Origin of the sequence: Klebsiella sp. CN_Kp066 (genome assembly GCF_040065135.1) — a bacterium.
Lineage (GTDB): Bacteria > Pseudomonadota > Gammaproteobacteria > Enterobacterales > Enterobacteriaceae > Klebsiella > Klebsiella oxytoca.
Genome location: NZ_JBEAIU010000035.1, coordinates 57,672 through 171,405, shown reverse-complemented (window position 1 = coordinate 171,405; position 113,734 = coordinate 57,672). Strand labels below are relative to the sequence as shown.

Genomic DNA, 113,734 nt, shown 5'->3' with positions numbered 1-113,734 from the left:
TGACGGTAAAACGATTGCGCAGCAGGTACGCTCTGAGGTTGCGGAAAAAGTGAAGGCTCGCGTGGCGGCCGGATTTCGAGCACCAGGCCTGGCCGTCGTGCTGGTCGGCAGCAACCCGGCATCGCAGATTTATGTCGGCAGCAAGCGCAAAGCGTGTGAAGAGGTAGGCTTCGTCTCCCGCTCGTACGATCTCCCGGAAACCACCAGCGAAGCAGAGCTGCTGGAACTTATCGACACCCTGAATGCGGATAGCGCTATCGACGGCATCCTGGTTCAGCTGCCGCTGCCCGCCGGCATTGATAATGTCAAAGTGCTGGAGCGCATTTCGCCGGACAAAGACGTTGACGGTTTCCACCCGTATAACGTTGGCCGCCTGTGCCAGCGCGCCCCGCGCCTGCGTCCATGCACGCCGCGCGGGATCGTCACGCTGCTCGAGCGTTACAACATTGATACCTACGGCCTGAACGCGGTGGTCATTGGCGCCTCCAACATCGTCGGACGCCCGATGAGCATGGAGCTGCTGCTGGCAGGCTGTACTACCACCGTAACCCACCGTTTTACCAAAAACCTGCGTCATCACGTTGAAAACGCCGATCTGCTGATTGTGGCTGTAGGTAAACCGGGCTTTATTCCGGGCGAGTGGATTAAAGAAGGCGCGATCGTGATCGATGTCGGGATTAACCGCCTGGAAAGCGGCAAAGTGGTTGGCGATGTCGTTTATGAAGATGCCGCCGCGCGCGCGTCGTACATTACGCCGGTTCCCGGCGGCGTCGGCCCGATGACCGTAGCCACCCTCATTCAGAACACGCTGCAGGCGTGTGAAGAGTATCACGATATTCAGGAGGCCTGAGATGGCGAATTTTTCTTTAGGCAAACACCCGCACGTTGAACTGTGCGATCTGCTGAAGCTGGAAGGCTGGAGCGAAAGCGGTGCGCAGGCTAAAATCGCTATCGCCGACGGTCTGGTCAAAGTCGACGGTGCGGTGGAAACCCGTAAACGCTGTAAAATCGTCGCCGGTCAGACGGTCAGCTTTGAAGGTCAGAGCGTTACCGTTACCGAGTAACAGGTTCAGGCGCCGCAACCGGCGCCTGTCCCCCCATCCCGACAGATGGTCTCTCGTTTTCCTGCACTTCAGTCAGCGCCGCCATCTTCCGATATCACGTCCTTTGTAGCACAGCCGGTCCCCTGGCTGCCTCCGGCAACCTGCACTTCCGCCTGACACCACTTCTCCCCGACGAACGCTTCAGCCGCTGGTTGGGAGCGTGCGAAGGCGAAATCAGGACCGCGCTTCGTTTCTTAGCCTGAGTCAGGGCAAAAAAATGCCGGGGATGGCCCCGGCTAAAAAGAGAGAATGAGACTACTTACGGCGCCAGGTGGTACCCTGCGGGCCATCTTCCAGCACGATGCCCATCTCGTTGAGACGGTCACGCGCGGCATCCGCCGCCGCCCAATCTTTCGCTTTACGCGCATCCAGACGTTGCTGAATCAAAGACTCGATTTCCGCCACTTCCCCGTCGTCCGCCTGCGCGCCGCTCTGCAGGAAGGCATCCGGCTCCTGTTCGAGCAGACCGAGCACCGCCGAGAGCTTACGCATATGCGCCGCCATCGCGTTGGCCGCGGCGGCATCTTCGGTTTTCAGGCGGTTAACCTCACGCGCCATATCAAACAGCACGGAATAAGCCTCCGGAGTATTAAAATCGTCGTCCATCGCTTCAATGAAGCGCGCTTCAAACGCTTCACCGCCGGCCGGCGCTGCGGTTTTATCGGTTCCGCGCAGCGCGGTATACAGACGCTCCAGCGCGGAACGCGCCTGTTTTAAGTTCTCTTCGCTGTAGTTCAGCTGGCTGCGATAGTGGCCGGACATCAGGAAGTAGCGAATGGTTTCCGCGTCATAGAACTTCAGGACGTCGCGCACGGTAAAGAAGTTGCCCAGCGATTTTGACATCTTCTCGCGGTCAACCATCACCATCCCGGAGTGCATCCAGTAGTTCACGTACTCGCCGTCGTGGGCGCAGGTGGACTGGGCGATTTCGTTTTCATGGTGCGGGAACATCAGATCCGAACCACCGCCGTGAATATCAAAATGGTTGCCCAGCTGTTTGCAGTTCATCGCTGAACACTCAATGTGCCAGCCTGGACGGCCCGCGCCCCACGGCGACGGCCAGCTTGGCTCGCCCTCTTTCGACATTTTCCACAGCACAAAGTCCATTGGATTATGCTTGACGTCAACGACATCAACGCGCGCGCCGGCCTGCAGCTGGTCGAGATCCTGACGCGACAGCTGGCCATAGTTCGGATCGGTCGGGACATCGAACATAACGTCGCCGTTGTCGGCAACATACGCGTGGCCTTTAGCGATCAGCTGCTCGGTAATCTCAATAATTTCCGCAATGTGATGAGTCGCTCGCGGCTCCATATCCGGGCGCAGGATATTCAGCGCGTCAAAGTCTTTGTGCATCTCGGCAATCATGCGGTCCACCAGCGCAACAAAGCTCTCGCCGTTTTCATTGGCACGCTTGATGATTTTGTCGTCAATGTCGGTGATGTTGCGCACATACTTTAGCTTGTAGCCTAAAAAACGCAGATAGCGCGCAACCACGTCGAAGGAGACGAAGGTACGGCCATGGCCGATGTGACAGAGGTCGTAAACGGTAATACCACACACGTACATGCCAACTTCCCCGGCATGGATAGGTTTAAATTCTTCTTTTTGGCGCGTCAGTGTATTAAAAATTTTTAACATCGAAGATTCCGTGTAGACGTGTGTGGATATAAGTCGCGTATTCTAACCTTAATTCAACCCCGAAGCAGCACACATTGCAAGGTGATCCAACCTCGCGGTTATGCTATAACAGCCCCCTATATCTCACCCGACACCGGGTGCAGGCACCACAATCATCGGAACAGGATGCAAAAATGGTTACTTTCCACACCAATCATGGCGATATCGTAATCAAGACGTTTGACGACAAAGCGCCGGAAACAGTTAAAAACTTCCTGGACTACTGTCGTGAAGGTTTCTACGACAACACCATTTTCCACCGTGTCATCAACGGTTTTATGATTCAGGGCGGCGGTTTTGAGCCGGGCATGAATCAGAAAACCACCAAATCTCCTATTCAGAACGAAGCTAACAACGGTCTGAAAAACACCCGCGGCACCCTGGCAATGGCCCGTACTCAGGCGCCTCACTCCGCCACCGCGCAGTTCTTCATCAACGTCGCCGATAACGACTTCCTGAACTTCTCCGGCGAAAGCCTGCAGGGTTGGGGCTACTGCGTATTCGCAGAAGTCGTTGAGGGTATGGACGTGGTCGACAAAATCAAAGCGGTCGCCACCGGCCGAAGCGGCATGCATCAGGATGTGCCGAAAGAAGATGTTGTGATCAAAAGCGTCACCGTCAGCGAATAATTCGTGGCGACACTTTTTATTGCGGATTTACATCTGCAAACGGAAGAACCGGCGATTACCGCCGGTTTTCTGCGCTTTTTACAGGGGGAAGCCCGCAAGGCGGACGCCCTGTATATCCTCGGCGACCTGTTTGAAGCCTGGATCGGCGATGACGATCCCAACCCGCTGCATCGGCAAATTGCTTCAGCGCTGAAAGCGCTGGCCGATTCCGGCGTCCCCTGCTACTTCCTTCACGGCAACCGCGATTTTCTCGTCGGTCAGCGCTTTGCCCGCGAAAGCGCCATGACCCTGCTGCCGGAAGAGAAGCTTCTCGACCTCTACGGGCGCAAGGTGCTGATTATGCACGGCGACACCCTCTGCACCGACGATGCCGGCTATCTGGCGTTTCGTGCGAAAGTGCACAATCCCTGGATCCAACGCCTGTTTCTGGCCCTACCGCTGTTTATCCGCCGCCGTATCGCTGCCAGAATGCGCGCCGACAGCAAAGCGGCCAACAGCAGCAAGTCGATGGAAATTATGGATGTGAATCCACAGGCGGTCGTTGACGTTATGGAAAAACATCACGTTCAATGGCTGATTCACGGGCATACGCACCGTCCTGCCGTCCATCCGCTAGAAGCCAACGGTCAATCCGCATATCGCGTGGTTCTGGGCGCATGGCATCACGAAGGCTCCATGGTCAAAGTGACGGCCGAAAAGGTCGAACTGATTCAGTTCCCCTTCTGAGTTCCAGCAAGCACTATTCCGAAAAAGCACTTCAGGCAGCAGAATGGCTGTCCTGACGTTTAACCCCAGGTTAATTTTCCAGCAAACCACACTCAAGGAACGAGCATGCAAAAATGGAGTCAGCCCCTAATTTGGGGCATGGTTATCGCCGTCATCGGCCCGATTACCGCCAGCTATTTTGGTCTGGTGTTTATCTACTTCGGTTCGCTGACCGTGCTGGGAATCGCAGCGCTACTTTGGATCCTCTATTTTTACGCAATTTATCTGCTTTGTACGCGGCCGCACGATGAGCGCTTTGTGCAAATCTACATGCTGGTCATGAGCATTCTTATGCTGCCCTGGGGAGTAGTGCTGGTTTTTACCTTTTTTGCCAGCGCGACCACCGCCCATAACCGGCGCGTTGCCCCCAGTCACGACGAGACAAAAGAGGGCTAGCCATGCGCACGCAACCGTTTTCCTTGCCGGGAGTTCATGCTATTCTCTGTGGCCTCTAAAGCAGTGTGCAACACACCCACAGGAGTTTTAAGACGCATGTCTTCCCGCAATAATTCGGCGCGTATCGCCATCGTGATGGGGTCCAAAAGCGACTGGGCTACCATGCAGTTTACCGCAGAAATCCTTGATGCCCTGAACGTTCCGTACCATGTCGAAGTGGTTTCCGCCCACCGCACCCCCGATAAACTGTTCAGCTTCGCCGAAGGCGCGCAAGTCAATGGTTTTCAGGTGATTATTGCCGGTGCGGGCGGCGCGGCGCATCTGCCGGGCATGATTGCGGCGAAAACGCTGGTACCGGTGTTGGGCGTGCCGGTGCAGAGCGCAGCGCTGAGCGGCGTAGACAGCCTCTACTCCATCGTTCAGATGCCGCGCGGTATCCCGGTTGGTACGCTGGCTATCGGTAAAGCCGGCGCCGCCAACGCCGCCCTGCTGGCTGCGCAGATCCTCGCCCAGAACGATGCGGAACTGCACCAGCGCCTCAGCGCCTGGCGCCAGGCGCAAACTGATGAAGTGCTGGATAACCCGGATCCGCGGGGTGCGGCATGAAACAAGTTTGCGTTCTCGGTAACGGCCAGCTAGGCCGAATGCTGCGCCAGGCTGGCGAACCGCTGGGTATTGCGGTCTGGCCGGTCGGTCTCGAAGCCGACCCGGAAGCGGTGCCGGTACAGCAAAGCGTGATTACCGCAGAGATTGAACGCTGGCCGGAAACGGCGCTGACCCGCGAGCTGGCGCGTCATTCCGCCTTCGTCAACCGCGACGTTTTTCCGGTTATCGCCGACCGTCTGACGCAAAAGCAGCTCTTCGATAAGCTGGAGCTCGCTACCGCGCCGTGGCAGCTTCTGGCGGAGAAAAGCGAATGGCCGACGGTATTCGCCCGTCTCGGCGAGCTGGCTATCGTTAAGCGCCGCGTCGGCGGCTATGATGGCCGCGGTCAGTGGCGTTTGCGGGAAAATGAAACCGCGCAGCTGCCGGATGATAACTACGGCGAGTGTATCGTTGAGCAGGGGATTAACTTCTCCGCCGAAGTGTCGCTGGTCGGCGCACGCGCCCGGGACGGCAGCACGGTCTTCTATCCGCTGACCCGCAACCTGCATCAGGACGGTATTTTACGCGCCAGCGTCGCCTTTCCGCAGGCCAACGCCCTCCAGCAGGCGCAGGCCGAACAGATGCTGACGGCGATCATGAATGAGCTGGGCTACGTTGGCGTGATGGCGATGGAGTGTTTTGTCACCGCTGATGGTCTGCTGATTAACGAACTGGCGCCACGCGTGCACAATAGCGGCCACTGGACGCAGAACGGCGCGTCCATCAGCCAGTTTGAGCTTCATCTGCGGGCGATTACCGATCTGCCGCTGCCGCCGCCGGTGGTCAACAGCCCGTCGGTGATGATCAACCTGATCGGTACCGATCTCAACTATGACTGGCTGAAGCTACCGCTGGTGCATCTGCACTGGTACGACAAAGAGGTGCGTCCGGGACGTAAAGTCGGTCACCTGAACCTGACCGACAGCGATACCGATCGCCTGAGCGCGACGCTGGAAGCGCTGAAGCCGCTGCTGCCGCCGGAATACGCCAGCGGTGTATTCTGGGCGCAGGCGCAGCTGGCGTAATCCAGCTCTCCATAGTCCCGGAGGCGGTGCTGCGCACCTGCCCGGGCTACCTCTCTGCCATAATCCTTCGTCAGAATCCCGGCTTGCGGCGCGCTGCGCCTTAGCCGGGCTACCAGACCAACCATCATTTGCCCCGTAGCCATTCAACCAAATCCGCAAACCGCACGAACATGTAGCCCGGGCAAGGCGCGTCGAGCGCCGCCCCCGGGGAAAGAGCGCAGGATATTTCAGCGTCTGCTTCGCCGCGTGATTTTATCTGTGCATCAGGGCTTAATGCAGGTTCCCGCCAGCCCGGCAAGGGTGTCATCGATACGCGACAGCGCCCCAATCCACGCCCGCTTGCCCCGACGGCGCACGTAGCCGCTTACCGCCGCGATTTTCGGCCCCATCGCGCCGTCGTCGCGGACAAAAGGCGCCAGCTCTTCCGGCGTCGCTTCGCGGATCGGTCGCTGCATGGGGGTGCCCCAATGTTCATATACCGCATCCGCGTCGGTCAGGATCGCCAGGCCATCGGCATCAATCTGCTCCGCCAGCAGCGCGGCAGCGAGGTCTTTATCAATCACCGCCTCTGCGCCATGCCCGCTCTCAAGCACCGGAATTCCGCCGCCGCCGCAGCATATCACCACGTGCCCCTCACCCAGCAGACGCTCAATCGACTCGCTCTCCTCAATCCTCACCGGCGTCGGCGAAGGAACCACCCGACGCACATATTTACCGTCGCGCTTCATCCTCCAGCCGTACTCATCTTCCAGCCGTTTTTGCAGCTCCGGATCGTAAACCGGACCAATAAACTTCTCCGGCGCCGAAAAGGCCGGATCGTTTGACGAGACTGTAATGCGGGTCATCACCGTCGATACCGGCGGCATGAGTGATTCCTGCGCCAGGCGCTGGGCCAGCATATAGCCAATCATGCCCTGGCTCTCCGCGACCAGCACGTCCAGCGGATAGGGCTCAACGTCGCCGTAGGCCAGATTTTGCAGCGCCAGCAGACCCACCTGCGGCCCGTTGCCGTGCACAATGGCCAGCCGATACGTCTGCGCCAGACGCGCCAGCGCGGGAACCGCGCTATCGATATTGCGGTACTGATTTTCTACGGTCAGCGCTTCCCCGCGCTGTAATAAAGCGTTGCCGCCAAGGGCAACAACCAGCGTTTTCATAAAAAGTCCTTAGATAAGATGTTGCGCCAGCCAGAATCCCAGAAGCGTGTCGGCGCCGGAGGTATGCCCCATCGCCAGCAGCGCTTCGACGGCGGGCTCGAGACGTCGTCCACGTTGCAGGGCGCAGGCAAAATGCATCAGCGGCGAAGCGAAGCGCCCCTCGCTGGCATAGCGTAAATAGTTGACGCTCACCTGAGTGGTGGCCGCGCGCAGATCGCCGGAGGCGCGAAAAAATGCCCTTCCGCCGCAGGGTGACATACGCCCCGAGCGCCACGCCGCCAGCATCATGCCGATCAGCATGTCGTCCAGGCTGGGCGTCAGGCCCGGCCCCTTGCCCAGCCACAGCCGCCAGTCGACGGCGTTGCCGGCCAGCGCGGAGGCAAAACAGTGGCGAAGCTGGCGCAGCTCGGGATGCTGCCGCAGCTCAATAGCCTGCGACAGCGGCCCGAACAGCCCGGTCTCCTCCGGTCGACTCATCAGCGCTGGCGGGAGATAAGCGTTTACGGATTGACAGCGGAGCCGCAGGGAGCAGCGCCTGCGCGGCGGCATCAGCAAAAGATCGCCGACCTGAATACCGTCATTCCGCGCTATCGGCGACGCCCCCGTCCGCAGCGCCGCGTGCAGCCGGATAAAATCGCGATGACGAACAACCCATCCGCCGGGGCTCACGCCCTGCCCCCGATGATGCAGCGTCAGCAGCGCGCCGCCTGCAACGTAGAGGTTAATGGTGCGCCGCCAGAGGCCGCCGGTTCGCCACGGTTGGCGATGATCCGGCGCATCGACGCTGCCTATCAGCGGACGAATCCTCTCCATCGCGCTACCTCAGCTCACGCCCAGTTCGTCCGCCAGCGCTTCCAGCGCCTGCTCGAAACAGGCCAGCGGCGCTCTGACGGTTCCGGCGCCAATCTGGCCGATCCCCGCTTCTTTATGGGCGATCCCGGTGTTAATGAGCGGCGTAATGCCGGTTTCAACCACCCGGCGAATATCCAGTCCGAGACAGGCGCCCTGGAAATCCCAGCCAGGAATCTGCAGCTGCATATTGCGCTCAAGGAAGATTTCCGCCATCTCCTCCGAAACGGATTTTGCCGCCTCCATTCCGCCAGCGCCGACAAAGCGGGTCACCCCCGGCGCCGCAATCATCGCCGCGCCGCCGATGCCGAAGGTTTCGGTAATGGCGCTGTCGCCCATATCCGGGTTGGCCTGTTCCTGAGAGAAACCGGTAAAGAACAGCCCCTGCGGCGTATTCACCGGTGCGGTAAACCAGCGGTCGCCCAGTCCGCTAACGCGAATACCGAACATATCGCCATTGCGGGTCATCGCGGTGACAATACTGCCGGCGCGGATCTGCGCCCCGGCATCCATCGCTGATTTGCAGTAGGCCATCGCCAGGTTGAGGAAGAACTGATCGGTGATGGCGAGAAAATCCATCACTTCGGCGATCTGTTGTTTGTCGTGGTCGAGTCGCGCCAGATGCGGTGCCAGCGTGCGCATCAGCAGCGCGGAGGTGGCGATATTGCGCTGGTGGAACTCATCGCCCATGGTGATGCCCTGCGCCATCATCGCGGTGAGATCAATGCCGCGCGTCATCTGTTTCAGCGCCGCACTGAGAACGGGCATCAGCACATCGCGCATCCAGCGCAGGCGCTGCTGCACATCTTCGCCGTAGGCGCCGAAACGCATCACCTTGCCAATGCCTTCGTTCAGGTTGCAATACGCGCGGTTACCTTCGGCGATGTTCTCCACGACCAGCATCGGCATATTCGGCGAAGTAATACCGCCCATCGGCCCTACGGCATTAACGTGGTGGCAGGGAATAAAGGTAATCTCGCCGTTTTCCAGCATCGCGTGGGCCGTTTTCTCATCCTGCGCCCAGCCTTCGAACAGGCAGGCGCCAATGCAGGCCCCTTTCATCGGACCGGTCATCTCCTGCCAGCGCATCGGCGGCCCGGCGTGGAGCAGCGTTTTGTTTTGATTCAGCGCCCCGATTAAAGAACCCGCCGGCTTCACATCCAGCCAGTGCGGACGTGCATTACGAATTCGTTCTATTACTGCGTCATTGGCCTGCGCCACTGATGTAAACATAGAGACCTCTTATTGCAAACGTTCTAATAAACGAGCCAGTTTCTTATTCCCACCGGCAATCGGCGCCCACTGATAGTGAACAACCGGCGTTCCGGCGGTCTGTAAATCGAGCGCAAAGCTGCGCAGGCCAGCATTAATCACCGACACGCCGTCCAGCAGGCCGGCGCGCGGGGCAGGAGCGGCTTTCCGCGGCGGGCTAATCAGCGCGGCGGCAAGCAAGGTGGCTTCAGGCAGGCTATCGACCACGGCGATCCCCGCATCTTCAAGGACTGAAATCTGACGGGAGCGGCACTGCGGATCGCTTTCGGTTCCGGTCACCGTCGCGATAACGTGCAGCGGACTATCGTCGGCTCTGGTCGCCCACGCCCGCTGGCATGCTTCGACCAGCGAGCCGGCCGGATCGGCGGTGGCGCCGTAGCCAATCACCACGTCCAGCAGTAGTACGCCAACCTGAGTTTCCGCGCCAAGTTCGGCAATCAGCTGGTTGCGCAGGGAGGGGTCGATCATCGGATGCGGACGGCCGACAGTGTAAAAATCGTCACCAAGATCGACGACCCGGTGCCCCTGCGCGTCGAGCATCATGCCCTGCGGGTGATGCGCATCAGGGGTAATGTTCAGCCGTTCTGCCAGCAATCCTGCGGATTCAGCAGCCAGCGTACCGCCGGTGTATAAGCCGCGAATCTGCTTGCCCGCCACCGCGGGAAGGCTTGCCTGACGCCGCCCCACTCGCGCCAGCAGGCAGGCCAGACGCCCGGCCTCGTCAAGCGTGCGGGCGAACCAGACGTTTTCATCGCGGGCGATCGGCGGCGTATAGCCGAGAAATAGCGCCACCACCGGTTTCGCGCTGCGCTTCATGGCGGCGATGATCTTCAGACGCACCGCTTCGGCGGGAGGTTTAGAAACAAAGGCCAGCACCTGGCTCTGCGCATCCTGGGTCAGCATTTCCAGCGCCGTTTGCGCGCTGATGCCGCCCACTTCGGCGCTCAGATCGCGGCCGCCGAGACCGATCGCATGGCTGATCCCTTCGCCGCCGAGGACAATCTGCGAGACCAGCTCCTGAATACCGGTGCCGGACGCGCCAATAACGCCGATGTTGCCTTCCGGCGTAACGTTGGCGAAAGCCAGCGGCGTGCCGGCAATCATGGCGGTGCCGCAGTCCGGCCCCATGACCAGCAGCCCTTTGTCGCGGGCGCGGGTTTTGAGCGCGATTTCATCTTCCAGCGTGACGTTGTCGGAGAAGATCATGACGTTTTTCTCGCTGCTGAGCGCCTGATGGGCAAGCTCCGCGGCGTACTCCCCGGCAACGGAAATTAAGGTCATATTGGCCTGCGGTAGCTTCTGCGTTGCGCTTTGCCAGCGGCGAACCACGCTCAGGCTCTGACTTTGCCCGCTCCCCTGCGCCAGGGCGGTAAGGGCCTCATCAAGACGGGCGGCGATCATTTGCGTAACCGACGCATCCGCGCAATCGGTGCGGATCGCCACGCAAATGTCATTTGGCGTCGCGCTGGCAAAATCGTCGTGCCAGAACCCGGTCGTTTCCAACAGCGATTTATTTGCCGGTGTGCCCATCATGACTGAAACATCATCGACATTTTCCGACTCGCTCAGCTTGCGTGAAATAATCATTAAGCTGACCGAATCCTGGAAACAGCCCTTTTTAATAAAGGCATGGATCATAATAACTCCCCAATAATTGCACCCATTGCAATTGAATGAGCATGGTTAATCTGCCATCAGGCTAACGGGATAAAATTATCGACGGCGTGACCGGAATCACATGAGAATTATTACAAGACGCTTTCAAATAAAGCCGAAGGCATTAGCCCGAGTTTTTTAATGAATAGATTAACCGGGTCCCTTCTGACAAACCCACGGTGATTATTAAATAAAATCTAACTAACTATTTTTACCAATACAGATCACAATTTAAGTTTATTTTCCCCGTATTTTATTTGGCAGTCAGGCTCTACACCGTCGTTAAAAGGAAGACAGATGAAAGTCAGTCGGGAAACACTTCATCAGCTTATTGCCAATAAGCTGAATACAGCAGGGCTTACTCGCAATCATGCGGATATCATTGCCGATGTACTGGTTTATGCCGATGCCAGGGGTATTCATTCGCACGGCGCGGTTCGCGTTGAATATTATGCGGAACGTATTTCAAAAGGCGGAACCAATCGTCATCCCACCTTCACCTTTGAAAAGAACGGCCCCTGCAGCGGTATTTTGCATGCCGATAATGCCGCCGGTCAGGTGGCCGCCAAAATGGGCATGGAGCACGCGATAGAATTGGCCAGGGAAAACGGCGTGGCCGTGGTCGGCATCCGGCGTATGGGCCACAGCGGAGCGATCTCTTACTTCACCCGGCAGGCCGCCCGCGCCGGGCTAATCGGGATTTCGCTGTGCCAGTCAGACCCGATGGTCGTGCCTTTTGGCGGGGCGGAAATCTATTACGGAACCAACCCGCTGGCCTTTGCCGCGCCCGGCGAGGGCGATGATATCATCACCTTCGACATGGCCACCACGGTGCAGGCATGGGGGAAAATTCTCGACGCCCGCTCGCGCCATGAAACCATTCCCGATAGCTGGGCGGTGGATAAAAACGGCGCGCCGACCCGCGATCCTTTTGCCGTTCACGCCCTGCTTCCGGCAGCCGGCCCGAAAGGCTACGGCCTGATGATGATGATCGACGTCCTCTCCGGCATTTTGCTCAATCTCCCCTTCGGCCGCCAGGTCAGCTCTATGTACGACAACCTGAGCCAGGGACGCGAGCTGGGCCAGCTGCATATCGTCATCAACCCGGCATTTTTCTCCTCCAGCGCGCTATTCCGCCAGCATATCAGCGACACCATGCGTGAATTAAACGCCATTACGCCAGCGCCCGGATTTAACCAAGTGTATTACCCCGGGCAGAACCTGGATATCAATGAGAAAAACAGCGCCGTCAACGGTATCGAGATCGTTGATGAGATTTATGACTATCTGGTTTCGGACGCTTTATATAACCGCTCTTATGAAACCAATTCCCCGTTTGCTCAATAAATTAAAATACAGGAGTTGCGTATGGCTCATTATTTTCGACAGGCAATAGAAGAGACATTGCCCTGGCTTTCCTCTTTCGGCGCCGACCCGACCGGGGGCATAACCCGCCTGCTCTATTCGCCAGAATGGCTGCAGGCGCAGCAGGCATTCAAACAAAGAATGAGCGAAAGCGGACTGGAAACGCGCTTTGATGAAGTGGGCAATCTCTATGGTCGCCTGCCCGGCACGCGCTTTCCCGATGAGGTTATCCTCAGCGGTTCGCATATTGATAGCGTCGTTAACGGCGGCAATCTTGACGGCCAGTTCGGCGCGCTGGCGGCCTGGCTGGCGGTTCGCTGGCTAAAAGAGACCTACGGGGCGCCGCTGCGCACCGTGGAAGTGCTGGCGTTAGCGGAAGAAGAAGGTAGCCGCTTCCCTTACGTCTTCTGGGGCAGCAAAAATATCGTCGGCATCGCTAATCCAGCGGACGTACGCGAAATTAAAGACGCTAAAGGCGTGGCGTTTATCGATGCCATGAAGCAGTGCGGTTTCAGCCTACCTGCCGCTCCGCTGGCGCCGCGCCGGGATATTAAAGCCTTCGTAGAGCTGCATATTGAGCAGGGTCGCGTGCTGGAAACCAACAAGCAGTCTATCGGCGTGGTCAACGCCATAGTCGGACAGCGTCGCTACACCATCACCCTCACCGGCGAGTCTAACCATGCCGGCACGACGCCAATGGGCTACCGTCGCGATACCGTCCACGCCTTTAGCCGTATCTGCTGCGAATCTATCGCCAAAGCAAAAGCCCACGGTGACCCGCTGGTGCTCACCTTCGGTAAAGTCGACCCGCAGCCGAATACCGTCAACGTGGTGCCGGGCAAAACCGTCTTCACTATGGACTGCCGCCATACCGATGCTCTGGAGTTAACGGCATTTACTGAGGTCATTGAGGCCGATATGCGGCGGATCTGTCAGGAGATGGATATCGGCATTGAGATCGACCTGTGGATGGATGAGGCTCCGGTTCCCATGGATAAGAAGCTGGTGGCCCAGCTCACCGCGCTTTGTGAAAAAGAGAAGGTGAATTTCCGCGTGATGCACAGCGGCGCGGGACACGACGCGCAGATATTCGCTCCCTGCTTCCCGACCTGCATGATCTTTATGCCGAGCATCAAAGGCATCAGCCATAACCCGGCGGAAAGCACGCATATCGAGGATCTGGCGGAAGGCGTAAAAACGCTCGCCTTAATGTTGCATCAACTGGCCTGGACTGAATAAGGAAACGATCATGGGTTATTTAAATAATGTGCTTGGCTATCGCGATGATTTACTGGCCAGCCGTTCCATCGTGCGCCACGGCAATTACGCGCTGCTGACGCCGGACGGTCTGGTCAAGAACGTTATTCCGGGTTTTGAACATTGCGATGTGACTATTTTGTCAACGCCGAAATTAGGCGCCACCTTTGTTGATTATCTGGTCACGCTGCATGAAAACGGCGGTCATCAAAGCGGTTTTGGCGGCGAAGGCATCGAAACCTTCCTGTATGTGATTAAGGGAGAAATCATCGCCGGGGCTCAGGGTAAATCCTTCGCGCTGGCCGAAGGCGGTTATCTTTACTGCCCGCCGGGTGAGCGGATGACTTTCAGTAATAACCATTCAGCCGATAGCCAGCTCTTCCTCTATAAGCGCCGCTATGTTCCGACAGAGGGCCATGCGCCTTATCTGGTCACCGGCAACGTCAGCCAGCTGGAGCGTATTCATTATGAAGGAATGGAAGACGTTATTCTGATCGATTTCCTGCCAAAAGAGCTGGGCTTCGATATGAATATGCATATTCTCTCTTTCGCACCGGGGGCCAGCCACGGCTACATTGAAACCCACGTCCAGGAGCATGGCGCCTATATTCTCTCCGGCCAGGGAGTGTATAACCTCGACAACAGCTGGGTTCCGGTCAAGCAAGGCGATTATATCTTTATGGGCGCTTACTCCCTGCAGGCGGGATACGGCGTCGGACGGGAAACGTTCAGCTACATCTATTCAAAAGACTGCAACCGCGACGTTGAGATCTGATGGCTGACAAGCTGCAAACGTTACTATTGCCCGCTGGCGCGGGCCTACGGATTCAGTACAACTTTTTGCTATCGTCAATTTCGTAGGCCGGGTAAGGCGCCAGCCGCTAAAAAGCGGGCGCAGTGTTCAAAACAGGTTGGTTATCAAACGCCCAGAATTCACTTTTTTGTTTAGCTATGTTGGATTTTGCCACGGTGTGAACCGTGGCATTTTTTATTCAAGCAGGCAGCGTCTGGCCAAGCTTGATGGCGCAGGCGATATTGCGCGCGCAGGCGTAAAGATTCTGCTCGCCGCGATCCAGCACCTCGGCCAGCGGCGCCAGCGCGGGAAGAATGCTAAAGACCGCATCAATACCATGCTGATGCACCGCTTCGACGCCGTCACCCAGCACGCCGGCGATGCCGATAACCGGAATGCCGTGCTTTTTGGCGATCCGCGCCACGCCAACCGGCGCTTTGCCGCCGACGGTTTGCGAATCCATACGCCCTTCGCCGGTGATCACCAGGTCCGCATCGCGCAGCGCCTCCTCCAGATGAACCGCCTCCAGCACAATATCAATGCCCGATTTCAGCGTGGCGTTAAGGAATACGCGAGCCGCCGCGCCCATCCCGCCGGCCGCGCCGCCGCCGACCATCGCCGTCACATCCTGACCGGTTGCCGCCAGCAGCACCTGAGCGTAATTTTCTAAACCGCGCTCCAGAACGGCGACCATGCCTGCGCAGGCCCCTTTTTGCGGGCCAAAGACCGCCGCCGCGCCGCGTTCGCCGAGCAGCGGATTATCCACATCGCAGGCTACGTCAATCCGGCACTCGCGAAGCCGCGGGTCGAGATCGCGTAAATCAACGTTGACCAGCCGCTCTAACGCTCCGCCGCCGAGGCCGACGCTCTCGCCGCGTTCATCAACAAAGCGTGCTCCCAGCGCCTGAGCCATCCCCATTCCGCCGTCCACCGTGGCGCTGCCGCCAATACCGAGAATTATGTGACGGACGCCGGCGTCCAGCGCATGGCGAATCAGCTCACCGGTGCCGTAGCTGGTGGCCTGCAGGGGGTTGCGTTCGTCGGGGGGAACCAGCATGAGTCCGCTGGCCGCCGCCATCTCAATAAACGCGGTGTGTCCGTCGCCGCTCAGGCCATAGAAAGCGCCGACAAAATCGCCCATCGGCCCCATGACCGGCAGCATCACCATTTTACCCTCGGTGGCCTCAACCATTGCCTCCACCGTCCCCTCGCCGCCGTCGGCGATCGGCAGACAGATGCACTCTGCCTGCGGGAAAATAGAGGTAAAGCCCGCCTTAATCGCCTGGGCGCAGCGGCTGGCGCTTACGCTTTCTTTGAAAGAGTCCGGTGCAATAATTATTTTCATGGTTCATCCTTTTTAATGTCATTACTTAATACGATCCCAGGGAATGAGATTTTCCATCACCACCGCCAGCAGCACGCCGATTAATAAGCCGTTGCCTAATAGCGGTCGAATTGTCAGGGGCAGCGTCTGGAGATAGACCGGCGGCAGGCCCATTAAAAAGATGCCGATAAATAACGGCAGCGCCAGCCGGTAGATATTTCGTGCGGTGAAGGTGATTTGTTTACTGAAAGATAAGCTGGAATATAACAACGGAAGATAGGAGACCAGCATGACCGCGCTGCTAATCGGCAAAGGCAGCGTGGTAAAAAAGTGGGTCAGCGGCGTAAATAGTCCCACCAGCAGGCAGCACAGGCAGCCGATAATAAACGGCTGGCGAGAAGTCTCTCCAGTTTGGGTTAATAAACCTATCGATGAAACAAAAGGCGAAAACGGCACCACGCTGAGCGGAACCGTTATTAAGGTCATCAGGCCGGAGATAATAAAGCTTCGTCGGTAGCGGGTATTGCTGGCGCCCTGCTGGGGATAAAAAACGTCGCTACCGCGAATTGCGCCGTAGGTATTCGTAATATTCACCAGCCCCGCCAGCAGCGCCGTCAAAATAATGCCGGGGCGTAGCTCCCCGCCGTAGCCAAGTGGAAACCACTGCCAGTGAATCGGCCCGGATGCCATCGTGGCGGGCGGAGTGCGAAACAGCAGGTACCAGCCAGCCCAGCCTACGAGGGTGCCAAACAGCAGGGCATAGCGAGCAATGCCATCCGGAAGAAAAATGATCATCCCCAGCACCAACAGCATCACCGCCAGCGCCAGGCTAAACGGCGCCAGCTGAACGCCCACGTTAGCCTGGGTCGAACTGAAAGGCAGCCCGAGCATGCCTTTAAAAAAGATCGTGGTGAGCTGCGCGCCGAGCAGCAGCATAAAAAAGACCATGACCGTCGGGCTGAAGAGCTTCGCCAGGCGGTGACCGATGCCGCTCACGCCGATGATGATGGTGAATATCGCCGACAGAGAGATGCCAACCGCCAGGCTTGACGCAATGCTGGCAAATGGAGTGCCGCGCGCGGCTTCACCGACGGTGACGGTCAGGATAGTGCTCCACCATAGTCCCGTAGGCCCTTCCATAATCGCCCGACGATGGCCCAGCAGCGCCTGCGCCAGGCAGGCCAGCCCGGTGGTGATAAAACCGTACTGAGTCAGCGTAATCAGCGCGCTGGCGGGCAGCTGAAAAGCAGACTGTAATGTCGGCGGTACCACGACGGTGTTGCAGAAAATAAAGAAGAACCATTGAAATCCCGCCAGGGTGTTTCGTTTATTGAGCGGAAATACCACCATGATTGAATCCTGAAAAAGCGCCTGCCGTTAAACAGGCGCTGAGCATGGAATGGGGCAAGTGATTCCCCGGGTCGCGGCTTGCGCCTTATCCGGGCGACAAATCGGCTCGTAGCCCGGAGAAGGCGTTTACGCCGCAAGCCGGGAATTCACCGGATCCCCGTTACTGCTGATGCTTAAGGATAAATTTCCCCTTCGGCGCGTGCGGGAAGCCCTGCTCGCTGTCATAGATCACATCGCCGCGCAGGAGGGTTCTGGCGATCCGCGCGCCAATCGTACGGCCTACGTAAGGGCTGACTTTATGGCGATATTCAAGGTCTTCCGCCTGCAGAACGTAGCTGCTGTTCGGCTGAATAAACACCAGGTCGGCGTCTTTGCCCGGCGCGATGCGGCCCTTATGCTTCAGGCCGAAAATATCCGCGGCGTTGGTCGCCATCAGGCGAGCAAACTGCGGCAAAGGCATACCGCGCTTCTGGACCGCTTCATCGAACATGACGTCCATACAGTTTTGCAAACCGGCAATCCCGCCCCAGGCCTGCATGATATTGCCCGCCTTCATTTCCGGCGGGCACGGAGAGTGGTCGGACACCAGGCAGTCGATCTCACCGTTGAATAGCTTTTCCCACAGCCCTTTCTGATTTTCCGCGTCGCGGATCGGCGGAGAGCATTTCGCCAGGGTGCCAATCTTTTCAAACTGTTCGGTATCCAGTACAAAGTAGTGCGGGCAGGATTCGCAGGTGACATCCTGACCTTCCTGACGGGCGCGCGTCACTTCGGCGACCCCTTCCGGGCTGCTGACGTGGCACACGTGCAGGCGGCAACCGGCGACCTTCGCCAGATACAGAACGCGGCGGATCGCCTCAACTTCGGTGAATACCGGACGGGAGGCGACGTAATCATGGGCGGTCACGCGCCCTTCTCTTTTCGCCTCTTCGCCCAGCTCATCGCAGATCAGCGCGTTTTCGCAGTGCACCAGTACCGTCTGCTTCATCTCGGCCAGCTTTTGTACGCCTTTGAAGAACTGCCAGTCGTTAACGTCGCGGAAGTCATTGTCAATCCCGCGATCGCCGCAGGTCGCGACGAAGCATTTGAACCCCACCACGCCCACTTCATCCAGCTCGTGCAGCCGGTCAAGGTTATAGGAGACCAGGCCGCCAAGCTGCGCGGCATCGATGGTCAACTTGCCTTTCGCGGCGTCGAATTTCAGCTCAATGGTCTCTCGATCGACGGTGGCCGGCAGCTGGTTCAGCGGCATTTCGATCATCGTAGTGATGCCCCCTTTTGCCGCCGCGCGGGTACCCGTTTCGTATCCTTCCCAGTGGGTACGACCCGGCTCAGAGATGTGCGTATGCGCATCGACCATCCCCGGCGAAACGATCAGCCCCGTGGCATCCATGATCTGCTTCGCGTCCCCCAGGTTTTCACCGATAGCGGCAATTTTGCCGTCAGCAACCGCGATATCGACCACCCGGGATTCGTTTTCCAGAATGACGGTGCCGTTTTTAATGATTAAATCAAAAGACATATAAAACTCCTTGTATGTGTACAGACGATTAAGCCGCCATACTTCTGTTTGCAGCCACGTACACCGCAATACCAATGGCTTTGGCTCTTGAAGCTTCATCCATGAAATAAACTTTCCTGGTTGTAATAAAATCAATTCACAGCATTGGGGCGCGCCAGGTTATTCGGCTGGGCCCGTTTTTTCAGCAAGGCGTAGGCGGCAAAAGCGACAATAACACCAACAAACCACGACACGCGGGAGAACGGTTCGAGCAGCGGGATAAATTTTCCGCCGAGCGATAAAATAACCGCCACAATCGTTACCAGGAATGCGGTAACGTTAAATCCATTATCGAAATATTTATAATCTCCAGGCGCGGTGTAAAGTTCATCAAGATTAATTTGCCCACGCATGACGATAAAATAGTGCGCCATCATTACGCCAATAACCGGACCCAGCATGCCGCCGATAATATCGAGAAAAAGATAAATACTGTCCTGATTTTCCATTAATTTCCAGGGGCAGATCAGCAGGCTAATAATACTGGCAATCAGCACGCCGTTTTTATAGGTCAGTTTCGTGGGAGCAATCGCCGCAATTTGGTAGCCCGCAGGAATAATATTACCGGTGGCGTTGGTGGAGATCGTGGTCATTAATATCACCAGCACCGCAAAGAACGAGGCAAACAGGCTGTCCCATTTCTGCACAATATCCAGTACGTTCCAGGTATCCATACCGTAATGGATACTGGCGCCGGCGATAATGCACACTCCGGCCACCGCGAACAGAATATAGGCCACCACTAAGCCAAGGGTTTGCCCAACGGCCTGCTCGCGAAACGAACGCGCGTTCTGGGTAAAGTCCGAGGCGCTCACCGCCGGCGCGGCCCAGACGGCAACGACCGCATTGATAACGACCAGGAACAGGAAGCCGGTATGCTCCGCTTTCGCCACCCCGGTCGGCAGATAGTCAAGGATCGGACCGATCCCGACCAGCGAGATAGCCCAGATAGCCATGCCGCCGAAGACAATATAGATGCAGGGATTGAGGATTGCGGTAAATTTATTGAGAACTTTTCCGCCGCCGAAACCAATCGCCACATTAATCAGCCAGAAAACCAGAAAGGCGATCATCCCCGGCAACGACAGTCCCAGCAGCTTAAAATCACCGCCGAGCGTCAGAAACTCGGGCCACAGTTTGCCTAATAAGATCAGGAATGCCAGCGAGCCGGCATAGCATTGCAAACCAAACCACATAATTGCCGCAATGCCGCCTCTGAGCAGGCCGGGTAATAATGCACCACGCACACCATAAGAGGCTCTTAATATCATTGCGAAGGGGACACCGTATTTACTTCCGGCAGCACCATTAAACACCATAACCAGGGCAATAATAAAAGCACTCAATATTATCGCCATCATTATACTAAACGTTGATAGCCCGAGAATAAAAAAACCACCAACCATTACATAATTAGGTACGTTGTGTACGGAGCCCATCCATAAGGTAAAATAGTTAAATGTTTTCCAGTTACGCTGCGAGGCTACTTTGGGCAGTAGATCGTCGCTGTAACCCCTGGCTTTGTACAGATCTTGAGTTTGTTCCATAATTCCCTCTTAATACGCATCGGATTACGTTTGTAGGTTTAGCTATGTGGAACAACAAATTTTAATTATTTATTTTTTATTATACTGGGATTGTCTTTGACTGTATTTTGTTCTTACGCAAGGTAATTAGCGCAAACAGTATCGTTCCGGTAATAACCAACCCGGCAGACATCACAAAACTAATTTCTTTTGAACCGGTCAGGTCGGAAATAAAACCGGTGAGCGTCGGTGCGACCACCGCCGAACTCATGCCAAAGAAATTAAACAAGCTAAAGGCGCGGCCTAATGTTTTCGCTGACGCCTGCTCGGAAACGAACGAGATAAGAATCGGGTCAACGGCCATTTTGCCCAGTAGTCCGTACAGCACCAGGCTAATCATCAGCATGGTGGTATTCGGCGAGAGAACGGTAAACATCAGCATGGCCGCAGCGACAATCTCCAGCCCGAGAATCACTTTGACTTTACTGTCGCGGAACTTATCCGAGAGATGGCTGAAGAACAGCGCGCCCGGCACCCCGACCACCGCCACCAGCGCGGAAGCAAAACCAATGGCGCCGCCGTCAAAGCCGCGTTCGGTCTGAAGATAAGAAGGCAGCCAGGTGACGATCAGGTAGTAGCCGTAGCAGGTGCAGAAATAGAGAAAGTAGACGCTGCACAGCAGCGGCGAAAACAGCGGCGCCGATTTCTCTTCAGCGACCGGAGCGGCAGTCGCTGCGCCAGGCTTATTCTCCGCTACGGCGGGCTCTTTTAGCTTGCGGCGAATCACCAGGGTAAACACGCAGAGCATCACCACCAGGATCGCGGCGACGATAAACAAGACATTTTGCCACGCCATATGCATGCTTTTGACCAGAATGCTTGAGCCAATCAGGCCAATCCCCATGCCGATGGCGGAGCCGCTGTTGATGATGGCGTTCGCCAGCGCCCGGCGTTCCTGCGGCACATTGGCCGAGGAGAGCGAATAGGCGGAGCTAAAAAACGACGCGCAACCAGCGCCGGCCAGCAGCGAGCCGATATAAATCAGCGTCAGGTTTCCCGCATTAGCAATACTCAACGTACCAATAATAAACAGCGAGAAACCGCACATCAGCATAATTTTTTGTCCCAGCTTATCGACCAGAATGCCGCAGGGGATCTGCATTCCGCAATAGGCCAGAAAATAGAAGCTGGCAATCGCGCCGATTTCAGCATTACTGACGTTACCTAAGGACGCCTGAATTTCCGGATAAATAGGTGTTAATACGGTACGATAAATCCATATTGCCACCCAGCCCAGACTCATGACCACGACTATTTTCTTCCAATAGTCGATACCCGTTTTATTGATAGTATCCATAAATTCACCCGTGAGGTTTAAAAAACGCTGCCGGAACCGGCAGCATTTTCTTATTACGATATTTTATGATTGGCCATTAATTCCAGCGCCTGAACTAAAGACGAGTGGTCTAATTCACTACCACCGTTGGCGGCGCAAGTGTTAAATAACTCCTGACAGGTTGCCGTATTCGGTAAATTAAGCGCCAGTGCTTTCGCGCTCTGCAATGCCAGATTAAGATCCTTCTGGTGCAGGGAAATTTTAAAGCCGGGATTAAACGTCCGGTTCAACATTCTTTCGCCATGCACTTCCAGAATACGCGAGGAGGCAAAGCCGCCCATCAGCGCCTGACGCACGCGAGCGGGATCGGCTCCGGCTTTAGACGCGAAAACCAGCGCCTCGGACACTGCTTCAATATTCAGCGCGACGATAATCTGATTGGCGACTTTACAGGTCTGACCGTCGCCATTACCGCCTACGAGGGTGATGTTTTTACCCAGAATATCAAACAGCGGTTTCACGCGGGCAAAGACGTTTTCATCGCCGCCGACCATAATTGAGAGCGTGCCTTCACGCGCGCCGATTTCGCCGCCGGATACCGGAGCATCCAGATAATCCGCGCCCAGGTCGCGCACCTGCTGCGCAAACCGCTTAGTTTCAATCGGCGAGATAGAGCTCATATCCACGATGGTTTTCCCCTTCAGCGCCGCTTTGGCGCAGCCGCGCTCGCCAAACAGAACGTCGGCAACCTGTGGGGTATCCGGAACCATGATGAAAATAATCTCCGACTGCGCCGCAACCTGCTCGGCGGTAGCCAGATGCTGCGCGCCTTGCTTGAGCAGGTCGTCAGCAACCGGGCCGATGGTAGTAACGTGCAGAACGTGGCCTGCCCTGGCAAGTCGGAGCGCCATCGGGGTGCCCATAATACCCAGACCAATAAATCCCAGTTTCATAAGTTTCCTCTCAGAATTTCTGTTTCGATTTACCCGGGCAATAGTTATCCCTTCCTGTTGTCAGGAAATAAAACCCCTGCGTCTGGAATAATAAATACTGCCCAAAGATAAATTAAAAATTAGCGGTAGTGATTAAACCATGTCAAACCCGCTTCGGTGGTGGTCAGCGGTTTATATTCGCAGCCCACCCAGCCGTCATAGCTTGATCTATCAATAAATTTAAAAAGATAATCGTAATTAATTTCACCGGTCCCCGGCTCACCGCGATTCGGATTATCAGCAATCTGTAAATGACCAATACGGTTAGCATAAGTTTGCATCGTATGGGTTAACTCCCCCTCCATCCGCTGCATATGATAAATATCGTACTGAATTTTCAGATTATCGCTGCCGACCTCATCAATAAGCGCCAGCGCCTGATGAGTAGTATTCAGATAAAAGCCCGGCATATCGAAGTAATTAATCGGTTCGATCAGCAGCAGAATACCTTCCTGCGCCAGCGCGGCAGCGGCAAAACGTAAATTCGCCACCAGCGTGGAACGAATATGATCCTCGCGGTAGCCAGGCGGGGTTTTACCCACCAGGCAGTTGATTTTTCGATTGCCCAGCGCTTTGGCATAGCGGATTGCGGCATCCACGCCTTCGCGGAACTCCGCTTCGCGACCGGGAATACAGGCTATGCCGCGCTCTCCCGCCGCCCAGTCGCCGGCGGGTAAGTTATGTAAGGTATGCTCCAGCCGGTTGTCGCTCAGCTTTTGCTTTAATACCTCGGGCGCATAATCATACGGGAACATAAACTCAACGGCGCGAAAACCGCAGGCCGCCGCTTTCTCAAAACGATCCAGAAAATCATATTCCAGAAATAACATCGAAAGGTTGGCTGAAAAGCGCAACATAGGTTCACCTCATTTATTCATATTTCATAAAGCAGGTTTCGGTTGGCGCATCGATGGCGCTATCGGCAACATCTTCAAACTCCATCACGTTATCCAGCTCGCTACCCATGGAGATATTGGTGACCCGCTCAAGGATCACTTCCACAACAACCGGTACGCGATACTCTTTCATCCAGGCTTTCGCCTGCGCCAGGGCGGGCGCGATATCCTCCGGCTTGAAGACGCGAATCGCTTTACAGCCGAGACCCTCGGCAACCTTGACGTGATCGACGCCGTAACCGTTCACTTCGCTGGAGTTGATGTTTTCGAACGCCAGCTGGACGCAGTAATCCATATCGAACGCGCGCTGCGACTGACGAATCAGGCCCAGATAGGCGTTGTTTACCAGCACGTGGATGTAAGGAATATTGAACTGCGCGCCCACCGCCAGCTCTTCAATCAGGAACTGGAAGTCAAAGTCGCCGGAGATGGCCACCACGTTACGCTCCGGATCGGCGGTGCAAACGCCCAGCGCGGCAGGAAGCGTCCAGCCCAGCGGCCCGGCCTGGCCGCAGTTGATCCAGTGGCGATCTTTAAATACGTGCAGCATCTGCGCGGCGGCGATTTGCGACAGCCCGATGGTGGTGACGTAGCACACGTCGCGACCAAAGGCTTTATTCATCTCTTCATAAACGCGCTGCGGTTTGACCGGCACGTTATCGAAGTGGGTTTTACGCAGCAGCGTACGCTTGCGCTCCTGACACTCGGCAACCCAGCGCTCGCGACGCGGCAGGCGGCCCTCTTTTTGCATCTGCTGCGCGATATCTACCAGTTGAGCCAGCGCCGCTTTCGCATCGGACACAATGCCTAAATCCGGGCACAGCACGCGGCCAATCTGCGTCGGTTCGATATCGATGTGGATGATTTTGCGACCTGCGGTGTACTTCTCAACGGAACCGGTATGACGGTTAGCAAAGCGGTTACCGATGCCGAATACCAGGTCGGAGGCCAGCAGCGTGGCGTTACCGTAGCGATGCGCGGTTTGTAGGCCGACCATCCCGGCCATCAATTCGTGGTCATCCGGGATACAGCCCCAGCCCATCAGCGTTGGGATGACCGGAACTTGCGTAATCTCAGCAAATTGCTGCAGCAGCGCTGCGGCATCGGCATTAATCACCCCGCCGCCGGCGACAATCACCGGACGCTCCGCCATCAGCAGCATCGCCAGCGCGCGTTCGATCTGCGGACGAGTCGCCACGGGTTTATAAGCCGGGAGCGGCGCGTACAGCTCGGGGTCAAATTCGATTTCCGCCACCTGAACATCATAAGGCAGGTCGATCAATACCGGTCCCGGTCTGCCGGAACGCATCAGATGGAAAGCCTGCTGCAGCACGCCCGGTACCAGCGCCGCTTCGCGCACGGTAACCGCCATCTTGGTCACGGGCTTAGCAATGGATTCAATATCGACCGCCTGGAAATCTTCTTTATGCAGACGCGCGCGCGGCGCCTGGCCGGTGATGCACAAAATCGGTATCGAGTCCGCGGAGGCAGAATAGAGCGCGGTGATCATATCCGTTCCCGCCGGGCCCGATGTCCCCAGGCATACGCCGATATTACCGGCTGCGGCACGCGTATAGCCTTCGGCCATATGGGACGCGCCTTCCACGTGGCGAGCCAGAATATGGCGGATCCCGCCGTGCTTACGCATGGCGGAATAAAAGGGGTTAATCGCTGCGCCAGGCACGCCGAATGCGGTGGTAATCCCTTCTTTTTCGAGTACATACATTGCCGCGTCGACGGCTCTCATTTTTGCCATTTTTTACTACCTCACTATATTGGAAAATTTTTCCAAACTTGAACAAAGCCTAAAAATTCCCGCTCCTCAGAGCGGGTCGGTTCGGCGATCACTCTGCCTGGGGCTTCAGTCCCAGCGCGGTGCTGATATTCCTTGCCGTCTCCCTCACCAGCTCTCCCTGGCTGACAAAACGGTCCGGGGTTAAGCGGGACGCTGGCCCGGAAATCGAAATTGCCGCCACTACGGATCCGACATCATCGTAAACCGCTGAAGCAATACAGTTTAATCCTGTCACGTGCTCCTCCTGGTCAATGCTGTAGCCGCGGTCGCGCGCCTCATCCAGGTTTCGCTGCAGGACCGGTAAATCGACGATCGTCGACGGCGTAAAGCGCTGCAGCCCGGTCTTCACAATCACATCCACCAACTCATCCGGGGACAGCGGGTACAGCAGCGCCTTTCCGGCCCCAGAAGCATGCAGCGGCAGCCGGCTGCCGAGCGGCGCGCACATCCTTACCATCGATTTGCACTCCTGCTGGCCAATCAACACCGCTTCGTTGCCGTTACGAATCGCCACGTTTACCGTTTCCCCTGACATCAGCATCAGCCGCCGCATAAAAGGTCCGCCGACGGATAAAACATCCCGGTTATGGATGTACGCCGAGCCGACATTGAATGCGCCAAGCCCGATGTGCCACCAGCCTAGCTGCGCGTCCTGATAGACAAAATCCGCGCCCTCCAGCACTTTAAGCAGGCGAAAAGTGGTCGATAACGGTAAGTCCAGATTCAGGGAAATATCGCTGACCGACGAGCTGCCGCCGCTCTTTTCAAGGTATTGCAGTATCGCGATCCCTCTCTCCAGCGCCTGTGCGCCTTTTTGCGCGGAAGGCTCCTGCTGGCCCGGCCTTCCCCGCCTTCTCACTTCTGTCATACCTCGATTATCTCCGGCTCAAAACCTGAGCATAAATAGTGTGTAAGCGCCCACATGTTATGCAAGATAATCGACAGCGTCACGTGCAACCTCACGCAAAGCTCAGCTCCACGGTCGGGATCTCCACGACATCGCAGTTATCTTTTCCACCGCGATCGACGGTTAAAAAATCGGTTTCGCTCTGCCAGGCAAACAGCGGGTGATGCCAGACATTGCGATGATAATTTACCCCCTGGCGGCCATTGGAGATAAACGCGCGCAGCGTGGTCATGTCCGGCTCATCGCCTCCTGCCGCAACCACCACCACAAAGGCTTCGCCGTTCATCGGCACAAACGCCTGGGTGCCCAGCGGATGACGTTCCAGCTCGGTGACGACAATCGGCAATACCGCCGGCTGGGCCCGATTAATGCTGATTAGCGTGCGATCCTGCTGCAGGGTCTCCACCATGGCCAGATCGTGAAAACGCTGCACTTTGCCATCATTAATATGAAAAAAATCCTGCCCTTCCGTTTCGATAACGTCCCCATAGGGGCGGAATGCTTCGCGCGTCAGCGGCAATACCTCTAGCTTCATTGCAATATTCCTTAGTCATTAAAAACCGTCGCCCTCCTCATACCTTGAGGGTGATCGATGTACCGGTCAATTCATGGCCATCTCAAAGTGGTATCAACTATAAGTTGGAATAATTTTCCAAAACCTGATTTAAGCCACATAATTGAGAAGGTTATTATGAAAAAATACTTAAAAATCATGGGTGAATTATTAAATTACGAGGAATAAGGCGATGCTAGACCCCGAAACACTACGTACCTTTGTCAGCGTCGCGGAGACCGGCAGCTTCTCCAGAGCAGCGGAAAAACTCTATAAAACGACCGCCACGATTAGCTATCGCATCAAACTGCTGGAAGACAACACCGGCGTCGCGCTCTTTTCGCGCACTACGCGCAGCGTCCTGCTGACTCCTGCCGGAATGCATCTCCTGGCGCAGGCCAGAGAGTGGCTGGGCTGGATTGACAGTATGCCCGGCGAGCTGCAGCAGATTAACGACGGCGTGGAGCGCCAGGTGAATATTGTGGTGAATAACCTGATGTATGACCCTCAGGCCATTGCGCGGCTGCTGGCCTGGCTCACCCAGCGTTACCCTTTTACGCAATTTCATTTTTCACGACAAATTTACATGGGCGTCTGGGATACGCTCCTGCACGATGACTTTTCGCTGGCCATCGGCGTCACCGGCACCGAACCGTTAGCGGAGAATATTGCCGTCGCCCCGCTGGGTGAAGTCACCTGGCTGTTCGTGATGTCGCCGAATCATCCGCTAAGCCAGCAAAACGACCCCCTGTCGGAGGCCCAGCTACGCCGCTATCCTGCGGTCAACATTGAAGACAGCGCGCGGAGATTAACCAAACGTGTTGCCTGGCGCCTGCCGGGTCAAAAAGAGATCGTGGTTCCCGATATCGAAACCAAAGTCGCCGCCCATATCGCCGGCGTCGGCATCGGCTTTTTACCCGAGCCGCTGTGCCAGCCGCTTATCGCGCGCGGCGAGCTGGTTTCCCGGCAGATACCGACCATGCGTCCCCCCTCTCCTCTGAGCCTCGCCTGGCGTAAAGATCATCATGGTAAAGCGGTGCAGGATATCACCTCGCTATTCGGTCACTCCGCCCCGGAAATCCAGGGATTCCTGACGCTATTCAGCGATACACCGTGAAAAATCAATCCAGCCTGCCGCTCACCGCGTACAATAGGAGGATTATCGCGTCGAGCGACGCGTCTGAATGGCTTAACGGTTTAAATAATGGAATTAGTCCCACAAAATATTCGGCAGATTCTTGCCAGCGATACGCCGCTGATTGACGTACGTGCCCCGGTTGAATTCAGGCAAAGCGCCATGCCCGCAGCGATCAACCTGCCGCTGATGAACGATGACGAGCGCGCTGCCGTCGGTACCTGCTATAAGCGTCAAGGGCCGGAAGCCGCTCTCGCACTGGGCCATCAGCTGGTGAATGGTAAGATTCGCGCCGGCCGCCTCGCCGCCTGGAAAGAGGCCTGCGCGCGTTATCCAGAAGGCTACCTGTGCTGCGCTCGCGGCGGCCAGCGTTCGCATATCGTCCAGCAGTGGCTGAAAGAAGCTGGCGTGGATTACCCTCTGATCGTCGGGGGCTATAAAGCGCTGCGCCAGGCCGCCATACAGCTTACCGAAGAGCTGGTACAGCGCCCTATCGTGCTGATCGGCGGCTGTACCGGCAATGGCAAAACTCAGCTGGTCTGCGCTCAACCTGACGGTATCGATCTCGAAGGGCTTGCCCATCACCGCGGCTCTTCATTCGGTCGCACCCTCCAGGAGCAGTATCAGCAGGCTACCTTTGAAAATCATCTGGCCGTGGCGATGCTTAAAAAGTCCGGGCAGCAGACGCGCTGGGTGCTGGAGGATGAGGGGCATATGATCGGCGCCAATCACCTGCCGGAGTGTATGCGTCTTCGCATGGCGCAGTCGCCGCTGGCGGTGGTGGAAGATCCGTTTGCTATCCGTCTTGAACGACTGCGGGAAGAGTATTTTGCGCGCATGCATCGCGATTTCCTGGCGGCCTACGGCGAAGAACAAGGCTGGCAGGCGTATAGCGAATATCTGCATCATGGCCTGTTCGCAATCCGCCGCCGCCTCGGGCTACAGCGTTTTGCCCAGCTCACCGCCAGGCTTGATGAAGCGCTGCTTGAACAGCAGCAAACCACCGACACCGAAGCGCATTTCAGCTGGCTGGTTCCCCTGCTGAATGAGTATTACGATCCGATGTACCGCTACCAGCTCGGCAAAAAAGCGGAGAAAATTATTTTCCGCGGCAGCTGGCAGGAAGTTGCCGCCTGGCTGGCGGAGTAATCACATCCTCTCTTGTCCCGGCTTGCGGCGTAAACGCCTTAGCCGGGCTACGGGTCCGCAGACGGCGGTGAACCTGTAGCCCCGGTAAGCGCAGCGTCACCGGGGAATGGTTACCGCTTAGAAGTCGTAGCGCAGACGCACCAGGTTCATATCGCCCAGGTTGTCGGTGCTCGACGTGAAGACGTGTTCATAGTCAACGCGGAAACCATAATCCAGCTGGAAACTCACGCCGACGCCGTTATCGATACGCTGATAGTTGCGGCCGTTCACGTACTGCAGGCGGTCGCCCATAAAGTATGGCTGAATAGATTTCACCGCATACTGACCAATCGGGAATTTATAACCGGCAAAGTACTCAATCCCCCAGGCATCGCCCGCGAAGTAGTTATGGACATCGGTTTTTTTGGTGGTCAGGAAGTTCTGATACCAACCGCCGCCCAAGGAGAAGGTCCAGTTATCCGGCGTCCAGCTTAGCGCGGTACCGACGATATTCTGATCGTATGATTTGCTGTCAGAACTGGACGGGTTACGCATATCGGCGCGGGTATAGTTCCACGCGGCGCCCCAGGTCAGATCTTTCATAATGTGGTAATCCGCGCCGATGGAACCGCCGCCTTTACGTTTATAGCGCAGACCGTTACCCGGCAGATATTCGCTGTCCTCAAACAGATAAGAGGCATAGAGATCGACATCGCCAACGGTTTTCTTATATTTCAGCATATTACGTGAGCGATAGGAGCCATCGTAGTCGCCGTTAATGCCGTTACCCGGCGCCTGGCCAATCATGTCATAATCCCAGATATCGGTTTTTACCCCGACCACGTCGTAATAAACGCTGTTCTGCTGACCGTAGGTTAACGTCCCCCAGATATCGCTTTTCAGGCCGGTATAGAGCATACGGCGGCTGGTGTTATTCGCGACTTCGGCATAGTGGTTATCCCAGTCGAAAAGTGCCGGAATATTGACGCCCAGCTCGTAATAGCTGATCCAGCTAATATCATCAAACAGATAGTAGTCGGCCGCGAAGCGGAAACGGGTTCCGCCATCGAAACCGTTACGTTTATATGAGCCTTTGTCGCCATCGCCGGACATCATGTTGAACTGGGGACGGATACTCCCGCCGACGGTAAAATTAAGCCGGCTTAACGGATCGCCCGCCTGCGGATCTTGTTTTAAAAGCGTAATTTCCGCCTGGGATGCAAAAGAGGTTAACGCCAGGGCTGCGCCGATCGTTATCGCCAGCGCTTTTATTTTATGTGCCATACTTTTTCCTTGATTAATAAGCAACCTTATATTTTCCAGCTGAATATTAACTGCGATTGAGTATGGCGTGTTGCTGAGTTTTTAATGTTTTGTGCGGTTAAAAATCAGCAACTTATCATTTTGTGCCCTTAAAGAATCTGTGGTTATCTTTTCATCGCCATGTCATTAAAATGGTCTATTACCGCGCAAACATCATCCATGGAGGAAATATGTCGAAAAAACTACTGCAGCTGCACTTTGCTTTTAACGGTCCCTTCGGCAGCGAGATGTCCCGTCAGCTCGTGGAGCTGGCCGAGTCCATCAATCAGGAACCAGGGTTTATCTGGAAGGTCTGGACAGAAAACGAAAAAAATCAGGAAGCGGGCGGGATCTACCTTTTTGAGAATGAAGAAACTGCGCTCGCTTACCTCAACAAGCACACCGCGCGCCTCAAATCGCTTGGCGTAAACGAGGTTATCTGTAAAGTTTTCGACGTTAATGAGCCGCTCACCGCGCTGAACCACGGCCATTTGTAATAGCAACTCGCATCCGTGGCCCGAAGCCCTCCCGGGTTGCGGCTATCGCCTTACCCGGGCGACTTTCCCGCAGACGGCTGAGAAACGGTAGCCCGGCTAAGCGCAGCGCGAGCCGGGTGAAAACCCCGGGTTGCGGCTGACGCCTTACCCGGGCTATATAACTCACTCTATCCCTGGCTAAACTGGCGGAACAGCGCTTTACCTTTCAGCAGACGCAGCCCCAGCCAGCCGCCGCACAGCGACAGCAGTATCGCCCCGCACAGCGGCAGCATCACCCACAGGCGCCAGTCCGGAGACCACGGGAAGTCAAAGATTTTGCTTTGCAGCAGCGCCAGCGCAACCTCTGCACCAATCGCCGCCACGACGCCGGATACCACGCCCAGCAGCGCGAACTCCGCCCACAGCGTGGTGCGCAGCAGAGACTTACCGGCACCCAGCGTGCGCCAGACCACCAGCTCCTGGTAACGCTGACGCATCCCGACCTGCACCTGCGCCAGCAGCAGTAAAACGCCGCAGGCGGTGACCAGAATCACCATCACCTCAAGCGCGCGGCTCACCTGGGTCAGCACCTGGCCAATCTGCTGCAAAATCGCGCCGATATCCAGCAGGCTGACGGTGGGGAATTCGCGGTTGAGCTGCGTGAGCATCCCGTTGCCATTATCCCAGCGGAAGCTGGTCAGCCAGCTTTGCGGCTGGCCGTCGAGCGCCCCCTGCGGGAAGATAAAGAAGAAGTTCGGCCGCAGACTTTCCCAGTCGACTTTACGCACGCTGGACACCTTCGCGCTAAAGTCCTGAGTATCCCCGGTAAAGGTCACGCTATCGCCGAGCTTGACGCCCAGACGCTGCGCCAGCCCCTCTTCAATCGACACCTCACCCGCTTTTGGCGGCCAGCTACCGGCAACCAGCGGATTATGATCCGGACGCTCGCGGCTCCAGGTGAGGTTAAGCTCCCGGTTCAGGGCTTCATCTTTATTGCCCTCCGTTGCCTGGCCGTTAATTTGCGTCAGGCGGGCGCGCACGATGGGATAGAACTCGGTGGCGCGGGTCTGATGCTCGGCGAGGAAGGTTTTTACCGGCACCACCTGCTCCGGTGCGATGTTAATCAGGAAATAGTTAGGACTTTCTGGAGGCAGCTGCTGCTGCCAGCGGTCAAGCAGATCGCCGCGCAGCACCAGCAGCAGAGCCAGCAGCATAAACGACAGCGAAAAGGCCGCCAGCTGGCTCAGGGTCGACCACGGCTGGCGCAGCAGACGGTTCACCGCCAGGCGCAGCGGCAGCGCTTTTAACGTCAAACGCTTCAGTAACCACAGGACGCCCCATCCCGCCAGGCCGCACAGCAGCGCCAGCACTACGGCACCCGCCAGAACCGCCCACAGCAGGGGGCTGCCGCCCATCAGCAGCGCCAGCAGCGTCACCACCACCGCGCACACGATCGGGATGTAGAGCTTCAGCGGCCAGACGTTGGCGACGACGTCCTGGCGCAGCACCCGCAGCGGCAGCGTCGCCAGCAGCAGTCTATAAGGACGCAGCCCGACCAGCAGGGAAATCACCACCATCGCGCCGATCGCCCACAGCCACGGCCAGCCGCTCGCCGCCGGCAGCGCCGCCGGGAGCACCGGCTTAAGCATCGCCAGCAGAATATGCTCCAGCCCGACGCCCATCGCCCCGCCGGCGACCACCGCCAGCGCCAGCAGCATCAACCACTGGCCGACAATCAGTTTGCGCAGCTGCTCCCGTCCGGCGCCGAGGGTTTTGAGGATCGCCACCAGATCGTAACGACTGCGGCAGTAATGGCTCATCGCCACCGCCACCGCGGCGACCGCTAACAGCAGCGTTAACAGCGCCGACAGCAGCAAAAACTGCTGCGAACGTTGCAGCGATTTACCCAGCGCGCTGTCGTCCTGCTCTATGCCAATCCAGCGGTGCTCAGGCCCCAGCTTCGGCAGCAGCCACTTTTCGTAGTCCGCCAGCTGCTGCGGGGTTCCGGCATACTTATAGCGCCAGGAGACGCGGCTCCCGGGCTGCACCGCGCCGGTTTTCGCCACATCGGCGGTGTTCATCATCAGCCGCGGCGCCATCTGGAAAGGATTAAAACCGGCATCCGGCTCCTGTATTACCTCGCCGGCAATGCGCAGCGTGGCGTCGCCCACGTCGATGGTGTCGCCGGTTTTCAGATTCAGCAGCGCCATTAATCGCGGCGCCAGCAGCACGGTGCCGGCGTGCGGCTTCAGTCCGGGCGGCTGAGTTTGCAGCTGGCCATATAGCGGATAGGTGTCGTCAACCGCTTTGACATCCGCCAGCTGCGGCGTATCGCCGGAAAACGTCATGGTGGCAAAGCTCAGCTGCTCGCCGACGGTTAAACCAAGGCGGCGCGCTTCATCAATCCATGCGCCAGGGACGTCGCGCGAACTGCGCAGCGTGCGGTCGCCGGCCATAAATTCCCGGCTTTGCTGGCTAAGTCCTTTCTCCATGCGGTCGCTTATCGAGCCCAGCGCCAGCACGCAGGCCACCGCCAGGCTCAGCGCCAGCCAGACGATCAGCAGCGACGGCGAGCGCCATTCGCGCCAGAACCAGCGGGCAATCATGCTTCCTCCCGCAGCTGGCCATCAACCAGCCGCAGCCGTCGGTCGCAGCGCGCCGCCAGCAGCGGATCGTGGGTGACGAGGATCAGCGTGGTGCCGTGCTCGCGGTTCAGCGAAAACAGCAGGTCAGCGATTTTATCCCCGGTGTGACGGTCGAGATTGCCGGTGGGTTCATCGGCAAACAGCAGCTCCGGGCGGCCGTTGAACGCGCGCGCCAGCGCGACCCGCTGCTGCTCGCCGCCGGAAAGCTGTACCGGCAGATGATGCAGGCGCTTACCCAGCCCCAGTTGCTCCAGCAGTGCCCGGGCGCTGCCGCGGCTCTGGCTATCGCTTTCGCCGCGCAGCAGCGCCGGAAGCTCGACATTTTCCAGCGCATTGAGGGTGGGTATCAGCATAAAAGATTGAAACACAAAGCCGACGTGCTTAGCGCGCAGCTTCGCCCGCGCCTCTTCGTCCATCTGGTGCAGCGGTTGTCCGAGCAGCGAAACCTCCCCGCTGCTGCCATCGTCCAGCCCGGCGAGGATCGCCAGCAGCGTCGATTTACCGGACCCCGACTCGCCAATCAGGGCGATGGTCTGCCCCTGTTTGACAACCAGCTCAACTCCGGTAAGGATGGAAAGCTGATGCTCACCCTGACCGACGGATTTCTTAAGATGATGAACTTCAAGTATGTTTTCCGCTGGCATTTGCCTTTCCTGTTTCTGGTCCTGTTTACCTGCCGCGCCATGGCGGCCGACACGCTGTTGGTTCTCGGCGACAGTCTGAGCGCCGGTTATCGTATGGCAGGCAATACCGCCTGGCCTGCGCTGCTAAACGATAAGTGGCAGACAAAAACGCCGGTAGTTAACGCCAGTATCAGCGGCGATACCTCGCAGCAGGGGCTGGCAAGGCTGCCGGCCCTGCTTAAGCAGCATCAGCCGCGCTGGGTGCTGGTTGAGCTCGGCGGTAATGACGGGCTGCGCGGTTTCCCGCCTCAGCAGACGGAACAGACGCTGCGTACCATTATTGAGCATATCAAAGCGGCGGACGCCCAGCCGCTACTGATGCAAATTCGCCTGCCCGCCAACTATGGCCGCCGTTATAATGAAGCCTTTAGCGCTATTTATCCGGCACTGGCCAAAGAGTTTGATATTCCTCTGCTGCCCTTTTTTATGGAAGAGGTTTATCTGAAACCGCAGTGGATGCAGGATGATGGAATTCACCCGAATCGCGACGCTCAGCCGTTTATTGCCGACTGGATGGCGACGCGCCTGGCTCCCTTAGTTAATCATGACTCCTGATAACAGCGAGTCATTTGCAGGTAAAGTTATGCAAAAATCGGTTTTAGTTACAGGATGTTCCAGCGGAATTGGTCTTGAAAGCGCCCTGGATTTAAAGCGCCAGGGCTTTAACGTGCTGGCCGCCTGCCGCAAAGCGGAAGATGTCGCACGGATGCAGGCGCTGGGGCTGACCGGTGTGTTGCTGGATCTTGACGATCCGCAGAGCGTTGAACGTGCCGCCGCCGAGGTGATTGCCCTGACCGACAACCGTCTGTACGGCCTGTTTAACAACGCGGGCTACGGCGTCTACGGCCCGCTGCCGACCGTCAGCCGCCGGCAGATGGAGCAGCAGTTTTCCGCCAACTTTTTTGGCGCTCATCAGCTAACGATGCTACTGCTTCCGGCCATGGAGCCGCACGGAGAAGGGCGTATCGTGATGACCTCATCGGTTATGGGGATTATCTCCAGCCCGGGCCGCGGCGCCTATGCCGCCAGCAAATATGCGCTGGAAGCCTGGTCCGATGCGCTGCGTATGGAGCTGCGCCACAGCGGCATTAAGGTCAGCCTGATTGAGCCGGGCCCCATCCGCACCCGCTTCACCAACAATGTCAACCAGACTCAGGCCGATAAGCCGGTGGAAAATCCCGGTATCGCCGCCCGCTTCACGCTCGGACCGGAAGCGGTGGTGGAAAAAGTGCGTCACGCTTTTGTCAGCGATAAACCGAAACTACGCTATCCGGTAACCCTGGTGACGCACGCGGTCGCCTTGCTTAAGCGGCTGCTGCCGACCCGCGCGATGGACAAAATTATCCAGGGCTGAGTTGAAGCACCTGCCGCCGTCCCCATATATCTATACAAATATCGATTAAAGAGACTTGCTCATGTCCGCACAGAATATCGTCAATATTACCGAAGCTAATCTACACCAGACGCTGCAGCAATCCGCGACAACGCCGGTGCTGTTTTATTTCTGGTCCGCGCGCAGCCAGCATTGCGAGCAGCTGACGCCGGTACTGGAGAGCCTCGCCACCCAGTACAACGGCCTGTTTACCCTCGCTAAAGTTGACTGCGATGCCGAACAAATGCTGGCTTCGCAGTTTGGCCTGCGCGCTATCCCTACGGTTTACCTGTTCCAGAACGGTCAGCCGGTCGACGGCTTCGAAGGCCCGCAGCCGGAAGAAGCGGTTCGCGCGCTGCTGGATAAGTTCCTGCCACGTGAAGAGGAGCTCAAAGCGCAGCAGGCGCTGGCGCTGATGGAGGAAGAGAACTACGCCGAAGCGCTGCCGCTGCTGAAAGACGCCTGGCAGATGTCGAATCAGGAGAGCCAGATCGGCCTGCTGCTGGCGGAAACGCTGATTGCCCTCCATCGTTCCGATGAAGCGGAAACGGTACTGAAAACCGTGCCGCTGCAGGATCAGGATACCCGCTATCAGGGGCTGGTGGCGCAGATCGAGCTGCTGAAAAAAGCCGCCGACACGCCGGAAATTCAGCAGCTGCAGCAGCAGGTTGAGCAGAACCCGGAAGATGCGGCGCTGGCCTCCCAGCTGGCATTACAGCTGCATCAGGTGGGGCGTAACGAAGAAGCCCTGGCGCTGCTGTTCAGCCATCTGCAAAAAGATTTAGGCGCCGGAAACGGCGAGGTTCGCAAACTGCTGCAAGAGATCCTTTCCGCACTCGGCACCGGCGACGCGCTGGCCGCGAAGTACCGACGCCAGCTCTATTCTCTGCTTTATTAATGATAATCACCCGGCTCGCGCTGCGCGTAGCCGGGCTACAGGATGGCTGTTCTCGTGGCCCGGACAGGCGCGTTCAGCGCCGCATCCGGGAAAAAATCTCACGCGCGTTTTTTCAGCTGCGTCACCACCAGTTGATGGCGCGCATTGAAGAACTTCCGATAGGTCAGATACCCGGCGATGATCGTTGACAGGCTGGCGGTCGATAGCAGCATAAACGTCACCATAATCTGATACTTAATCGCTTTTACCGGATCAATCCCGGCGAAAATCAGCCCCGACATCATCCCCGGCAGGCTCACCAGCCCCACCGTTTTCGCCGAATCTACCGTTGGGATCAGCGCGGCGCGAATGCTATCGCGTATAAGCCTTGCAGACGCCATCTTCGGCGTTGCGCCCAGGCTCAGCTTTTCCTGAATCTGCTGCTGCTCGCTGCTAAAACGCTGCCCCATATTGTTGTAGCAAAGTCCAACCGCCACCATCGCGTTGCCGGCTACCATCCCGGCAATCGGAATCACCTGCATCGGCACAAAAGCAATCGATCCGGAAACAACCAGCACCGCCAGGGTTAACCCAGCGCCGGTCGTTATCGCGATAAACGAGGAGACAAAGGCTTTGTCGATATATTTGCTACGCTTTTTCGCATTCCACGCGGCGTTAAAGCAGATAAACAGCACCATCAGCAGCGTCAGCACGGCGTGATTAACGTTAAAGATATATTTCAGCACATAGCCGACAATAATCAGCTGCACTATTGCCCGACAAATGCTCCAGATAATCTCTTTTTCCAGCGCCAGCTTTTCCCGGTAGCTAACCACGATCGCTACCAGTACCAGAACCATAGATAACGCCAGCGACTCATTGGTAATATTATGCCCGTTCATTTTTTTTCTCCTCCTGCGCTCTTCCGCCAGCAGGCTTTAGCGTAATCACTTCATCCGCATGGGCAATTTCATTGCTATCGTGAGTGACCCACAGAACGGCGATGTTTTTTTCGCTGGTGTAGCGATGAATAATCTCATTCACATTGGTTTTATTGCTTTCATCCAGCGCGCTGGTAATTTCATCCAGCAGCAGCACCTGCGGCAAAAACTGCAGATTGCGTATCAACGAAACGCGCTGCTTTTCCCCGCCCGAAAGTTCATTGATTGACTTTTCCAGCGTATTTTCCGCCAGCCCAAAGCGCAGCAGATCGGCGACCAGCGCTTTGGGTTCAGGCTGTTTATTACGAATCTGCCACGGGAAGATCAGATTGTCATACACCGAATCGCCAAACAGCGCCGGGGTTTGCGCGCAGTAGGAAACCTGCTGGCGATAGGTTTCCGGCGTCAACGTGTTGATATCTTTACCCGCGAAGAGAATTTTTCCCGACGTCGGGCTCAGCAGCGAAGCGATTATTTTTAATAAGGTGCTTTTCCCGCACCCGGAAGGGCCGGTAATTAGCTTAAATTCCCCTGCCCTGAGCTGAAAACTTATCTCATTAAGGATGGTGACATCATCGGCCTGAAACCCCACGTTCTCCAGGCGCAAAATAGCGTTACTTTCGGTCATTATTATTCCCAGTTTTTCAACAACGCCTCTAGTTTACTCCACTTTCCTTTCACCCGGATGCGCGGAAAGATATACTCTGGTTAAACGCGCGCCACTCTCCCGGCGCATCAACAGGCAACAAGACAGGAGGTTTTTGATGCTGATTTTTATCCCCATTCTTATTTTCGTCGCGCTGGTTATCGTCGGAGCGTCGGTAAAAATTGTTCCTCAGGGCTACCAGTGGACGGTAGAGCGCTTTGGCCGCTATACGCAAACGCTGCAGCCGGGTATGAGCCTTGTGGTTCCCTTTATGGATCGGATCGGGCGCAAAATTAATATGATGGAGCAGGTGCTCGATATCCCTTCACAGGAGGTGATTTCGCGCGATAACGCCAACGTCACCATTGATGCGGTGTGCTTTATTCAGGTTATCGATGCGCCGAAAGCCGCCTATGAAGTCAGCAACCTCGAGCTGGCGATCATCAACCTGACCATGACCAACATTCGTACCGTGCTGGGCTCCATGGAACTGGATGAAATGCTCTCCCAGCGCGACAGCATCAACACCCGTCTGCTGCATATTGTCGATGAAGCGACCAACCCGTGGGGCATCAAAATTACCCGCGTCGAGATCCGCGACGTACGCCCGCCGGCGGAGCTGATCGCCTCAATGAACGCCCAGATGAAAGCCGAACGAACTAAGCGCGCCTATATTCTGGAAGCCGAAGGGATACGTCAGGCGGAAATTCTCAAAGCCGAAGGCGAGAAACAGTCGCAGATCCTCAAAGCCGAGGGTGAACGCCAGTCGGCATTTTTACAGGCAGAGGCGCGCGAACGTTCTGCGGAAGCGGAAGCGCGCGCTACCCAGATGGTGTCGTCCGCTATCGCCTCCGGCGACATTCAGGCCATCAACTACTTTGTCGCGCAGAAATATACCGATGCGCTGCAGCAAATTGGCGCGGCGAACAACAGTAAAGTGGTGCTGATGCCGCTGGATGCCAGCAGCCTGATGGGCTCCATCGCCGGGATCAGCGAACTGATTAAGGAAGGGGCTGGCGCCCAGAAAAAATCATGATCGCGCTGATTCTCACCCACCCGCATATTTTCTGGCTCAGCCTTGGCGGGCTGCTGCTGGCGGCGGAAATGCTCGGCGGCAACGGCTATCTGCTGTGGAGCGGCATTGCCGGCGTCGTAACCGGGCTGCTGGTCTGGATGCTACCGTTTAGCTGGGAGTGGCAGGGCACGCTGTTCGCCGTGCTGACCCTGCTGGCGGCCTGGCTGTGGTCGCGCTGGCTGCGTAACCGCGTAAAACGCCAGAAGCCGACGGACGCTCAGCTTAATCAGCGGGGACAGCAGCTGCTTGGCCGCCGCTTTACGCTGGAAACGGCGCTGGTTAACGGCCGAGGACACGTCCGCGTGGGCGACAGTTCATGGCCGGTAATAGCCGATGACGACCTCATGGCGGGCAGTAAGGTTGAAGTCGTCGCCGTCGAGGGGATTACGCTGCGGGTCAGGGAGCTCCCTAACGGCCGCTAGGCCTGGACTTTGCGGTGACAGCAGCCCGAGAGATTATCGATGATCGGGCAGTCCGCGCTGTCATCGCCGGGACAGGAGTCCGCCAGCGCCAGCAGCTGCGTACGCATCCCCTGCAGTTCGCTGATGTGGCGCTCAATTTCCGCGACTTTCTCCAGCGTCCGGCGCTTCACGTCGGCGCTGTGCCGCGACGGATCGTTGAACAGGAATATCAGCTCGCGACACTCTTCCAGATTGAACCCCACCTGACGCGCCTGGCGCAGCAGGGTCAGTTCATCCAGATGCTGTTGGCTGTAGCTGCGGTAGCCGTTTTCGCTACGCAGCGGCGGCGTTACCAGTCCCTTCTCTTCGTAAAAACGGATCGCTTTACTGGTTAAGCCGGTTTTTTTCGCCACATCGCTAATATTCATGTTTCCCCCTTGACCTTCCCCTTGCTGGAAGGTTTAACCTTGCTAATACTCGATGAAAGAGTGTGTTCGGTCAATCATTAACCGGAAATTTATTCAGGAGTTATTTATGTCTAACACTATCGACCTCGCGCTTGATGGCCTCTCCTGCGGCCACTGCGTTAAACGGGTGAAAGAGAGCCTGGAGCAGCGTCCCGACGTTGAGCAGGCGGAAGTTACCGTTACCGAAGCCCACGTCACGGGCAGCGCCAGCGCGGAAGCGCTGATTGAGACCATTAAACAAGCCGGATACGGCGCGGAGCTCAGCCACCCAAAGGCTAAACCGCTGGCAGAATCATCAATCCCGCCGGAAGCACTGACAGCGGCCACCACTGAGCTTCCGGCAGCCCGTGACGTAGATGACAGCCAGCAGCTGTTAATCAACGGCATGAGCTGCGCCAGCTGCGTATCCCGGGTACAAAACGCGCTCGCCGCGGTGCCGGGCGTCTCGCAGGCGCGGGTCAACCTGGCGGAACGCACTGCGCTGGTATTGGGCAGCGCGTCCGCCGCAGAATTAGTCCAGGCCGTAGAGAAAGCGGGCTACGGCGCGGAGGCTATCGAAGACGACCTCGAACGCCGCGAGCGTCAGCAGGAAACCGCCATCGCCACAATGAAGCGCTTCCGCTGGCAGGCTATCGTCGCCCTGCTGGTCGGGATCCCGGTGATGGGTTGGGGGATGATCGGCGACAACATGATGGTCAGCGATGATAACCGTACCCTGTGGCTGGTTATCGGCCTTGTCACGCTGGCGGTGATGGTATTTGCCGGCGGCCATTTTTACCGCAGCGCGTGGAAAAGCCTGAAAAACGGCACCGCGACGATGGATACGCTGGTGGCGCTGGGTACCGGCGTCGCCTGGCTCTATTCGATGAGCGTCAATCTGTGGCCGCAGTGGTTTCCGCTGGAAGCCCGCCACCTTTATTATGAAGCCAGCGCGATGATTATCGGTCTGATTAACCTCGGCCATATGCTGGAAGCCCGTGCACGTCAGCGCTCCTCGAAAGCGCTGGAAAAACTACTCGATTTAACCCCACCGTCAGCGCGGGTGGTCACCGACGAAGGCGAAAAAGATCTGCCGCTGGCGGAAGTTCAGGCGGGAATGACCCTGCGTTTGACCACCGGCGATCGCGTTCCGGTCGATGGCATCATTAGCCAGGGCGAGGCCTGGTTCGATGAAGCGATGCTCACCGGTGAGCCGGTGCCGCAGCAAAAAGGCGACGGTGACGCCGTGCATGCCGGGACCGTAGTGCAGGACGGCAGCGTACTGTTTACCGCCAGCGCCGTCGGCAGCCAGACCACCCTGGCGCGTATTATCCGCATGGTGCGTCAGGCGCAGAGCAGTAAACCTGAAATCGGCCAGTTGGCGGACAAAATCTCCGCCGTGTTCGTCCCGGCGGTCGTGGCGATAGCCCTGTTCAGCGCCGCGATCTGGTACTTTTTCGGTCCGGCGCCGCAAATTGTCTATACCCTGGTGATCGCCACCACGGTGCTGATTATCGCCTGTCCGTGCGCCCTGGGGCTGGCAACGCCGATGTCGATTATCTCCGGCGTGGGCCGCGCGGCGGAGTACGGAGTTCTGGTGCGCGATGCCGATGCGCTGCAGCGCGCCAGCACCCTGGATACGCTGGTCTTTGATAAAACGGGTACCCTCACCGAGGGTAAACCGCAGGTGGTGGCGATAAAAACCTTTGCCGCCATCGATGAAACCACCGCACTGCGTCTGGCGGCGTCACTGGAGCAAGGCTCCAGCCACCCGCTGGCGCGCGCCATCCTCGACAAAGCCGCAGATCAACGCCTGCCTGCGGTAGATAATTTCCGCACCCTACGCGGACTGGGGGTCAGCGGTGAAGCCGAAGGCCACCGTCTGCTGCTCGGCAACCAGGCGCTGCTTAATGAGCAAAAGATAGCAACGGCTGAAATAGAAGGCGAAATGAACGCCCAGGCGTCGCAGGGCGCGACGCCGGTGCTACTGGCGGTAGATGGTCAGGCGGCGGCGCTGTTCGCCATCCGCGATCCGCTGCGTGAAGATAGCGTGGCGGCATTAGCCAGGCTGCACCGCCAGGGTTATCGTCTGGTCATGCTGACCGGCGATAACCCAACCACCGCCAACGCTATCGCTAAAGAGGCGGGCATTGATGAGGTGATTGCCGGGGTTCTGCCGGACGGTAAAGCCGATGCGATTAAGCGCCTGCAAGGCCAGGGACATCAGGTGGCGATGATCGGCGACGGTATCAACGATGCGCCCGCGCTGGCGCAGGCCGATGTGGGGATCGCCATGGGCGGCGGCAGCGATGTCGCCATTGAGACAGCGGCGATTACCCTGATGCGCCATAGCCTGAACGGCGTCGCCGATGCGCTGGAGATCGCCAAAGCCACGCTGCGCAACATGAAGCAGAACCTGCTGGGGGCATTTGTTTATAACTCGCTGGGCATTCCGATTGCCGCCGGGATCCTGTGGCCGCTAACCGGAACGCTGCTCAATCCGGTGGTGGCGGGCGCAGCCATGGCGCTCTCTTCGATTACCGTCGTGAGCAACGCCAACCGCCTGCTGCGCTTTAAGCCAAAATCCTAAGCCGGAAGCCTAAGCTCCTGTCGTTTCAGCCGCCGTGCGGTTGGATTCCCGGCTGGCGGCGTCAACGCCTTAGCCGGGAGCACAACCGCAGATGACCGTGTACCCGTGCGAGAAAATAACCAGACGCCGACGTTCAGTCATTCTGCTCGTTCCGGTGAGTGCTCCAGCCGATAAACCAGTGCCTGCGCGCAGACGCTTTCCCAGGACTTTCCTTGCGCCGTTCTTCCCCAGGCGCTAGCATGAAAGCTTCACACTACGGAGCACGTATGGGCCTGTTAAACCGAATAAAAATGCTGTGGCAAGCCGCCCTCGGCTCGTCTTATTCCTGGCCCGCGCTGGATATCACCCTTCCCGGGGAACGCCATCTGCACCTGGTCGGCAGTATTCATATGGGCACCCGCGATATGTCGCCGCCGCCCGCCCGGCTGTTAAAAAAGATCCGTCAGGCCGATGCGCTGATTGTGGAAGCGGATATTAGCGGCAGCGAAACGCCATTCAGCAACCTCCCCTCCTGTCCGCCGCTGGCGGAACGCCTGAACGCCCCCCAGCTTGCTGCACTGCAAGAGCGAGCGGCAGAAATGGGCCTGTCTGTCGCGCTGTTCGACAGTCAACCGCTGTGGCAGGTAGCGATGGTACTGCAGGCAACTCAGGCGCAAAAACTGGGGCTCAGGGCGGATTACGGCATTGATTATCAACTGCTGATGGCGGCGCGCGAGAGCCATATCCGCGTGATGGAGCTGGAGGGAGCCGACAGCCAGATTGCGCTGCTGCGGGATCTGCCCGATGGCGGTCTGGCGCTGCTGGAGGATACCCTCACCCACTGGCGCACAAATGCGCGTCTGCTGCAGGTGATGATCGGTTGGTGGCTCGATCAGCCGCCGTCAAGAGGGGCTACCTCGCTGCCGACAACCTTTAGCCAGTCGCTGTATGACGTTCTGATGCACCAGCGCAACCTCGCCTGGCGGGAAACGCTGCTGGCGCTGCCGCCGGGACGCTACGTGGTTGCCGTCGGGGCGCTGCATTTATACGGCGAAGGGAATCTGCCGGACATGCTGACGTAAAAAAATGGCCAATATTGCTATTGGCCCGTCAAAGAGGAATTTCATCATTATTATTATTCCGGGGTTCGCGCCCCGGATCGTCTGATTGTCGCTCAAAGTGACCATCACTGCCAATACTATTGCGCAAGATGATACTATTTTTTAGACAGCCGTCGGGCGTATGCTTATGTCACATTTAATCGGTTGGTAAGAAGGATAACGATGACTCCCGCCGTAAAATTACTCGAAAAAAACAAAATTAGTTTTCAAATCCACAGCTACGATCACGATCCGAACGAAACCAATTTTGGTGACGAAGTGGTGCGTAAGCTGGGACTGAACGCCGACCAGGTCTACAAAACGCTGCTGGTTGCCGTTAACGGCGACATGAAGCATCTGGCCGTTGCAGTGACCCCGGTTGCGGGTCAGTTGGATCTGAAAAAAGTGGCGAAGGCCTTAGGCGCAAAAAAAGTGGATATGGCAGACCCGATGGTCGCGCAGCGGGTTACCGGCTATCTGGTGGGGGGTATCAGCCCGCTCGGGCAAAAAAAACGTCTGCCGACGGTGATTGACGCACCGGCCCAGGCGTTTGCCACCATCTATATTTCCGGCGGCAAACGCGGGCTGGATATTGAGCTGGCGGCCAGCGATCTGGCGAAAATCCTTGAGGCAAAATTCGCCGATATCGCGCGGCGCGATTAATTGACGGTTTTGCGTCAGAGGATAATCCCGGAGGCGGCGCTGACGCGCCTTGTCCGGGCTACAAAATCCAAAACCGCTGAGACCTGTAGCCCCGGTAGCTACGCAACCGGGGTTTGGCTCAAACGTTACTGCCAGCTTACCTCGCCTTTCGGTTCATAAGCTGCCGCATCCAACGGTGAGTTTTTCTGGATATACTCTTTCAGCACTTCGGCATCGATAAAGCCGGTATTAACATAGCCGGGCTTCGTATCGATATGCGGATAGCCGTCGCCGCCGGTGGCGTTAAAGCTCAGGGTCGCCATACGATAGGTCTTTGCCGGATCGACCGGTTCGCCTTTGATGGTCAAATTATTGAGCTTGCCGTCTTTAGCCACAAAACCGACGTTGGCAAACTGCGGATAGGCGCCGGAATCGGGCTTCATCTGCGCCACGGCGGTCAGATACTCGGTCACTTCCTTACCGCTCATATCGACATAGACCAGCACGTTGCCGAAGGGTTGCACCTTCATCACATCTTTATAGGTGATATCACCCGCTTCAATCGAATCACGCACTCCGCCGCCGCTCATCACCGCGAAATCAGCATTGCTGCGCGCCATCTGCGCCGCCAGCAGCAAACGTCCCATATTGGTTTGCACGAAACGAACTTTGCTGCGATCGCCCTCCAGATGCGCGTTTACGCTACCGATTTTCACCTGTAGCTGCGCTTTGCCTTTATTCTGGAACGGCGTCAGCAGGGAGAGCATCTGCGGATTTTCGGGGATTTGCGGCGTATAGAGCACGCGCTCGCTCTCGCCGTTGTCCCAGGTGACCTTTTTCTTCAGGTTGACCGGGATCAGCTGATAGCGCACCAGCTTCATGTCGCCGTTGCGGAATTCAAAATCGGCGCGGCCAACATATTTACCCCACTCATGGGCCTGCACAATCCAGATACCGTTCTGCTTGTCCGGCGCGCACGGGCTACCCGGAACGTAATCCACCTGCTTCTTGTTCTCCGACGCCATGCATACCGGGTCCTGCGAGTGACCGCCGACGATCATCGCCAGCGCTCCCGCAGGCAGGCTGCGTGCCATCTCAACATCGCCCGGCGCGTTCGAACCGTGAGCGCCATTGTCATAATGGCCCATGTGGGTAGTAGCCAGAATCACGTCCGGCTTTTCATTCTGCTGCAGCTCCTGGATAACGAGTTTGGCCTCTTCCGCCGGTTTACGGAACTCGATATCGGTAAAGAACTCGGGATTACCAATTTTAGCCGTATCGTCGGTCGTCAGACCGATAACCGCAATATTCAGCCCGCCGCGTTTGAACAGCGCCCACGGCTTAAACAGACGCTCGCCGGTGCTTTTCTGATAAATATTCGCCGAAAGGAAGGGGAACTTCGCCCATTTTTCCTGCTGACGCAGTACGCTAAGCGGATTATCAAATTCATGATTCCCCACCGCCATCGCATCGTAGCCAATCAGGTTCATCCCGCGAAAATCAGGTTCCGCGTCCTGTAAATCGGATTCCGGCACGCCGGTGTTGATATCGCCGCCGGATAACAGCAGCACGCTGCCGCCTTCTGCCGCCACCTCTTTGCGAATACCGTCAACCAGCGTTTTTTGTGCGGATAGCCCATATTCGCCGTAGTCGCTACGCCAGAAGTGGCCATGATGATCGTTAGTATGCAGGATGGTTATTTTGTAAGTTTTATCCTGCTCATAAGCCTGCGCTGACAGGCTCCCCAGCGATAGCGCCGTAAATAGCGCCAGCGCAACGCCTTGCTTCATAAAGTGCATATTTCTCTCCCTGACGAAGTAACAACTGCCGAAAGTATAGCGAGTTGGCCGATTAGACAAATATGTTTTCAGAATTGCGACTTCCTTCAAACCTTAGGGGCAGGTATGTTAGGCAGATAATAATTCCACCTGCATCCTCTATAAAAAACACTTAAGTGAACCTATGGCAATGAATCAGACCGCACAACCCTTATCCGGCCCTGCTGCTGCGCCGCAAAAAGCACGCACCTCGTTTCGCATTCTCGGCGCCATCAGCCTCTCCCATTTGCTAAACGATATGATCCAATCGCTTATTCTGGCTATCTACCCGCTGCTGCAGGCCGAGTTTTCGCTGACCTTTGTGCAGATAGGTATGATTACCCTCACCTTCCAGCTGGCCTCATCGCTATTGCAGCCGGTCGTCGGCTATCTGACCGACAAACATCCGATGCCGTGGTCGCTGCCGATAGGCATGTGCTTTACCCTGAGCGGTCTGCTGCTGCTGGCGATCTCGGGGAGCTTTGGTATGGTTCTGCTGGCAGCCGCGCTGGTCGGCACCGGGTCTTCGGTCTTTCATCCGGAGTCTTCACGCGTGGCGCGTATGGCTTCCGGCGGTCGCCATGGCCTGGCGCAGTCGATATTTCAGGTCGGCGGCAACTTTGGCAGCTCGTTAGGCCCGCTGCTTGCGGCCCTGATTATCGCTCCTTACGGTAAAGGTAACGTTGGCTGGTTTGTCCTGGCAGCGCTGTTGGCGATCGTCGTGCTGGCGCAAATCAGCCGCTGGTATGCCGCTCAGCATCGGATGAATAAAGGTAAACCGAAGGCGCTGATTGTAAATCCGTTGCCAAAAAACAAAGTTATTCTGGCGGTCAGTATCCTGTTACTGCTGATTTTCTCGAAATACTTCTATATGGCGAGCATCAGCAGCTATTACACCTTTTATCTGATGCAAAAATTCGGATTGTCGGTGCAAAATGCCCAGTTTCATCTGTTTGCCTTTCTTTTTGCCGTCGCGGCAGGAACGGTGATTGGCGGGCCTGTCGGCGATAAGATTGGGCGCAAATATGTTATTTGGGGCTCTATCCTTGGCGTAGCGCCGTTCACCCTTGTTTTACCCTATGCATCCCTGGAATGGACCGGGATTTTAACGGTGATAATTGGTTTTATCCTTGCCTCAGCCTTTTCCGCCATTCTGGTCTATGCCCAGGAGCTATTACCGGGGCGGATCGGCATGGTTTCTGGTTTGTTCTTCGGTTTTGCTTTTGGCATGGGTGGCCTTGGCGCCGCGGTACTGGGGCTCTTGGCTGACCATACCAGCATCGAACTGGTCTATAAAATCTGCGCTTTCCTGCCTCTAATCGGCATCCTGACGATATTTCTACCTAACAACCATCAAAAGTCATGATTCTTCGGTAGCCAAAGTGTAACTTTGGCTACCACAATCCCTTACCCCACCAGCATTACCCCGCATAAGCTGCTGCCATTTTGCGCTCCGTGCTTTTTTGCACGTCAATTGCATTTTTCTGCAAAATTCAACGATTATTCATAAACAAAACCGCTGAAAGTGTCATAAACTATTATTCGGTTTTTTGGTTTTATACCCTAATTCATTCAAGTTGCAGGACAAGCCACTTGTGCCTTGAACAGCGCTGGCGCTGGCCCCCAAGGGCGAGGCTCATGGATGAGCTAAGTAATAAAGCCTACGCCCATGCAAATTGAAGCATGACGGGTATGTACCGAAAATGGATCAGCTCACCACTGCAAGGAGACGGAATGCACCACGCAACACCGCTAATCACCACCATTGTCGGCGGCCTTGTGCTCGCCTTTATTCTCGGCATGATTGCCAATAAGCTACGTATTTCTCCTCTGGTGGGATATCTATTAGCGGGCGTGCTGGCCGGACCTTTTACCCCAGGTTTTGTTGCTGATACCAAGCTGGCGCCGGAACTGGCCGAGCTCGGCGTGATCCTGCTGATGTTCGGCGTGGGTCTACATTTCTCCTTAAAAGATCTGATGGCGGTTAAGGCCATCGCCATCCCGGGCGCTATCGCCCAGATAGCCGTAGCGACCCTGTTGGGTATGGCGCTCTCTGCCATGCTGGGCTGGTCGTTAATGACCGGTATCGTTTTTGGTCTGTGTCTTTCTACCGCCAGTACCGTGGTGCTGCTGCGCGCGCTGGAAGAACGGCAGCTTATTGATAGCCAGCGGGGGCAAATCGCCATCGGCTGGCTGATTGTTGAAGATCTGGTGATGGTTCTGACGCTGGTGCTGCTGCCGGCGGTTGCCGGCATGACCGAGAAAGGCGACGTGGGCCTGGCTTCTCTGGCCCTCGATATGAGTATTACCATCGGCAAAGTCGTCGCCTTCATCGCCATTATGATGCTCGTCGGCCGCCGCCTGGTGCCGTGGATTATGTCGCGCAGCGCGGCAACCGGTTCACGCGAGCTGTTTACGCTGTCGGTACTGGCGTTAGCGCTCGGCATCGCTTTCGGCGCCGTTGAGCTATTTGACGTCTCCTTCGCCCTCGGCGCCTTTTTCGCCGGTATGGTGCTCAATGAATCCGAGCTCAGCCATCGCGCGGCCCACGATACGCTGCCGCTGCGCGACGCCTTCGCCGTGCTGTTCTTTGTCTCCGTCGGAATGCTGTTCGACCCGATGATTCTGCTTGAGCAGCCGCTGGCAGTACTGGCGACGCTGGCTATCATCATTTTCGGTAAATCGGCTGCCGCCTTCTTCCTGGTGCGGATGTTCGGCCACTCGCCGCGCACTGCCCTGACCATTGCCGCCAGTCTGGCGCAAATCGGTGAATTCGCCTTTATTCTTGCTGGTCTGGGAATGGCGCTGGATCTGCTGCCGCAGGCCGGGCAGAACCTGGTGCTTGCCGGTGCCATTATCTCCATCATGCTCAACCCGGTCCTGTTTACCCTGCTGGAAAAATACCTCGATAAAACGGAGACGCTGGACGAACAGACGCTGGAAGAAGTGCTGGAAGATGAGAAACAGATCCCCGTTGATATCTGTAACCATGCGCTGCTGGTCGGTTTCGGTCGCGTCGGGAGCCTGCTTGGTGAAAAACTGATGGCTCAGGGGATACCGTTGGTAGTTATCGAAACGTCGCGCACCCGCGTTGACGAACTGCGCGCGCGGGGTATTCGCGCGGTATTAGGTAACGCCGCCAATGAAGAGATTATGAATCTGGCGCATCTGGACTGCGCGCGCTGGCTACTGCTCACCATCCCTAACGGTTACGAGGCCGGAGAGATCGTGGCCTCAGCGCGCGAGAAGTGCCCGAATATCGAGATCATCGCGCGGGCGCATTACGACGATGAGGTGGAATATATTGTTGAACGCGGCGCCAACCAGGTAGTGATGGGCGAACGAGAAATCGCCCGCGCCATGCTTAAGCTGCTTGAAACGCCGCCAGCCGGCGAGCTTATTACCGGTTAATGCTTCCGGCCCCGACTCCCCGGGGCCGACTTTATTTACCGGCTTAACGATCCCAGTAGGCCTCTTCCAGACTATCTTCACGCTCCGGCAGGCCGCGGGTCAGACGCGGTGAATGCTGGTTCAGCACCTGATAGCTCACGCGGTTAGCGTATTTACACACCTGCGCCAGCGAGGAATAGGTCAGCCATTTGCATTTGTGCTTGCTGGAGTTCGGCACGTTATTGCGATGATAATTATTAGCGGTGATGTCGTGCAGCAGTGCCGCCAGCGCGCCGTCGCCGGCGCCGTTGGTGTTCATGATCTTCTCCGGCCCGCCCATATAGGGTGCGATATGCGAATAAATACGCAGCGGATTCTCGCAGTCCTGGTGGCGCATCGCGCGGCTGAATTCATACTGGTTAAACTCGGCAATCGCGCCAGGCAGCAGCGGATGCTGCGTTTTGCGCTTAGCCTCATCCTCGGTAAAACTGGCCATATACAGCCCGGCGGGCCCGGCGGTGCACAGTACCAGGTCAACCCACTCCAGCGCTTTGTCGGAAGCCAGCAGCGGATCGGATAGTCCGGTCAGCGCTTCCGCCTCTTCTTCGTTCATCGCCAGAATAGAAACGTGTTCTTTGAGGAACGCCTGCCACCACGCCGGATTATCAGCGATAACGTATTTAGTCCCCAGGGTCAGGACCACCGGTACATCGTGCTTTTTCGCATATTTGATGGCCTGCATCGTCGCGTCCGGCATCGGCTCACCCGGCTTGCAGCGGACGAGGTAGGAGGTCAGCACCAGTGCGGAAGCGCCGGCGATCACGCTTTCCGGAATGCTTTCCGGGCGGAGCTTATTCATATGACCGGGGCTGATCGCAAAGGTGCGCTCGCCGGAGTCGCTAATAAGGGTAAAGCAGCGACCAATCGCGCCATCCACGCCTTGCAGGTAGTTCAGATCGGTACGGCTGGAGGTGTTGCACAGGTAGCGATAGGCGTAGCCGCCGATTTCAATATTGCTGCACATGACGCCAAGCAGAACCGAGCGGTCATCCGCCAGCACCGAGTAGTTGTGCATGGTGTTTCCGATGGTACCACCGGCAAACTGGTGGGTAATCAGATCGTTGCGGACCAGTTCCTGGTACAACGCTTCGGCGACATCATCCTCAATCACCAGCGAATGCCCGGCGCTCAGGCCGTAGCGTACGATAAACGCCTCATCCACTTTCGCTTCGATATCGACCAGGGTTTGATCGATGCCGACGACCCAGGCGACGTTAGACTCATTGTCCGGCTGAATTTGTTGCAGCAGCGGATCGCGAGCGTTGACGGGAAAATAGTGTTTGGATTTGCGTTTACCGGGAAATTTCATAGTGGCGATTTATTGACAGTGAACAAGCAGGGAATAGTAGCATACTCCCCGCCGCACGCGCGATCAGCGATATTTCGCCGTCAGGTTGACCATCATTTCAATATGCGCGGTGTCCGCATTAAGCGCCGGTATGTACTCATATTGCTGGCCGCCGGCTTCAAGGAAGATTTCCCGGTTTTGCACCGCGATCTCTTCCAGCGTCTCCAGGCAATCGGCAGCAAAGCCGGGGCAGATAACCTGAATATGCTTCACCCCTTTCTCACCGAGCATTTTCAGCGTTTCGTCAGTATAGGGCGTCAGCCACGGCTCACGACCAAAGCGCGACTGAAAAGTCATCATGACCCGGTCAGGCGACAGGCCAAGGGCTGAAACCAGTTCACGAGTGGTATCGCGACAGCGCTGAGGATAGGTATCCCCTTGCTGAGCGTAACGCTGTGGAATCCCATGATAGGAGAGCAGCAGTAAATCCGGCTCGCCGTGCACCGCAAACGAAGCGCGTACGCTGGCGGCCAGCGCGTGAATGTAGTCCACATCATCGGCATAGTCGCGAATAAAAGAGATGCCGGGAATCGCGCGCTTTCTGGCGAGGATACGCCCCAGCTCATCCCAGACCGCCGCCACGGTAGAGCAGGAGTATTGCGGATAGAGCGGTAGCACCACGATGTGGTCCACACCCTGCGCCAGCAGTTCATCCACCGCGCTCTCCAGCGACGGCGAGCCGTAGCTCATCCCCAGCGCCACCGGTGTATCCGGAAGCCGCGCGGCCAGCGCCTGCCGCTGCTGCTGGCTATAGACCATCAGCGGCGAGCCGTCTTCCATCCAGATGGACTGATAGAGCTTAGCGACCCTGGGGGCGCGCAGGGGCAGTATCACGCCGCGCAGCAACGGCCACCACAGTAGACGGGAGGTATCCACCACGCGCCGATCGCTAAGAAACTGTCGTAGATAGCGCTTAACCGCGTCGGGCGTGGGCGCATCGGGAGTGCCTAAATTGGCTAATAAGATACCTGTTTTCGTCTGATGCATTACCGCCTCTTAACCATTTGAATCGCTGACAATTGTAGCTGAAATGGCGCTAAACGGAACCAATCATAGAAAAAGGTAAAATGAGAGGAGTTCTCACCCCGCCGCTGCGGGATGAGAACTAACGGAATTAACCGAGGATTTTTTCCAGTTCGGCGCGAACGTCCGCCACCGCTTTGGTGCCATCAACTTTCGCGTATTGGGTATTGCCCGCTTCGGCTTCTTTCTGATAATAGCCGATCAGCGGAGCCGTCATCTGATGATACTCAACCAGACGCTTACGCACGGTCTCTTCCTGGTCGTCTTTACGGGTGGTCAGCTCTTCGCCGGTCACATCGTCTTTGCCTTCGACTTTCGGCGGATTAAATTTGATGTGATAAACGCGGCCGGAAGCAGCGTGAACGCGACGGCCGATGATGCGGTCAACGATCAGTTCATCAGGAACATCGAATTCCAGTACGTAATCTACGGCAATGCCCGCTTCTTTCATGGCGTCAGCCTGAGGAATGGTGCGCGGGAAGCCGTCCAGCAGGAATCCGTTGCGGCAATCTTCCTGAGTGATACGCTCTTTCACCAGGGCGATAACCAGTTCGTCGGTGACCAGCTTACCGGCGTCCATAATATCCTTCGCCTTTTTGCCCAGCTCGGAGCCTGACTTCACCGCGGCACGCAGCATGTCGCCGGTGGAGATTTGCGGAATACCGTATTTCTCCATGATGAACTGAGCCTGAGTTCCTTTACCCGCGCCCGGAGCGCCAAGCAGAATAATACGCATTACGAAAATCCCCTCAAAAGTTGATTCAATATTTCAAAAAACGCTAAACCATACCACCAGAACGCGGATGGCTCAAGGAAGGCGGGGCGGCTGAAACGGTTAATGGTGAGATATTTTACGTAGAGTGCGTTTTGTTGCCCTCATTCCGCTCCTCTCCCGCAGGGCAAGGAAGAAAACACGCGCCGGAGCCAGCAGGGGAACAGGGAGAAGCAGGCTAAACGATGACAGCCTCCGCGCCAGCATGTCAATGCCGGGCAAGTCCCCTCTCCCTGACAGGGAGAGGGTGAGGCTGAGGGGAAAGATTACGACGCCAGCAGCTGGTTCATGCGGCGAATAAACTGGTTCGGATCTTCCAGCGTACCGCGCTCGGCCAGCAGCGCCTGATCGAGAAGCAACTCAACCCACTCGCCGAATTGCGCATCATCCTGAGTGTCCGCCGCGCGTTTTACCAGCGGATGCAGCGGGTTCAGTTCGAAGATGTACTTCACTTCCGGCGCGGCCTGGCCCGCAGCGGCAAACAGTTTCGCCATTTGGGTGCTCATTTCATCCGCGTCGGTGGTAACGATGGCCGGCGTATCGGTCAGACGATGGGTCAGGCGAACCTCTTTCACCCGGTCGCCGAGCAGCGTTTTGGCTCGCTCAACGAACGGCTCCAGCGCCTTCTCAGCTTCTTTTGTGGTTTCATCCACTTCGTCCGTCAGCTTATCCAGCGACTCATCGGCTTTCGCCACCGACTGGAACGGCTTACCGTCGAACTCGGTCAGATAGCTCATCATCCACTCGTCGATGCGATCGGAAAGCAGCAGCACTTCAATGCCTTTCTTACGCAGCAGTTCCAGATGCGGGCTGCTCTTCGCGGCGGCGTAGCTGTCGGCGGTAATGTAGTAAATCTTCTCCTGCCCTTCTTTCATGCGGGAGACGTACTCTTCCAGCGACACGGTCTGAGCGGCGGAATCGGTATGGGTACTGGCGAAACGCAGCAGTTTAGCAATGGTCTGCTGGTTAGCGTGGTCTTCCGCCGGGCCTTCTTTCAGCACAAGGCCAAACTGCTGCCAGAAGGTCTGATATTTTTCCGCGTCGTCTTTCGCCAGTTTTTCCAGCATCTGCAGGGCGCGCTTGCTCAGCGCAGTGCGCAGATTGCGGGTCACGCTGCTGTCCTGAAGGATTTCACGCGACACGTTCAGCGGCAGATCGTTGGAGTCGACCAGGCCGCGGACGAAGCGCAGGTAGTTCGGCATAAACTGCTCAGCGTCATCCATGATGAAAACGCGCTGTACGTACAGCTTCAGGCCGTGTTTATGGTCGCGATTCCACATATCCCATGGCGCCTGCGACGGGATATACAGCAGGCTGGTGTACTCCTGCTTGCCTTCAACGCGGTTGTGGCTCCAGGTCAGCGGATCGCTGTAGTCATGGGCAATATGCTTATAAAACTCGTTGTACTCGTCGTCTTTGATTTCCGACTTATTGCGCGTCCACAGCGCCTGGGCTTTGTTAATTTTCTCCCAGGTAATGACGGTTTCACCGTCCACTTCTTCGCGTTTTTCAATTTCCACCGGCAGCGCGATGTGATCGGAGTATTTGCTGATGATCGAACGCACGCGCCAGTCGTTGAGGAAATCATCCTCGCCTTCGCGCAGGTGCAGCGTGATCTCGGTACCGCGATCGGCTTTGTTAATGTCGGCAACGGTATATTCGCCTTCGCCGGCGGACTCCCAGAATACGCCATTTTCTGCGCTGTCTCCCGCCGCGCGGGTACGTACGGTGACTTTATCGGCGACAATAAACGCTGAATAGAAGCCCACGCCGAACTGGCCAATCAGCTGGCTGTCTTTCGCCTGGTCAGAGCCCATGGACTCAAGGAATGCTTTGGTGCCGGACTTGGCGATGGTGCCGAGATGGTCAATCACTTCATCGCGGTTCATACCAATGCCGTTATCGGCAATGGTCAGGGTGCGGTTGTCTTTATCAAATGAAACACGCACGCGCAGTTCGCCGTCGCCTTCATATAGATCCGGCTGGGACAGGGCGCGGAAGCGCAGCTTGTCGGCCGCATCGGAGGCGTTGGAAATCAGCTCACGCAGGAAAATTTCTTTGTTGGAATAAAGAGAATGGATCATCAGGTGCAGAAGCTGCTTAACCTCTGACTGAAAACCACGAGTTTCTTGTCCTTTCATCTAAATCAACCTCAACAATGCCATTGTTAATGGTAAAAAAACCGTTGAGGGTGAGATGGGGACAGAGGAAGACGTTTTCAAGCGGAGGCCCCGAAAAGCGCCTCCGTTTGATTAAAAACGAATCTTATGCCGTCCGGCAAGAGAGTGTGACAGCGTTGTGCCGTCAACCATTTCCAGCTCGCCGCCGACCGGTACGCCATGAGCGATACGGCTCGCCTCTACGCCATACTGCGCGCAAAGCTCGGCGATATAGTTCGCGGTCGCCTCCCCTTCAACCGTTGGGTTGGTTGCGAGGATCACTTCCTGCATCGATTCGTCACGCAGACGCTGCTCCAGGCGATCGAGCCCAATGTCATCCGGCCCGATGCCGTCAAGCGGCGACAGATGGCCCATCAGCACAAAATAACGACCGGAAAACTGCCCGGTCTGCTCGATAGCGTAGATATCCGCTGGGCTCTCTACCACGCAGATCTGGCCGTTTTCCTTCCGCCGAGGGTTGCTGCAAATATTGCATACCTCCTGCTCGGTGAATGTGCGGCAATCGGCGCAGTGGCCGATTTCCGACATCGCGCGCGTCAGCGCCTGCGCCAGGCGCATCCCGCCGCTGCGATCGCGCTGCAGCAGGGTAAACGCCATGCGCTGCGCCGACTTCGGGCCGACGCCCGGCAGGCAGCGCAGTGCTTCCATAAGCTGCGTTAACAGCGGACTGGTTTGCATCAGAACGGCATCTTAAAGCCTGGCGGCAGCTGCATACCGGCGGACACAGACGCCATTTTTTCTTTCTGCGTCTCTTCGATGCGGCGGGCGGCATCGTTAAACGCAGCGGCCACCAGATCTTCCAGCATCTCTTTGTCGTCTTCCAGCAGGCTCGGGTCGATCTCAACGCGGCGGCAGTTATGCGCGCCGTTGATGGTGACTTTGACCAGGCCTGCGCCGGATTCACCGGTCACTTCCAGTCGAGCGACTTCTTCCTGCATCTGCTGCATTTTTTCTTGCATCTGCTGGGCCTGCTTCATCAGGTTACCCAGACCGCCTTTTCCACCAAACATAGGCTTCTCTCTCAGTAGGTCATCGTTAAGGATGCTGACCGCAAGTCAGACTTGCAATCAAATGGGGCGAATACTCTCTTCATCCAGGTCCGCATCGAAAAATCGACGCAGCGTCTGAATGTTATTATCCGCAATAATCGCTTCACGCGCCTGCGCGAGCTTTTCTTCATAAATTGCCTGCCGCCACTCAAGCGGCGTGCGCATCGCGGGATTATCATCTTCCACGATGGTCAATTCAACCGGCGTACCGTACAAAATACCGAGCGCTTCCGCCAGCTTTTGCTGCGCGCCCGCCGAATTCAGGTGCCGCTGGCTCGGGCGAAGATGCAGGCAGACGCGGTTGCCCTCCTGCTCTTTCCAGGCATTGAGGGCGACCTGCTCCACCAGCTTTGGCACCGCAAGCCGGCTGACTTCCGCCGCCCAGCTATCGCGCTCGACCGCTTCAATAGCCAGTTTTGCCGCCAGTTCCGGCGTTTTTTCATGCTCCAGCGCTTTTTTCAGCGCCTTCGGCGTCGCCACTTCTTCTTTCACGGTTTCAACAACCGTCGTCGATTTCCAGCGATAAGCTTCTTTTTTCGCCGGCGCTTTTTCCAGCGCAGCAGCAGCCGGACGCGCCTGTACGCGTTCAGTAATCGAACTCAGTCGTTCCAGCGCAGCGTTATTCACCGGCCGCGCGCGGGAAGCGGCTGCCGGTTCACTCTTTTTTGGGGTGGGCGCTCCCTGGCTGCGCTGCAGTTGGCTGCGTGCCGCCAGCACCTGGCTGGTGGTCTGCGGCAAATTCTGCGGCGGCGGCGGCGGTGGAGCGGATGCCGGGGCGGACTGCTGTGCAGGGGCGGCCTGAATAGCCTGCGCCGGCGGCGCCTCCGGTTCCGGCAGCGGCATACGCGGATGGAACGCCAGCGCACGCAGAAGCGTCATCTCAACGCCCATCCGGCGATCCGGCGCGTACGGAAGCTCTTTACGGCCAATTAATAACGTTTGATAGTACAGCTGAACATCGGTAGGCGGCACCGTCCGCGCCAGCTCGCGCATGCGTAGCTCTATCGCGGCCATATCCGCCCCCAGCGCCGACGGCGACAGCTGAACCATTGCAATGCGGTGCAACAGGCTCTGCATTTCCACCAGCAAAGCCTCCCACTCCACGCCGCGAGCGGCAGCTTCATTGACGCCGGCCATGACGCGTTCGCCATCGGCGGCCACCAGCGCTTCAATCAGCGAGAGCGCCTGATCGTCGTCAAGCGTACCGAGCATGGTGCTAACGGATTCAGCCGTCAGACGGCCGTCGCCGCTGGCGATAGCCTGATCGGTCAGGCTTAATGCATCGCGCAGGCTGCCATCCGCCGCGCGCGACAGCAGCTGCAGCGCGCGCGGTTCGAAAGCGATCTGCTCGACGCCGAGGATATGCTCAAGCTGATGGCGAATCTGTTCGACATCCAGCGCCTTAAGATGGAACTGCAGGCAGCGGGAAAGAATGGTCACCGGCAGCTTCTGCGGATCGGTGGTCGCCAGCAGAAATTTTACGTGCGCCGGCGGCTCCTCCAGCGTTTTTAACAACGCGTTGAAGCTGTGGCGCGAAAGCATATGGACTTCATCGATCAGATAGACCTTGAAGCGACCACGGGCCGGCGCGTACTGAACGTTATCCAGCAGATCGCGGGTATCTTCGACTTTGGTGCGCGAAGCGGCATCGATCTCTATCAGATCGACAAAGCGCCCCTGTTCTATTTCACGGCAGTTATCGCAGACGCCGCATGGCGTGGCGGTAATACCGGTTTCACAGTTTAATCCTTTTGCCAGCAGGCGTGCGATAGAGGTTTTACCCACGCCGCGGGTGCCGGAAAAGAGATAGGCATGATGAATGCGCCCTAACGACAAGCCGTTCGCCAGTGCGGTCAGCACATGTTCCTGGCCGACGACGTCAGCAAAGGTTTGTGGGCGCCATTTACGGGCTAAGACCTGATAACTCATGGGCTGGCTCTGAAACGCTGGAAGGTGAAATCACGAGGGGGTCATGCTATCACAGCCCCGCTCAATCAGCGAGGCTATGTGGAGGGATTTGCTTAGTGACCCGGGAAAGGGACCAGGCTATAGCAGTTAATTCCCAGTTTTTCCAGACGCTGCTCGCCGCCCAGATCGAACAGATTGATAATAAAAGCCGCATCGTGCACTTCACCGCCCAGGCGACGGATAAGCTTCACGGTGGCGTCGATGGTGCCGCCGGTTGCCAGCAGATCGTCAACCACCAGGACTTTATCGCCTTCTTTGATCGCATCGACATGGATTTCCAGCTGATCGGTGCCGTACTCAAGCTCGTAGCTTTCTGCGATGGTCTCACGCGGCAGCTTACGCGGCTTGCGTACCGGAACAAAGCCTACGCCCAGCGCCAGCGCAACCGGTGCGCCAAACAAGAAGCCACGCGCTTCGGTGCCCACCACTTTGGTAATACCCGCGTCTTTATAACGCTCGGCCAGCAGTTCAATGCTGAGCGCATAGGCCTTCGGGTCTTCCAGCAAGCTGGTGACATCACGGAAAAGGATGCCAGGTTTCGGATAGTCCTGGATGCTTTGGATGCTGTTCTTCAGATATTCAAGCTGCTGTGCTGTTGCGGTCATAAGTGTATGCCTGATTAAAACGGTATTACTCACGGGCATGCCAAATGGGCCAAAGAAACATTTGTTTAACCTTTGACCAGGCTTACCCGCGCTCGAAAACGCCAGAATTTACTGGCTGTCAGCGACAATTGCAACCATCATTATTGCGCATCAGTGCTTTTGTTGCTTTGCATCAACCACCGGAATGCGCCACATAAATATCAACAGACAGGCCAGAATGATCAGCAGCAAGATGCGCACCCAGGTAAGATTAACCAGCCACAGGGAAATAGCAAAGGTCAGCAAAATCATCGCTATCGCGCGCGGCTTCGCTCCCGGCGGCATGGCGCGGTATTTCTGCCAGTGACGCAGGTAACCGCCAAACCATGAGCGGTACAAAAGCCAGTGGTGAAAACGCGGCGACGAGCGCGCAAAGCACCAGGCGGCAAGCAGGATAAAAGGCGTCGTCGGCAGTAGCGGTAAAAATACGCCCAGCGTTCCCAGCGCTACCGCCAGCCAGCCAATGATGATCAAAATAATACGTGGCATAATGCGAATCGTTATCAAGAAGATAACGCTAATGTAGCACAGTTGCTTATCAGGGGATGGAGGAGTTATTTGAAAACCACCCGGCTTTTACATTCGCTGGAAAATCAGCTTGCGGAGCTGGCCGTCCGGGTAGCGCCAATGGCGAATCACGCGACCCTCAGCCCGCGTTTCGATCGCCAGCTGTTTCGGACCCGCAGCACGCAGATGCAGGCTTATCTCAATGAGGCCAGCGATCGTTTAACGGAGTTAAAGCTGGCGGTCGAACGCCAGCAGCTCCCCCAGGTTGCCTGGCTGGCGGAACATCTTGTGGCCCAAATCGCCGCCATTAGCCGGGAAACGGCCACCTGGTCGTTACGCGCCTGGGATAGCGCTTCGCCGACGCTTAGCCGCTGGCAGCGCCGGCGTATCCAGCATCAGGAATATGAACGGCGTCTGCTGGCCATGCGCAACGATCGCCAGAGACAGCTGGCGCAAGCCACCTCTCTTGATGAACAGCAGCGGCTGGCAAAAGAAGTTGACGCCTACGCCGCACGCCTTGCCCGCTGTCGCGACGCGCTGGAAAAAATTGAGAACAGGCTGGCCCGATTAACACGTTAAGTGGAGGAAGAAAGATGTCGCTGGAAAATGCGCCTGACGAGGTCAAGCTGGCCGTCGATTTAATCATGCTGCTTGAGGAAAATAATGTCCCTGCGCAAACCGTGCTAGCTGCGCTGGAGATTATCCGTCGCGATTATGAAAACAAAGTAAAAAGTGCGGAAGAGGCCTCGCAAAACGCGCCGGAGTAGCCTGTTGCCGGATCGTTGGGGGTGGCAGAGTCATCGCCTGCCCTTACCAAAACGGATAAATGCTCATGGAAAGATTCTCACGTACGCCGCACGATGCCATTTTTCGTCAAATGTTGACTCAGAAAGAGGTCGCCCGCGATTTTTTACAGCTTTACCTCCCGGCGCAGTTTTTAAGTATCTGCGATCTTAGTACGCTGCAGCTGGCTTCAGGCAGTTTTATCGAAGAAGACCTGCGCTCCAGCTACTCGGATATACTTTACTCTCTGCAAACGCGGCACGGCGCCGGATATATCTATGCGCTGATTGAACATCAAAGCTCTCCGGACAAGTTCATGGCTTTTCGCCTGATGCGCTATACGCTCGTAGCCATACAGCGTCACCTTGATGCTGGCCACGATACGTTGCCCCTTGTGGTCCCCATTCTGTTTTATCACGGCGCCGTCAGTCCCTGGCCGCATACGCTCAACTGGCATCATCTCTTTAACCATCCTGAGCTTGCCAGCGCGCTGTACGGCGGTGATTTTCCACTGGTGGACCTGACCGTTATGCCAGTTAATCAATTCATCCTCCACCAGCGTATGGCGATGCTGGAACTGTTGCAGAAGCATATCCGCCAGCGCGATCTGGCCGAATTGCAACCGATACTGATTGCGCTGCTGGCGATTGCCGAATGGCTGGAAGAGAAAGGTCGTAAAAAAGGGAGAAGAGAAGGCAGACTGGAGAGTCGACAGAAAGGCCGTAAAGAAATCTCGCACAGCATTGCGCTGAAAATGCTCGCCAGCGGGCAGGATCCTAAGATGGTGATGGAGCTGACGGGTCTGAGCCAGGAAGAACTCTCCTCGCTCAGCCATTAAAATCTGCGGGGCGGGTATTTACCGCCCCGCCATGCTTAGCTCATCGCCGGAGTGGCATCGTCGCCTTTATCCCGCTTCACCTCGGTGACTTCATCGCCCTTCTCATTGCGAAGATGAACCTCCAGCTGGTTAAAGGCGATATCAATATTGTTCTCACGACACAAACGATCGATCGCCCGGTTAAGCTCATCCACTGCATAGCTGCGATCGCGAAGTTCGCGCACGTATAGTCGTAGTTCATGATCGAGCGTACTGGCGCCGAAAGTGGTAAAGAAAACCGACGGCGCGGGCTCCTGCATCACTTTCGGATGCTCGTGCGCAGCCTTAAGCAGCACTTCTTTAACCTTATCCAGGTCAGAACCGTACGCTACGCCAAGGCGGATGACAACGCGGGTGACGGTATCGGAGAGCGACCAGTTAATCAGACGCTCAGTCACGAAGGCCTTATTGGGGATAATCACCTCTTTACGGTCAAAATCGGTGATGGTCGTGGCGCGAATGCGGATTTTGCTGACGGTGCCGGAGAAGGTGCCAATGGTCACCGTATCGCCAATGCGCACCGGGCGCTCAAAGAGAATAATCAGACCGGAAACAAAGTTACCGAATATTTCCTGTAAGCCGAAACCTAAACCAACCGACAACGCCGCTGCCAGCCACTGTAGTTTATCCCATGAGACGCCCAGAGCGCCAAATACCGTCATCGCGCCAATAACGATAATGGCGTAATTAAGGATTGTCGTAATGGCATAAGACGCCCCCTGGCGCATATTTAGTCGGGACAGCACCAGCACTTCCAGCAGTCCCGGCAGGTTGCGAATTAACGCCCAGGCAACCATCGAAGCGACAATCGCGAACAGCAGGCTCCCCATGGTAACGCTTTTCACGGCGCTGACCCCGGCTTCGGTACCGTTGTAATGCCACAGCGTAATACTATCGAGATAGGCGAAGACGGTGATGAGATCCGACCAAATCGCCCAGAACAGGACCGCAAACAGCGCGATCATCACCAGCATCGTAATACGCAGCGTTTGCTGGTTAACCTGCTCCAGAGCAATTGTCGGTTCTTCCTGCGGCTCGGCTCCTTCAGCCCCCTCTTTAACCAGATGCTGACGACGCGCCAGCGCGCGGCGCCAGGCAATACGCCGCGCGGCCACGCTCAGGCCGCGCAGCACGGTCTGATACAACAGGTTCCACAGCATCACCAGATAAACGGTTTCAATCCAGCGGCCGGCCAGACGCAGCGTCGTATAGAAATAGCCGGTTGCCGTCAGCACCATCAGGGCGATGGGAACGATCGATAGCACGGTAACGGTGATAAGGCGCAGGCTGTGAGATTCTTTATCACGCCAGCTTTCGCGGCACATCGGCAAGACAAGCACCGCGATCAGCAACAGGTTGAGGAAAATAACGAACTGCCCGAGAACGTCATCCATCAGGTGCAGCGGCGACAGTTCCGACATCACCGACCAGAAGTTGAGCGGCAGCAGCGCAAGGCTCACGCGAACAATCTGCCGCCGCCAGTGGCTGGTCAGCTGTGACGGCATATTAAAGTGGCTCACCGCCACGCCGTCTTTTTCCAGCACTTTCCAGCACAGGCCAAACACCAGCCAGAATAGCGCCAGCTTCTTGCTATAGGCCCACAGAAGGTCGCTAATATTCAGCTGCATCGTCAGCAGAATCAGACCGACGGCGAGTATGACCAGCACCACCGGCAGCGCCCGAATCAGATCGATAAGAATCGCTTTCGGCGTGTGGAGCTGCGTATCGTTGCGCAGTTGCCCCACCTGCGACGCCAGCTTAGCCTGATACGCTTTCAGCCAGTTCAGACGCCAGCGAATCAGACCGGCAATCAGCAGCAGCGGCAGGCCGGCCAGAAAAGCGATAAATACCGCAGGCCAGGCCTTTTCCCAGTTTACGGTGATTTTCATCGCCTTAAACTGTCCTTTCAGCGCCTCCGGGAAGGCTTTAAACCACTCCCAGTCCATCGGGCGGTTGCTATTTACCCAGAAAATCTGCTGCGTCAGGATGGCTTTCAGGTTGGTTGACACGCTCATTAGCTGCTGCTGATTGATTTGCAGGTTAATCGCCATCATCAGCTGGTTGCCGAGCTGTTTATTAAACTGATCGAGCAGTTCCCGGCGCATATCAACAATCTCAAGAAGCGCATCATGCACTTCGGGATTCACCTCGCTGCTATGCCCCTCCTCCAGCTTCGCGACATACGCATCGCTCTGGAATAGCGCATCGCGCTGCTGGTTGACCTCGAACTGCTCAAGGCGCAGGTCGGCGATGCGGTTGGTCATGTCGCTTAGCTCCTCCGCAGAGGGCAGCGTTTGCTGTTGCTGATAAAGGATACGCGACAGCAGCAGGCTGCCTTTCAGCACGGAAATCTGCTCTTTAATATCGCGCTCGGATTGCAGAGCACGATCGAGCCAGGTCTTCACTTTGATGTTGCGCTGAACCAGCTGATTACCCGTTTCCGTTGCCGAAATGAGCCTTTCGCTCAACTGGTGATTAATGTCCAGCTCCTGCTTGACCAGCGGGTTTGCCTGAATACGGGCCGTTTCGTCCGGAGAAACCGCTTCCTGAGCCGTCTTTTCCGTCAGCGTCAGGCGCTTGCTATTCACCGCTTCCTGCAACAGCTGAAGCTGATGCTCCAGTCGATTGCTGTAAGCGGTGATGTAGTCACGCTGCTTTTGCAGGGTATCCTGCAGCACCGTGTTGCCTTCCAGGCTTTTACGCTGTTGATCTATCTGTGCATTCAGCAAGGCCTGCTGCGCCAGCAGCAAATTCTGCTGGGTAGGACGTAGCGCCTCTTCGCCCGTAGTCGTGCCATTCAGACGATTACGGATCTGCTGCAGCTGCTGAGAGGCGGAATACATCGCATTCTGCACGCGTTCCGGCTGCGTCTGTAGCGAAACAAGCTGACTATTATAAGTCGCCAGATCGTTTTGCGCGTTTTGCAAATCGTCCAGAGTCTGAGAGACGCGCGATTCCAGCTGGCGCAGCGACAAGGTGCTCAGCGTTTTACGCGTCGCCTCGTCGTTGGGGACATCGCTTAGCGCGTTCAGGCTATCGATAGCCTGATTCATTTTCGCAGGCGCCTGAGCGACCTGCTGGTGCAGCTGCGTCGTTTCCGACTTTATGCGCTCAATTTTATCGAGCGTTTCCAGCGTCTGAGTCAGGTCCTGCTGAACCAGCTTGTCCTGGGGAGTCAAATCTTTTTGCTTGTTCAGGGTCGTGAGCTGGCTCTGGACCTCGGAGCGTTCAGGTAAATCAGCCGCCAGCGCCGAATTAACGCTAATACAGCCGATAAAAAGCATCAGGGTAAGAACTACAGCAGAGAGGGCATTTCGCCAACGGATAGTATGCAGCATAGTGTTAACATGAGTGATTGCAAAAGCCGGAGAATACCGGGGGTCGTCGCAGCGCGAAGAATAGCACTTCTGTTATCACTAAAATAGCGGCGGACAGCAGGAATCATTCCTCTGGTGTCCGCTAGCCGGGTTAAGCGTCCAGTCCTTCAGAACTGCGCAGAGAGGGGCAAAATTGATACATTTCCAGCAGGACTTCGACATAATCCCGCGCTTCTTTTTGCAGATCAAAGGCGTTCGGCGCCAAAAGCCAGTTCTCCATCAGGCCGGAAAGATAGCTGCGCATGAGGATCGCCGCCCGGCGGGTTAATAAATTGGCGGGTAGCATCTTCGCGACAATGCACTCCTTTAATGTTTGTTCGATACGGTCGTAGCTCTCAAGGCAAAGAATGCGCTGCGCTTCTTGCAGCGTGACCATCTCACCGACGAATTCACATTTATGAAAGATGATTTCCATCATCAGCCGTCTGCGTTTTTCTGTCACAGTGGCTTCAAGGATATACACTAAGATCTCTCGCACAACTGACAGTGGATCGTTGGGGAATTTTGCCCGATACTCAACTTCGAGATCGTTAATATTGGCTTCTGACAGTACCCATATTTCATTAAATAAGTCCGATTTATTTTTGAAATGCCAATAGATAGCCCCCCTCGTCACACCGGCAGCTTTTGCAATTGCGGCCAGCGAGGTGGATGATACGCCTTGCTGCGAAAACAAACGCAGAGCAACATCCAGAATATGTTGCCGGGTCTCAAGCGCCTGTTGTTTGGTTTTTCGTGCCATAGGTCGATGAGTTTACAGAGGTTACGTTTACATACATTTGTGAATGTATGTACCATAGCATGACCATAATAGAAACACAGCAGTGGGTTTGTGGTCGATTGAGCCACTGAACAATTTGAAATTGGACACTCGAGGTTTACATATGAACAAAAACAGAGGGTTAACGCCTCTGGCGGTCGTTCTGATGCTCTCAGGCAGCTTAGCGCTAACAGGATGTGACGACAAACCGGCTCAGCAAGGAGCCCAGCAAATGCCGGAAGTCGGTATTGTGACGCTCAAATCCGCTCCTCTACAAATTACTACTGAACTGCCGGGCCGTACCAGCGCCTATCGCGTTGCGGAAGTTCGTCCTCAGGTCAGTGGCATTATTCTGAAACGTAACTTCACCGAAGGCAGCGATATCCAGGCTGGCGTGTCTCTTTATCAAATCGATCCGGCAACCTATCAAGCCACCTATGAAAGCGCGAAAGGCGATTTAGCCAAAGCGCAGGCTGCCGCCAATATGGATCAGCTGACGGTTAAACGTTACCAGAAACTGTTAGGCACTAAGTACATTAGCCAACAGGATTACGATACTGCCGTAGCCACGGCCCAGCAGAGCAACGCTGCCGTCGTCGCCGCTAAAGCCGCGGTTGAAACCGCGCGCATCAATCTGGCCTACACTAAGGTGACCTCCCCGATCAGCGGCCGCATTGGTAAATCCGCGGTCACGGAAGGCGCGCTGGTGCAGAACGGCCAGACTACTGCCCTGGCGACCGTGCAACAGCTTGATCCTATCTACGTGGATGTGACTCAATCGAGCAACGATTTTCTGCGTCTGAAACAAGAGCTGGCTAACGGCAAACTGCAGCAGGAGAACGGTAAAGCGAAGGTTGAACTGGTCACTAACGACGGTTTGAAATATCCGCAGAACGGTACGCTGGAGTTCTCCGACGTTACCGTTGATCAGACTACCGGTTCTATCACGCTGCGCGCGATTTTCCCGAACCCGGATCACACTCTGCTGCCCGGCATGTTCGTTCGCGCGCGCCTGGAAGAAGGCGTAAATCCTGATGCGATTCTGGTTCCGCAGCAGGGCGTAACCCGTACCCCGCGCGGCGATGCCAGCGCGATGGTTGTCGGCGAAGGCGATAAAGTCGAAGTTCGCCAGATTACCGCCACTCAGGCGATTGGCGATAAATGGCTGGTCACCGAAGGGCTGAAAACTGGCGATCGCGTCATTATTAGCGGTCTGCAGAAAGTCAAACCAGGCGTACAGGTAAAAGCGCAGGAAGTCGTTTCTGATGAAAAACAGCAAGCCGCAGGCAACGCTCAGTCAGAACAAACCAAGTCTTAACTTAAACAGGAGCCGTTAAGACATGCCTAATTTCTTTATCGATCGCCCCATCTTTGCCTGGGTGATCGCCATCATCATTATGCTGGCTGGGGGGCTCTCGATCCTCAAGTTGCCAATAGCGCAATATCCGACGATTGCGCCGCCGGCAATTTCCATCACGGCCATGTACCCCGGTGCCGACGCAGAAACCGTGCAGAACACCGTGACTCAGGTTATCGAACAGAACATGAACGGTATCGATCACCTGATGTACATGTCTTCAAATGGCGACTCCACCGGTACAGCAACCATCACTCTGACCTTTGAATCCGGTACCGATCCGGATATTGCTCAGGTACAGGTTCAAAACAAACTGGCGCTGGCGACACCGCTGCTGCCGCAGGAAGTACAGCAGCAGGGTATTAGCGTTGAAAAGGCATCCAGCAGCTTCCTGATGGTTGTCGGCGTTATTAATACTAACGGCACCATGAATCAGGATGACATTTCTGACTATGTTGCCGCCAACATGAAAGATGCGATTAGCCGAACCAGCGGCGTTGGTGACGTGCAGTTGTTTGGTTCCCAGTACGCTATGCGTATCTGGATGGACCCAAACAAACTTAATAACTTCCAGTTGACGCCAGTTGACGTTATCAGCGCCCTGAAAGCGCAGAACGCCCAGGTTGCAGCAGGACAGTTAGGCGGTACGCCCCCGGTGAAAGGCCAGCAGCTGAATGCCTCCATCGTGGCGCAGACTCGTCTGACCAATACTGAAGAGTTTGGCAACATTCTGCTGAAGGTTAACCAGGATGGCTCCCAGGTTCGTCTGCGCGATGTCGCGCGCATTGAGCTGGGTGGTGAAAACTATGACGTTATCGCGAAGTTTAACGGTCAGCCAGCTTCTGGTCTGGGTATTAAACTGGCGACCGGCGCGAACGCGCTGGATACCGCAAACGCCATTCGCGCCGAACTGAAGAAAATGGAGCCTTTCTTCCCTTCTGGCCTGAAGATTGTTTATCCGTATGACACCACTCCATTCGTGCAGATCTCCATTCACGAAGTGGTAAAAACGCTGGTTGAAGCCATCATCCTGGTGTTCCTGGTAATGTATCTGTTCCTGCAGAACTTCCGCGCCACCTTGATTCCGACGATTGCCGTGCCGGTCGTACTGCTGGGGACGTTCGCCATCCTCGCGCTGTTCGGTTTCTCGATAAACACGCTCACCATGTTTGGTATGGTGCTCGCCATAGGCTTGCTTGTGGATGACGCCATCGTGGTGGTGGAAAACGTCGAACGTGTAATGGCAGAGGAAGGGCTACCGCCGAAGGAAGCCACGCGTAAATCGATGGGCCAGATTCAGGGCGCGCTGGTAGGCATCGCGATGGTGCTTTCTGCGGTGTTTATCCCGATGGCCTTCTTTGGTGGTTCCACCGGTGCGATTTACCGCCAGTTCTCGATCACCATCGTCTCCGCGATGGCGCTGTCGGTGCTGGTCGCTCTGATTCTCACCCCGGCGCTTTGCGCCACGATGCTGAAGCCAATCCAAAAAGGCAGCCATGGCGCAACCACTGGCTTCTTCGGTTGGTTTAACCGCATGTTTGATAAGAGCACGCATCACTATACCGACAGCGTAGGCAACATCCTGCGTAGTACCGGTCGCTATCTGGTGCTGTACCTGATCATCGTTGTGGGAATGGCCTGGCTGTTCGTTCGTCTGCCAAGTTCGTTCCTGCCAGACGAAGACCAGGGCGTATTCCTGAGCATGGCCCAGCTCCCTGCAGGCGCAACTCAGGAGCGTACACAGAAAGTACTGGATGAGATGACCAATTACTATCTCACCAAAGAGAAAGATAACGTTGAATCGGTATTCGCCGTAAACGGTTTTGGTTTCGCTGGTCGTGGACAAAACACCGGTATCGCGTTCGTCTCTCTGAAGGACTGGAGCCAGCGTCCAGGCGAAGAGAACAAAGTTGAGGCGATTACCGGCCGCGCGATGGGCTATTTCTCGCAGATCAAAGATGCAATGGTCTTCGCCTTTAACCTGCCGGCAATTGTTGAACTCGGTACCGCAACGGGCTTTGACTTCCAGCTGATCGACCAGGCTGGCCTGGGCCATGAAAAACTGACCCAGGCACGTAACCAGCTTTTTGGAATGGTTGCGCAGCACCCTGACGTATTGAGCGGGGTTCGTCCAAACGGCCTGGAAGATACTCCGCAGTTCAAAGTGGATATCGATCAGGAAAAAGCGCAGGCGCTTGGCGTGTCTATCAGCGACATCAACACGACGCTTGGCGCGGCATGGGGTGGTAGCTACGTCAACGACTTCATTGACCGTGGCCGCGTGAAGAAAGTGTATATCATGTCCGAAGCGAAATACCGCATGCTGCCGGAAGACATTGGCAACTGGTACGTACGCGGTAGCGATGGACAGATGGTACCGTTCTCCGCCTTCTCAACCTCGCGCTGGGAATACGGCTCGCCGCGTCTGGAGCGCTACAACGGTCTGCCATCGATGGAAATCCTCGGCCAGGCGACACCGGGTAAGAGTACCGGTGAAGCGATGAACCTGATGGAAGAGCTGGCGGGTAAACTGCCTGCCGGTATCGGCTATGACTGGACGGGTATGTCATATCAGGAACGTTTGTCAGGTAACCAGGCGCCAGCGCTGTACGCTATCTCGCTGATCGTCGTCTTCCTGTGTCTGGCGGCGCTGTACGAGAGCTGGTCAATTCCATTCTCGGTCATGCTGGTCGTTCCGCTCGGTGTTGTGGGGGCGCTGCTGGCTGCCACCTTCCGAGGATTGACTAACGACGTTTACTTCCAGGTTGGTCTGTTGACCACTATCGGCCTGTCGGCGAAGAACGCGATACTGATCGTTGAATTCGCCAAAGACCTGATGGATAAAGAAGGCAAAGGCCTGATTGAGGCAACGCTTGAAGCCGTTCGTATGCGTCTGCGTCCGATTCTGATGACCTCCCTGGCGTTTATCCTCGGCGTAATGCCGCTGGTTATCAGCTCCGGCGCAGGCTCCGGCGCGCAGAATGCCGTAGGTACTGGCGTAATGGGCGGGATGATTACCGCGACGGTTCTGGCGATTTTCTTCGTGCCGGTATTCTTCGTGGTCGTGCGTCGCCGCTTCAGTAGGAAAAATGAGGATATTGAGCACAGCCATCCGGTTGAGCATCATTAATCTCTCCATTAAGGGCCGCATTCGCGGCCCTTTCACTTTGTCTCACTTTAAAACGCACGGATTGTGATTGTTTATTTTATAACCTGAGATATAATATTTAATGATGATTACCGCTGCTTATCTATGACCTTTTTTCACTGACTTTACTCCCTCAACTCCACACTAAGAATATTCTCAATCACTGACATTATGTATGGTTGTATCAACGTATCAGCTAAACGCACGGGCTAACCCGATGATATATAAGGTCAGTCTTCGATTTTTCCGTTGTAGTTAAAGGCACGATATAATAAAGACCGAGGCATTTAAGATAAATTGACCGCGTTAATTGTAATTTTTCGTAATAGCACGATGAAATCTTTTTAAGAGTGGATTATAGTTAAAGAGCAAGATTACAATGTATGTGTCAGGTCTGTTAGTCGTGTTCATCCCACAACGGTGTCGATAGTCGTCGTTAAACCACTAAAAAGGGGGATGCGTTATGGACGAATACTCGCCAAAAAGACATGATATTGCGCAGCTTAAATTTCTCTGCGAAACCCTGTATCATGACTGTCTTGCAAACCTGGAAGAGAGCAACCATGGCTGGGTTAATGACCCAACCTCTGCTGTCAATCTTCAGCTTAATGAATTGATCGAGCACATTGCCGCGTTCGCACTTAATTATAAAATTAAGTATGCTGAGGATAATAAGCTGGTGACTCAGCTTGACGAATATCTGGATGACACTTTCGTGTTGTTCAGCAACTACGGCATTAACACTGCAGATCTGCAGAAATGGCGTAAATCAGGCAACAGGTTATTCCGCTGCTTTGTGAACGCCAGTCGGGAAAACCCGGCCAGTCTTTCTTGTTAATATTATTACAATCAAAAGGTGAATTTATGTCTGATAAAACATTAACCAAAATAGACTATTTGATGCGCTTACGACGTTGTCAGACAATTGATACGCTGGAGCGCGTAATTGAAAAAAATAAATATGAACTTTCTGATAATGAACTGGCGGTATTTTACTCAGCAGCCGATCATCGTCTTGCTGAACTGACGATGAATAAACTGTATGACAAGATCCCGCCATCGGTCTGGAAATTCATCCGCTAATTATTTCAAATGAAAGCCCGAACTCTTGTGCCGAAAACGCCCTTCCCTCATGCTGCTAATAAATGCGACACCGGTCACAGAAGCTGTTTCCGTACCTATATGAAACCGGTTTCTTTTTTATACTGTGGCGGCCTACAATGAGGAAATAAGGGAAGCCTCCATGAGTGAAGAAAAACAAAAAATGATTGCCGGTGAACTGTATGTGTCAGGTGACGCTGAGCTAAAGGCCGACCGTCTACTGGCCAGACAACTGTTGCATCGTTACAATCATTCAGCGCCTGAAGAGCGTGAATTAAGAAAAGCATTACTGACGGAACTGCTAGGCCACGCAGGCGACGCTTATATCGAACCCACTTTTCGCTGCGATTACGGCTACAATATCTTCCTCGGGAAAAATTTCTACGCCAACTTTGATTGCGTGATGCTGGATGTGTGTCCGATACATATTGGCGAAAACTGCATGCTGGCGCCGGGTGTGCATATTTATACCGCAACGCATCCCCTTGACCCTGTTGAACGAAATAGCGGTAAAGAGTACGGAAAACCCGTCACTATTGGCCACAATGTATGGATTGGCGGCCGGGCCGTAATTAATCCTGGCGTGACTATCGGCGACAATGCCATCGTGGCTTCCGGTTCCGTAGTGGTGAAAAATGTGCCAGCCAACGCCGTCGTCGGCGGAAACCCGGCTCAAATCATAAAAATGGTGGAGAGCGAAAAACGGTAACTGTTATGCTTTTCCGCAACCAATCTGTTACTTTTCCCACGGATTTACGCAACATAAAATAGCCTTCAGGCTGAGCCCAACGCGCATCTGTTCGTCGCGTCTGCATAGGGGCTCATGGCAGAATTTGGGGAATAAAATGACAGAAATACAGCGGCTGCTGAAAAGCACCATTGATGAGCTTAATGTGCAAGAGAAGCGCGATAACCGTCCGCGCTTTAGCATAAGCTTTATTCGCAACCATCCATGGCTTTTTGTCGCGATGTATGCGGCTTTCCTGGCAACACTCATCGTGATGCTGCGTTCTGAAACGCTGGTAGATTCGGTCTGGCTATTAATCGTACTATTTGTTCTGCTGAACGGCTTCTTTTTCTTTGACGTTTACCCGCGCTATCGCTATGAAGACATTGATGTTCTGGACTTCCGCGTTTGTTATAACGGGGAGTGGTACAACACTCGATTTGTTCCCGGTCAGCTCATCGACCGAATCCTGCAGTCGCCGCGCGTCGATGGCGAGCAGAAAGCTCAGTTGCAAAAAATGATCGCCACCAAAGGCGAACTCTCATTTTACGATGTCTTTTCCCTTACCCGCATCGGTGCTGCGCAATAAGGCGATCCAGCGTCCGTATCGCAGAAGGAAAGCGTGATGCGGACGTATTACCGTAGCCCAGAACAAAGCCGCTTCTCGCCTTTTTTTCATTCAGATAAAAACGGCTTAATGCGCCGGGCGCGAGCTGAAACCGCCGGGCCTGCTGCACAATAGCTTCATCATCAACGTCTTCGACGACGACAGTCAGGTGTAACCCCCCCTCGCCGCCTGATATTTCATAAGGGTGAGTAAGCTCTGCCGCCAGCGTTTCCCGCAGCTGCTGCTGGCGTTTGCGATACAAGCGGCGCATAGCGGCAAGATGACGCGCGTAGTGCCCCTCTTCGATAAACAGCGCCAGCGCCCGCTGTTCAGCACGATGACCGCCGCGTAACAGTGAACCAATCGCGCCTCTTGCGGCATCCGCCAGCCCCTCCGGCATCACCATAAAGCCAATACGCAGCGCGGGAAAAAGCGTTTTGCTGAATGTCCCCAGATAAACTACCGGCGCCTGCCTGACCATTCCCAGCATGGCGGGAATCGGTTCGCCGCTATAACGAAATTCACTATCGTAATCATCCTCGATAAGCCAGGCATCATGACGGCGGGCATATTCCAGTAAAGCCAGTCGCCGCCCGGCGCTCATCACCGAACCGCAGGGGTATTGATGGGACGGTGAAGTAAAGATTAATCGCGGTGCTGCGCTATCATCATCGGTATCGAACCGCATACCCTCTCGATCGACGGGTATACCCTTGATGTGAAGCCCGGCTTTAAGAAACATGCTTTTTGCCCCTAAATAGCCGGGTTCTTCCACCCATGCCGTCTCCCCGGCAACGCTCAGCAGATGCGTACATAAATCAACGGCTTCCAGCGCTCCTTCCGTAATCACAATTTGCCCGGCTTCGCAGCGAATGCCCCGGGAGAGCGCCAGATGACGGGCAATCGCTTTGCGCAATGCAAGTTCCCCCTGCGCATCGCCGTAGCCCAGCAATGCGCTTCTCTCCTCGCGCAATACCCGGTCAAGGAGTCGACGCCAGATAGCAAGAGGAAAGTAGTTAACCGCAGGCATTCCCGGCGTAAAGAGCAGCGTGGGCGAATCACGACGCGTGGCGGCGGGTAATCCCTGAAGGTACTCAGGGAGCACAATCACGCGCGCCGCAACCTCCTCTTCACCCTGCGACTTCAAAAGCGCGGCGTATGTCCCCTGGCGGCTACGCAGCAGATACCCCTCCATCGCCAGCTGCTCCAGCGCGCCGTTGACGGTATTGCGCGATAGCTTCAGACGCTGCGCTATAGCCCGTGAACCTGGCAGGCGGCTACCGCCCGCCAGCGTACCTTGCAAAATGGCCGCTCGCAGACGGAGATAGAGCGTGCGCTGCAGGGTTTCACGCCCTCTGTCGCACAGCGCCTGCTCCAACAGAGTAAAAAAAGCATCATCAGGAATATTCATTTTGGCTCCTCGTGGTACTACGAAAATATACTCTTATGGCCCTTTTTTATGGAACCAATAAGCGCTTAATCTCACAGCATTCGTCCATAGAAGGAAATCCTGATGAGCCATCTTAATCAATACGATCAGCCCGTTGGCACCGCCCTGCCCGACTGGCAGCCCTGTCCACATCCTGAAAGGGTGAACCTGCAGGGCCGCTTTTGTCGGCTAGAGCCTTTGCGCTCCACGCATGCCGGCGCGCTGTTTGACGCCCACCGCTTAGCCCCGGATACCCGAAGCTGGACATGGCTGCTGCGCGAACCGGACAGCAGCGTAGAGGAGTACCGCGCATGGATTGAGAGCGTTTCCGGGCAGAACGACCCCATTCACTTCGCGGTGATCGATAAGCAAACAGACCAGCCCGTGGGCTCACTGGCGCTGATGAGAATTGACGCTAACAACGGCGTTGTTGAAGTCGGCCACGTTCACTTCTCGCCTTTACTGAGCCGGACTGCAATGGCCACCGAGGCCCACTGGCTGCTGATGGATTACGTCTTTGATACGCTCGGCTATCGGCGCTACGAGTGGAAATGTAACAGTCTCAACGAACCGTCACGCCGGGCGGCGCTGCGGTTGGGATTTCAGTATGAGGGGCAATTTCGTCAGGCGCTGGTGATAAAGGGCCACAACCGCGATACCGACTGGTTTTCCATTATTGATTCCGAGTGGCCACAGATAGACAGGGCAATGCAGCAATGGCTGGCCGCCGACAACTTCAGCGCCGACGGCCAGCAGTTACGTACGCTGGGGAGCTTTCGTTAACGTCTTTTCTTGCGTCCCTGCACGGCTTTAAAGCGGGGATTGCTTTTGCAAATCACGTATAGCCGCCCCTTGCGCTTCACGATCTGGCAATCCGGGTGGCGTTGTTTCGCGCTACGCAATGAGTTTAGCACCTGCATTATTTGTCCCTCTTCGCATCAATAAAGCCGCCAAAGCGCTGACGGAAACGCGCGGTACTACCTTCATTGTTGAAGGCCTTCTGCTTACCGGTGTAATACGGATGCGATTTGGACGATACATCAAGCGTCACGTAGGGGTACGTCTCGCCCTCCAGTTCGATCTCACGCTCGGTTCTGATAGTAGAACCGACCTTGAAGTATTCGTTGGCGCTGGTATCGTGAAAAACCACCGTACGATAATGCGGATGAATATTGGGTTTCATAGCGACCTCAATCATTATGTTATAACATAACAATACCGTACACCGTGTAAAGACAAAGATCAACCCTGAGAATGAGAAGGATGAAAGGGCGGCGAGAGCGCCCTTTGCAGATTAAGGACTTAGCTGATGCGCCAGAGCCCGGAGTTGCTCAGCAATAGACTGCAGATTTTTGCCAGGCTCCGTTTTTGGCCCGGTAGAATGGCGTACAACCAGACGAGCCGGAAGGATAGAAGACGTATGTGATGTTTCGTTATCGCCGCTGTCGAGAATGCGCCGAACGGCCTCCTTCCCTTGCAGATCAAGATCCAGCGAAACCGTGGTTAGCGCCGGGTAGAAGAACGAACTCTCATAAGTGTCATCATAACCAATAACCGACTTTTCTCCCGGAATCGGTACCTGGTGCTGGTGAAATGCGCTCAGTACGCCCAATGCCATCTGATCGTTACCTACCAAAACGGCGGTAAAGTTTGGCGTCTCCCGCAGCATTTGCAGCGCGCCAGCGTAGCCGCTTTGCGCGTCCCAGTTGCCGCGAATCACCGTTACCGGCTCCAGCCCGTAACCCTCCAGGGTTTCTATCCAGCTTTTCAAACGCAGTTTGGCCGATACCGAACTTTCAGGGCCGGCCAGCAACGCGATTTCCCGATGGCCCATCTCATAGAGATACTTGACGCTGGCCCGTGTACCGTCCGCCGGATTAAACGAAACGTTAAACACCGAGCTGTAGGGGTCGACATCTAAAAAAAGACAGACGATGTCATCGTTATCAGCGGCTATTTTTTGGGCCTGTTCAGTCTCCAGCGGCACGTTGATGATGACCTTATCCACCAGTTGAGACTTCAGTTCATTAATAGAGTCCTGGATACTTTGGTTGACGCTCTCATCAATCATGGAGATGAGCACCTGATAACCTTCCACGTTCGCATAGCGTTTTACCGCCGCAGCCACCTGGGATGGGGCATGCAATGCAAGGGAAATTGTGACCAGGCCCACGGTACGACTTTGCTTACCTACCAGCTGTTGCGCCAGGCGGTTCGGGACATAGCGCAGCTCCTCAATGGATTTCTCCACCTTGCTGCGCGTGGCTTTGGATACATTAGCAGATTTGTTCAGTACCCTGGACACGGTCTGATAGCAGACGCCCGCATGGCGTGCAACGTCTTCTAAGGTCGCGCTTTTAGACTTCATGGTCCGGTTCCTTGTGTTGTTATCCCTGAATTGTAACAGGGGCAATGTGAAAAAACGCTCATTGCCGTATTCCTCCTCCAACCATAGCCATAAAAAGTATTACGCTCACAATACTACAAATTGTGAATGGACTCACTTTGCGTAACAAAACCCGCCTTTTTATTTGCAGTTAATCACACTATGGCGATCATTCAATTGCCTGATTTCAGGTTTAGGCATTTTATGACATCGGTTATGTGAACGTAATACAAAACAATAAGAGGATAGACATGAACACTACGCTGCGCACACTTTCCGTTGCGTTGGCCGCTGCGCTGATTTCACCATCCGTGTTTGCTGCTTCCGCCACCCTCCCGGGTATCGACTTTCATGGCTATATGCGCGCCGGGGTTGGGGTCTCCGGCGACGGTAGCCAGGCCGAATGGCAAAAAAATAAAATTGGCCGTCTGGGTAACGAATCTGATACCTACGGCGAGCTGGAGCTGGGATCGGAGGTCTACAAGAAGAATGACGTTAGCTTCTACCTCGATAGTATGGTCAGCATGGTATCTGACGGCTCAAACGATAATGAAACCACGCTTGATGACGATGCGCAGTTCGGCCTGCGGCAGCTAAACCTGCAAATTAAAGGTCTGATCCCCGGCGATCCAAATGCAGTCATCTGGGGCGGCAAACGCTACTATCAGCGCCACGATCTGCACATTATCGATACGAAATACTGGAATATTTCCGGATCCGGCGCCGGGATCGAAAACTATACGCTCGGTCCGGGCGCCGTTTCATTTGCCTGGATCCGCGGGGATGCCAATGACGTCGACTACCGCGTCGATGGCGATAGCAACGTCAATATTAACTATCTTGATTTGCGCTATGCGGGCTGGAAGCCGTGGGCCGGATCCTGGACCGAATTTGGTATCGACTACGCGATGCCGAATACCACTAAAAAGCAGGATACCTACGGCGGACTCTATGATGCTGAAAACGGCGTCATGCTAACCGGTGAAATCAGCCAGGATATGCTGGGCGGTTACAACAAAACGGTTCTGCAATACGCAAACAAAGGACTGGCGCAGAACATGGTGTCCCAGGGGGGCGGCTGGTATGACATGTGGAACTACGTCAATGACGCCACCGGCTACCGCGTTATCAATACCGGTTTAATTCCGATTACTGAAAAGTTCTCTATTAACCACGTCCTGACCTGGGGCTCCGCGGATAACATCACCGATTACACGGATAAAACACGCATGCTGTCGCTGGTGGCGCGCGGGCAGTATCAGTTCACCGAATATGTGCGCCTGATTGGCGAAGTGGGCGGCTTCTACCAAAAAGATAGCTACAAAAATAATACCGATTACAAACAAGCCGGTGAGAAATACACCATTGCGCTGGGCCTGGCCGATGGACCTGACTTTATGTCGCGCCCGGAACTACGAATTTTCGCTTCATACCTGAATGATTCCGAAAATGGTAAGCCGTTCGAAGATCGGACCGCCAATAATACATGGAACTTTGGTGTACAGGTCGAAGCCTGGTGGTAATAGCCGTTTAACTGTTTTATCGCCAACTGTAAAGTTGTTAATTACCCTCCGGTAATGATTATTGCCATTGAATGCCTGTTATATTTTCGGGATAACTCATTATTGCGTTATCCCGTTTTATTTTATTTCCGGCTGGCAAAGTGCTCATCAAGTAATTGCCGTAAAGCATCCGACTGCTTACCGAAAATAGCATGCACCTGCTGCCCCAGGATAATAACCCCAAGCGCTCCCTGCTGCTGTAAGGCCTGAGAATCAACTATCGATAGATTATTCACCGTGACGCGTAAGCGGGTAATGCAGGCGTCAACGTTAATAATATTGCCTTCACCACCAAACGCCTGAATTAAATAATCAATCTGTTGTTGCTCCGCATGACTTAAAGGTACCGCCGCACGAGGCTGCGAGAAGTAATTCAGAAAGGATTTTAAACTCACCATACCAGACTCCTGATTAGCAGATAAAAAAACGCCTGCTCGCAGGAGCAGGCGCGGGGAGAGAAAAATTACGCGCGACGACTGAGGATACGGCAATCCCATGCATTTAAGACCAGCGGCGTATTCAGCGCCGTACCGGTGAGACAGTCCAGATAGCCTTGCGGCAAAACCACGCTATGCTGCTGCGCGCTGTAGTTTTGCAGGAAAACGTAGGCGGTTTCACCGTCCGTGCGTGCGGTCGCTACTACGCCCGGCGGGAAATCAGCCTCAACCGCGCGCGGCAGAGAGAGTTCTTTCATCAGGCTGCAGAAGAAGTCCCGCTGGAAGGCCAGATCGTTGCGCGACGCAACGTGCCATGCCTTGCCATTACCAAAGTGATTGACGGTGACCGCCGGTCTTCCTGCATAAAAATCATCGCGATAGGTAGCCAGCGGCTGCGCGCTTTCAGCATGAATCAGTTCACACAAATGGCGTACCTGGTACGGCCCCTGCAAGCCAGCTTCATTACCCGCCAGCCCCTGTACCAGGTTGCGTTCGCCGTCGTTCAGGCAGTCAATTTCTTCCGCCCAAATGCCCAGCAGTTTACGCAGCGGGCCCGGGAAACCGCCGAGATGGCAGAGGTCGGACTCGTTCACTATCCCTGTCCAGTATGTTGTAACTAAATGACCGCCGTTAGCCACAAACGCTTCGGCGCGTTCGGCAAATCCCTCACGAACCATATACAGCATTGGCGCAATGACCAGTTGATAAGGACTCAGGTCAACGTCAGCATCGATAACATCAACCGCAATCCCCTGCTCCCAGAACGGACGGTAATGTTCGTTGACGGTATTTTCATACTCCATGCCGAGATTACGCGGCCCCTGAGCATCATCCAGCGCCCAGCGATTTTGCTGATCGAAGATAATCGCCACTTTCGCATCCGTCCGGCAGCCCACGACGCCAGGCAGCTGGCTTAACATCTCGCCGAGCTTCGTCACTTCGCGGCCCACGCGCGTATCCAGATGACCGACATGATCGATAATCGCGCCATGGAACTTCTCCACCGAACCGCGGCTTTTACGCCACTGAAAATACTGCACCGAATCCGCGCCGTGCGCCACCGCCTGCAAAGAGGAGAGAATATGCATTCCCGGCTTCTTAAGCTTACTGGTTGGCTGCCAGTTAGTCGCACTGGGAGTGGATTCCATTAATACAAACGGCTTACCGCCCTTCAGGCTGCGCATCATGTCGTGATACATCGCGGTATAGCAGGCCAGCGTGGTTTCATCTCTATCGCGATGCCACATGGGGTAGCTGTCCCACGAGATAAAGTCCAGCGTCTGCGCCAGCTGCCAGTAGTCGTAATCGTAGAAATACTCCATGAAGTTGGTGGTCACCGGCAGTTCGGCATTCGCCGCTTTCAGCGGAGCAATCTCATGGCGGCAGAAGTCGGTCACCTGGGCGGTATTAAAGCGATGCCAGTCAAGGTTGAGACCATGAATTGAGACTTCTCCCTGCGGCGCCGGAGATTCGATCTGCGACCAGTCGCTATAGGTGTGGCTCCAGAAGGTACTCCACCAGGCGTGATTGAGATTATCCAGCGTTTCATAGCGCGCTTTCAGCCAGTCGCGGAAACGCTCCTGACACAGGCTACAGTGACACTCCCCGCCGTATTCGTTGGAGATATGCCAGCCCAGCACCGCCGGATGCTGCGCGTAACGTTCCGCCAGCAGGGTATTAATCTTCAGGGTTTTCTCACGATAGACCGGCGACGACATACAGTGGTTATGCCGTCCGCCGTGCAGGGCTGGCACCCGATCGCGACCAACGCGCAGCACCTCAGGATATTTCTGCGACATCCACGCCGGGCGCGCACCGCTTGGCGTAGCAAGAAAGACATGAATTCCGGCGGTATACAGTTTTTCCAGAATACTGTCCAACCAGCCAAACTCAAATACGCCCTCCTGAGGTTCAAGCTTCGCCCAGCTGAATATCCCTACCGACATCACATTGCATTTTGCCTGCTGCATCATGGCAATATCTTTGTCGATAATATCCGGATAATTCTCCCATTGCTCCGGGTTATAGTCGGCGCCATGCAATAGCGTATTAACCTTCGGACTCAAAGGCGCAAATTTTTTCATAATAAACATCCTGAAGTGTAAAACTGAATAATTAATTAAATACCTTCATCGACGGCAATGCTTTTCCCTGGCAATCAAACAGCGCCTGATTTTCCCGGGCATTACCCTCTTTCCACTCATCGTGGATATATTTCATTCCGGCAGGCGTCGCCCAGGTATTTCCCGGCACGGCAATCCACGTCGGCTCCCAATAAAAAATACCTTTACCGCGATGCTGCGGAACATCGGCAACGGCCTGCATTAAGTCGTGAATATAATTATATTGTCCCTGGACGGTGGCGGGGTAACCACCATCTTTTTCTTCTTTCGCCTGGAAGCTATTTTCCGCATTGTCGCAGTTATCCAGGGTATAAGCGTAAGCGGCCTCCACCACTATCACGTCTTTGTTATAGCGTTGGCTGATATCGTCCATATTGGCTTTCAGCGCGCTAATCGGGCCATTCCAGTAGGTGTACATCGACAAACCAATGATGTCGTAAGGGACGTTACGCTTGCTGATTTCATCAAACCACCAGCGGAAGGTGTCGTTTTTCGTGCCTTCGGCCAGATGAAGCATAATTTTAACCTGCTCACCGCCGGTGAGATTTTCCTTCAGTCCATCGATGGCGGCATTCAGCAGCCCAGCAAGACGATCGAACTCGCCGCCGCCCTGCCCCCAGCTTTTACCTTCCGGCCACAGCATACCGCCGTTGATTTCGTTGCCGATCTGCACCATATCCGGCAGCACGCCCTCCTGCTTAAAGCGGGCAATCGTGTCGCGGGTATAATCGTGGATCGTGGTTTTCAGCTGCGGATAGTCCAGCTTCTCCCAGGCTTTCGGTTTGAACTGCTTACCCGGATCGGTCCAGAAATCGCTGTAGTGGAAATCAAGCAGCAGCTTCATCCCCTGCGCTTTTGCCCGCTTCGCCAGCGCCAGCGTCGTCGCCAGATCGTTATCGCCGCCGCCGTAGCGCTGGCCTTTAGCATCTTTGGGATCCACCCACAGGCGCAGACGAACGTAGTTCACGCCATCGGCCTTGAGGATCGCGATCGGATCCTGCTGCTGATTGTTGTGATTAAAGAACTTCGCGCCGTGTTTTTCCGCATCCAGCAGCGTAGAGATATCCGCGCCTTTAATAAAATCAGCGGGCATATTGCTAAACGCCTGCGTTTGCAGCGCATCTGCCGCCAGCGTACCGGCGGAAAAACAGCATGCCAGAGAAACAGCAAGCCACGCGGGTGTTAATCTTTTCATGGGGTTATCCTTTTGTACTGCCTGAGGTGAGGCCGGAAACAAAGTATTTTTGTAGCGCCAGATAGAGAATCGCCACCGGGACGGCAATCAATACCGCTCCCGCCGCGTAGGTGGTGTAGCTGGCGCCCATCTTCTGTGCGACCAGGTTATACAGGCCAATCGGCAGCGTGTACTTATCCGGGGTACGCAATATGGTGCTGGAGAGAATGAAATCCCCCAGCGGACCGGTAAATGAAAACAGCGCCACCACCGCCAGAATAGGCTTCGACAACGGCATAATGATCTCGAAAAAGATACGGAAGCTGCTGGCACCATCCATCCGCGCGGATTCATCCAGATCTTTGGGGATCGCGTCCAGATACCCCTTCATGAGCCAGGTATTCATCGGGATCATGCCGCCCACGTAGATCAGTACCAGCGCCAGATGACTGTTGATTAGCCCCAGCAGCTGAGAAAGGACAAAGATCGCAATCAGCGCCGAGAACTGCGGAATCATCTGCAACAGCAGGAACAGCATCAGTCCGTTCTGCCGCCCTTTGAAACGAAAGCGGGAGAACGCATAGGCGGTGAAGCTCACGCTGACTAGGGTCAGAAGCATGGTCATGAAGCTGATTTTCATCGAGTTCCAGTACCAGGTGAGATAATTCACATTGCCGTTGAACAAATCCGCGTAATGCTGGAACGACAGGTTTTCAGGAATAATCGACGTACTCAGCAGACTGTTCCCGGCGTTCAGCGACGCCCCTACCGTCCAGACCAGCGGGTAAATAATGATCGTCGAGACAAAGATGACCACCAGCCAGGTGAGTGACAGGCGAATCCACTTTTCGCGTTTAATACTCGGTGATTTAGCCATGTTGCTTCCCTTACGCCATATCGTCATTTTTAAAGGATTTTGTGGCGCGGAACTGCCACAACGCCAGGCCGACGACGAAAATCGATAGCAGGATCGTAATAGTGGCCGCGATAGCGTATTGCGAAGACGACATGGTGAGTTTGTAGATCCACGACACCAGAATATCCGTACCGCCGGCATTCGACCCCGCCACCGCAGGCCCGCCGTTGTTGAACAGATAGATGATATTGAAGTTATTAAAATTGAAGGTGTACTGAGTAATAATAATTGGCGCAATCGAGTACAGCACCAGCGGCAGAGTAATGGTCCGCAGCCGGGTAAACGCGCTGGCGCCATCCATCGTGGCCGCTTCATAGAGATCGTCCGGAATCGCCTGCAGTACGCCGGTGGTCATGGCGAAAACAAACGGGAAGCCCAGCCAGGTTTGCATCATGATCAGCGCCGTCTTAGTCCAGAACGGGTCGGTCAGCCAGGCCTTCGGACTGATGCCGAAGAAAGACAAAATGGCGTTGTTAATGACCCCGAATGAATCATTGAACATCCCGGCAAAAACCAGAATCGTCACAAACCCCGGCACCGCCCACGGCAGAATAAAAATCGTGCGGATCATTGGCTTGAAACGCAAATCCTTCTGGTTAACCAGAATCGCCAGCAACACACCAACGGTGCATTGCAGGGTTGTCGCCAGCAGCGTCCACACCACCGTCCACTGCAGGACATCAAAAAAGGTCGAGCGCCAGATGGATAATGTGAAGATGTTGATGAAGTTTTTGAACCCCACCCAATCGACCAGCTTCGCGGGCGGCGTGTGGTAAAGGTTGTAGTTAGTAAAGGCGATCGCAAAGCCAAACAGAATCGGGAAGATGACCACAAACACCAGCAGAATAAAGCCCGGCGTAATCATCAAATAGGGAAAACCGTCGCTGAGCAGCATCTGATATTGCTTGCGTACGCTGTTCAGCGCCATACCCTCATCGCGCTTTTTACCGTTAATCCAGGCATCGCGCAGCGAGAGGAAATAGACTAACAAACCAAAAGCGATAATCAGCACGCTGATTATTCCTTCCGCCAGCAGGAAGATAGAGTTATCCCGCGGGACTTCTTCGCCTAAGGTGTATAACCCCCACAGGCCTTCGCTGAGAAAGTCATAGAAAATGCTCATAAAACTGCTCAGCAGCACCAGGAAGACAATCCCCTTCAACCACTGGCGGTGATAAAACTGACCAAAACCCGGCACGATAGCCAGCAGCAGGCCGCACCACGCGTGGCGTCCTGCGCCACGCGCTTCGGCAATATTTTCGCTGGGATTGATAATCACACACGACTCCTTCTGAAAACGGGAGGGCCTCCTCCCGTTCTGTTACTTCACCTGATTACTGATTGCTGGCCTGCATGGCTTCGATCTGCATCTTGATCTGCTTCTCGGCGTTATCCAGCGCCGCCTTCGGCTCCTGTTTATCGGTCAGGCTCAGCTCCAGGGCTGCGTTCGCCGGGCCCCATACCTCCCCCATTTCCGGTATTCCTGGCATTGCCGTCGCCCGTGCTGACTGCACCGCCACCGCGCTGGCCTTCTCGTCATTCTTAATCAGCGGATCGTCAATCATTGCCTTCAGCGGCGGGATTTCGCCGGTCGCCACATAGCGTGCTTTCACATACTGAGGCTGGTTAATAAACTCAATAAACTGCTGCGCCAGCGCTTTATCTTTACTCCACGTCGAAACCACGTAGCCCTTCACGCCGAGGAAGGAGCTCATCGGTTTGCCGTCCGGCAGCGTCGGCAGAGGCGCAACACCATAATTAATGCCTGCCGCTTCGTATGGCTGGAAAGCCCACGGGCCGTTAATCACCGCCGCCGCTTTCTTCTCGGTGAACAGGGAATCGATGGCGTTCAACCCGTTGTCACCGAGGATCCCTGCCGGGAAAACCTTATCGGTATAGAATTTTTTCAGGAAAGTGACTGCTTCCACTGCGCCGGGTTTGTTGAGACCGACATCCTGCGGGTTGAAGCCCCCTTTATCGTTTTTGCCAAAGATATAGCCGCCCATTGGACCGATAGCGCCCCAGCTGTAATAAATCTGGTCGAACTTCGCCAGCAGACCGTATTTCCCCTCTTCGCGCTGCTTCTTCGAATAGTCGAACCACGCCTGCAGGCTATCCAGCGGCTGGTCGATCAGATCTTTGTTGTAAATCAGTACCAGGGTTTCCACCGCTTTAGGTACGCCGTAAAGCACGTTATCCATATGGAAAGCGCTGATTGACGCAGGCGTAAACGCCTCCTGCTTCTCCTGATCCAGAGTCAATGGAGATAGCAATCCCTGGACAACCGCTCCGCCTAGCTGATCATTAGGGATCACCAGGACATCCGGGCCGATGCCCGCCGGACCATCAAGACGCAGCTTTTCCAGCTGTTGGGCGTACGGCATCTCCTGCACGTTCACCTTAACGTTGAACTGCTTTTCAAAATCACCGACTGCGGCTTTGATGCCGGCGGATTTTTTGATGTCTTCCCAAACGTTGAGCTGCCCGGCCGCGTGCGCCTGCAGGCTCGTTAGCTGCCCGGCAGCCAGAGTGGTAAGGATCAGTGCAGCAAGAGTGTTCTTTTTCATTATCAACCTCATGTGAAGGTATAACAATTTAATGGTTTTTATTAAGTAATGTGACTTCAGCAAATCTCTTAGCAAGTTGATTAACGGCAGTTCATAAACAAAACATCCGTCATGTTTGATTTGTTATACGCTACGCTTTGAAGGCTGATAAAACTACTGGAAGCTACTCGTTGTGTGATCATCATTGCAGAAATGAAACATCGTTGTATGGCGCTAAAACCGTGGAAGTTATAGTCGCTGCATGATTTTAGTGTCGTTGAGCATCGTTCGGCTGAATTGTTACACGTTATACAAATTCCGCATCGCAGCCCAAATCCCAACGGCAAAAATGGCTAACAATCCGGGGAGTGTTGATGTCCAATATACGACTGAGGAATGTCACCAAACGGTTCGGCAGTACGGTGACGCTGCATCAGGTAAATCTTGATATTGAAGATGGTGAATTTGCGGTGTTCGTCGGCCCGTCCGGCTGCGGTAAATCGACGCTACTGAGGATGATTGCCGGTCTTGAAGAGGTCAGCGAAGGTGAAGTGCTAATTGGCGATGAGGTGATGAATGATGTCGTTCCTGCCCATCGCGGCGTCGCTATGGTATTCCAGTCCTATGCGCTCTATCCGCATATGACGGTGGCGGAAAATATGGGCTATGGCCTGAAAGTGAACAAAGTACCAAAAGATGAAATTCGCCGTCAGGTTGAAATGGTGGCGAAAACGCTGCAGCTCTCTCATCTGCTGGATCGTAAGCCTAAGCAACTTTCTGGCGGTCAACGTCAGCGCGTTGCCATCGGCCGCGCTATTGTACGTAATCCACGGGTGTTTATGTTTGATGAACCCCTTTCTAACCTCGATGCCGAACTGCGCGTTGAGATGCGCCTGCATATCGCCAAACTCCATCACGAGCTCAAAACGACCATGGTTTATGTTACTCATGACCAGGTTGAAGCGATGACTCTCGCCGATAAAATCGTGGTGATGAACTACGGCAAAGTTGAGCAGATGGGATCGCCGATGTCGCTGTATTACAACCCGGTGAATAAATTCGTCGCGGGATTTATCGGTTCGCCGAAAATGAACTTCCTTCCCGCGACGGTTACCGCATGGCAGCCGGGCCAGCTTAGCGTGAAGATGGCGCAAGATCATAATCTGACGCTCAATATCACCACCTCACCGCTGCAGCCCGGCGCTGCCGTCACCCTCGGTATTCGTCCTGAACATCTCTCTACCGATGTGAATATCGGTACCGTGGTTGAGTTTCAATGTGAAGTGGTCGAGAGACTGGGTAATAACACCTATCTATTTGGCCAGTGCTACGGCCACGATAACGTCAAAATTCTGCTGCCAGGCGACGTTCACTTTCGCCCCTGGCAGAAAATCAGCGTTGCCTTCGACGATCGCTACTGCATGGTGTTCGACGAAAACGACCTGCGGATTAGCGCCGACATCGCCGCGCCGGATGCCCACTAAACGCAACATCTGGCTGTCATGATTGCGCTTTAGAATATGAACCTGTGCTGGCGATGCTTATTGGCTGCCAGCATACCAGCCCTCGTTTTTCTCCGCGCCGTTTACAGCTTCGGGCGTCGCGGATCATCCACTGTTAGCCCGAATTCGCTGCTCTCTCGCGGTTCGGGCCTTTTTATCCCGTTTACCTAATCGTCCTTTTTATCTTTCGCGTATACTCATCGCACCCCTTAATAAATTTAGGAAATGCTCATGACGACCCGGCATCAGGTGAGCCTGGTTACAGGGGTACTGATACTGGCCATTATTTTGCCGGTGGCGCTGAGTATTTGGTTGGCAATGCAGCAGGCCAAAGCGCAGTTTTATACCGGACTGGACAACTTTTCCGTTCGGGTACTGGCTCGCGTTCAGCAGGTAGCCGATCAGGCAAGAGAGGCGCTGAACGAAGCGGATGCCGATACCGCCGCGACCTGCAGTCCGCAGCATCTGCTTAATATGCGGCGGATTGCCTACACCCACCGCTACGTGCAGGAAGTGTTGTGGTTACATGGAGGTATTCCGCAATGCTCTTCTCTTGAAGATCATCGGGTATCAGTAACGTTTCCTGCTCCCGACCATATTACTGCCGACGGCTATCGTACCTGGCTCACCTCGGTTAGCGATCTCGGGCTACAGCATAAAATGACGGCAATGGGCAGCGAACATCATGTGGTGATGATCGATCCGGTTTCATTTATTGATGTGATTCCGTCAGGCCAGGAAGAGATTCACACTCTCTTGTTTGGCACGAAGCGCGATCAAATTATCATCAGCAGTAAACCGCTCGAGGCCGCCGCCTGGGAGCACATCAAGCGTCTGGATGTCGAAACCTTGACGCTTGATAGCACCGTTTATCGCCTCCGCCGCATCCCTGAACTAGGGCTGGCGATCGCGGCCTGGTCATCAACATTACCGCTACAGCAAAAATTACATCAACAGCTAATGCTGTGGTTGCCGATTGGTTTATGCACCAGCCTGCTGGCCTCATTCCTGCTTCTTCGCCTGCTGCGAAGGCTGCGCTCTCCGCGTTACGGGATGCTGGACGCGCTGAACTCCAATGCTATACAGGTCTATTATCAGCCTATTATTTCGCTACAGACTGGCAAAATCGCCGGCGCGGAAGCACTTGCCCGCTGGAGGCAGCCTGACGGTAGTTATTTATCGCCGGATATTTTTATCCCGCTTGCCGAACAGACCCGGCTGATAACCCGGTTAACCGAAGATATCGTGCGGAAAATTTTCGCCGATCTCGGAACCTGGCTGCGCCAGCGCCCGGAAGTGCATATTTCGATCAATTTATCTGTCGATGATTTGCGTTCGCCAACGCTGCCGATACTCCTGCAGGAGCAGCTCCAGCACTGGGGTATCAGCGCTCAGCAGATCATCCTTGAAATTACCGAGCGCGGCTTCGTTGACCCGCAAACCACTCTGCCCGTCATCGCCGGCTATCGTCAGGCCGGACACCGTATATCTATTGATGACTTCGGCACCGGCTACTCCAGCCTGAGCTATTTACAAAAACTGGACGTCGACACTCTGAAAATCGATAAATCGTTTGTCGATACGCTGGAGTACAAACCGCTGACGCCGCATATTATTGACATGGCGAAAGCGCTTAATCTGGCGACCGTCGCCGAAGGCGTCGAAACCGAAAGCCAGCGCGACTGGCTGCGCGTTCACGGCGTGCAGTACGCCCAGGGTTGGCTTTATAGCAAAGCGCTGCCAAAGGAGAAATTTATCCTGTGGGCTGAAAACAACCTGAAAGCGTATTCAACGCCGCCTGCGAAAAATACCTACTGAGCCTATTTCAGATAAGATTTAATCACCTGCATGACCACTTCAAGGTCAGCTTCACGCTGGCCTTCTTCCGGCTCTTTGACGACATGATCCGTTAAATGCCCCTGAATAACCTGCATCATCATGCCGTTTACCGCACCGCGAATGGCGGCCAGCTGCTGGAGAACCTCTGCGCATTCATGTTCGCGGTTGAGCATTTTTTCCAGCGCAGCGCTCTGCCCTTGAATTTTCTTCAGTCGGGTCAATAACATCTTCTTGTGACGAACAGTATGTGACATTACGCGCTCCACTCTTTGATGACTCGATCGTTTCCATTAACGACCCCCGTATGTAACAAGGCCAGCATACCATGCTCTACTCCCCGGGAGTATTTTTCTACCAGGGGGTAGTATTTATATACTAGGGGGGAGTAGCATGAGATCACTTTTGGCAAGGGACCACGTTATGAACGATTTCACTTCACTGCTGCAACAGGGGAATGCCTGGCTATTCATTCCCAGCGCGATCCTGCTCGGCGCGCTGCACGGTCTGGAGCCCGGACACTCGAAAACCATGATGGCGGCATTTATTGTGGCAGTGCGCGGAACGTTGAAGCAGGCTGTACTACTGGGGCTAGCGGCGACGGTATCGCATACGGCCGTGGTCTGGCTGGTAGCGATGGCAGGCCTGTGGTTTGGCCGCGGTTGGGATGCGCAAACGTCAGAACCCTGGTTTCAGCTGATCTCAGGGATCCTTATTGTGCTGATTGCCTGCTGGATGCTGCGGCGTACCTGGCTCGAATCTCGTACACACCAACGCGATCGTGATCATAACCATAACCATAACCATAACCATAACCATAACCATAACCATAACCATAACCACGACCACGACCACGACCACCATCATGCACACCATCATCCGCATCAACACCATCCTCACGCGCATCCGCTGGTGGCCACCGCAGAGTGGCAGGACGCCCATCAGCGCGCGCATGCGGAGGAGATCAACCGCCGCTTTAACGGACAGCGGGTCACCACCGGACAGATCGTTTTGTTTGGGCTGACGGGCGGGCTAATCCCCTGCCCGGCGTCAATTACCGTATTGCTTATTTGCCTCCAGTTAAAAAAGGTTTCGCTGGGAGCCACGCTGGTGCTGAGTTTTAGCGTTGGGCTGGCGCTCACCTTAGTGGCTTCAGGCGCAATTGCCGCCCTGAGCCTCAAGCACGTCGCCAACCGCTGGCCGGGACTAAACGATCTCTCACGGAAAGCACCGTGGATTTCCGGTGCGCTGATTATTGTGGTGGGTTGCTATATGCTGCTGCACGGCTGGCGTAATCTGTAGGGCTTCTATCGCCATCCCCACCGACTATGGGGATGGCAAAGATGAATTACTCATCGAGGAGCGGGGAAAACCCGCCGTATATCATTCGTTTTCCATCAAATGGCATATTTTCGCCAAACTCTTTCATCCGCGGGTCAGCCATCATTTTAGCGTTGGCGGCATCGCGCGCCTCTTTAGAGGGGTATTCAATCCAGCTGAATACCACCTCTTCATTATCTTCAGCTTTTACCGCCAGACGAAAATCGGTCAGCTTGCCATCCGGGACATCATCCGCCCAGCACTCGACCACGCGTATGGCGCCAAACTCTTTAAATAGCGGCAACGCCTTTGCCGCCATCGTGCGGTATGCCTCCTTATTTTCCGCCGGTACGGCAACAACAAAACCATCAACGTACTTCATGAGTATGCTCTCCGAAGTGAACAGTACCGCCGGGCAATCCGGCCGTATCTGCAGTGATAAGTTTAGTCTCCAGCGCGGATAGCAGCTTAATATCAGGAGATGGCCTCGCCCGGTTTCGCCAGCGCCTTACGTGCAGCCGACTGATGAAACCACGGCAGGCAGAGCTGAATCAACGGCCCAATGGTTATCGCATAGAGTACGGTTCCCACGCCAAATTTGCCGCCCATCATCCAGCCAATCAGCAGAACGGAAAGTTCAATCGCCGTGCGAATGCCGCGCAGCGACCATCCGGTACGTGCATGCAGTCCGGTCATCAGCCCATCGCGCGGACCGGGGCCGAAACCTGCGCCAATATACATTCCCGTCGCCAGCGCATTCAGTACGATAGCCCCGGCCAACAGCAGGCTACGCGCCACCAGCGATTCTAACGGCGGCAGGATAGCCAGAGTGGCGTTTGCCGCCAGGCCCAGCACAATCACATTGCTTACCGTGCCCAGCCCCGGCATTTGTCGTAGCGGGATCCACAGCAGCAGCACCGCCGCGCCCGTCAGAATCATCACCGTTCCGAAATCAAGATTGAACTGGTTGCCGATCCCCAGATGAAAAACATCCCACGGATCGGCCCCCAGATTGGCATGAACAAACAGCGCGGTCGACACGCCGTACAGGACCAGACCAATATAAAGTTGCAGCAAGCGACGTACCATTTTCCACCTCAGGACAATTGCGATTCCCCTCATCATCAGTAAAAATGGATTGATAATTAATGGCCAGTTTTAAAAAAGTGGATTGCTATGTCATCTCGTCGCTTTGGTTCACAATCGCTGGTGCGCCTGCTCGGTCACTGGCAGGAATCCGGTTCCCGCATGCCGCTCTGGCGTCAGCTGGCGGAAGCGCTGCGCCTGCTGATTCTCGATGGCCGCCTTGCGCTGGAAACCCGTTTGCCCGGCGAACGGGAGCTGGCGGCGGCGCTGAATATCAGCCGTACTACGGTTGCCAGCGCGCTTGGACAGCTACGGGAAGAAGGCTATCTCTACAGCCGTCAGGGAAGCGGTTCGCGGATCGCTTTGCCGGAGCGGACGGTGGAGATCAAGACCAATAAACCGGACTCGCCGTCGGTCAATCTGGCCGTCGCCGCGCTCAGCGCCGGGCCTGAAATTCATCAGGCTTTCAGCCAGGCCCTGAAAATCATGCCGCAGCACTTAGCCAATACCGGTTACGATCAGCAGGGTCTGCCGCTTCTGCGTGAAGCGATCGCCCACCGCTATAGCGAACGCGGCCTGCCAACCCGAAGCGATGAAGTAATGATTGTTAACGGGGCACTTAGCGGCCTGGCATTGGTTTTGCGCTTATTTACCGGGCCCGGCGATCGGGTGGTGGTGGATGCGCCGACTTATCCTATGGCGATTAGCGCGATTCAGGGAGCATCATGCCGCCCGGTCAGCGTGGCGTTACCGCAGCAGGGATGGGACTGCGACGGTTTAGCGGCGACAATTGCCCAAACGGCGCCGCGGCTGGCATGGCTGATGCCGGACTTTCATAACCCTACCGGTCGCTGTATGGATAGCCCCACGCGCCAGCGGGTAGCAGAGATCGCCGCGCAAACCCGCACCACGCTGGTAGTAGATGAAACGATGGTCGACCTATGGTACGACGCCCCGCCGCCGCCGCCTTTAGCATCGTATAATCCTGATGCTCCGGTGATAACCATCGGCTCTGCGGGAAAAAGCTTCTGGGGCGGTTTGCGCATAGGTTGGATCCGCGCATCCTCGCGCACCATTGCATCTCTGGTTCAGGCGCGGGACTCCCTCGATCTCGGCTCCCCGCTGCTGGAGCAGCTGGCCTGCTGTTGGCTGCTGGAGAATGAGAAAATGCTGTTGCCGTCGCGGCGCGCCATGCTGGCAACCCGTCGGGATATGTGCGGCGCGCTGATGGCGGAGTATTTTCCCCACTGGCGCTTCACGCCGCCGGAAGGAGGACTCTCTTTTTGGGTTGAGTTACCCGGGATGCTGGCAACGCTGTTTTCCGTTCGCGCGGAAAGCCGGGGAATTCACATCGGAACAGGAACGCGATTCGGCCTGGCGGGCGCCTTTGACCGCTATTTACGCTTACCGTTTACGCTTGCGGATGATGAACTACGTCACGCTTTTAATATATTGCAGCCGTTATGGCATAGTCTTACGGAGCAGAAAGAGAGCTTCCGCCCACGGAAAATTATTTAATAAAATATCGACGGGCTGGAGCCAGCCCGTCAAAAGCCATCATCCGTGATGCATATGAGATGTTTTTATAAAATTGCGCTTCAAGTTTGTCTTCGTGTCGTGTCAGTCCGATGACAAAAATGAAATATTTTCATTAATGCTGTCGCGGAATCGGAAAACCTTTAAGGGAAATAATAAAACCGTCTTCGTCTTTTTTAATTTTTGCGCCCGTATCACACCAGTCGGAGGCAATGCGAAAGAACTCATCACTACCGATATTCCAGTTCAGGCGTACATGCTTCACATAGCCGGAACGCAGCATGGCGCACGCTTCGCTATAGTTGCTGGCTGTAGAGAGTTGTTGTTTCATTTTTTCTTCTTCAGGAGTTTACGTAATGCTTTGATTTCTTTAGGGGTTAATGGAGATGCTTCCTCTTCGGTGTGCTGGCTATCAATATCTTCTTCCGAAACCCCCGCCTCGTCTGCTGATTCCGCTACCTGGAAGGCCAGCAGCAGCAATTTCTCCGTAGCTGTTCCTAAATTTTCGTTATTTTCTTCCGCATACTGACGCAGCTTTTCTTTTAACTCACTATCAATTTTGACGTTCAGAACCACAGTAGTCATAGTCACGCTTCCCGTGAAATATAATCATCATATAACTAATACACGAACTTAACATGCTGATCCAGAGATATATTTTTGGCTTATATCTAACAACAGTTTCCCATCAGTAATCTGCACCTGATATATGACATTAAGATGACAATAATATTTCACTTAAATTTCAAATTTATGACGTAGTGAATTTTTAGCATAAAAAAATGGAGTTTTAGAAACGAAATAAATTCACACTTTAATTAAGGATATTAACCATGAAGGGGATATGAAGCAGCTGATTTGTGCGAATCGCGCCAGGGATACGCTGAAATGGGTGGGGGCCCTGCCAGCTACATCCCGGCACACACGTCGTCTGCTCTGGCTGCTTCCTTCCGGACCTGACCTGGTAAACAGAGTAGCGTTGCGGGAGAACCAACAGAGCCCCCATTGAGAGCGCTAGTTACCTAACGCGCTGGCGCATTATCCCTGCTGAATCCTTGAATTGCAAGCCACCGCCGATCGGGTGCTGGTTTATTGTGCAAAGTCGCGTCTCCACAGGCTTTTCACGGTAAATGATCCCGCGCCCCTCAAGAGATTGCGAGCACACTCTCAGCGAAAATCCTTTCCGGCAGCCATAATGTGGATTATTCACCGCCCCTTTTATCATCAAGGCACGATCTCAACGGAATATAAATGAGTGAATCACCGCGTTCATCACCACCCTGACAATGCCGCCAATTCCTGAAGTGTCTGTGCCCTTCCACGGTTTACATTTTTTGCGTCCGGGACTGCTCATTGATTTTGTCACGATTAGCGCTAATCAGCTGCTGGCCGTCCCCCCGGTTGCGCTGCTCTACTCAACTTCTGGCGTCCTTCAGCACGCTGAATTACGTAAACTTCCCATCGAAGCCAGCGGTCTCGTGGTGTATCCGATATCACCCCTTAAGCTCCCGGCCACGCGCGCCAAACTGATGATTAACGCCCAAAGTTTCTTGAAGCCTTGCTAACCAATACGCCGCATGAAAATGCCCATAGTATGCTAGGTCTGGCGCTGGAATTCACCGTAGTAAACCCGGCTTAATCCACCCGCTGTACAGCCCATGATGTAACGCTTATTCTGAACTTTTACCGGCAACAGGACCTTCCATGGATTCTCACGATACTTTTCCGCAGCGCGTCTGGCAAATTGTCGCCTCAATACCAGAAGGATGCGTGGCGACCTACGGCGACGTTGCTCAGCTGGCGGGTTCACCGCGCGCGGCGCGTCAGGTTGGTGGGGTATTAAAACGTCTGCCGGAAGGTTCCACTCTCCCCTGGCATAGGGTGGTCAACCGTCACGGCGATATCTCTCTCACCGGGCCGGACCTGCAGCGTCAACGCCAGGCGCTATTAGCGGAGGGAGTCCAGGTGTCAGGCAGTGGGCATATTGATCTACAGCACTACCGCTGGATTTATTGAAGACAAAAAAATGCCCCTGAGAAGGGGCATGATGTGGAGTTACTGCACGGGCGGAACGTTGTTGTTCGCCACCGGTACCGCCGTTTGTTGGACCGGCACCAGCACCAGATCGGCACGGTTGCCGCCCTGGTTAATCACCGTCTGTACGGTATCGGTAATGAACATCAGCTGACCGTTAACGGTAATCGCCGCGCTGAGAAGAATGCGGGCATTAGGCTGGATTTGCGCCTGGTTATAGGGCAGAACAAAATTAAACGGCGCCTGCTTCCCTTCGGTCCTGACCGCTTTTTGCGCCAGCACGTGCGCAGGCGCATCGGCCAGCGACGCATCCGACAGAGTTACGGTCAATACTGCGTCCGGCGGTAACGCCACGCGCTGGCGAATATTGATAGTCCCGGATACGTTAGGCTGCTGCTGCGAGGAGCTTAGTGAAGCAATGCCATAAGGATCGGGCGCCGCCTGGTTCGCTGCATTGCTGTTGTGATTATTCGCACAGGCAGACAACGTAGCCGCTACGGCTATAGCACTTAACATATAGGCAAATTTCATTCTTTTCTCCTTTCATCCCTTTGAGCATGTTCGACCGCAATGCAATGCGGCGAAACATTTTCACCATGAATAAGTGTGGCACAGTTCTCAATTTTCGCCCGGAAAAGCGCCATATTCAGATTATTACTGCCTGCAACGTCCCGGCAGCAAAAGTGATACGGTGAGCATAATGCCGCTTTCTGGGGATCCTCTGTCGGCCGGAAACAGGGGTTATTACCACCTGCCGGAAGCAGCTAAAAGCAAATGAATCATCTCGTCTGGCGCGTAGCCTCGGCTCACAAGAGTGAAGATGGCGCCTCTTCCCCGTTTACGGGTTGGCCGCCACGAAAGCTCGCGCGGGGTTCTGAAACCAACAGGCGATGAATAGTTGCAACCATCCATAACTAACAATCCCGCAGCCTGGGAGATTTACGTCGGAAAAAACGTCCCTATTCAGTTTATTGCACCCATCGGACCACTTACGATTCCAGGTTATACTTTGCCTCAATAACGCGCTGCGCAAGGCAGTCATCATTGATTGAGGGTAATTATGAGTCAGGCATTAACCAATCTGCTGGCATTGTTAAATCTGGAAAAAATCGAAGAGGGATTGTTCCGCGGGCAGAGCGAGGATCTGGGATTACGTCAGGTCTTTGGCGGCCAGGTGGTCGGTCAGGCACTATATGCGGCAAAGGAGACCGTCCCCGCAGAACGCCTGATCCATTCGTTTCACAGCTACTTCCTGCGTCCCGGCGACAGCCAGAAACCCATCATCTATGATGTTGAAGTCCTGCGTGACGGCAATAGCTTCAGCGCCCGCCGGGTGGCGGCGATTCAGAACGGGAAGCCGATTTTCTACATGACCGCCTCATTTCAGGCGCCAGAACCCGGCTACGAACATCAGAAAACCATGCCAGCAGCCCCCGCGCCGGATGCGCTGCCCTCTGAAACGGACATCGCCCGCAAGCTGGCCCATCTGCTGCCGCCGCAGGTCAAAGAGAAATTTCTTTGCGATAAGCCGCTGGAGATTCGCCCGGTTGAATTCCACAACCCGCTGAAAGGTCACGTTGCAGAACCGACGCGTCAGGTCTGGATCCGCGCCAACGGCGCTGTACCGGAAGATCTGCGCATCCATCAGTCTCTACTGGGCTACGCTTCTGACTTCAATTTCCTTCCCGTTGCGCTGCAGCCGCACGGCGTCGGTTTTCTGGAACCGGGAATGCAGGTGGCCACCATCGATCACTCAATGTGGTTCCATCGCCCGTTCAACATCAACGACTGGTTGCTTTACAGCGTAGAAAGCACCTCCGCCTCCAGCGCGCGCGGTTTTGTCCGCGGCGAGTTCTATACGCAGGACGGTACGCTGGTGGCGTCGACAGTACAGGAAGGTGTCATGCGTAACCGAAGCCTTTTCCCAGCAAAATAGGCGCTTCCGCTGGTAAGCGCCAGGCTTAGCGTAAACCGCCAGCTTACTGGTCCGCCGTACATTGCGCTGACTGGTACTGCTGGCGGCCGGTAAGGTCCCGGGTATAGTTTATAAATCCGCGTAAAAGGTTATTTTGAGTATGCCGCCGCCAGCACAAGGTTAAGGTGGTTGTTGCATACGCTTCTTCCAGCAGACAGTAGCTCACGTCCGGCATGAGTACAGAGCTCTGCGTTTCAGGCACCAGCGCAACGCCCATGCCCATTGACACTAAACCGATAGCTACCGAAACATCACGCGTATACTGAATTTTCTGAGGAGTGAACCCGGCCTCCCGGCAGGCGCTAACCGCCGACCAGCCTAGCCCTACGCCGTAGGGATCCTTTTGCACAAAAAATTGCTCTTCGCGCAGCGATGCCAGAGAAATTTTTCGGCGATTGCCCAGTTCATGATTACGCGGCAAGACGGCAATAAGTGAACGAGTAGCGATATTCATATATTCCAGCTGTTCATATTGCGGTATCGGTGAGCGAACAAAAGCAATATCCAACCGTTTATCCAATAATAATGTTAATAAATCATGTGCGTTATGTTCTTCAATTATCAGATCGGTCTCGGGTTTCTTATATCGGTAATTTTTTATTAACAAAGTTAATGCCGGATCGAGAATAGATGAGCCAACATAACCCACTTTTAACTGCCCTTGATGCCCGCGACGCAAACTGTTTACACTTTCAAGAAACCTGTCGCAGTGGCCCAGAATAATCCGCGCTTCGTCAAGCAAAAATAGTCCCTCCGCGGTCAGTGAAACATGACGCCGATCGCGAACAAACAGCATTATGCCGAGCGCGTTCTCAAAGTTTTTAATCTGCTGCGTGAGCGCAGGCTGCGTCACGTTCAGCCTCAACGCCGCCTGCCCAAAATGCAGCTCTTCAGCCAGAACCACAAAGGCATGTAGTTGCCGATAATCCATAGCGTCCTCCTTGAAGTCACTAATAATAGGTCCTTATTAAAACAATGGGTAATGTTATTGGACTCTTATTTCTATTTATCGAAAATTAAGCCTGTCACGATGATTAAAAATCAGGGTCGGCGCTATATAGCCGCCGCTATCATCGTTTAGTAATACTTAAAGGAGAATTTAATGGTTAAGGAACAGCAAAAAGTGACCGATCTGCGTTCCGCATTGGCTGTATTAAGCCACTACGATGATGAACTGATCTATACCGATGAACCCGTTGATCCAATCGCAGAATTATCTGGCGTATATCGCTACGTCGGCGCACATGGCACCGTTCAGCGCCCCACACGAGTTGGCCCGGCCATGATTTTTAACAAAGTCAAAGGATACGATGATGTCAAAGTCTTGATCGGCTTGCTTTGCTCGCGCAAGCGCGTCGCCCGCCTTTTTGGCACCACGCCTGAAAACCTGGCTTTTATGCTTAAAGATTCCGTCGCCAATCCTATTGCGCCGATTGTTATTCCACGCGACCAGGCCGTATGTCAGGAAGTTATCCACCTGGCGACCGATCCTGACTTTGATATCCTGAAAATCTTGCCCGCGCCAACTAATACCCCGGAAGATGCTGGCCCGTACTTTACGCTGGGCATGTGCTACGCCGCCGATCCAGAAACTGGCGAGCATGACGTCACGATCCATCGCTTGTGCGTCCAGAGCAAAGATGAAATCTCAATGTATTTCGTTCCGGGACGCCACCTTGATACTTTTCGCCAGAAAGCGGAAGCCGCCGGAAAAGCCCTGCCTATCTCCATTAGTATTGGCGTCGATCCGGCAATTGAAATCGGTGCCTGCTTCGAGCCCCCGACAACGCCTTTAGGTTTTGACGAGCTATCAATTGCCGGTAGCTTGCGCAACCAGGCAGTAGAACTCACCGATTGTGTCAGCGTGAATGCACTGGCTATCGCTAATGCCGAAGTCGTCATCGAAGGCGAGCTCTTGCCTGACGTAAGGGTCCGTGAAGATCAGAACACTGATACAGGTAAAGCCATGCCAGAGTTTCCTGGCTATACCGGCAGCGCCCAGGCGCAGGTGCCGGTCATCAAAGTCAAAGCCATTACTCATCGCCGTCATCCAATCCTGCAAACCTGCATCGGGCCAAGCGATGAGCACACCAATCTGGCCGGTATCCCAACGGAAGCCAGTATTTTACAAATGGTTGAAAAGGCACTGCCCGGCTTCGTGCAGAACGTTCATTGCCCCTCGCCGGGCACGGGCAAGTATCTCGCCGTTTTACAGGTAAAAAAACGCGGACCAGCAGATGAGGGCAGGCAGCGTCAAGCCGCACTTCTCGCATTTTCAGCTTTCTCAGAATTGAAGCATGTCATGTTGGTTGATGAGGATGTGGATGTATTTGATATTAACGATGTGATGTGGGCAATGACAACGCGTTACCAGGGGGATGTCAGTACTATTTTTATTCCCGGAGTACGCTGTCACCCGCTCGATCCTTCATCCGACCCAGCATTCAGCCCGTCAATACTCGGCCACGGAATCGCCTGTAAAACAATTTTTGACTGTACCGTTCCCTGGAACCTGAAAGAGAATTTTCAGCGCAGCAAATTCCTTGAAGTGGATGTCAATCGCTTTATTCCCGGCTTCAAAAAATAGTCGCTCACTTTTGGCAGGTTCGCAATCCGCAAAACCTGCCGGAAAGTGAGTGCGTTTGCGGTCCGACAACAGCAAGCGATATTTCGCAAATACTAACAAGGAAAAACAATGATTGGGCCAATCATTAACTCTACTTCAACGCTTATCGGCGGGATCGTCGGCGGCTTAATTGGGGATCGATTAAGTGATAAATTCCGTACCGCGCTGCCTCTGACTTTTGGCGCAGCCTCCATGGGAATGGGGATTACGGTTATTATCAAATTACATGCACTACCCGTTGTTGTCGCCTCGTTACTCTTCGGCGCAATTATCGGTGAAATATTTTCTATCGAGAGAAACATTGGCCGTGGCGCATCAAAACTACGTTTTATCATTGATAAAATTGCCCCGCAGAAAAGCGGCAGCACGTTATCGCAAGAGGAGTATCTCGACAAATTCGTTGGAATTCTGGTGCTCTTCGTGGCTTCGGGAACGGGCATCTTTGGCGCTATGCAGGAAGGAATAACCGGCGACATATCGATACTGTTAACTAAATCATTTCTCGATATCCTGACTGCCGGTATTTTTGCCACCCTGCTTGGTCTTTCGGTCGCCACTATCGCGATCCCGCAATTTATCGTCCAAATGATTCTGCTCTTAATCGGGCAATCAATAATGCCAATGCTAACGCCTGATATGGTTGCTGATTTCTCCGGGTTAGGCGGATTTATTATGTTTGTGACGGGTTTGAGAATTTGCGGTATTAAATCATTCCCGGTCGCCAATTTACTGCCAGGTCTGATCATCGTCATGCCCCTCTCCTGGCTTTGGGTCTCAACGCTATTGCCCTGGATCCAATCGATTAGCTAACCATGCAAAAAGCGGAGCCTGGCTCCGCTTTTACGATTAACAAGGTAACGATGAATCAGGCGTTGTAGGCGTTTTCGCCGTGGCTGTTGACGTCCAGACCTTCACGCTCTTGATCTTCCGGTACGCGCAGGCCAACGGTCATATCGGCGACTTTGTAACCAATAAAGGCGACCACGCCGGACCAGACGATGGTGATACCGATACTTTCCAGCTGTACCAGAACCTGGTGGCCCATGGTCACGCCTTCCGCATAACCGACGCCGCCCAGAGAAGTCGCGGCGAAGATACCGGTCAGGATGCATCCGACGATACCGCAGACACCGTGGACGCCAAACACATCGCACGGGTCATCAACGCGCAGCCAGCGCTTCAGTACGGTGACACCCCACAGACCCGCCAGACCCGCGGCAATCCCCACGATCAGAGACCCGCCGACGCCGATGTAACCACAGGCCGGAGTGATGCCGACCAGACCGGCAATCGCCCCTGAACAGGCGCCCAACAGAGACGGCTTGCCGCGGGTTGCCCACTCGCCGAAGGTCCACGCCAGGATAGCCGCCGCTGTGGCAACCACGGTGTTAACGAAAGCCAGACCGGCAATTTCGTTCGCCGCGCTGGCTGAACCCGCGTTAAAGCCAAACCAGCCAACGTAGAGGATAGCGGTGCCGGTGAATACCATCGGCAGATTATGCGGTTTGAACGCTTCTTTACCAAAGCCCACGCGTTTACCCATCATATAAGCGCCCACCAGCCCGGCAACCGCGGCGTTAATGTGTACAACCGTTCCGCCGGCGAAATCAAGCGCGCCGTGGGTAGCCAGCAGACCACCGCCCCATACCATATGGGCGATCGGGATATAAGAAAGCGTCATCCACACCACAACAAAAATCAGTACCGCAGAGAAACGAATACGTTCCGCCAGCGCGCCGACGATCAGTCCGACGGTGATACAGGCAAACGAGCCCTGGAAGGCAACGTGGATGTATTGATAGAAGCTGCCCATCAGCGCTTTCAGCTCAATATTCTTCAGCAGCACCCAGTCGAAGTTGCCGAAGAAGCTGCCGCCGGTACCGAAAGCCAGCGTGTAGCCATAAACCACCCATAGCACGCAGACCAGTGCAAAGGTGACGATAACCTGCGTCAGCATGGAAAGAACGTTTTTACCGCGGATTAGCCCGCCGTAGAACAGCGCGATGCCCGGAATGGTCATAAACAGCACCAGCGCGGTGCAAATCATCATAAAGGCGTTGTCGGCTTTATCCGCTACCGCCGGTGCGGCCATCGCCAGCCCCGGAAGAAGAGCCAGCGCTCCCAGACCTGTCTTCATTGTTGCTATCTTCATTGTTTCGTTCCCCATCACTGTGTGGTCTGAAAGTTACAGTGCCGCTTCGTCAGATTCGCCGGTACGGATGCGAATGACGCGCTGCAGCTCGGCGACAAAAATTTTGCCGTCGCCAATCTTTCCGGTGTAAGCCGCTTTACTGATGACATCGACGACTTCATCCAGCTGATCGTCGGCAATCGCGACGTCAATCTTCACTTTCGGCAGAAAATTGACGCTATATTCGGCGCCGCGATAGAGCTCCGCGTGGCCTTTCTGACGGCCAAACCCTTTAACCTCAGTGACCGTCAGGCCCTGAATCCCCATTGAAGATAATGCTTCACGCACGTCTTCCAGTTTGAATGGTTTGATTACCACGGTAACCAGCTTCATAAGTCCCCTCCAGTCAGAATTCGGTAATGGCCGCAGCTAACACGAATCTAATAAAGCAAGGGCTATGCCAGAAATGAAAAAGGGCCGCCAGGCGGCCCTTTTTGAGGAGGAAAAAGAAGAATCAGGCGGAAACGAAGCGGAAAAAAGCCGCTTTAGCCTTAAAATGCACCATTTCAGTGCGCATTCTGTGACGTTTTTGCACCACCGGAAACCGCAAAGCAGAAGCTGCCTGTTTATGGTGCATCAGGCGATAAGCGACTCTTCCTGCGAGCTGGCGGCCAGTTCTTCACCCGCCAGCTGCAGCTGATACATCTGCCAGTAGCGGCCTTTGGCCGCCAGCAGCTGCTGATGGTTGCCGCGCTCGACGGCCTGCCCCCGATACAGCACCAGGATCGTGTCAGCCTCAACGATAGTCGATAAGCGGTGCGCAATGACCACCAGCGTCGTATGCTCGCGCACCCGTACAAGCGCCTGCTGAATCGCCTGTTCGGTGCCAGAATCAATATTAGCCGTCGCCTCATCAAGTATCAGCACCTGCGGCGTATCGACAAGCACCCGCGCCAGCGCAAGCAGCTGTTTCTGCCCAACGGAGAGATTGTTCCCCTGCTCGCCCAACTGAGTATAAATACCGTTTTCCATTTCACGGGCCAGCTCCGCCAGCTGTACCGCCTCCAGCGCCTCCCAGACCTGCTCTTCGCTGATGTCTCGACCGAGGGTAACGTTGGCATAGAAGGTGTCAGCCAGCACCACCGGATCCTGCTGCACCATCGCAATCCCCTGACGCAGCGCGCTGTGGCTTAAGGACGACAGCGGACGACCATCGATGCGAATCTCTCCCTGAGTTAACGGGTAGTAGCCCATCATCAGGCTGGCCAGGGTGCTTTTACCGCTCCCGGTATGGCCGACCAGCGCCACAAAGCTGCGCGACGGTATGTCGAGATTGATATCCTGCAACACAAGGCTATCGTCACGGTAGGCAAAAGAGAGATGCTCGATAGTAATCGAGCCGCTGCGCAACGGTTCGCTATCGTCGCCCCACGCCTGACGCGGTTTGTCCATCAGTTCGAAAACGCGCTCGCCCGCGACGACCGCCTGCTGCAGCATTGATTGCTGGGTCGTCAGTTCGATCAGCGGCTCGTTTAGCCGTCCAAGATAGCTAATAAAAGCGTACAGAACCCCAACCTCAATCGTTCCGCTGCTGCTGAAACCAAACAGCATCAACAGACCACAGAGTATTAATGAAGAGAACAGGCTCAGCAGCGGGCGCAGCAGGAAACCATCAAGGCGCAGAGTTTGCATACGCGCCAGATAGTGCGCGTAGCTGGCCTCGCGCATCCGTTCGCCGAACCGCGCCTGCTGACGGAACTGCTGAATAACGCCCATTCCGTTAATCACTTCATTAAAACCGTCGTTGATATCCGCCAGCCACGCGCGAACCCGCCTGACGATGGGCGTACTGTAGCGTTGATAAATCATCATCACGATCAGTACTGCCGGGAAAATAGCAATAGCCACCAGCGCCATTCGCCAGTCAAGGCTGAACATCGCCACCAGCATCGCGCCAATCAAAGCCGCGCTACGCAGGACGGTAGCCACGACGGTCACATAGAGATCGCGAATCACTTCGGTATCGTTGGTCACCCGCGAGATGAGCTGCCCGACCGGCTGGGTATCAAACTCGCTGAGCGGCTGACGCAGGGCGGCGTCCATGACGTCGCTGCGCAGCTGTTGCACCACGCCCACCGCCGCGCGGTTAAACAGCAGCGCCTGGCAGTAATGCAGACCCGCGGCGAGGAGTTGCAGGCCGATGTAGGCTGCGGCCAGGCCGCAGACCAGCTTCAACGGCAGCGAGTTCTTCGCTACCATATTGTCGATAAAGTAGCTGATCAGCAGCGGGCCGCTCACCTCCGCCACCGCCGCGACCCACATGATAGCAACCGCTATCGTTAACGGTTTACGCCACGGAGAGCCGTAGGCCAGCAGGCGCTTTAATGTCGGCCAGAGTTCAGTAAAACTACGCACCGGCGACCTCCTCATCTTCCAGCGGAACATCATCCAGCGCCGCTTCCAGCTGCTGATAACGGTACATATCGCGATACCAGCCCGGCTGCGTCGCCAGCGCCTCATGACGACCGCGCTGGGCAACATGCCCATGCTGCATTACCAGAATTTCGCTGGCCTCGGTCAACGCCGACAGGCGATGAGCGCTGATAATTACCGTCCGCCCCTCACCCCACTGGCGAAGGTTGTGCAATATCTGATGCTCCGTTCGACCATCCACCGCCGACAGCGCATCATCCAGGATCAGGATCTCCGCCTCCAGCAGCAGCGCGCGGGCGATGGAAATACGCTGTTTTTGCCCCCCGGAAAGCATAACGCCGCGCTCGCCGACTTCGGTGTTATACCCCTGCGGCAGGCGCAGGATATCCTCATGCACGCTGGCGAGCCGGGCAACGCGTTCGATTTGCTCCTGCGTGGCGTCCGGTTTACCGAGAGCAATATTGCTGGCGACGGTATCGGAGAACAGGAACGGCGTCTGATTGACTACCGCCAGCCTGGCGCGCCAGCTATCCAGCTGCAGTCGGGTCAGGGGAACGTCATGAAAGCGGATATCGCCATCGGTAACGTCAAAATGACGCTGAATCAGTGCCAGAATCGTGCTCTTACCGGAGCCGGTTGGGCCGCAAATTCCCAGCATTTGCCCGGGCTGGAGCGTAAAGTTAACTTTTTCCAGCGAGGCCTTGTTCGCCTGCGGATAGATAAACTCGCGCACGGCGACGCTAAGCGTACCGCGCCCTTCCGGCGTCGGCTCGCTGCCGTCGTTCACTACCGGCGCCTCCTCCAGCATGGTGCGAATGCGCGCGTAGGCCGCGCTGCCGCGCTCCACGATGTTAAACATCCATGCCAGAGCCAACATTGGCCAGATCATCAGGCCGAGGTACATCACAAAGCTGGTGAGCTGACCCAGGGTCAGGCTGCCCTGGATCACCATCCAGCTGCCGCCGCCGATAGCCAGCAGGTTAGCGGTCCCGATAGCGATATAAATCGTCGGATCGAAGCGAGCATCAATGCGCGCCACGCGCATATTTTTCGCCCCGGTATCCGCAGCGTCGGCAGCAAACTGCGCCGACTGTCGGTCTTCAAGACCAAAAGCTTTGATCATGCGAATGCTGGTCAGGCTCTCCTGGGTGCGGTCATTGAGGCTGGAGAAGGCCGCCTGAGCGACGCGAAAACGCTCGTGTAATGCATCGCCGTTACGCTTAATCGCCAGCGCCATCAGCGGCATCGGCAGCAGCGCCAGCAGAGTGAGCTGCCAGCTGATTTGCGTCGACATCACAATCAGCACCGCGCAGCCCATCACCAGTGAATCCACCAGCGTCAGCACCCCCTCACCGGCGGCGAACACCACCCGATCCACGTCGTTGGTTGCGCGAGCGATGAGATCGCCGGTACGGTGGCGCAGGTAAAAGGCCGGATGCTGGCGGCTGAGCTGGCGATAGAAATCCTCACGTAGCTCGACGGCCAGCTGATACGATGCGCCGAACAACAGCACGCGCCAGACATAGCGCAACAGATAGACCATCACCGCAATAACGACCAGCAGGCCAATCCACATCCACACCTTTTCCGCGGTGTAATGTTGTTTTGTTACGCCGTCAACCACGATGCCCACCACTTTCGGCGGCACCAGTTGCAGGATGGCAATAATAATCAGCAGAGCAATAGCGCCGAGGTAACGGCGCCACTCCCGGCGGAAATACCAGCTAAGTTGGGCAAATAATCGCAAGCAGTTAAATCCTGAGTGTGTAATTCGTAGCGGCTGCTGCCGTTAATCAATAGGCAAGGCTGTAGTGTATTTTATCTGTTCCATGGCAAAACTCGAAGTGACATCCGAGAGTCCCGGCACGCTGTTAACCAGACGTTTATAAAAATCATCATAGTTCTTCATATCCGCCACCTGGACCCGCAGCAGATAGTCATACTCGCCGGCCATACGCCAGAAGCCGAGGACTTCCGCCATCTGCGAGACCTCGCTGACAAAGCGGCAATACCAGTCGCTACTGTGGTGCTGAGTCTTAATCAGTACAAACGCCGTCAGCCCAAGCCCGACCTTTTCCGCATCCAGCAGCGCGACGCGCCCGCGAAGAATACCTTCGTCTTCCAGCCGCTTCAGCCGCTTCCAGCAGGGCGTGGTAGTCAGATTAACGGCATCGGCCAATGCCTGCAAAGAGAGGGTGCAGTCGGTTTGCAGTAAAGAAAGCAGCTTACGATCAATTTTATCTAACATTGGGCGCCTCAGGAGAAAAATTTACTCCTTTTATTGTAATTGAAAGGCTAAATGGCAACAATTTTTCCTTCGATTTCCGCTAAGCTGGGCACAAAATGACAAACAGGAATTTGAGATGAACAGCGCCTGGGTAAAACACGCGATTAGTGAAATTAATGCCGATTATCAGCGTTCCGCCGACACGCACCTTATACGTCTGGCGCTGCCGGCGTTCCCTGGGATCCAACTCTATCTGAAGGATGAAAGCACCCATCCAACCGGTAGCCTGAAGCATCGCCTGGCCCGCTCGCTGTTTCTGTATGGCTTGTGCAACGGCTGGATTAAAGAAGGAACGACGATTATCGAATCCTCTTCCGGTTCGACCGCCGTCTCTGAAGCTTACTTCGCTCGTCTCTTAGGCCTGCCGTTTATCGCCGTGATGCCTTCCTGTACGGCAAAGCGTAAAATTGAACAAATTGAGTTTTACGGCGGTCGCTGCCATTTCGTCGACAGCGCCTGTGAAATCTATGCCGCCTCCGAAACGCTGGCGCGCGAGCTGAACGGTCATTATATGGATCAGTTTACCTTTGCCGAACGGGCTACCGACTGGCGAGGGAATAATAATATCGCCGACAGTATCTTCCGTCAGATGAGCCATGAGCCGCATCCGCAGCCGTCGTATATTGTGATGAGCGCGGGCACCGGCGGTACCTCTGCGACTATCGGACGCTATATTCGCAGTCAGGGTTACGATACGCAGCTGCTGGTGGTTGATCCGCAAAACTCCGTGTTTTTGGACTACTGGCAAAGCCGCGACGCCAGCCTGCGCAGCCCGGTCGGCAGTAAAATTGAGGGCATTGGCCGGCCGCGCGTCGAACCATCGTTTATTCCCGACGTGGTCGATGAGATGCTGCGGGTACCGGATGCCGCCAGCATCGCCACCGCGCTATGGCTGGAAACGCTGCTTGGGCGCAAGGTCGGCGCCTCAACCGGCACCAACATGTGGGGCGTACTGCAGCTGGCCGTACGGATGCGCGAAGAGGGACGCACCGGCTCTATCGTCACGCTGCTGTGCGACAGCGGCGAACGTTATCTGGAAAGCTACTACAACCCGCAGTGGGTGGCGGCCAATATCGGCGACGTCTCTCCCTGGCAGGCGCAAATTGCGCAAATGCTGCAGGCAAAATAAAAAAAGCCAGATATCACAGGATATCCGGCTTGCTGGCAGGGTCTCTTTATTCGGGGGAATAAGGAAGATCAGGATAATCCAGCCAATGAGTCAAAAAATGGGAAACGGCCTGATGACGGCAGTCGCCAATAACCGGTAGATGCGGAAGTTCAAATTTCAGCTGATCCATCGCGTTGCCCATGATCACGCCGTGCCCGACGCTGCCAAGCATTTCCCGATCGTTCATGGCGTCGCCGAACGCCATGCAATCCTGCAACGTCAGGCCCAGATGCTGGCTTAATACCGCCAGCGCCGCGCCTTTGTTACAGCCCCCGGGCAAAACTTCCAGACAATCCATCGCTGAAAAACAGAGATCCGCTCGGCCGCCGAGCGCTTCACTTAGTTGCAGCCTTAGCCGCCGGAGATCGTCATGATCGCCGCAGAAGCAGATTTTGGTGACCTGATGCGCCGGCATTCGCTTTGGATCGTATAGCTGATAGCGAAAGCCGCTAAAGACGTGCGCTTGCAGAATTTCTGGAATCTCCTGCCCGGTATACCAGCCGCCGTCGTTGAAAAAATGCATACTCGCCGCGGTATCCCAGGCGCTATGCAGCACCTCTTCCGCCACATCAGGGGCCAGATCGCGACGATACAGCTCTTCACCTTCCAGGGAGTGAATGCGCGTCCCGTTGCCGGTAATTAAAAACGCATCCAGAGAGAACTCGCCGATAACGTGGCGCATCTCCAGAGCATGACGGCCGGTAGCAAATGTCAGAGTGATGTCGCGATCGCGCAGGCGTTTTAGCGTCGAAAGCGTTTTTTCTCCCAGACGATGGTCAGGCATCAGTAGCGTACCGTCCATATCGAATGCAGCCAGTCTGGCCATGTCCTGTTCCCCCTATCGTGGTGGATTTTGCTTGTGTTGCAGTATTGCCTGAGATATACGGAAGTAATAGTGAATAGATAAATTTTATTGTTCCGGGTTTATCATCTACCGCAGGACTAAACAGCGATGAGGCTATTAAACCGTCTGCATCAGTATCAGCGACTCTGGCTACCCTCTTCCGGCGAGCCGCAGCAGGTGACCGTCGGCGAGCTGGCCGAGCGCTGCTTTTGCAGCGAACGACATATCCGAACCCTGCTGCGCCAGGCGCAAGAATCCGGCTGGCTAAGCTGGAAGGCCAGCTCCGGTCGCGGAAAGCGCGGGCTACTCCAGTTTTACAAAGCGCCGGAAACGCTGCGCAATGAAATGATGGAGCAGGCGCTAAGTAAAGGACAGCAGCAGAACGCCCTCGAACTGGCCCAGCTGGCGCCTGTAGAGCTTAAAGCGCTGCTTTCCCCCTTTCTCGGCGGCCAATGGCAGAACGATACGCCTACCCTGCGTATTCCTTATTACCGTCCGCTGGAGCCGCTGCGCCCGGGTTTTATGCCGGGACGCGCGGAGCAGCACCTGGCAGGGGAGATATTTTCCGGCCTGACCCGTTTCGATGCGCAAAGTACCTGCCCGATAGGCGATTTAGCCCATCACTGGGAGGTGTCGCCTGACGGTCTGCGCTGGCACTTTTATATTCGTTCCACCCTGTTCTGGCATAACGGCGATCCGATAAAAACCTCACAGCTGCAGCAGCGGCTTTTGATGCTGTTGCAGCTCCCCGCGATGCGTACGCTGTTCGCCAGTATCAGCGAGATTAGCGTCACCCACTCCCAGTGTCTGACTATCACCCTGCACCGCGCCGATTACTGGCTGCCGTTCCGCCTTGCCAGCTACTGCAGCGTGCTGGCGCATCCGGACGATCCGGCGATCGGCAGCGGGCCATTTCGCCTGAAGCTGTTTACTCAGGAACTGGTGCGGCTGGAAAACCATCAGCGTTATCATCTCACCCATCCGCTGCTGCAGGCCGTTGAATTCTGGATCACGCCGCAGCTGTTCGAACAGGATCTGGGCACCAGCTGTCGTCATCCGGTACAGATAACTATTGGCGACCCTGATGAGCTGACCAGACTGCGCCAGGTCAGCAATAGCATCAGTCTTGGATTTTGCTATCTGACGCTACGCCAGAGCCCCCGCCTGAATAAAGCGCAGGCCCAAAGACTGGTTTCGCTGATTCATCGCTCCGGTCTGTTAGAAACGCTGCCGCTGGATGAAGACCTGATCGCGCCGAGCAACGAAGTATTGCCGGGATGGACTATTCCGCAGTGGCCAGAAAATGGTGATACACCGCTGCCCGAACGGCTAACTCTGCTCTATCACCTTCCCGTAGAGCTACACGCCATGGCGGAGCGCCTTCGGCAACGGCTGGCAGAACTCGGCTGCGAGCTGACGATAATTTTTCATGACGCGAAAAACTGGGATGGTTGCCAGCAGTTTGCGAAGGCGGACCTGATGATGGGCGATCGCCTGATTGGCGAAGCGCCGGTTTATGCGCTGGAGCAGTGGCTACGCTGCGATGCCCTGTGGCCTAATTTGTTGACCGGGGCGCAATATGCGCATCTTCAGGCAACGCTGGATGCCGTTCAGGTATTACCGGACGAACGCAGCCGCAGCGAAGCTTTGCGCAACGTCTTTAACACACTGATGGACGATGCCATCATGACGCCGCTGTTTAATTATAATTATCGCATCAGCGCACCGCCTGGCGTCAACGGGCTGCGCCTGAACGCGCGAGGCTGGTTTGATTTCGCCAGCGCCTGGCTACCGGCTTCGACGCCGTGACGGGGCTGGTGGTCATCTTCATCAGGCGCTACCATATGCGCTTCACTTCGATTGTCAGGAATTACCATGAAACGCGCCGTAGTTGTCTTCAGTGGAGGACAAGATTCGACGACCTGCCTGGTGCAGGCTCTGCAACAGTATGATGAAGTGCATTGCGTCACTTTTGATTATGGCCAACGTCATCGCGCGGAGATTGACGTTGCTCGCGAACTGGCGCTAAAGCTGGGCGCCGTTGCCCACAAAGTCCTTGATGTCACGCTGCTTAACGAACTGGCGGTCAGCAGCCTGACCCGCGATAGCATTCCGGTTCCGGATTATGAACCGGACGCCAGCGGCATCCCCAACACTTTCGTGCCCGGTCGCAACATTCTGTTCTTAACCCTGACGGCCATTTACGCGTATCAGGTTAAAGCGGAAGCTATCATCACCGGCGTTTGCGAGACCGACTTTTCGGGCTACCCGGACTGCCGCGATGAGTTCGTCAAAGCGCTGCACCAGGCCGTCAGTCTGGGAATGGCGAAAGATATTCGCTTTGAGACGCCGCTGATGTGGCTGAATAAAGCCGAGACGTGGGCCCTGGCCGATTATTGGGGCCAGCTGGACCTGGTACGCCATGAAACCCTGACTTGCTATAACGGCATTAAAGGCGACGGCTGCGGGCAGTGCGCCTCCTGTAACCTCCGCGCCAACGGGCTGCGCCAGTATCTGGGCGATAAGGTTGGGGTGATGACTGACATGAAGCAGAAAACAGGACTGCAGTAGCCGGTTATTTCCCGGCGGCGTGGCGGGATCGCAGGCGGCTCACGATGCATAGCCTGGTCTGATACGCAGCAGCGCCTTCGGGGATAGTTCTACCCCTTTCTGTGCGCTTGCTCCCGGGGGCGGCGCGATGCGCCTGCCCGGGCTACCGGATCGCAGGCTGCTGAGGACGCGTAGCCCGCGTTACCAGATCGCAGGTGGTTGTGGAGAAGTAGCCCGGACAGGTGCGCAGCACCGCCTCCGGGACAGACTCCTACAGTTGCCTACCGGGAAGGCTCCAGTTGCTCCAGCTTTTCGCGCAGTTCGCCCTCAAGCGGCAGCGCTTTCTGCGTTTTTAGATCAATGCAGACAAAAGTGATAAGCGCATCGGCGACCACCTCGCCGTTAGGGTTAAGGGTAACCACCTGGCTTAAGGTCCCGCTTTTTCCGTTCAGCTTTTCCAGCTTACTGGTAACGGTGAGAACGTCGCCTAACACCGCGGGCCGACGATAGTTGATGTTTATATTCACCACCACAAAGGCGATGTTGCGAGCGGTCATCCAGTGAAAGGCCGGGCTGCTTTCCAGGCCATCCCAGCGCGCCTCTTCGAGAAACTCCAGATACCGCGCGTTATTGACATGCTGATAGACGTCGAGATGATAGCCGCGAACTTTGATTTGTGTCTGCATAGCGCAAATGCCTTATCTTTAATTGTTGTTTTGAGGTCAGAGGTCACACCACTGGTGTGACCTCTTCAGTCTGGCAAATAATAACGACTGTGCAAACTTGTGAAGAAAATTTACAGCTTCAAATGTGACAGATTTCTCTCTACCAGCGAATTGCCCATCCCCGGCACCTGCTTAAGATCGTCAACGGTTTTAAATGGCCCATATTCTTCACGATAGCTGACAATAGCCTGCGCCTTCTTCAGGCCAACGCCGTTCAGCCCCTTCGCCAGTTCTTCGGCGCTGGCGTTATTGATACTCACCCTGGTACCTTCGCTATCGGGCGCGTTCAACGCATCAGGTGCCTTTGCCTGCGGCGTCTGCACGCTCTCCTTTGTTGCCGGCGACGTCTTCCCGCTGGAAGGCGCGGCAAAAGCGCCCTGACTTCCCGCTGCGCAAACCAGTACGGCGACGGTAAGAAGCGTTTTCAATCCTCGTTTCATGCTGTTATCTCCTTGTTTGTAGACAGCAAGGTCACGATAGCGATGAGGGAAAAAGAGTACAAAAGGCAAAATGCAGAAATGGAAAAGGCCGCGAAAGCGGCCTTTGATAATTGCATCACGTTACTTGCTTTTGCGAAGCAGCACGTAATTATTGTTGCTGATCGATAATGTCGCCGAGCTTAATTTTCGCCGCTTTACGCAGGTTACTCATCAGCGCTTCGAAGGCGATCTGTGCGTTATTCTGGGTGATGCCCTGAATCATCGCCTTTTTCTGCTCTTCCGGCATCGTACCCGCTTTCACTTCATCCAGCGCCAGCAGTACTACATTACCCTGCATGTCCGTGCCCACGCCGTAGCTGGGCTTACCCGCCTGCGGCAGCGGTAGCGCAAAGACAGACTGGATCAACGCTTCCTGACCGGTACGCGACAGCGTCTGCGGCGCTCCGAAGCTCAGGCCCGCCGCTTTCATCGCTTCATCGCCTTTACCCTCTTTCAGGGCCGTCAGCAGCTTATCGGCATCCAGCTTCGCCTGCTGCTCCGCTTTGTTGTGCTTAACAATATCGCTCACCTGCGCTTTCACCTCCGCCAGCGGTTTGACCGCTTCCGGTTTATGCTCGCTGATGCGCAGAACAAACGCGCGATCGCCGTCGACGGTGATGATATCGGAGTTGCTGCCCGGCGTACCGTTTTCGCCAACCAGACCGCCGTTGAAGATAGCGTCAGAAACCGGTTTGAAATTCAGCTCCTGCGGCAGGTTATCGCGACCAAACCAGCCGGTTTCAACCACTTTCAGACCGGCAACCTGAGCCGCGCCAGCCAGGGATTCGTTATCGTTGCTCGCCGCGTCGCTGACTTTTTGCTGCAGCGCATAGTAAGCATCCAGAGCTTTCTCCTGCTTCACTTTAGCCGCGATATCATCGCGAACGTCAGCCAGCGGTTTTACCTGAGCGGGCTGAACGTCATCCAGACGCGCCACCAGGAAACCGACGGAAGATTTAATTACGCCTGAAAGCTGGCCTTTTTCTTTTAGACCGGCCTCTTTCAGCTCCGGCACGGTAGCCGCGTCTTCCAGCCAGCCCATATCACCACCGTTGCGGGCAGAGATAATATCGGTTGATTTTTCTTTGGCCAGCGCGGCGAAATCAGCGCCTTTTTTCAGCTCATCAAGCACCGCCTGAGCATCCGCTTCGGTTTTGGTCTGGATGATGCTGTAGCGATTACGCTGCGGCTGAGTGAACTGATCCTGATGCTGGTCGTACCATGACTGAATTTCCTGGTCAGAGACGTTTTCCTGCATGCTCGCAGCATCCATCTTGATGAAGCTGACGCGGAACTGCTCAGGCGCCATAAAACGCGCCTGGTTCTGCTGGTAAAACGCGTTGATTTCATCGTCGGTGGCGGTTTGCTTCGCCGCCAGCGCGTTTACGTCAATCGTCGCTTCACGGACGACGCGCTGTTGCGACACCAGCGCCGCCAGCTGGTCGGATTCGCCCGGCAGCATAAAATCGGTACCGGCAACGGCGTTAATCAGTTGCTGAGTCGTCAGCTGATTACGTAATGCCTGAGCGTACTGGTCCGTCGTCATCCCCATTTGATTAACGATACGGCTGAAGCGCTCGTTATCAAATTTGCCATCCGCCTGGAAAGCCTGGGTCTTGAAGATAGCCTGCTTGACCTGGTCGTCGCTGATATTAAGGCCCAGTTCACGGGCGTACTGATCGAGCAGCGCCTCGTCAATCAGACGGTTCAACACCTGCTGACGCATGGTCTTCATGTAATTTTCATTGGCCGCCAGTTCAGAAAACTGATCGCCAAGCTGCTGCTGCATGCGGTTACGCTCGCTGGCAACGGCATTTTCAAACTGTGCGCGACCAATCTCCTGGTCATTAACTTTTGCGGCATAGTTGTTTCCACCGCCAATCAGGTAACCACTCACCCCGGTCAAAATGAACGAGACGATAATGATACCGAAAATAATCTTGAGCACGACGCTGTTGGCGGCCGTGCGTAGGTTGTCCATCATGGTGTAACAACGCTCCGCTGTAGATGACTTTTGCTCGCGCAGCATAGCATGTGATGGCCGCCGCGCGTGAGGACGTATTTTGACAAGAAAACGGGGTGATTGTCAGCCCACAAGTGCGTATAAAGTCACATTAAGTCTCATTCTGGCAAATAAAAAAGGCACATCTTGCGATGCGCCCTTGTACTTCGTCACAGACCCCAGTGGGGAAGTCGATCAGTTTACCGCGTCTTTCAGCGCTTTACCTGCACGGAAACCCGGTACTTTAGCAGCAGCGATGGTGATTTCTTTGCCTGTTTGCGGATTGCGACCGGTACGGGCAGCGCGCTCTTTAACAGCAAAAGTACCAAACCCTACCAGCGCAACGTCATCCCCAGCCTGCAGAGATTCAGTAACAGAAGCGATTAAAGCATCTAACGCACGTCCAGCTGCGGCTTTAGAAATGTCCGCACCGGCAGCAATTTTGTCAATCAGTTGAGATTTATTCACTGTTCTCTTCCTCTCTTTATAATTTATATCGCACCAGAATCCTTCGTGGCGCGACCGCGCAGCAGTTATATCAGGACTGTCATGCCCTTACAACAGAGTTGTAATTGACCCCCCTGCCAGCGATCTAAGTTAGCTACACAAAAAAAGGCTGGCAAGTACGAATTTACTTACCAGCCCTATTTTTCTTAGCGCTATTTGCGCGAAATCACTATTTTGCCGTGACGACTTCCATACCAAACGGCTCGTTCTGCAGTGCAAGTGCCAGAACTTCCTCGATTCGTTTCACCGGATGGATATCTAAATCGGCGATAACGTTATCTGGAATTTCTTCAAGGTCACGTTTATTTTCATCAGGAATCAGAACAGTCTTAATGCCGCCACGGTGTGCAGCCAA

107 protein-coding genes, 1 other RNA gene, 1 pseudogene and 1 other annotated feature (2 of these 110 only partly in view) are annotated in these 113,734 nt (G+C 55.3%); of the genes and pseudogenes, 46 read left to right on the top strand and 63 right to left on the bottom strand.

Going from position 1 to position 113,734, the window contains the following annotated elements; genetic code table 11:
• Positions 1 to 850, top strand: the 3' portion of a protein-coding gene (folD, locus tag ABLV75_RS13480; RefSeq protein WP_004099791.1) for a bifunctional methylenetetrahydrofolate dehydrogenase/methenyltetrahydrofolate cyclohydrolase FolD. 17 nt of this gene lie to the left of the window's left edge; the window shows 850 of its 867 coding nt (coding positions 18-867); its start codon lies off the left edge, out of view; the stop codon is at positions 848 to 850.
• 1 nt (position 851) lies between these two features.
• Complete coding sequence (gene ybcJ, locus ABLV75_RS13475; RefSeq protein WP_004099787.1) at positions 852 to 1,064, top strand: ribosome-associated protein YbcJ; 213 nt, start codon at positions 852 to 854, stop codon at positions 1,062 to 1,064.
• A gap of 294 nt (positions 1,065 to 1,358) precedes the next feature.
• Here the strand turns inward: ybcJ and cysS are convergent, their stop codons facing one another.
• Positions 1,359 to 2,744 carry a cysteine--tRNA ligase gene (cysS, locus tag ABLV75_RS13470; protein WP_004099777.1) on the bottom strand — a complete coding sequence of 462 codons (1,386 nt, stop codon included), beginning with the start codon at positions 2,742 to 2,744 and terminating at the stop codon, positions 1,359 to 1,361.
• A 173-nt stretch (positions 2,745 to 2,917) separates the two neighbouring features.
• Here cysS and ppiB point away from each other — a divergent pair, with 173 nt between their 5' ends.
• The 5 genes from ppiB to purK all read left to right on the top strand — a co-directional run bounded on the left by ppiB (position 2,918) and on the right by purK (position 6,243).
• On the top strand, positions 2,918 to 3,412 hold the full coding sequence (ppiB, locus tag ABLV75_RS13465) for a peptidylprolyl isomerase B (protein ID WP_004099775.1): 495 nt from the start codon (positions 2,918 to 2,920) through the stop codon (positions 3,410 to 3,412).
• A gap of 3 nt (positions 3,413 to 3,415) precedes the next feature.
• Positions 3,416 to 4,138 carry a UDP-2,3-diacylglucosamine diphosphatase gene (gene lpxH, locus ABLV75_RS13460; protein ID WP_004099773.1) on the top strand — a complete coding sequence of 241 codons (723 nt, stop codon included), beginning with the start codon at positions 3,416 to 3,418 and terminating at the stop codon, positions 4,136 to 4,138.
• A 105-nt stretch (positions 4,139 to 4,243) separates the two neighbouring features.
• Entirely contained in the window at positions 4,244 to 4,573 is a 330-nt protein-coding gene (locus ABLV75_RS13455) for a hypothetical protein (RefSeq protein ID WP_004099771.1), read from the top strand.
• A 96-nt stretch (positions 4,574 to 4,669) separates the two neighbouring features.
• Positions 4,670 to 5,179, top strand: coding sequence for a 5-(carboxyamino)imidazole ribonucleotide mutase (purE, locus tag ABLV75_RS13450; RefSeq protein ID WP_004099770.1), 510 nt, complete (start codon positions 4,670 to 4,672; stop codon positions 5,177 to 5,179).
• Complete coding sequence (gene purK, locus ABLV75_RS13445; protein WP_004099767.1) at positions 5,176 to 6,243, top strand: 5-(carboxyamino)imidazole ribonucleotide synthase; 1,068 nt, start codon at positions 5,176 to 5,178, stop codon at positions 6,241 to 6,243. The genes purE and purK overlap by 4 nt, the downstream gene beginning before the upstream one ends.
• Before the next feature lie 263 nt (positions 6,244 to 6,506).
• On the opposite strand, the gene ABLV75_RS13440 is transcribed toward purK, so the two are convergent.
• Genes ABLV75_RS13440 through ABLV75_RS13425 form a run of 4 tightly spaced genes read right to left on the bottom strand, consistent with a single transcriptional unit; the run spans position 6,507 to position 11,159 of the window.
• Positions 6,507 to 7,400, bottom strand: a complete 894-nt coding sequence (locus tag ABLV75_RS13440; RefSeq protein ID WP_004099766.1) for a carbamate kinase — start codon at positions 7,398 to 7,400, stop codon at positions 6,507 to 6,509.
• Positions 7,401 to 7,409: 9 nt separating this feature from the next.
• Positions 7,410 to 8,213, bottom strand: a complete 804-nt coding sequence (locus ABLV75_RS13435) for a DUF2877 domain-containing protein (protein WP_004099764.1) — start codon at positions 8,211 to 8,213, stop codon at positions 7,410 to 7,412.
• 9 nt (positions 8,214 to 8,222) lie between these two features.
• Positions 8,223 to 9,482 carry a DUF1116 domain-containing protein gene (locus tag ABLV75_RS13430; RefSeq protein WP_004099762.1) on the bottom strand — a complete coding sequence of 420 codons (1,260 nt, stop codon included), beginning with the start codon at positions 9,480 to 9,482 and terminating at the stop codon, positions 8,223 to 8,225.
• A 9-nt stretch (positions 9,483 to 9,491) separates the two neighbouring features.
• Positions 9,492 to 11,159 carry an acyl-CoA synthetase FdrA gene (locus tag ABLV75_RS13425; RefSeq protein WP_004099761.1) on the bottom strand — a complete coding sequence of 556 codons (1,668 nt, stop codon included), beginning with the start codon at positions 11,157 to 11,159 and terminating at the stop codon, positions 9,492 to 9,494.
• A gap of 315 nt (positions 11,160 to 11,474) precedes the next feature.
• On the opposite strand from ABLV75_RS13425, the gene allD reads away from it, so the two are divergent.
• From allD to allE, 3 genes are read left to right on the top strand one after another with little or no spacing between them, the layout of a single operon-like run.
• Positions 11,475 to 12,524, top strand: a complete 1,050-nt coding sequence (gene allD, locus ABLV75_RS13420; RefSeq protein WP_004099759.1) for an ureidoglycolate dehydrogenase — start codon at positions 11,475 to 11,477, stop codon at positions 12,522 to 12,524.
• Positions 12,525 to 12,545: 21 nt separating this feature from the next.
• Entirely contained in the window at positions 12,546 to 13,781 is a 1,236-nt protein-coding gene (gene allC, locus ABLV75_RS13415; RefSeq protein ID WP_004099758.1) for an allantoate deiminase, read from the top strand.
• Between the two features lie 10 nt (positions 13,782 to 13,791).
• On the top strand, positions 13,792 to 14,574 hold the full coding sequence (allE, locus tag ABLV75_RS13410) for a (S)-ureidoglycine aminohydrolase (protein WP_049101471.1): 783 nt from the start codon (positions 13,792 to 13,794) through the stop codon (positions 14,572 to 14,574).
• 217 nt (positions 14,575 to 14,791) lie between these two features.
• Here allE and glxK read toward each other — a convergent pair whose 3' ends face one another.
• The 10 genes from glxK to allA form a co-directional block, all read right to left on the bottom strand.
• Complete coding sequence (glxK, locus tag ABLV75_RS13405; RefSeq protein WP_004099756.1) at positions 14,792 to 15,937, bottom strand: glycerate 3-kinase; 1,146 nt, start codon at positions 15,935 to 15,937, stop codon at positions 14,792 to 14,794.
• 21 nt (positions 15,938 to 15,958) lie between these two features.
• Positions 15,959 to 17,266 carry a uracil/xanthine transporter gene (locus ABLV75_RS13400; protein ID WP_004099755.1) on the bottom strand — a complete coding sequence of 436 codons (1,308 nt, stop codon included), beginning with the start codon at positions 17,264 to 17,266 and terminating at the stop codon, positions 15,959 to 15,961.
• Between the two features lie 160 nt (positions 17,267 to 17,426).
• Positions 17,427 to 18,788 (bottom strand): allantoinase AllB, encoded by a 1,362-nt coding sequence (allB, locus tag ABLV75_RS13395; RefSeq protein WP_004099754.1) that lies wholly within the window; start codon positions 18,786 to 18,788, stop codon positions 17,427 to 17,429.
• Between the two features lie 131 nt (positions 18,789 to 18,919).
• Positions 18,920 to 20,374, bottom strand: a complete 1,455-nt coding sequence (locus ABLV75_RS13390) for a putative allantoin permease (protein ID WP_004099750.1) — start codon at positions 20,372 to 20,374, stop codon at positions 18,920 to 18,922.
• Positions 20,375 to 20,453: 79 nt separating this feature from the next.
• Positions 20,454 to 21,710, bottom strand: coding sequence for an MFS transporter (locus tag ABLV75_RS13385; protein ID WP_004099748.1), 1,257 nt, complete (start codon positions 21,708 to 21,710; stop codon positions 20,454 to 20,456).
• Positions 21,711 to 21,763: 53 nt separating this feature from the next.
• Entirely contained in the window at positions 21,764 to 22,642 is an 879-nt protein-coding gene (glxR, locus tag ABLV75_RS13380; RefSeq protein ID WP_004099746.1) for a 2-hydroxy-3-oxopropionate reductase, read from the bottom strand.
• Positions 22,643 to 22,761: 119 nt separating this feature from the next.
• Positions 22,762 to 23,538 (bottom strand): hydroxypyruvate isomerase, encoded by a 777-nt coding sequence (gene hyi, locus ABLV75_RS13375; RefSeq protein ID WP_004099744.1) that lies wholly within the window; start codon positions 23,536 to 23,538, stop codon positions 22,762 to 22,764.
• Positions 23,539 to 23,551: 13 nt separating this feature from the next.
• Positions 23,552 to 25,333, bottom strand: a complete 1,782-nt coding sequence (gene gcl / locus ABLV75_RS13370; RefSeq protein ID WP_004099743.1) for a glyoxylate carboligase — start codon at positions 25,331 to 25,333, stop codon at positions 23,552 to 23,554.
• 88 nt (positions 25,334 to 25,421) lie between these two features.
• Positions 25,422 to 26,240 carry an HTH-type transcriptional repressor AllR gene (gene allR / locus ABLV75_RS13365; protein WP_004099742.1) on the bottom strand — a complete coding sequence of 273 codons (819 nt, stop codon included), beginning with the start codon at positions 26,238 to 26,240 and terminating at the stop codon, positions 25,422 to 25,424.
• A gap of 91 nt (positions 26,241 to 26,331) precedes the next feature.
• Entirely contained in the window at positions 26,332 to 26,814 is a 483-nt protein-coding gene (gene allA / locus ABLV75_RS13360; RefSeq protein ID WP_004099741.1) for an ureidoglycolate lyase, read from the bottom strand.
• 211 nt (positions 26,815 to 27,025) lie between these two features.
• Between allA and allS the strand changes: the two genes are divergently transcribed.
• A complete protein-coding gene (allS, locus tag ABLV75_RS13355; RefSeq protein WP_032734247.1) occupies positions 27,026 to 27,949 on the top strand; it encodes an HTH-type transcriptional activator AllS in 924 nt (307 codons plus the stop codon).
• Between the two features lie 87 nt (positions 27,950 to 28,036).
• Positions 28,037 to 29,116, top strand: coding sequence for a tRNA 2-selenouridine(34) synthase MnmH (gene mnmH, locus ABLV75_RS13350; protein ID WP_004099733.1), 1,080 nt, complete (start codon positions 28,037 to 28,039; stop codon positions 29,114 to 29,116).
• Positions 29,117 to 29,233: 117 nt separating this feature from the next.
• Here the strand turns inward: mnmH and ABLV75_RS13345 are convergent, their stop codons facing one another.
• The gene (locus ABLV75_RS13345) at positions 29,234 to 30,379 is read right to left on the bottom strand and encodes a porin (protein ID WP_004099731.1); all 1,146 of its coding nucleotides are present in this window, start codon (positions 30,377 to 30,379) and stop codon (positions 29,234 to 29,236) included.
• A 209-nt stretch (positions 30,380 to 30,588) separates the two neighbouring features.
• Between ABLV75_RS13345 and ABLV75_RS13340 the strand changes: the two genes are divergently transcribed.
• Positions 30,589 to 30,894, top strand: a complete 306-nt coding sequence (locus tag ABLV75_RS13340) for a monooxygenase (RefSeq protein ID WP_004099728.1) — start codon at positions 30,589 to 30,591, stop codon at positions 30,892 to 30,894.
• Between the two features lie 167 nt (positions 30,895 to 31,061).
• Here ABLV75_RS13340 and ybbP read toward each other — a convergent pair whose 3' ends face one another.
• Entirely contained in the window at positions 31,062 to 33,479 is a 2,418-nt protein-coding gene (gene ybbP, locus ABLV75_RS13335; protein WP_004099725.1) for a putative ABC transporter permease subunit YbbP, read from the bottom strand.
• Positions 33,476 to 34,162, bottom strand: coding sequence for a putative ABC transporter ATP-binding protein YbbA (gene ybbA / locus ABLV75_RS13330; protein WP_004099723.1), 687 nt, complete (start codon positions 34,160 to 34,162; stop codon positions 33,476 to 33,478). Before ybbA ends, ybbP begins: the two co-directional genes overlap by 4 nt.
• Between ybbA and tesA the strand changes: the two genes are divergently transcribed.
• The 3 genes from tesA (at position 34,133) to ABLV75_RS13315 (ending at position 36,471) form a co-directional block, all read left to right on the top strand.
• Entirely contained in the window at positions 34,133 to 34,756 is a 624-nt protein-coding gene (gene tesA, locus ABLV75_RS13325; RefSeq protein ID WP_032692296.1) for a multifunctional acyl-CoA thioesterase I/protease I/lysophospholipase L1, read from the top strand. The genes ybbA and tesA overlap by 30 nt on opposite strands.
• Positions 34,746 to 35,555 carry an SDR family oxidoreductase gene (locus ABLV75_RS13320; RefSeq protein ID WP_016808714.1) on the top strand — a complete coding sequence of 270 codons (810 nt, stop codon included), beginning with the start codon at positions 34,746 to 34,748 and terminating at the stop codon, positions 35,553 to 35,555. The genes tesA and ABLV75_RS13320 overlap by 11 nt, the downstream gene beginning before the upstream one ends.
• A gap of 61 nt (positions 35,556 to 35,616) precedes the next feature.
• Positions 35,617 to 36,471, top strand: coding sequence for a co-chaperone YbbN (locus ABLV75_RS13315; RefSeq protein ID WP_004099714.1), 855 nt, complete (start codon positions 35,617 to 35,619; stop codon positions 36,469 to 36,471).
• Between the two features lie 98 nt (positions 36,472 to 36,569).
• Here ABLV75_RS13315 and fetB read toward each other — a convergent pair whose 3' ends face one another.
• Positions 36,570 to 37,352, bottom strand: coding sequence for an iron export ABC transporter permease subunit FetB (gene fetB / locus ABLV75_RS13310; protein ID WP_004099712.1), 783 nt, complete (start codon positions 37,350 to 37,352; stop codon positions 36,570 to 36,572).
• Complete coding sequence (fetA, locus tag ABLV75_RS13305; RefSeq protein WP_004099706.1) at positions 37,339 to 38,019, bottom strand: iron ABC transporter ATP-binding protein FetA; 681 nt, start codon at positions 38,017 to 38,019, stop codon at positions 37,339 to 37,341. The genes fetB and fetA overlap by 14 nt, the downstream gene beginning before the upstream one ends.
• Positions 38,020 to 38,155: 136 nt before the next feature.
• Between fetA and ABLV75_RS13300 the strand changes: the two genes are divergently transcribed.
• Together ABLV75_RS13300 and ABLV75_RS13295 are read left to right on the top strand one after the other, a co-directional pair.
• Positions 38,156 to 39,073 carry an SPFH domain-containing protein gene (locus ABLV75_RS13300; protein ID WP_004099702.1) on the top strand — a complete coding sequence of 306 codons (918 nt, stop codon included), beginning with the start codon at positions 38,156 to 38,158 and terminating at the stop codon, positions 39,071 to 39,073.
• On the top strand, positions 39,070 to 39,534 hold the full coding sequence (locus ABLV75_RS13295; RefSeq protein ID WP_004099700.1) for an NfeD family protein: 465 nt from the start codon (positions 39,070 to 39,072) through the stop codon (positions 39,532 to 39,534). Before ABLV75_RS13300 ends, ABLV75_RS13295 begins: the two co-directional genes overlap by 4 nt.
• On the opposite strand, the gene cueR is transcribed toward ABLV75_RS13295, so the two are convergent.
• On the bottom strand, positions 39,531 to 39,941 hold the full coding sequence (cueR, locus tag ABLV75_RS13290) for a Cu(I)-responsive transcriptional regulator (RefSeq protein WP_004099697.1): 411 nt from the start codon (positions 39,939 to 39,941) through the stop codon (positions 39,531 to 39,533). The genes ABLV75_RS13295 and cueR overlap by 4 nt on opposite strands.
• Before the next feature lie 106 nt (positions 39,942 to 40,047).
• Between cueR and copA the strand changes: the two genes are divergently transcribed.
• From copA to ybaK, 3 genes are all read left to right on the top strand, one after another.
• Positions 40,048 to 42,549, top strand: coding sequence for a copper-exporting P-type ATPase CopA (gene copA, locus ABLV75_RS13285; protein WP_004099694.1), 2,502 nt, complete (start codon positions 40,048 to 40,050; stop codon positions 42,547 to 42,549).
• 266 nt (positions 42,550 to 42,815) lie between these two features.
• The gene (locus ABLV75_RS13280) at positions 42,816 to 43,610 is read left to right on the top strand and encodes a TraB/GumN family protein (RefSeq protein ID WP_004099693.1); all 795 of its coding nucleotides are present in this window, start codon (positions 42,816 to 42,818) and stop codon (positions 43,608 to 43,610) included.
• Positions 43,611 to 43,811: 201 nt separating this feature from the next.
• Complete coding sequence (gene ybaK / locus ABLV75_RS13275; RefSeq protein WP_004099690.1) at positions 43,812 to 44,291, top strand: Cys-tRNA(Pro)/Cys-tRNA(Cys) deacylase YbaK; 480 nt, start codon at positions 43,812 to 43,814, stop codon at positions 44,289 to 44,291.
• A gap of 125 nt (positions 44,292 to 44,416) precedes the next feature.
• Here ybaK and ushA read toward each other — a convergent pair whose 3' ends face one another.
• Positions 44,417 to 46,069: a bifunctional UDP-sugar hydrolase/5'-nucleotidase UshA gene (gene ushA, locus ABLV75_RS13270; RefSeq protein WP_004099686.1), complete on the bottom strand. Its 1,653-nt coding sequence runs from the start codon at positions 46,067 to 46,069 to the stop codon at positions 44,417 to 44,419.
• Between the two features lie 163 nt (positions 46,070 to 46,232).
• Between ushA and ABLV75_RS13265 the strand changes: the two genes are divergently transcribed.
• A complete protein-coding gene (locus ABLV75_RS13265; protein ID WP_004099685.1) occupies positions 46,233 to 47,453 on the top strand; it encodes an MFS transporter in 1,221 nt (406 codons plus the stop codon).
• Between the two features lie 368 nt (positions 47,454 to 47,821).
• Entirely contained in the window at positions 47,822 to 49,498 is a 1,677-nt protein-coding gene (gene ybaL / locus ABLV75_RS13260) for a YbaL family putative K(+) efflux transporter (protein ID WP_004099684.1), read from the top strand.
• A 43-nt stretch (positions 49,499 to 49,541) separates the two neighbouring features.
• Here ybaL and ABLV75_RS13255 read toward each other — a convergent pair whose 3' ends face one another.
• The 9 genes from ABLV75_RS13255 to ABLV75_RS13215 all read right to left on the bottom strand — a co-directional run bounded on the left by ABLV75_RS13255 (position 49,542) and on the right by ABLV75_RS13215 (position 59,010).
• A complete protein-coding gene (locus ABLV75_RS13255; RefSeq protein WP_004099683.1) occupies positions 49,542 to 50,846 on the bottom strand; it encodes an inosine/guanosine kinase in 1,305 nt (434 codons plus the stop codon).
• 63 nt (positions 50,847 to 50,909) lie between these two features.
• Positions 50,910 to 51,872: a ferrochelatase gene (gene hemH / locus ABLV75_RS13250; protein ID WP_004099681.1), complete on the bottom strand. Its 963-nt coding sequence runs from the start codon at positions 51,870 to 51,872 to the stop codon at positions 50,910 to 50,912.
• 127 nt (positions 51,873 to 51,999) lie between these two features.
• Positions 52,000 to 52,644, bottom strand: coding sequence for an adenylate kinase (gene adk / locus ABLV75_RS13245; protein ID WP_004099679.1), 645 nt, complete (start codon positions 52,642 to 52,644; stop codon positions 52,000 to 52,002).
• 302 nt (positions 52,645 to 52,946) lie between these two features.
• Entirely contained in the window at positions 52,947 to 54,821 is a 1,875-nt protein-coding gene (gene htpG, locus ABLV75_RS13240; protein ID WP_004099677.1) for a molecular chaperone HtpG, read from the bottom strand.
• 111 nt (positions 54,822 to 54,932) lie between these two features.
• The gene (gene recR / locus ABLV75_RS13235) at positions 54,933 to 55,538 is read right to left on the bottom strand and encodes a recombination mediator RecR (protein ID WP_004099675.1); all 606 of its coding nucleotides are present in this window, start codon (positions 55,536 to 55,538) and stop codon (positions 54,933 to 54,935) included.
• Positions 55,538 to 55,870, bottom strand: a complete 333-nt coding sequence (locus tag ABLV75_RS13230; protein WP_004099673.1) for a YbaB/EbfC family nucleoid-associated protein — start codon at positions 55,868 to 55,870, stop codon at positions 55,538 to 55,540. The genes recR and ABLV75_RS13230 overlap by 1 nt, the downstream gene beginning before the upstream one ends.
• Positions 55,871 to 55,927: 57 nt before the next feature.
• Positions 55,928 to 57,838, bottom strand: coding sequence for a DNA polymerase III subunit gamma/tau (gene dnaX / locus ABLV75_RS13225; RefSeq protein ID WP_004099671.1), 1,911 nt, complete (start codon positions 57,836 to 57,838; stop codon positions 55,928 to 55,930).
• Positions 56,531 to 56,595 (bottom strand) — a sequence feature (DnaX frameshifting element). (Overlaps the previous gene by 65 nt.)
• Positions 57,839 to 57,930: 92 nt before the next feature.
• Positions 57,931 to 58,482, bottom strand: a complete 552-nt coding sequence (gene apt, locus ABLV75_RS13220; protein ID WP_004099669.1) for an adenine phosphoribosyltransferase — start codon at positions 58,480 to 58,482, stop codon at positions 57,931 to 57,933.
• A gap of 150 nt (positions 58,483 to 58,632) precedes the next feature.
• Positions 58,633 to 59,010, bottom strand: coding sequence for a DUF454 family protein (locus ABLV75_RS13215; protein ID WP_004099668.1), 378 nt, complete (start codon positions 59,008 to 59,010; stop codon positions 58,633 to 58,635).
• 69 nt (positions 59,011 to 59,079) lie between these two features.
• Between ABLV75_RS13215 and priC the strand changes: the two genes are divergently transcribed.
• The 3 genes from priC (at position 59,080) to ABLV75_RS13200 (ending at position 60,649) form a co-directional block, all read left to right on the top strand.
• Positions 59,080 to 59,607 carry a primosomal replication protein N'' gene (priC, locus tag ABLV75_RS13210; protein ID WP_004099666.1) on the top strand — a complete coding sequence of 176 codons (528 nt, stop codon included), beginning with the start codon at positions 59,080 to 59,082 and terminating at the stop codon, positions 59,605 to 59,607.
• Between the two features lie 14 nt (positions 59,608 to 59,621).
• Complete coding sequence (gene rsmS / locus ABLV75_RS13205; RefSeq protein ID WP_004099661.1) at positions 59,622 to 59,795, top strand: pleiotropic regulatory protein RsmS; 174 nt, start codon at positions 59,622 to 59,624, stop codon at positions 59,793 to 59,795.
• A gap of 65 nt (positions 59,796 to 59,860) precedes the next feature.
• Positions 59,861 to 60,649 (top strand): Rpn family recombination-promoting nuclease/putative transposase, encoded by a 789-nt coding sequence (locus ABLV75_RS13200; protein WP_004099659.1) that lies wholly within the window; start codon positions 59,861 to 59,863, stop codon positions 60,647 to 60,649.
• Positions 60,650 to 60,684: 35 nt separating this feature from the next.
• Here ABLV75_RS13200 and mscK read toward each other — a convergent pair whose 3' ends face one another.
• Together mscK and acrR are read right to left on the bottom strand one after the other, a co-directional pair.
• Positions 60,685 to 64,026 carry a mechanosensitive channel MscK gene (gene mscK / locus ABLV75_RS13195; RefSeq protein WP_024273854.1) on the bottom strand — a complete coding sequence of 1,114 codons (3,342 nt, stop codon included), beginning with the start codon at positions 64,024 to 64,026 and terminating at the stop codon, positions 60,685 to 60,687.
• Positions 64,027 to 64,156: 130 nt separating this feature from the next.
• Positions 64,157 to 64,807 (bottom strand): multidrug efflux transporter transcriptional repressor AcrR, encoded by a 651-nt coding sequence (gene acrR / locus ABLV75_RS13190; RefSeq protein WP_004099655.1) that lies wholly within the window; start codon positions 64,805 to 64,807, stop codon positions 64,157 to 64,159.
• A gap of 142 nt (positions 64,808 to 64,949) precedes the next feature.
• Here acrR and acrA point away from each other — a divergent pair, with 142 nt between their 5' ends.
• The 5 genes from acrA (at position 64,950) to maa (ending at position 71,140) form a co-directional block, all read left to right on the top strand.
• Complete coding sequence (gene acrA / locus ABLV75_RS13185; RefSeq protein WP_004111040.1) at positions 64,950 to 66,143, top strand: multidrug efflux RND transporter periplasmic adaptor subunit AcrA; 1,194 nt, start codon at positions 64,950 to 64,952, stop codon at positions 66,141 to 66,143.
• Between the two features lie 22 nt (positions 66,144 to 66,165).
• Positions 66,166 to 69,312: a multidrug efflux RND transporter permease subunit AcrB gene (gene acrB / locus ABLV75_RS13180; RefSeq protein ID WP_004099650.1), complete on the top strand. Its 3,147-nt coding sequence runs from the start codon at positions 66,166 to 66,168 to the stop codon at positions 69,310 to 69,312.
• A gap of 481 nt (positions 69,313 to 69,793) precedes the next feature.
• Positions 69,794 to 70,168: an Hha toxicity modulator TomB gene (tomB, locus tag ABLV75_RS13175; RefSeq protein ID WP_004099648.1), complete on the top strand. Its 375-nt coding sequence runs from the start codon at positions 69,794 to 69,796 to the stop codon at positions 70,166 to 70,168.
• Positions 70,169 to 70,194: 26 nt separating this feature from the next.
• Positions 70,195 to 70,413 (top strand): HHA domain-containing protein, encoded by a 219-nt coding sequence (locus tag ABLV75_RS13170; RefSeq protein ID WP_004099646.1) that lies wholly within the window; start codon positions 70,195 to 70,197, stop codon positions 70,411 to 70,413.
• A 160-nt stretch (positions 70,414 to 70,573) separates the two neighbouring features.
• Positions 70,574 to 71,140, top strand: a complete 567-nt coding sequence (gene maa / locus ABLV75_RS13165) for a maltose O-acetyltransferase (protein WP_004099644.1) — start codon at positions 70,574 to 70,576, stop codon at positions 71,138 to 71,140.
• On the opposite strand, the gene ABLV75_RS13160 is transcribed toward maa, so the two are convergent.
• Complete coding sequence (locus ABLV75_RS13160) at positions 71,109 to 71,246, bottom strand: hypothetical protein (protein ID WP_224226720.1); 138 nt, start codon at positions 71,244 to 71,246, stop codon at positions 71,109 to 71,111. The genes maa and ABLV75_RS13160 overlap by 32 nt on opposite strands.
• 30 nt (positions 71,247 to 71,276) lie before the next feature.
• Here ABLV75_RS13160 and ABLV75_RS13155 point away from each other — a divergent pair, with 30 nt between their 5' ends.
• A complete protein-coding gene (locus tag ABLV75_RS13155) occupies positions 71,277 to 71,747 on the top strand; it encodes a YlaC family protein (protein ID WP_004111038.1) in 471 nt (156 codons plus the stop codon).
• Here the strand turns inward: ABLV75_RS13155 and ABLV75_RS13150 are convergent.
• Positions 71,722 to 73,176, bottom strand: a complete 1,455-nt coding sequence (locus tag ABLV75_RS13150; protein WP_024273853.1) for a PLP-dependent aminotransferase family protein — start codon at positions 73,174 to 73,176, stop codon at positions 71,722 to 71,724. The genes ABLV75_RS13155 and ABLV75_RS13150 overlap by 26 nt on opposite strands.
• 102 nt (positions 73,177 to 73,278) lie before the next feature.
• Here ABLV75_RS13150 and ABLV75_RS13145 point away from each other — a divergent pair, with 102 nt between their 5' ends.
• Positions 73,279 to 73,977 carry a GNAT family protein gene (locus tag ABLV75_RS13145; RefSeq protein WP_004099639.1) on the top strand — a complete coding sequence of 233 codons (699 nt, stop codon included), beginning with the start codon at positions 73,279 to 73,281 and terminating at the stop codon, positions 73,975 to 73,977.
• Here ABLV75_RS13145 and ykgO read toward each other — a convergent pair.
• The 3 genes from ykgO to ABLV75_RS13130 all read right to left on the bottom strand — a co-directional run bounded on the left by ykgO (position 73,974) and on the right by ABLV75_RS13130 (position 75,562).
• On the bottom strand, positions 73,974 to 74,114 hold the full coding sequence (gene ykgO, locus ABLV75_RS13140; RefSeq protein WP_003859006.1) for a type B 50S ribosomal protein L36: 141 nt from the start codon (positions 74,112 to 74,114) through the stop codon (positions 73,974 to 73,976). The genes ABLV75_RS13145 and ykgO overlap by 4 nt on opposite strands.
• Positions 74,114 to 74,377, bottom strand: coding sequence for a type B 50S ribosomal protein L31 (locus ABLV75_RS13135; RefSeq protein ID WP_004099638.1), 264 nt, complete (start codon positions 74,375 to 74,377; stop codon positions 74,114 to 74,116). Before ABLV75_RS13135 ends, ykgO begins: the two co-directional genes overlap by 1 nt.
• A 111-nt stretch (positions 74,378 to 74,488) precedes the next feature.
• Positions 74,489 to 75,562, bottom strand: coding sequence for a LacI family DNA-binding transcriptional regulator (locus ABLV75_RS13130; protein ID WP_348854991.1), 1,074 nt, complete (start codon positions 75,560 to 75,562; stop codon positions 74,489 to 74,491).
• Between the two features lie 269 nt (positions 75,563 to 75,831).
• On the opposite strand from ABLV75_RS13130, the gene ABLV75_RS13125 reads away from it, so the two are divergent.
• The gene (locus tag ABLV75_RS13125; RefSeq protein ID WP_004099631.1) at positions 75,832 to 77,103 is read left to right on the top strand and encodes a maltoporin; all 1,272 of its coding nucleotides are present in this window, start codon (positions 75,832 to 75,834) and stop codon (positions 77,101 to 77,103) included.
• A 122-nt stretch (positions 77,104 to 77,225) separates the two neighbouring features.
• On the opposite strand, the gene ABLV75_RS13120 is transcribed toward ABLV75_RS13125, so the two are convergent.
• The 6 genes from ABLV75_RS13120 to ABLV75_RS13095 all read right to left on the bottom strand — a co-directional run bounded on the left by ABLV75_RS13120 (position 77,226) and on the right by ABLV75_RS13095 (position 84,359).
• A complete protein-coding gene (locus ABLV75_RS13120; protein WP_004099629.1) occupies positions 77,226 to 77,540 on the bottom strand; it encodes a glucose PTS transporter subunit EIIB in 315 nt (104 codons plus the stop codon).
• A 65-nt stretch (positions 77,541 to 77,605) separates the two neighbouring features.
• Positions 77,606 to 79,663, bottom strand: a complete 2,058-nt coding sequence (locus tag ABLV75_RS13115) for a beta-galactosidase (protein ID WP_024273852.1) — start codon at positions 79,661 to 79,663, stop codon at positions 77,606 to 77,608.
• A 31-nt stretch (positions 79,664 to 79,694) separates the two neighbouring features.
• Entirely contained in the window at positions 79,695 to 80,897 is a 1,203-nt protein-coding gene (locus tag ABLV75_RS13110; RefSeq protein ID WP_004099623.1) for an arabinogalactan endo-beta-1,4-galactanase, read from the bottom strand.
• Positions 80,898 to 80,901: 4 nt separating this feature from the next.
• Complete coding sequence (locus ABLV75_RS13105; RefSeq protein WP_024273851.1) at positions 80,902 to 81,753, bottom strand: sugar ABC transporter permease; 852 nt, start codon at positions 81,751 to 81,753, stop codon at positions 80,902 to 80,904.
• A 10-nt stretch (positions 81,754 to 81,763) separates the two neighbouring features.
• Entirely contained in the window at positions 81,764 to 83,071 is a 1,308-nt protein-coding gene (locus tag ABLV75_RS13100) for a sugar ABC transporter permease (protein ID WP_004099614.1), read from the bottom strand.
• 55 nt (positions 83,072 to 83,126) lie between these two features.
• A complete protein-coding gene (locus ABLV75_RS13095) occupies positions 83,127 to 84,359 on the bottom strand; it encodes a maltodextrin ABC transporter substrate-binding protein (RefSeq protein WP_004099612.1) in 1,233 nt (410 codons plus the stop codon).
• 353 nt (positions 84,360 to 84,712) lie between these two features.
• On the opposite strand from ABLV75_RS13095, the gene ABLV75_RS13090 reads away from it, so the two are divergent.
• A complete protein-coding gene (locus ABLV75_RS13090) occupies positions 84,713 to 85,822 on the top strand; it encodes an ABC transporter ATP-binding protein (protein WP_004099610.1) in 1,110 nt (369 codons plus the stop codon).
• A 249-nt stretch (positions 85,823 to 86,071) separates the two neighbouring features.
• Complete coding sequence (locus tag ABLV75_RS13085; protein ID WP_004099608.1) at positions 86,072 to 87,658, top strand: EAL domain-containing protein; 1,587 nt, start codon at positions 86,072 to 86,074, stop codon at positions 87,656 to 87,658.
• A gap of 2 nt (positions 87,659 to 87,660) precedes the next feature.
• On the opposite strand, the gene ABLV75_RS13080 is transcribed toward ABLV75_RS13085, so the two are convergent.
• Positions 87,661 to 87,933: a metal/formaldehyde-sensitive transcriptional repressor gene (locus ABLV75_RS13080; protein WP_004099606.1), complete on the bottom strand. Its 273-nt coding sequence runs from the start codon at positions 87,931 to 87,933 to the stop codon at positions 87,661 to 87,663.
• A 166-nt stretch (positions 87,934 to 88,099) separates the two neighbouring features.
• Between ABLV75_RS13080 and ABLV75_RS13075 the strand changes: the two genes are divergently transcribed.
• Entirely contained in the window at positions 88,100 to 88,978 is an 879-nt protein-coding gene (locus ABLV75_RS13075; protein WP_032734249.1) for a nickel/cobalt efflux protein RcnA, read from the top strand.
• 46 nt (positions 88,979 to 89,024) lie between these two features.
• On the opposite strand, the gene ABLV75_RS13070 is transcribed toward ABLV75_RS13075, so the two are convergent.
• Together ABLV75_RS13070 and ABLV75_RS13065 are read right to left on the bottom strand one after the other, a co-directional pair.
• Positions 89,025 to 89,378 carry a DUF1428 family protein gene (locus tag ABLV75_RS13070; protein WP_004099602.1) on the bottom strand — a complete coding sequence of 118 codons (354 nt, stop codon included), beginning with the start codon at positions 89,376 to 89,378 and terminating at the stop codon, positions 89,025 to 89,027.
• Between the two features lie 92 nt (positions 89,379 to 89,470).
• Complete coding sequence (locus tag ABLV75_RS13065) at positions 89,471 to 90,085, bottom strand: membrane protein (protein ID WP_004099600.1); 615 nt, start codon at positions 90,083 to 90,085, stop codon at positions 89,471 to 89,473.
• A gap of 87 nt (positions 90,086 to 90,172) precedes the next feature.
• Here ABLV75_RS13065 and ABLV75_RS13060 point away from each other — a divergent pair, with 87 nt between their 5' ends.
• On the top strand, positions 90,173 to 91,600 hold the full coding sequence (locus ABLV75_RS13060) for a PLP-dependent aminotransferase family protein (RefSeq protein ID WP_004099599.1): 1,428 nt from the start codon (positions 90,173 to 90,175) through the stop codon (positions 91,598 to 91,600).
• A 133-nt stretch (positions 91,601 to 91,733) separates the two neighbouring features.
• Here ABLV75_RS13060 and ABLV75_RS13055 read toward each other — a convergent pair whose 3' ends face one another.
• The 3 genes from ABLV75_RS13055 to ffs form a co-directional block, all read right to left on the bottom strand.
• On the bottom strand, positions 91,734 to 91,949 hold the full coding sequence (locus ABLV75_RS13055) for a hypothetical protein (protein WP_004099598.1): 216 nt from the start codon (positions 91,947 to 91,949) through the stop codon (positions 91,734 to 91,736).
• Positions 91,946 to 92,203, bottom strand: coding sequence for a hypothetical protein (locus ABLV75_RS13050; protein ID WP_004099591.1), 258 nt, complete (start codon positions 92,201 to 92,203; stop codon positions 91,946 to 91,948). The genes ABLV75_RS13055 and ABLV75_RS13050 overlap by 4 nt, the downstream gene beginning before the upstream one ends.
• A gap of 314 nt (positions 92,204 to 92,517) precedes the next feature.
• Positions 92,518 to 92,614: signal recognition particle sRNA small type (ffs, locus tag ABLV75_RS13045), an RNA gene on the bottom strand.
• Between the two features lie 255 nt (positions 92,615 to 92,869).
• Here ffs and ABLV75_RS13040 point away from each other — a divergent pair.
• Together ABLV75_RS13040 and ABLV75_RS13035 are read left to right on the top strand one after the other, a co-directional pair.
• Positions 92,870 to 93,257 (top strand): annotated as a pseudogene (locus ABLV75_RS13040) (dTDP-glucose pyrophosphorylase).
• Between the two features lie 65 nt (positions 93,258 to 93,322).
• Positions 93,323 to 93,634 (top strand): MGMT family protein, encoded by a 312-nt coding sequence (locus tag ABLV75_RS13035; protein ID WP_004099584.1) that lies wholly within the window; start codon positions 93,323 to 93,325, stop codon positions 93,632 to 93,634.
• A 39-nt stretch (positions 93,635 to 93,673) separates the two neighbouring features.
• On the opposite strand, the gene ABLV75_RS13030 is transcribed toward ABLV75_RS13035, so the two are convergent.
• The gene (locus ABLV75_RS13030; protein ID WP_004099583.1) at positions 93,674 to 94,183 is read right to left on the bottom strand and encodes a YbaY family lipoprotein; all 510 of its coding nucleotides are present in this window, start codon (positions 94,181 to 94,183) and stop codon (positions 93,674 to 93,676) included.
• 529 nt (positions 94,184 to 94,712) lie between these two features.
• Between ABLV75_RS13030 and tesB the strand changes: the two genes are divergently transcribed.
• Positions 94,713 to 95,588 (top strand): acyl-CoA thioesterase II, encoded by an 876-nt coding sequence (gene tesB, locus ABLV75_RS13025; protein WP_004099582.1) that lies wholly within the window; start codon positions 94,713 to 94,715, stop codon positions 95,586 to 95,588.
• A gap of 43 nt (positions 95,589 to 95,631) precedes the next feature.
• Here tesB and ABLV75_RS13020 read toward each other — a convergent pair whose 3' ends face one another.
• Positions 95,632 to 96,558: a LysR substrate-binding domain-containing protein gene (locus ABLV75_RS13020; protein WP_004099580.1), complete on the bottom strand. Its 927-nt coding sequence runs from the start codon at positions 96,556 to 96,558 to the stop codon at positions 95,632 to 95,634.
• 171 nt (positions 96,559 to 96,729) lie between these two features.
• Between ABLV75_RS13020 and ABLV75_RS13015 the strand changes: the two genes are divergently transcribed.
• Together ABLV75_RS13015 and ABLV75_RS13010 are read left to right on the top strand one after the other, a co-directional pair.
• Complete coding sequence (locus ABLV75_RS13015; RefSeq protein ID WP_004099579.1) at positions 96,730 to 98,214, top strand: UbiD family decarboxylase; 1,485 nt, start codon at positions 96,730 to 96,732, stop codon at positions 98,212 to 98,214.
• Between the two features lie 108 nt (positions 98,215 to 98,322).
• Positions 98,323 to 99,063 carry a DUF554 domain-containing protein gene (locus ABLV75_RS13010; protein ID WP_004099577.1) on the top strand — a complete coding sequence of 247 codons (741 nt, stop codon included), beginning with the start codon at positions 98,323 to 98,325 and terminating at the stop codon, positions 99,061 to 99,063.
• A 55-nt stretch (positions 99,064 to 99,118) separates the two neighbouring features.
• On the opposite strand, the gene amtB is transcribed toward ABLV75_RS13010, so the two are convergent.
• The 5 genes from amtB to ABLV75_RS12985 form a co-directional block, all read right to left on the bottom strand.
• The gene (gene amtB, locus ABLV75_RS13005) at positions 99,119 to 100,405 is read right to left on the bottom strand and encodes an ammonium transporter AmtB (protein WP_004099575.1); all 1,287 of its coding nucleotides are present in this window, start codon (positions 100,403 to 100,405) and stop codon (positions 99,119 to 99,121) included.
• 33 nt (positions 100,406 to 100,438) lie between these two features.
• Positions 100,439 to 100,777 carry a P-II family nitrogen regulator gene (gene glnK, locus ABLV75_RS13000; RefSeq protein WP_004099573.1) on the bottom strand — a complete coding sequence of 113 codons (339 nt, stop codon included), beginning with the start codon at positions 100,775 to 100,777 and terminating at the stop codon, positions 100,439 to 100,441.
• A 243-nt stretch (positions 100,778 to 101,020) separates the two neighbouring features.
• Complete coding sequence (locus ABLV75_RS12995; RefSeq protein ID WP_049101433.1) at positions 101,021 to 102,799, bottom strand: SmdB family multidrug efflux ABC transporter permease/ATP-binding protein; 1,779 nt, start codon at positions 102,797 to 102,799, stop codon at positions 101,021 to 101,023.
• Positions 102,792 to 104,564, bottom strand: coding sequence for a SmdA family multidrug ABC transporter permease/ATP-binding protein (locus tag ABLV75_RS12990; RefSeq protein ID WP_017146492.1), 1,773 nt, complete (start codon positions 104,562 to 104,564; stop codon positions 102,792 to 102,794). The genes ABLV75_RS12995 and ABLV75_RS12990 overlap by 8 nt, the downstream gene beginning before the upstream one ends.
• A gap of 42 nt (positions 104,565 to 104,606) precedes the next feature.
• Positions 104,607 to 105,065, bottom strand: a complete 459-nt coding sequence (locus tag ABLV75_RS12985) for an Lrp/AsnC family transcriptional regulator (RefSeq protein ID WP_004099567.1) — start codon at positions 105,063 to 105,065, stop codon at positions 104,607 to 104,609.
• A gap of 115 nt (positions 105,066 to 105,180) precedes the next feature.
• On the opposite strand from ABLV75_RS12985, the gene ABLV75_RS12980 reads away from it, so the two are divergent.
• The gene (locus ABLV75_RS12980) at positions 105,181 to 106,233 is read left to right on the top strand and encodes a PLP-dependent cysteine synthase family protein (RefSeq protein WP_032727880.1); all 1,053 of its coding nucleotides are present in this window, start codon (positions 105,181 to 105,183) and stop codon (positions 106,231 to 106,233) included.
• Positions 106,234 to 106,279: 46 nt separating this feature from the next.
• Here the strand turns inward: ABLV75_RS12980 and cof are convergent, their stop codons facing one another.
• Positions 106,280 to 107,098: an HMP-PP phosphatase gene (gene cof, locus ABLV75_RS12975; RefSeq protein ID WP_004111026.1), complete on the bottom strand. Its 819-nt coding sequence runs from the start codon at positions 107,096 to 107,098 to the stop codon at positions 106,280 to 106,282.
• A 126-nt stretch (positions 107,099 to 107,224) separates the two neighbouring features.
• Here cof and ABLV75_RS12970 point away from each other — a divergent pair, with 126 nt between their 5' ends.
• Together ABLV75_RS12970 and queC are read left to right on the top strand one after the other, a co-directional pair.
• Positions 107,225 to 108,925, top strand: a complete 1,701-nt coding sequence (locus ABLV75_RS12970) for an SgrR family transcriptional regulator (protein ID WP_049095964.1) — start codon at positions 107,225 to 107,227, stop codon at positions 108,923 to 108,925.
• A gap of 66 nt (positions 108,926 to 108,991) precedes the next feature.
• Entirely contained in the window at positions 108,992 to 109,687 is a 696-nt protein-coding gene (gene queC / locus ABLV75_RS12965) for a 7-cyano-7-deazaguanine synthase QueC (RefSeq protein ID WP_004099562.1), read from the top strand.
• 260 nt (positions 109,688 to 109,947) lie between these two features.
• Here queC and ABLV75_RS12960 read toward each other — a convergent pair whose 3' ends face one another.
• From ABLV75_RS12960 to lon, 5 genes are all read right to left on the bottom strand, one after another.
• Positions 109,948 to 110,352, bottom strand: a complete 405-nt coding sequence (locus ABLV75_RS12960) for a YbgC/FadM family acyl-CoA thioesterase (protein ID WP_004099558.1) — start codon at positions 110,350 to 110,352, stop codon at positions 109,948 to 109,950.
• Positions 110,353 to 110,462: 110 nt separating this feature from the next.
• Positions 110,463 to 110,831, bottom strand: a complete 369-nt coding sequence (locus ABLV75_RS12955) for a helix-hairpin-helix domain-containing protein (RefSeq protein ID WP_004099556.1) — start codon at positions 110,829 to 110,831, stop codon at positions 110,463 to 110,465.
• Positions 110,832 to 110,979: 148 nt separating this feature from the next.
• A complete protein-coding gene (gene ppiD / locus ABLV75_RS12950) occupies positions 110,980 to 112,854 on the bottom strand; it encodes a peptidylprolyl isomerase (protein WP_004099553.1) in 1,875 nt (624 codons plus the stop codon).
• Between the two features lie 213 nt (positions 112,855 to 113,067).
• Entirely contained in the window at positions 113,068 to 113,340 is a 273-nt protein-coding gene (gene hupB / locus ABLV75_RS12945) for a nucleoid-associated protein HU-beta (RefSeq protein WP_002444653.1), read from the bottom strand.
• A 208-nt stretch (positions 113,341 to 113,548) separates the two neighbouring features.
• Positions 113,549 to 113,734: the 3' end of an endopeptidase La gene (gene lon / locus ABLV75_RS12940; protein WP_004099539.1), read on the bottom strand. The gene runs 2,169 nt beyond the window's last position; only the last 186 of its 2,355 coding nucleotides appear in the window; the start codon falls outside the window, past its right edge; the stop codon is at positions 113,549 to 113,551.

Coding starts and splice junctions, on each gene's coding strand:
- ybcJ (WP_004099787.1), top strand. CDS start 852: ATGGCGAATTTTTCTTTAGGCAAACACCCGCACGTTGAACTGTGCGAT.
- cysS (WP_004099777.1), bottom strand. CDS start 2,744: ATGTTAAAAATTTTTAATACACTGACGCGCCAAAAAGAAGAATTTAAA.
- ppiB (WP_004099775.1), top strand. CDS start 2,918: ATGGTTACTTTCCACACCAATCATGGCGATATCGTAATCAAGACGTTT.
- ABLV75_RS13455 (WP_004099771.1), top strand. CDS start 4,244: ATGCAAAAATGGAGTCAGCCCCTAATTTGGGGCATGGTTATCGCCGTC.
- purE (WP_004099770.1), top strand. CDS start 4,670: ATGTCTTCCCGCAATAATTCGGCGCGTATCGCCATCGTGATGGGGTCC.
- purK (WP_004099767.1), top strand. CDS start 5,176: ATGAAACAAGTTTGCGTTCTCGGTAACGGCCAGCTAGGCCGAATGCTG.
- ABLV75_RS13440 (WP_004099766.1), bottom strand. CDS start 7,400: ATGAAAACGCTGGTTGTTGCCCTTGGCGGCAACGCTTTATTACAGCGC.
- ABLV75_RS13435 (WP_004099764.1), bottom strand. CDS start 8,213: ATGGAGAGGATTCGTCCGCTGATAGGCAGCGTCGATGCGCCGGATCAT.
- ABLV75_RS13430 (WP_004099762.1), bottom strand. CDS start 9,482: ATGTTTACATCAGTGGCGCAGGCCAATGACGCAGTAATAGAACGAATT.
- ABLV75_RS13425 (WP_004099761.1), bottom strand. CDS start 11,159: ATGATCCATGCCTTTATTAAAAAGGGCTGTTTCCAGGATTCGGTCAGC.
- allD (WP_004099759.1), top strand. CDS start 11,475: ATGAAAGTCAGTCGGGAAACACTTCATCAGCTTATTGCCAATAAGCTG.
- allC (WP_004099758.1), top strand. CDS start 12,546: ATGGCTCATTATTTTCGACAGGCAATAGAAGAGACATTGCCCTGGCTT.
- allE (WP_049101471.1), top strand. CDS start 13,792: ATGGGTTATTTAAATAATGTGCTTGGCTATCGCGATGATTTACTGGCC.
- glxK (WP_004099756.1), bottom strand. CDS start 15,937: ATGAAAATAATTATTGCACCGGACTCTTTCAAAGAAAGCGTAAGCGCC.
- ABLV75_RS13400 (WP_004099755.1), bottom strand. CDS start 17,266: ATGGTGGTATTTCCGCTCAATAAACGAAACACCCTGGCGGGATTTCAA.
- allB (WP_004099754.1), bottom strand. CDS start 18,788: ATGTCTTTTGATTTAATCATTAAAAACGGCACCGTCATTCTGGAAAAC.
- ABLV75_RS13390 (WP_004099750.1), bottom strand. CDS start 20,374: ATGGAACAAACTCAAGATCTGTACAAAGCCAGGGGTTACAGCGACGAT.
- ABLV75_RS13385 (WP_004099748.1), bottom strand. CDS start 21,710: ATGGATACTATCAATAAAACGGGTATCGACTATTGGAAGAAAATAGTC.
- glxR (WP_004099746.1), bottom strand. CDS start 22,642: ATGAAACTGGGATTTATTGGTCTGGGTATTATGGGCACCCCGATGGCG.
- hyi (WP_004099744.1), bottom strand. CDS start 23,538: ATGTTGCGCTTTTCAGCCAACCTTTCGATGTTATTTCTGGAATATGAT.
- gcl (WP_004099743.1), bottom strand. CDS start 25,333: ATGGCAAAAATGAGAGCCGTCGACGCGGCAATGTATGTACTCGAAAAA.
- allR (WP_004099742.1), bottom strand. CDS start 26,240: ATGACAGAAGTGAGAAGGCGGGGAAGGCCGGGCCAGCAGGAGCCTTCC.
- allA (WP_004099741.1), bottom strand. CDS start 26,814: ATGAAGCTAGAGGTATTGCCGCTGACGCGCGAAGCATTCCGCCCCTAT.
- allS (WP_032734247.1), top strand. CDS start 27,026: ATGCTAGACCCCGAAACACTACGTACCTTTGTCAGCGTCGCGGAGACC.
- mnmH (WP_004099733.1), top strand. CDS start 28,037: ATGGAATTAGTCCCACAAAATATTCGGCAGATTCTTGCCAGCGATACG.
- ABLV75_RS13345 (WP_004099731.1), bottom strand. CDS start 30,379: ATGGCACATAAAATAAAAGCGCTGGCGATAACGATCGGCGCAGCCCTG.
- ABLV75_RS13340 (WP_004099728.1), top strand. CDS start 30,589: ATGTCGAAAAAACTACTGCAGCTGCACTTTGCTTTTAACGGTCCCTTC.
- ybbP (WP_004099725.1), bottom strand. CDS start 33,479: ATGATTGCCCGCTGGTTCTGGCGCGAATGGCGCTCGCCGTCGCTGCTG.
- tesA (WP_032692296.1), top strand. CDS start 34,133: ATGAACTTCAAGTATGTTTTCCGCTGGCATTTGCCTTTCCTGTTTCTG.
- ybbA (WP_004099723.1), bottom strand. CDS start 34,162: ATGCCAGCGGAAAACATACTTGAAGTTCATCATCTTAAGAAATCCGTC.
- ABLV75_RS13320 (WP_016808714.1), top strand. CDS start 34,746: ATGACTCCTGATAACAGCGAGTCATTTGCAGGTAAAGTTATGCAAAAA.
- ABLV75_RS13315 (WP_004099714.1), top strand. CDS start 35,617: ATGTCCGCACAGAATATCGTCAATATTACCGAAGCTAATCTACACCAG.
- fetB (WP_004099712.1), bottom strand. CDS start 37,352: ATGAACGGGCATAATATTACCAATGAGTCGCTGGCGTTATCTATGGTT.
- fetA (WP_004099706.1), bottom strand. CDS start 38,019: ATGACCGAAAGTAACGCTATTTTGCGCCTGGAGAACGTGGGGTTTCAG.
- ABLV75_RS13300 (WP_004099702.1), top strand. CDS start 38,156: ATGCTGATTTTTATCCCCATTCTTATTTTCGTCGCGCTGGTTATCGTC.
- ABLV75_RS13295 (WP_004099700.1), top strand. CDS start 39,070: ATGATCGCGCTGATTCTCACCCACCCGCATATTTTCTGGCTCAGCCTT.
- cueR (WP_004099697.1), bottom strand. CDS start 39,941: ATGAATATTAGCGATGTGGCGAAAAAAACCGGCTTAACCAGTAAAGCG.
- copA (WP_004099694.1), top strand. CDS start 40,048: ATGTCTAACACTATCGACCTCGCGCTTGATGGCCTCTCCTGCGGCCAC.
- ABLV75_RS13280 (WP_004099693.1), top strand. CDS start 42,816: ATGGGCCTGTTAAACCGAATAAAAATGCTGTGGCAAGCCGCCCTCGGC.
- ybaK (WP_004099690.1), top strand. CDS start 43,812: ATGACTCCCGCCGTAAAATTACTCGAAAAAAACAAAATTAGTTTTCAA.
- ushA (WP_004099686.1), bottom strand. CDS start 46,069: ATGCACTTTATGAAGCAAGGCGTTGCGCTGGCGCTATTTACGGCGCTA.
- ABLV75_RS13265 (WP_004099685.1), top strand. CDS start 46,233: ATGGCAATGAATCAGACCGCACAACCCTTATCCGGCCCTGCTGCTGCG.
- ybaL (WP_004099684.1), top strand. CDS start 47,822: ATGCACCACGCAACACCGCTAATCACCACCATTGTCGGCGGCCTTGTG.
- ABLV75_RS13255 (WP_004099683.1), bottom strand. CDS start 50,846: ATGAAATTTCCCGGTAAACGCAAATCCAAACACTATTTTCCCGTCAAC.
- hemH (WP_004099681.1), bottom strand. CDS start 51,872: ATGCATCAGACGAAAACAGGTATCTTATTAGCCAATTTAGGCACTCCC.
- adk (WP_004099679.1), bottom strand. CDS start 52,644: ATGCGTATTATTCTGCTTGGCGCTCCGGGCGCGGGTAAAGGAACTCAG.
- htpG (WP_004099677.1), bottom strand. CDS start 54,821: ATGAAAGGACAAGAAACTCGTGGTTTTCAGTCAGAGGTTAAGCAGCTT.
- recR (WP_004099675.1), bottom strand. CDS start 55,538: ATGCAAACCAGTCCGCTGTTAACGCAGCTTATGGAAGCACTGCGCTGC.
- ABLV75_RS13230 (WP_004099673.1), bottom strand. CDS start 55,870: ATGTTTGGTGGAAAAGGCGGTCTGGGTAACCTGATGAAGCAGGCCCAG.
- dnaX (WP_004099671.1), bottom strand. CDS start 57,838: ATGAGTTATCAGGTCTTAGCCCGTAAATGGCGCCCACAAACCTTTGCT.
- apt (WP_004099669.1), bottom strand. CDS start 58,482: ATGACCGCAACAGCACAGCAGCTTGAATATCTGAAGAACAGCATCCAA.
- ABLV75_RS13215 (WP_004099668.1), bottom strand. CDS start 59,010: ATGCCACGTATTATTTTGATCATCATTGGCTGGCTGGCGGTAGCGCTG.
- rsmS (WP_004099661.1), top strand. CDS start 59,622: ATGTCGCTGGAAAATGCGCCTGACGAGGTCAAGCTGGCCGTCGATTTA.
- ABLV75_RS13200 (WP_004099659.1), top strand. CDS start 59,861: ATGGAAAGATTCTCACGTACGCCGCACGATGCCATTTTTCGTCAAATG.
- mscK (WP_024273854.1), bottom strand. CDS start 64,026: ATGCTGCATACTATCCGTTGGCGAAATGCCCTCTCTGCTGTAGTTCTT.
- acrR (WP_004099655.1), bottom strand. CDS start 64,807: ATGGCACGAAAAACCAAACAACAGGCGCTTGAGACCCGGCAACATATT.
- acrA (WP_004111040.1), top strand. CDS start 64,950: ATGAACAAAAACAGAGGGTTAACGCCTCTGGCGGTCGTTCTGATGCTC.
- acrB (WP_004099650.1), top strand. CDS start 66,166: ATGCCTAATTTCTTTATCGATCGCCCCATCTTTGCCTGGGTGATCGCC.
- tomB (WP_004099648.1), top strand. CDS start 69,794: ATGGACGAATACTCGCCAAAAAGACATGATATTGCGCAGCTTAAATTT.
- ABLV75_RS13170 (WP_004099646.1), top strand. CDS start 70,195: ATGTCTGATAAAACATTAACCAAAATAGACTATTTGATGCGCTTACGA.
- maa (WP_004099644.1), top strand. CDS start 70,574: ATGAGTGAAGAAAAACAAAAAATGATTGCCGGTGAACTGTATGTGTCA.
- ABLV75_RS13160 (WP_224226720.1), bottom strand. CDS start 71,246: ATGCAGACGCGACGAACAGATGCGCGTTGGGCTCAGCCTGAAGGCTAT.
- ABLV75_RS13155 (WP_004111038.1), top strand. CDS start 71,277: ATGACAGAAATACAGCGGCTGCTGAAAAGCACCATTGATGAGCTTAAT.
- ABLV75_RS13150 (WP_024273853.1), bottom strand. CDS start 73,176: ATGAATATTCCTGATGATGCTTTTTTTACTCTGTTGGAGCAGGCGCTG.
- ABLV75_RS13145 (WP_004099639.1), top strand. CDS start 73,279: ATGAGCCATCTTAATCAATACGATCAGCCCGTTGGCACCGCCCTGCCC.
- ykgO (WP_003859006.1), bottom strand. CDS start 74,114: ATGCAGGTGCTAAACTCATTGCGTAGCGCGAAACAACGCCACCCGGAT.
- ABLV75_RS13135 (WP_004099638.1), bottom strand. CDS start 74,377: ATGAAACCCAATATTCATCCGCATTATCGTACGGTGGTTTTTCACGAT.
- ABLV75_RS13130 (WP_348854991.1), bottom strand. CDS start 75,562: ATGAAGTCTAAAAGCGCGACCTTAGAAGACGTTGCACGCCATGCGGGC.
- ABLV75_RS13125 (WP_004099631.1), top strand. CDS start 75,832: ATGAACACTACGCTGCGCACACTTTCCGTTGCGTTGGCCGCTGCGCTG.
- ABLV75_RS13120 (WP_004099629.1), bottom strand. CDS start 77,540: ATGGTGAGTTTAAAATCCTTTCTGAATTACTTCTCGCAGCCTCGTGCG.
- ABLV75_RS13115 (WP_024273852.1), bottom strand. CDS start 79,663: ATGAAAAAATTTGCGCCTTTGAGTCCGAAGGTTAATACGCTATTGCAT.
- ABLV75_RS13110 (WP_004099623.1), bottom strand. CDS start 80,897: ATGAAAAGATTAACACCCGCGTGGCTTGCTGTTTCTCTGGCATGCTGT.
- ABLV75_RS13105 (WP_024273851.1), bottom strand. CDS start 81,753: ATGGCTAAATCACCGAGTATTAAACGCGAAAAGTGGATTCGCCTGTCA.
- ABLV75_RS13095 (WP_004099612.1), bottom strand. CDS start 84,359: ATGAAAAAGAACACTCTTGCTGCACTGATCCTTACCACTCTGGCTGCC.
- ABLV75_RS13090 (WP_004099610.1), top strand. CDS start 84,713: ATGTCCAATATACGACTGAGGAATGTCACCAAACGGTTCGGCAGTACG.
- ABLV75_RS13085 (WP_004099608.1), top strand. CDS start 86,072: ATGACGACCCGGCATCAGGTGAGCCTGGTTACAGGGGTACTGATACTG.
- ABLV75_RS13080 (WP_004099606.1), bottom strand. CDS start 87,933: ATGTCACATACTGTTCGTCACAAGAAGATGTTATTGACCCGACTGAAG.
- ABLV75_RS13075 (WP_032734249.1), top strand. CDS start 88,100: ATGAACGATTTCACTTCACTGCTGCAACAGGGGAATGCCTGGCTATTC.
- ABLV75_RS13070 (WP_004099602.1), bottom strand. CDS start 89,378: ATGAAGTACGTTGATGGTTTTGTTGTTGCCGTACCGGCGGAAAATAAG.
- ABLV75_RS13065 (WP_004099600.1), bottom strand. CDS start 90,085: ATGGTACGTCGCTTGCTGCAACTTTATATTGGTCTGGTCCTGTACGGC.
- ABLV75_RS13060 (WP_004099599.1), top strand. CDS start 90,173: ATGTCATCTCGTCGCTTTGGTTCACAATCGCTGGTGCGCCTGCTCGGT.
- ABLV75_RS13055 (WP_004099598.1), bottom strand. CDS start 91,949: ATGAAACAACAACTCTCTACAGCCAGCAACTATAGCGAAGCGTGCGCC.
- ABLV75_RS13050 (WP_004099591.1), bottom strand. CDS start 92,203: ATGACTACTGTGGTTCTGAACGTCAAAATTGATAGTGAGTTAAAAGAA.
- ABLV75_RS13035 (WP_004099584.1), top strand. CDS start 93,323: ATGGATTCTCACGATACTTTTCCGCAGCGCGTCTGGCAAATTGTCGCC.
- ABLV75_RS13030 (WP_004099583.1), bottom strand. CDS start 94,183: ATGAAATTTGCCTATATGTTAAGTGCTATAGCCGTAGCGGCTACGTTG.
- tesB (WP_004099582.1), top strand. CDS start 94,713: ATGAGTCAGGCATTAACCAATCTGCTGGCATTGTTAAATCTGGAAAAA.
- ABLV75_RS13020 (WP_004099580.1), bottom strand. CDS start 96,558: ATGGATTATCGGCAACTACATGCCTTTGTGGTTCTGGCTGAAGAGCTG.
- ABLV75_RS13015 (WP_004099579.1), top strand. CDS start 96,730: ATGGTTAAGGAACAGCAAAAAGTGACCGATCTGCGTTCCGCATTGGCT.
- ABLV75_RS13010 (WP_004099577.1), top strand. CDS start 98,323: ATGATTGGGCCAATCATTAACTCTACTTCAACGCTTATCGGCGGGATC.
- amtB (WP_004099575.1), bottom strand. CDS start 100,405: ATGAAGATAGCAACAATGAAGACAGGTCTGGGAGCGCTGGCTCTTCTT.
- glnK (WP_004099573.1), bottom strand. CDS start 100,777: ATGAAGCTGGTTACCGTGGTAATCAAACCATTCAAACTGGAAGACGTG.
- ABLV75_RS12985 (WP_004099567.1), bottom strand. CDS start 105,065: ATGTTAGATAAAATTGATCGTAAGCTGCTTTCTTTACTGCAAACCGAC.
- ABLV75_RS12980 (WP_032727880.1), top strand. CDS start 105,181: ATGAACAGCGCCTGGGTAAAACACGCGATTAGTGAAATTAATGCCGAT.
- cof (WP_004111026.1), bottom strand. CDS start 107,098: ATGGCCAGACTGGCTGCATTCGATATGGACGGTACGCTACTGATGCCT.
- ABLV75_RS12970 (WP_049095964.1), top strand. CDS start 107,225: ATGAGGCTATTAAACCGTCTGCATCAGTATCAGCGACTCTGGCTACCC.
- queC (WP_004099562.1), top strand. CDS start 108,992: ATGAAACGCGCCGTAGTTGTCTTCAGTGGAGGACAAGATTCGACGACC.
- ABLV75_RS12960 (WP_004099558.1), bottom strand. CDS start 110,352: ATGCAGACACAAATCAAAGTTCGCGGCTATCATCTCGACGTCTATCAG.
- ABLV75_RS12955 (WP_004099556.1), bottom strand. CDS start 110,831: ATGAAACGAGGATTGAAAACGCTTCTTACCGTCGCCGTACTGGTTTGC.
- ppiD (WP_004099553.1), bottom strand. CDS start 112,854: ATGATGGACAACCTACGCACGGCCGCCAACAGCGTCGTGCTCAAGATT.